This window comes from Microvirga sesbaniae (assembly GCF_025460805.1).
Classification (GTDB): domain Bacteria; phylum Pseudomonadota; class Alphaproteobacteria; order Rhizobiales; family Beijerinckiaceae; genus Microvirga; species Microvirga sesbaniae.
The window spans coordinates 137,399-233,307 of the sequence record NZ_JAMXFJ010000008.1 but is presented as its reverse complement, the minus strand read 5'-3'; the positions used below and the strand labels follow the sequence as shown (position 1 = coordinate 233,307).

The 95,909-nt window shown below is 65.5% G+C and carries 81 protein-coding genes (1 of these 81 cut by a window edge); 30 read left to right on the top strand and 51 right to left on the bottom strand.

The window, feature by feature from the left end:
• Positions 1-1,024 precede the first annotated feature (1,024 nt).
• A complete protein-coding gene (locus OCW50_RS33370; RefSeq protein ID WP_373371391.1) occupies positions 1,025-1,342 on the bottom strand; it encodes a Crp/Fnr family transcriptional regulator in 318 nt (105 codons plus the stop codon).
• Positions 1,343-3,443: 2,101 nt separating this feature from the next.
• Here OCW50_RS33370 and OCW50_RS14165 point away from each other — a divergent pair.
• Together OCW50_RS14165 and OCW50_RS14160 are read left to right on the top strand one after the other, a co-directional pair.
• Positions 3,444-4,760, top strand: coding sequence for a hypothetical protein (locus tag OCW50_RS14165; protein WP_262297992.1), 1,317 nt, complete (start codon positions 3,444-3,446; stop codon positions 4,758-4,760).
• A 5-nt stretch (positions 4,761-4,765) separates the two neighbouring features.
• Positions 4,766-4,933, top strand: a complete 168-nt coding sequence (locus OCW50_RS14160) for a hypothetical protein (protein WP_262297991.1) — start codon at positions 4,766-4,768, stop codon at positions 4,931-4,933.
• A gap of 751 nt (positions 4,934-5,684) precedes the next feature.
• Here OCW50_RS14160 and OCW50_RS14155 read toward each other — a convergent pair.
• The 6 genes from OCW50_RS14155 to OCW50_RS14130 form a co-directional block, all read right to left on the bottom strand.
• Positions 5,685-5,852 carry a YqaE/Pmp3 family membrane protein gene (locus OCW50_RS14155; RefSeq protein ID WP_114943178.1) on the bottom strand — a complete coding sequence of 56 codons (168 nt, stop codon included), beginning with the start codon at positions 5,850-5,852 and terminating at the stop codon, positions 5,685-5,687.
• Positions 5,853-5,951: 99 nt separating this feature from the next.
• Positions 5,952-6,149 carry a hypothetical protein gene (locus tag OCW50_RS14150; protein WP_262272588.1) on the bottom strand — a complete coding sequence of 66 codons (198 nt, stop codon included), beginning with the start codon at positions 6,147-6,149 and terminating at the stop codon, positions 5,952-5,954.
• Positions 6,150-6,201: 52 nt separating this feature from the next.
• Positions 6,202-7,005 (bottom strand): 5-deoxy-glucuronate isomerase, encoded by an 804-nt coding sequence (gene iolB, locus OCW50_RS14145; protein WP_262297990.1) that lies wholly within the window; start codon positions 7,003-7,005, stop codon positions 6,202-6,204.
• Between the two features lie 11 nt (positions 7,006-7,016).
• Positions 7,017-7,901, bottom strand: a complete 885-nt coding sequence (gene iolE / locus OCW50_RS14140) for a myo-inosose-2 dehydratase (protein ID WP_262297989.1) — start codon at positions 7,899-7,901, stop codon at positions 7,017-7,019.
• 21 nt (positions 7,902-7,922) lie between these two features.
• Positions 7,923-9,770: a 3D-(3,5/4)-trihydroxycyclohexane-1,2-dione acylhydrolase (decyclizing) gene (iolD, locus tag OCW50_RS14135; RefSeq protein ID WP_262297988.1), complete on the bottom strand. Its 1,848-nt coding sequence runs from the start codon at positions 9,768-9,770 to the stop codon at positions 7,923-7,925.
• Positions 9,771-9,848: 78 nt separating this feature from the next.
• Positions 9,849-11,774 (bottom strand): bifunctional 5-dehydro-2-deoxygluconokinase/5-dehydro-2-deoxyphosphogluconate aldolase, encoded by a 1,926-nt coding sequence (locus tag OCW50_RS14130; protein ID WP_262297987.1) that lies wholly within the window; start codon positions 11,772-11,774, stop codon positions 9,849-9,851.
• 144 nt (positions 11,775-11,918) lie between these two features.
• Between OCW50_RS14130 and iolG the strand changes: the two genes are divergently transcribed.
• Positions 11,919-12,908 (top strand): inositol 2-dehydrogenase, encoded by a 990-nt coding sequence (iolG, locus tag OCW50_RS14125; RefSeq protein WP_262297986.1) that lies wholly within the window; start codon positions 11,919-11,921, stop codon positions 12,906-12,908.
• 54 nt (positions 12,909-12,962) lie between these two features.
• Here iolG and OCW50_RS14120 read toward each other — a convergent pair whose 3' ends face one another.
• Positions 12,963-13,826 (bottom strand): MurR/RpiR family transcriptional regulator, encoded by an 864-nt coding sequence (locus tag OCW50_RS14120; protein ID WP_373371388.1) that lies wholly within the window; start codon positions 13,824-13,826, stop codon positions 12,963-12,965.
• A gap of 261 nt (positions 13,827-14,087) precedes the next feature.
• Here OCW50_RS14120 and OCW50_RS14115 point away from each other — a divergent pair, with 261 nt between their 5' ends.
• The 5 genes from OCW50_RS14115 (at position 14,088) to OCW50_RS14095 (ending at position 18,826) form a co-directional block, all read left to right on the top strand.
• Positions 14,088-15,029 (top strand): sugar ABC transporter substrate-binding protein, encoded by a 942-nt coding sequence (locus tag OCW50_RS14115; protein WP_262297985.1) that lies wholly within the window; start codon positions 14,088-14,090, stop codon positions 15,027-15,029.
• Positions 15,030-15,102: 73 nt separating this feature from the next.
• Positions 15,103-16,245, top strand: a complete 1,143-nt coding sequence (locus tag OCW50_RS14110) for an ABC transporter permease (protein WP_262297984.1) — start codon at positions 15,103-15,105, stop codon at positions 16,243-16,245.
• On the top strand, positions 16,245-17,030 hold the full coding sequence (locus OCW50_RS14105; RefSeq protein WP_262272580.1) for an ATP-binding cassette domain-containing protein: 786 nt from the start codon (positions 16,245-16,247) through the stop codon (positions 17,028-17,030). Before OCW50_RS14110 ends, OCW50_RS14105 begins: the two co-directional genes overlap by 1 nt.
• Positions 17,031-17,233: 203 nt before the next feature.
• A complete protein-coding gene (locus OCW50_RS14100; protein ID WP_262297983.1) occupies positions 17,234-18,373 on the top strand; it encodes a Gfo/Idh/MocA family protein in 1,140 nt (379 codons plus the stop codon).
• 12 nt (positions 18,374-18,385) lie between these two features.
• Positions 18,386-18,826, top strand: coding sequence for an SRPBCC family protein (locus OCW50_RS14095; protein WP_262272578.1), 441 nt, complete (start codon positions 18,386-18,388; stop codon positions 18,824-18,826).
• A gap of 8 nt (positions 18,827-18,834) precedes the next feature.
• Here the strand turns inward: OCW50_RS14095 and recQ are convergent, their stop codons facing one another.
• A complete protein-coding gene (gene recQ / locus OCW50_RS14090) occupies positions 18,835-20,637 on the bottom strand; it encodes a DNA helicase RecQ (RefSeq protein WP_262272577.1) in 1,803 nt (600 codons plus the stop codon).
• The gene (locus OCW50_RS14085) at positions 20,634-21,905 is read right to left on the bottom strand and encodes a BaiN/RdsA family NAD(P)/FAD-dependent oxidoreductase (RefSeq protein WP_262297982.1); all 1,272 of its coding nucleotides are present in this window, start codon (positions 21,903-21,905) and stop codon (positions 20,634-20,636) included. Before OCW50_RS14085 ends, recQ begins: the two co-directional genes overlap by 4 nt.
• Before the next feature lie 153 nt (positions 21,906-22,058).
• Here OCW50_RS14085 and OCW50_RS14080 point away from each other — a divergent pair, with 153 nt between their 5' ends.
• Positions 22,059-22,523 carry a CAP domain-containing protein gene (locus OCW50_RS14080; RefSeq protein ID WP_262272575.1) on the top strand — a complete coding sequence of 155 codons (465 nt, stop codon included), beginning with the start codon at positions 22,059-22,061 and terminating at the stop codon, positions 22,521-22,523.
• Positions 22,524-22,583: 60 nt separating this feature from the next.
• Positions 22,584-24,362: an SLC13 family permease gene (locus OCW50_RS14075; RefSeq protein WP_262297981.1), complete on the top strand. Its 1,779-nt coding sequence runs from the start codon at positions 22,584-22,586 to the stop codon at positions 24,360-24,362.
• Positions 24,363-24,367: 5 nt separating this feature from the next.
• On the opposite strand, the gene OCW50_RS14070 is transcribed toward OCW50_RS14075, so the two are convergent.
• Positions 24,368-24,706, bottom strand: a complete 339-nt coding sequence (locus OCW50_RS14070) for a hypothetical protein (RefSeq protein WP_262297980.1) — start codon at positions 24,704-24,706, stop codon at positions 24,368-24,370.
• Between the two features lie 129 nt (positions 24,707-24,835).
• Here OCW50_RS14070 and OCW50_RS14065 point away from each other — a divergent pair, with 129 nt between their 5' ends.
• A complete protein-coding gene (locus tag OCW50_RS14065) occupies positions 24,836-25,591 on the top strand; it encodes a hypothetical protein (protein WP_262297979.1) in 756 nt (251 codons plus the stop codon).
• 70 nt (positions 25,592-25,661) lie between these two features.
• Positions 25,662-26,621, top strand: a complete 960-nt coding sequence (locus OCW50_RS14060; protein WP_262297978.1) for a DMT family transporter — start codon at positions 25,662-25,664, stop codon at positions 26,619-26,621.
• On the opposite strand, the gene OCW50_RS14055 is transcribed toward OCW50_RS14060, so the two are convergent.
• Entirely contained in the window at positions 26,590-27,570 is a 981-nt protein-coding gene (locus tag OCW50_RS14055) for a hypothetical protein (protein ID WP_262297977.1), read from the bottom strand. The genes OCW50_RS14060 and OCW50_RS14055 overlap by 32 nt on opposite strands.
• 255 nt (positions 27,571-27,825) lie before the next feature.
• Between OCW50_RS14055 and ribA the strand changes: the two genes are divergently transcribed.
• Together ribA and OCW50_RS14045 are read left to right on the top strand one after the other, a co-directional pair.
• Positions 27,826-28,938, top strand: coding sequence for a GTP cyclohydrolase II RibA (gene ribA, locus OCW50_RS14050; protein WP_262297976.1), 1,113 nt, complete (start codon positions 27,826-27,828; stop codon positions 28,936-28,938).
• 145 nt (positions 28,939-29,083) lie between these two features.
• Entirely contained in the window at positions 29,084-30,766 is a 1,683-nt protein-coding gene (locus OCW50_RS14045; protein ID WP_262270404.1) for an L-lactate permease, read from the top strand.
• A 395-nt stretch (positions 30,767-31,161) separates the two neighbouring features.
• Here OCW50_RS14045 and OCW50_RS14040 read toward each other — a convergent pair whose 3' ends face one another.
• The 7 genes from OCW50_RS14040 to OCW50_RS14010 form a co-directional block, all read right to left on the bottom strand.
• Complete coding sequence (locus OCW50_RS14040; RefSeq protein ID WP_262297975.1) at positions 31,162-32,331, bottom strand: M20 aminoacylase family protein; 1,170 nt, start codon at positions 32,329-32,331, stop codon at positions 31,162-31,164.
• Positions 32,332-32,508: 177 nt separating this feature from the next.
• Positions 32,509-33,720 (bottom strand): peptide ABC transporter permease, encoded by a 1,212-nt coding sequence (locus OCW50_RS14035; protein ID WP_262297974.1) that lies wholly within the window; start codon positions 33,718-33,720, stop codon positions 32,509-32,511.
• Positions 33,721-33,879: 159 nt separating this feature from the next.
• Positions 33,880-34,770, bottom strand: a complete 891-nt coding sequence (gene mmsB, locus OCW50_RS14030) for a 3-hydroxyisobutyrate dehydrogenase (RefSeq protein WP_262270402.1) — start codon at positions 34,768-34,770, stop codon at positions 33,880-33,882.
• Positions 34,767-35,201, bottom strand: a complete 435-nt coding sequence (locus OCW50_RS14025) for a DUF4267 domain-containing protein (RefSeq protein ID WP_262297973.1) — start codon at positions 35,199-35,201, stop codon at positions 34,767-34,769. The genes mmsB and OCW50_RS14025 overlap by 4 nt, the downstream gene beginning before the upstream one ends.
• Positions 35,198-35,569 (bottom strand): DUF5367 family protein, encoded by a 372-nt coding sequence (locus OCW50_RS14020; protein ID WP_262297972.1) that lies wholly within the window; start codon positions 35,567-35,569, stop codon positions 35,198-35,200. Before OCW50_RS14020 ends, OCW50_RS14025 begins: the two co-directional genes overlap by 4 nt.
• The gene (locus tag OCW50_RS14015; protein ID WP_262297971.1) at positions 35,566-36,717 is read right to left on the bottom strand and encodes an isobutyryl-CoA dehydrogenase; all 1,152 of its coding nucleotides are present in this window, start codon (positions 36,715-36,717) and stop codon (positions 35,566-35,568) included. The genes OCW50_RS14020 and OCW50_RS14015 overlap by 4 nt, the downstream gene beginning before the upstream one ends.
• 95 nt (positions 36,718-36,812) lie before the next feature.
• The gene (locus OCW50_RS14010) at positions 36,813-38,309 is read right to left on the bottom strand and encodes a CoA-acylating methylmalonate-semialdehyde dehydrogenase (protein ID WP_262297970.1); all 1,497 of its coding nucleotides are present in this window, start codon (positions 38,307-38,309) and stop codon (positions 36,813-36,815) included.
• Positions 38,310-38,440: 131 nt separating this feature from the next.
• On the opposite strand from OCW50_RS14010, the gene OCW50_RS14005 reads away from it, so the two are divergent.
• From OCW50_RS14005 to OCW50_RS13995, 3 genes are all read left to right on the top strand, one after another.
• On the top strand, positions 38,441-39,331 hold the full coding sequence (locus OCW50_RS14005) for a LysR family transcriptional regulator (RefSeq protein WP_262270398.1): 891 nt from the start codon (positions 38,441-38,443) through the stop codon (positions 39,329-39,331).
• A gap of 224 nt (positions 39,332-39,555) precedes the next feature.
• The gene (gene tal, locus OCW50_RS14000; protein ID WP_262297969.1) at positions 39,556-40,527 is read left to right on the top strand and encodes a transaldolase; all 972 of its coding nucleotides are present in this window, start codon (positions 39,556-39,558) and stop codon (positions 40,525-40,527) included.
• A 5-nt stretch (positions 40,528-40,532) separates the two neighbouring features.
• Positions 40,533-41,132, top strand: a complete 600-nt coding sequence (locus OCW50_RS13995) for a cysteine hydrolase family protein (protein ID WP_262297968.1) — start codon at positions 40,533-40,535, stop codon at positions 41,130-41,132.
• A 221-nt stretch (positions 41,133-41,353) separates the two neighbouring features.
• Here OCW50_RS13995 and OCW50_RS13990 read toward each other — a convergent pair whose 3' ends face one another.
• From OCW50_RS13990 to OCW50_RS13980, 3 genes are all read right to left on the bottom strand, one after another.
• The gene (locus OCW50_RS13990; RefSeq protein WP_262297967.1) at positions 41,354-43,033 is read right to left on the bottom strand and encodes a thiamine pyrophosphate-binding protein; all 1,680 of its coding nucleotides are present in this window, start codon (positions 43,031-43,033) and stop codon (positions 41,354-41,356) included.
• A gap of 189 nt (positions 43,034-43,222) precedes the next feature.
• Positions 43,223-44,773, bottom strand: a complete 1,551-nt coding sequence (gene amaB, locus OCW50_RS13985) for an L-piperidine-6-carboxylate dehydrogenase (protein ID WP_262297966.1) — start codon at positions 44,771-44,773, stop codon at positions 43,223-43,225.
• 207 nt (positions 44,774-44,980) lie between these two features.
• Positions 44,981-46,114: a saccharopine dehydrogenase family protein gene (locus OCW50_RS13980; RefSeq protein WP_262297965.1), complete on the bottom strand. Its 1,134-nt coding sequence runs from the start codon at positions 46,112-46,114 to the stop codon at positions 44,981-44,983.
• Positions 46,115-46,225: 111 nt separating this feature from the next.
• On the opposite strand from OCW50_RS13980, the gene OCW50_RS13975 reads away from it, so the two are divergent.
• Both OCW50_RS13975 and OCW50_RS13970 read left to right on the top strand, forming a co-directional pair.
• A complete protein-coding gene (locus OCW50_RS13975; protein WP_262270406.1) occupies positions 46,226-46,657 on the top strand; it encodes an Lrp/AsnC family transcriptional regulator in 432 nt (143 codons plus the stop codon).
• On the top strand, positions 46,654-47,862 hold the full coding sequence (locus tag OCW50_RS13970) for an NAD(P)/FAD-dependent oxidoreductase (RefSeq protein WP_262297964.1): 1,209 nt from the start codon (positions 46,654-46,656) through the stop codon (positions 47,860-47,862). Before OCW50_RS13975 ends, OCW50_RS13970 begins: the two co-directional genes overlap by 4 nt.
• A gap of 51 nt (positions 47,863-47,913) precedes the next feature.
• On the opposite strand, the gene OCW50_RS13965 is transcribed toward OCW50_RS13970, so the two are convergent.
• On the bottom strand, positions 47,914-48,636 hold the full coding sequence (locus tag OCW50_RS13965) for a hypothetical protein (protein WP_262297963.1): 723 nt from the start codon (positions 48,634-48,636) through the stop codon (positions 47,914-47,916).
• Positions 48,637-48,843: 207 nt separating this feature from the next.
• On the opposite strand from OCW50_RS13965, the gene ugpB reads away from it, so the two are divergent.
• The 5 genes from ugpB to OCW50_RS13940 all read left to right on the top strand — a co-directional run bounded on the left by ugpB (position 48,844) and on the right by OCW50_RS13940 (position 55,288).
• Positions 48,844-50,154, top strand: a complete 1,311-nt coding sequence (gene ugpB / locus OCW50_RS13960; protein WP_373371387.1) for a sn-glycerol-3-phosphate ABC transporter substrate-binding protein UgpB — start codon at positions 48,844-48,846, stop codon at positions 50,152-50,154.
• A gap of 123 nt (positions 50,155-50,277) precedes the next feature.
• Positions 50,278-51,159, top strand: a complete 882-nt coding sequence (ugpA, locus tag OCW50_RS13955; RefSeq protein ID WP_262297962.1) for a sn-glycerol-3-phosphate ABC transporter permease UgpA — start codon at positions 50,278-50,280, stop codon at positions 51,157-51,159.
• Positions 51,159-52,004, top strand: coding sequence for a sn-glycerol-3-phosphate ABC transporter permease UgpE (ugpE, locus tag OCW50_RS13950; protein ID WP_262270389.1), 846 nt, complete (start codon positions 51,159-51,161; stop codon positions 52,002-52,004). Before ugpA ends, ugpE begins: the two co-directional genes overlap by 1 nt.
• 112 nt (positions 52,005-52,116) lie before the next feature.
• On the top strand, positions 52,117-53,193 hold the full coding sequence (locus OCW50_RS13945; protein ID WP_262270388.1) for a sn-glycerol-3-phosphate import ATP-binding protein UgpC: 1,077 nt from the start codon (positions 52,117-52,119) through the stop codon (positions 53,191-53,193).
• A 463-nt stretch (positions 53,194-53,656) separates the two neighbouring features.
• On the top strand, positions 53,657-55,288 hold the full coding sequence (locus OCW50_RS13940) for an HAL/PAL/TAL family ammonia-lyase (protein ID WP_262297961.1): 1,632 nt from the start codon (positions 53,657-53,659) through the stop codon (positions 55,286-55,288).
• Positions 55,289-55,340: 52 nt separating this feature from the next.
• Here the strand turns inward: OCW50_RS13940 and OCW50_RS13935 are convergent, their stop codons facing one another.
• A complete protein-coding gene (locus OCW50_RS13935; RefSeq protein ID WP_262270386.1) occupies positions 55,341-55,646 on the bottom strand; it encodes a hypothetical protein in 306 nt (101 codons plus the stop codon).
• Between the two features lie 80 nt (positions 55,647-55,726).
• Between OCW50_RS13935 and OCW50_RS13930 the strand changes: the two genes are divergently transcribed.
• The gene (locus OCW50_RS13930) at positions 55,727-56,242 is read left to right on the top strand and encodes a GNAT family N-acetyltransferase (protein WP_262270385.1); all 516 of its coding nucleotides are present in this window, start codon (positions 55,727-55,729) and stop codon (positions 56,240-56,242) included.
• Between the two features lie 6 nt (positions 56,243-56,248).
• Here OCW50_RS13930 and OCW50_RS13925 read toward each other — a convergent pair whose 3' ends face one another.
• The 8 genes from OCW50_RS13925 to OCW50_RS13890 form a co-directional block, all read right to left on the bottom strand.
• Positions 56,249-56,689, bottom strand: coding sequence for a GNAT family N-acetyltransferase (locus OCW50_RS13925; RefSeq protein WP_262297960.1), 441 nt, complete (start codon positions 56,687-56,689; stop codon positions 56,249-56,251).
• Between the two features lie 10 nt (positions 56,690-56,699).
• Positions 56,700-57,938: an allantoate amidohydrolase gene (locus tag OCW50_RS13920; RefSeq protein WP_262297959.1), complete on the bottom strand. Its 1,239-nt coding sequence runs from the start codon at positions 57,936-57,938 to the stop codon at positions 56,700-56,702.
• Positions 57,939-58,111: 173 nt separating this feature from the next.
• Positions 58,112-59,155: an NAD(P)/FAD-dependent oxidoreductase gene (locus OCW50_RS13915; RefSeq protein WP_262297958.1), complete on the bottom strand. Its 1,044-nt coding sequence runs from the start codon at positions 59,153-59,155 to the stop codon at positions 58,112-58,114.
• A gap of 70 nt (positions 59,156-59,225) precedes the next feature.
• Positions 59,226-59,540 (bottom strand): 2Fe-2S iron-sulfur cluster-binding protein, encoded by a 315-nt coding sequence (locus OCW50_RS13910; RefSeq protein ID WP_173949453.1) that lies wholly within the window; start codon positions 59,538-59,540, stop codon positions 59,226-59,228.
• Between the two features lie 106 nt (positions 59,541-59,646).
• A complete protein-coding gene (locus OCW50_RS13905) occupies positions 59,647-60,360 on the bottom strand; it encodes an ABC transporter ATP-binding protein (RefSeq protein WP_262270381.1) in 714 nt (237 codons plus the stop codon).
• Positions 60,357-61,133 carry an ABC transporter ATP-binding protein gene (locus tag OCW50_RS13900; protein ID WP_262297957.1) on the bottom strand — a complete coding sequence of 259 codons (777 nt, stop codon included), beginning with the start codon at positions 61,131-61,133 and terminating at the stop codon, positions 60,357-60,359. Before OCW50_RS13900 ends, OCW50_RS13905 begins: the two co-directional genes overlap by 4 nt.
• On the bottom strand, positions 61,130-62,986 hold the full coding sequence (locus tag OCW50_RS13895; protein WP_262297956.1) for an ABC transporter permease: 1,857 nt from the start codon (positions 62,984-62,986) through the stop codon (positions 61,130-61,132). Before OCW50_RS13895 ends, OCW50_RS13900 begins: the two co-directional genes overlap by 4 nt.
• 4 nt (positions 62,987-62,990) lie before the next feature.
• Positions 62,991-64,196, bottom strand: a complete 1,206-nt coding sequence (locus OCW50_RS13890; RefSeq protein ID WP_262270378.1) for an ABC transporter substrate-binding protein — start codon at positions 64,194-64,196, stop codon at positions 62,991-62,993.
• Between the two features lie 156 nt (positions 64,197-64,352).
• On the opposite strand from OCW50_RS13890, the gene OCW50_RS13885 reads away from it, so the two are divergent.
• The 4 genes from OCW50_RS13885 to OCW50_RS13870 all read left to right on the top strand — a co-directional run bounded on the left by OCW50_RS13885 (position 64,353) and on the right by OCW50_RS13870 (position 67,769).
• The gene (locus tag OCW50_RS13885; protein WP_262270377.1) at positions 64,353-65,546 is read left to right on the top strand and encodes an amidase; all 1,194 of its coding nucleotides are present in this window, start codon (positions 64,353-64,355) and stop codon (positions 65,544-65,546) included.
• Positions 65,547-65,619: 73 nt separating this feature from the next.
• Positions 65,620-66,498 (top strand): SMP-30/gluconolactonase/LRE family protein, encoded by an 879-nt coding sequence (locus OCW50_RS13880; RefSeq protein ID WP_262297955.1) that lies wholly within the window; start codon positions 65,620-65,622, stop codon positions 66,496-66,498.
• Positions 66,499-66,503: 5 nt separating this feature from the next.
• The gene (locus OCW50_RS13875; protein ID WP_262297954.1) at positions 66,504-67,505 is read left to right on the top strand and encodes an aldose epimerase family protein; all 1,002 of its coding nucleotides are present in this window, start codon (positions 66,504-66,506) and stop codon (positions 67,503-67,505) included.
• Positions 67,506-67,592: 87 nt separating this feature from the next.
• A complete protein-coding gene (locus OCW50_RS13870; RefSeq protein WP_262270374.1) occupies positions 67,593-67,769 on the top strand; it encodes a hypothetical protein in 177 nt (58 codons plus the stop codon).
• 28 nt (positions 67,770-67,797) lie between these two features.
• Here the strand turns inward: OCW50_RS13870 and OCW50_RS13865 are convergent, their stop codons facing one another.
• Complete coding sequence (locus OCW50_RS13865) at positions 67,798-69,876, bottom strand: M3 family metallopeptidase (RefSeq protein ID WP_262297953.1); 2,079 nt, start codon at positions 69,874-69,876, stop codon at positions 67,798-67,800.
• A gap of 100 nt (positions 69,877-69,976) precedes the next feature.
• Positions 69,977-70,768: a dienelactone hydrolase family protein gene (locus tag OCW50_RS13860; RefSeq protein ID WP_262297952.1), complete on the bottom strand. Its 792-nt coding sequence runs from the start codon at positions 70,766-70,768 to the stop codon at positions 69,977-69,979.
• 193 nt (positions 70,769-70,961) lie between these two features.
• Between OCW50_RS13860 and OCW50_RS13855 the strand changes: the two genes are divergently transcribed.
• Complete coding sequence (locus OCW50_RS13855; RefSeq protein WP_262297951.1) at positions 70,962-72,983, top strand: AI-2E family transporter; 2,022 nt, start codon at positions 70,962-70,964, stop codon at positions 72,981-72,983.
• Positions 72,984-72,989: 6 nt separating this feature from the next.
• Here the strand turns inward: OCW50_RS13855 and OCW50_RS13850 are convergent, their stop codons facing one another.
• From OCW50_RS13850 to bcsA, 17 genes are all read right to left on the bottom strand, one after another.
• Positions 72,990-73,817: an ABC transporter ATP-binding protein gene (locus OCW50_RS13850; protein WP_262297950.1), complete on the bottom strand. Its 828-nt coding sequence runs from the start codon at positions 73,815-73,817 to the stop codon at positions 72,990-72,992.
• The gene (locus OCW50_RS13845; RefSeq protein ID WP_262270370.1) at positions 73,814-74,671 is read right to left on the bottom strand and encodes an ABC transporter ATP-binding protein; all 858 of its coding nucleotides are present in this window, start codon (positions 74,669-74,671) and stop codon (positions 73,814-73,816) included. Before OCW50_RS13845 ends, OCW50_RS13850 begins: the two co-directional genes overlap by 4 nt.
• A gap of 2 nt (positions 74,672-74,673) precedes the next feature.
• The gene (locus OCW50_RS13840) at positions 74,674-75,588 is read right to left on the bottom strand and encodes an ABC transporter permease subunit (RefSeq protein WP_262297949.1); all 915 of its coding nucleotides are present in this window, start codon (positions 75,586-75,588) and stop codon (positions 74,674-74,676) included.
• Entirely contained in the window at positions 75,585-76,595 is a 1,011-nt protein-coding gene (locus tag OCW50_RS13835; RefSeq protein WP_173949440.1) for an ABC transporter permease subunit, read from the bottom strand. The genes OCW50_RS13840 and OCW50_RS13835 overlap by 4 nt, the downstream gene beginning before the upstream one ends.
• Before the next feature lie 65 nt (positions 76,596-76,660).
• Entirely contained in the window at positions 76,661-78,262 is a 1,602-nt protein-coding gene (locus OCW50_RS13830; protein ID WP_262270369.1) for an ABC transporter substrate-binding protein, read from the bottom strand.
• A gap of 236 nt (positions 78,263-78,498) precedes the next feature.
• Positions 78,499-80,397, bottom strand: a complete 1,899-nt coding sequence (locus OCW50_RS13825; protein WP_262297948.1) for a response regulator — start codon at positions 80,395-80,397, stop codon at positions 78,499-78,501.
• Between the two features lie 17 nt (positions 80,398-80,414).
• Entirely contained in the window at positions 80,415-82,136 is a 1,722-nt protein-coding gene (locus OCW50_RS13820; RefSeq protein ID WP_262297947.1) for a response regulator, read from the bottom strand.
• Positions 82,133-83,209 carry a chemotaxis-specific protein-glutamate methyltransferase CheB gene (cheB, locus tag OCW50_RS13815; RefSeq protein WP_262270366.1) on the bottom strand — a complete coding sequence of 359 codons (1,077 nt, stop codon included), beginning with the start codon at positions 83,207-83,209 and terminating at the stop codon, positions 82,133-82,135. Before cheB ends, OCW50_RS13820 begins: the two co-directional genes overlap by 4 nt.
• Positions 83,210-83,219: 10 nt before the next feature.
• Positions 83,220-85,412, bottom strand: a complete 2,193-nt coding sequence (locus OCW50_RS13810) for a hybrid sensor histidine kinase/response regulator (RefSeq protein WP_262297946.1) — start codon at positions 85,410-85,412, stop codon at positions 83,220-83,222.
• Positions 85,413-85,440: 28 nt separating this feature from the next.
• A complete protein-coding gene (locus tag OCW50_RS13805) occupies positions 85,441-87,117 on the bottom strand; it encodes a methyl-accepting chemotaxis protein (protein ID WP_262270365.1) in 1,677 nt (558 codons plus the stop codon).
• Between the two features lies 1 nt (position 87,118).
• The gene (locus tag OCW50_RS13800; RefSeq protein WP_262297945.1) at positions 87,119-87,718 is read right to left on the bottom strand and encodes a chemotaxis protein CheW; all 600 of its coding nucleotides are present in this window, start codon (positions 87,716-87,718) and stop codon (positions 87,119-87,121) included.
• A 2-nt stretch (positions 87,719-87,720) separates the two neighbouring features.
• Positions 87,721-89,154: a CheR family methyltransferase gene (locus tag OCW50_RS13795; RefSeq protein ID WP_262297944.1), complete on the bottom strand. Its 1,434-nt coding sequence runs from the start codon at positions 89,152-89,154 to the stop codon at positions 87,721-87,723.
• Positions 89,154-89,660 (bottom strand): chemotaxis protein CheW, encoded by a 507-nt coding sequence (locus tag OCW50_RS13790; RefSeq protein ID WP_262297943.1) that lies wholly within the window; start codon positions 89,658-89,660, stop codon positions 89,154-89,156. Before OCW50_RS13790 ends, OCW50_RS13795 begins: the two co-directional genes overlap by 1 nt.
• A gap of 138 nt (positions 89,661-89,798) precedes the next feature.
• On the bottom strand, positions 89,799-91,928 hold the full coding sequence (locus OCW50_RS13785; protein WP_262297942.1) for a tetratricopeptide repeat protein: 2,130 nt from the start codon (positions 91,926-91,928) through the stop codon (positions 89,799-89,801).
• On the bottom strand, positions 91,919-93,016 hold the full coding sequence (locus tag OCW50_RS13780) for a family 8 glycosyl hydrolase (protein ID WP_262297941.1): 1,098 nt from the start codon (positions 93,014-93,016) through the stop codon (positions 91,919-91,921). Before OCW50_RS13780 ends, OCW50_RS13785 begins: the two co-directional genes overlap by 10 nt.
• A complete protein-coding gene (locus OCW50_RS13775) occupies positions 93,013-95,580 on the bottom strand; it encodes a cellulose biosynthesis cyclic di-GMP-binding regulatory protein BcsB (RefSeq protein ID WP_262297940.1) in 2,568 nt (855 codons plus the stop codon). Before OCW50_RS13775 ends, OCW50_RS13780 begins: the two co-directional genes overlap by 4 nt.
• A gap of 9 nt (positions 95,581-95,589) precedes the next feature.
• Positions 95,590-95,909: the 3' portion of a UDP-forming cellulose synthase catalytic subunit gene (bcsA, locus tag OCW50_RS13770; protein WP_262297939.1), read on the bottom strand. It continues 1,876 nt past the right edge of the window; the window shows 320 of its 2,196 coding nt (coding positions 1,877-2,196); its start codon lies off the right edge, out of view; it ends in the stop codon at positions 95,590-95,592.

The window sequence follows — 95,909 nt, the reverse complement described above, 5'->3', positions numbered from 1 at the left end:
CGTCGCCCTTGCGCACCTCGAAGCGCATGGTGTTGTTGTCCGGGGAGGAGAAGCTCCAACGTTCATCAGCATTATCGACCTTGAGCGGGCCGATGCTGGATGAGATGTACGTGCTTTCAGAAGCGGACGGGGTCCACTGTGACGGAAGGATCGTAGCCATTGGTAATAAGCCCCTTTGCCCCCGTTTTTGGAGGCATTGTTAATATTTTAGTCTTTAGCGAGTCTATGAAGATGGCCGCATGAACATGCGGAATATAGATGTGTGTCAGGAGATACTTACAGAGCTAGGCAAAGAAAGTTTTAACCATGTTGCTATGTGAAAACCGAATATGAGAATTTCTGCTGCCCAGTCTTGCTGATTTCTGCCAATTTTTTGTTCCTTTGCGCCAACTTGGCGATCAAGCGCAAATTATGTTTGAAACTTGGCAGTATTGTGGAGCACCCATTGGAGTGTCCAGCAAGCGCATCGAATATGTGACCCGGATTAATCGGCAAACGTTCGCCGTACTTGCAGCGCTGTTCGCAACGTCGAATTTCTGGCAAGCGAGCACACAACTCGATTGATGCCAGGGAATCTTGTTGCTTGAATTGGTTGGATCGGCTTACGTTTTGTTTCTCCGGTATGAGGAGGAGCGCTGCTGCGACGAGGACAGGTCCATACCGCGCTACTTCTTCGAGGCCTACAATGGTGAGCGCTTCGTTTCGGGCTCCAACGGGCTTGAGCTTCCGGGCACAGGGAGAGATGCTCTTCCTCGTGGCGATCAGCAGACGTATTTCATCTGTGTCAAGGACGAGACTGGACAGGTGCTGCTGCGGGCAGGCCTCAAAGGTCCGCATTCAATAGAGATGCACGCGCCTTCTCTCACATCAATGGCATCCGTGATCGCTCCGCGGCCTTATACAAGCTAAGGGTCGCTAGCGAGTCGGACGGCTCAGAGGGCCGCGTCCGCGGCCCGCTGGGTCCGCCTTATCCGATGCGCCGATCAAGAGAAGGAGCCTCGCACCCAAAAGCGGTGTCCGCTTTTCATGTTCGAGGCTCTAGGAGGCAAGGCGTCCCGTCCTTTGCTTCTGGTTGCGCGAGTGGCAGGAGCTGCAAGTACTTCACCGGCAGAATGCGGTAACACTCACATGCCGCTTGCTCGAGGAGAGGGCGGTCCAGGATGGTAGCCTTTCCTCGACCTTGATGGATCAAACCGGCTCCTTGGAGGTCCTTGGTTATCGTACTCACAGTTGATCGTTGGACTCCCAGCATCTCGGCCAGGTACTCATGCGCGAGGGGTACGTCGTCGCGGCCTGTCTGGTCACTTGAGGCAATAAGCCAGTGGCCTCGCGGCAGGTCCACCTCCTCAAGGTAGGGTTTCAGATGCTGAAGGTCGTCCGAACCCAAGGCCGCGAGAAGGCTGTTCGCGGGATAGTGGGCATGTAGCTCGCGCGTTGCCTAAATCGAGTCCTATTATACTCATAAGAACGCCGCATTTTACTTCAGGATGCTGACTTCTCAAGTATCCTCCCCGATCATAACGGCATACCTCCCCTTACATCTTCTACTTCGACTCCATCTCGCAGGAGGCTCATATGAATGTAGATGGCAGCTACGTTGTTCGGCGGGCTTACGGCGCTTATCAAGCATGTCTCATCATTCGCTCAGACAAGAGATGCCTATTTGTAGTGAATTTGGACGCTGAGAGGAAACCCAAGGGACGACAGAGTCTTCTGGTACGCTGCGGCGCTTTAGGAATATTCGCGACCTACGAAGAAGCTCTATGTCGGGCTGAAAACGCCAATGCGGTCGATCGAGAGTATCGCGCTCAAATTGATGCGCAGCGGGAAGCTCTTCGATTGGCGCGCATGAAACGGGATGAAGCCGTACGAGCTGCTCTGCATTCAGCTTAGACCGATGCCGCCCTTCTTCGGATCAAGCGACCGACCAGCGCCTCGGTCGTTGGCAAAAGGTCCAGCTCGTCCTCTACCAGCGATCGCCAAGTTAAGCCTCAGAAATCTTCATCAGATGCAGGAACTCCGCTCGGGATAGAGCCGAACGGGGACGGGGTCTCATGTTGGTCAGCTGCAACAAAGGGATTGGAACTGGACCCTTTATACCAGCTGGGAGTAGGCGGCTCATCGCCATGACCTGTACAGTGCTGTTGCAAGTACCTCTGCGACGATCGGCATCGCTCCAACTGGGAGAGCGAGCCTATAGGAGAAATCCGATCTCGAGAGAGTTTCGACGTCTTTGACCAGGACCTTGAAGGCGCTCCTACCATCGCCGTCTACGTCACCTCGGACAATCGCATTGTTTCCCAGATCCCGAATGCGAAGCTCACCGACCTGTCGGGGAACGCGTCGGTGCGAATGAACTTGAATGCATTGTTCCCGCTAAAGTCCTTATTGGCATCAATTGTCCGTAGGTCGGTGCCGTCCTGCCCAAAGCGCCCGTAAGGAAGTCGCGGCCGAGGCCACCAGCAAGGATATCAATGCTCCATTATCTAACGAATCAAAACCCGTATCACCGCGGAGACTACTCTCGCCCACATGACCGAAAAGGCCTGTTCAACATCGGCCTCAGACAGACACCGCGCGCTGACATCGAACAAAAGGTTCTTGAAATGGTCGGGAGTTGGCTGGCAGATCGGACGAATCGGAGATGCACTGGAGGCGCTTCTCAATCATGCATCTGAAGGATCTCGCCCCGGCCGAACGAGATGCGATCGATATCCTGCGAGGCCAACTGGCTTATGTGCGGCAGATAAAGCGAAACTCTACAAGCGGTGGCGAGGGCAAAGGTCGAAATCTCTAAAGGCGGCTTGAGCCTGAGACCCGGCTAACCCACACCTCCGGAACGTCATCTGCAGGTGTTTCGGACGGCTTCGGCGGCAGGCCGGGCCGATCACTGGAACCGGGAATGACGCCCGGGACTCACGCCGGCACTCCATTCGGGGCTTCAGTGCAAATGCGGCTATGCCCCAGAATCCAGCTTCCCACAAATGGGGATCCCACATCCATGCCTTCCAATCCTTTGAATTGGACATTTGTGTCAGCGTAACGAAACGGGTCACTTCAGGATTGTTGACATTCTCTTTCGGGTGATTTGGCCCGGGAGAGGCTCAGAGAACTTGAGCAAGTGTGAGAGCATATTCGGTGCGCTGGTCCGCACGGCAATAGGCGAGAGCCTCGGACGTGACCCAGAGGGCCACGTCAGCGACCCGAAGGGCCGCGTGAGCGAAAGGTGGACACCCCTTTCGGGTCCGAGGCTCCCTCTCTTGACCGGCGCATCGGATGGGGCAGCCCTCTGGGTCCGTCCGATGCGCTAGTGGCGCAGTGCGTAAGGATCGAAGCCATAGGGCGCAAATGTTTGGAGGAAGCCCGACCGCAACACGCAACCGATCAATTTCGTCCCGTGAAGGGTACCATGTCTTTCAATCAATTTTATTGAGGAGGGCTCTATGCCCAAGCCAGCGCTTTATTTCAACGCGGCCACAGAAGGGTTCGGAGCGGAACTCTATTTCCTCCCTCGTGGAGGCGATAAGCCGGGATCGATTGATCTTGTGCCCGGGCCAGTCGGATCGAACCCGACCGGCTTCATCGCACTGAAAGGTCAAATCTATTTCTCGGCCTATGCCCCGGAACACGGCTATGAGCTTTACCGCCTCTCTCCGGGTAGCTCCAAACCCACATTGATCGAAATTCAGCCGGGTCAGGGGAGCTCATATCCGCACAACTTCACGGTATACAACGACCAGCTCTTCTTCTCCGCCACAACGGCGGCTGCCGGCACCGAACTCTATCGCCTCTCTTCTCAGAGCGACACGCCGGCTCTGATCGACATCAATCCGGTCCCTAGCGGTTCCCGTCCCGATATCGTAGGCTCAGCTCCGAGAAACTTCCTTACGTATAAGGGGCAGCTCTACTTCACCGCCTTCACGGATAAGAGTGGCGAAGAACTCTACCGCATCTCGCCGGGTAGCGATTCCCCGTCCCTGATCGACATCAATCCCGACGAGCGGAGCTCGACACCGGGTATCTTTGGCGACTTCAAAGAGTACAAGGGGCAGCTCTATTTCACCGCCGACTCGCCGGAAAGCGGCATCGAACTCTATCGGCTGTCGCCGGGTAGAACGGAGCCCACGCTGATCGATATGACGCCTGGTGCTGGAAGCTCTTTTGTGAGTTATTTCAGCGGGTTCGTGGAATTCGGCGGCAAGCTGTACTTTGCTGGATTCAGTGCAGAGACGGGGACGGAGCTCTTCCACCTGGATCGTGGAAGGACGACGCCGACAGCGATCGATATCAACCAAGGCCCAGCCTATTCCTCCCCGAGTCACCTCACCGTCTTTCGAGGAAGTCTCTACTTCACGGCCTCGACAGAAGAGCATGGAACCGAGCTTTACCGCCTGCCTCGTGGCAGCACGCAACCAATCCTCGTTGACATCAACCCAGGTTCGGACAGCTCGTCTCCCCTTGACCTGATCGTTTTCAAAGGCAGCCTCTACTTCTCTGCCACCTCAGAGGAGCATGGCATCGAGTTGTACCGGATCTCTCCCGGCAAAACAAAACCAACACTGATCGATATCAACCCGGGAATGGACAGCTCTTTTCCGTCAGACTTTACCGACTCAGGAGGCAAGCTCTACTTTACGGCCAATTCGCACGATTTTGGCCGCGAACTCTACGAGCTATCTCCCGGCAGTCTGAAACCGAGCCTCATTGACATCAATGTTGGCTCGGCGGACTCGTACCCTCATGGATACTTCACCTTGTAAGGGTCATGAACGAGATGGACAAAACCAGAAAGGTTGCCGACGCTGTCCTGGCCGAGTTGGAGACAATGCAAGGCTTCCGTGACTGGTGGGCCAGCGTCGATCCGGAAATGCAGAACCAGATCCTGGAAGGGATTGGAACTGCCGCTATCGAAGCCGTCGAGAACAGCGAATAGGAACGGCCAGAGTGGGGGCCGACTCGGGGGGGTTAGCCTCAATCGAGCCCCACTGTCTTGGGCGTGCTGTCCACTTTTCGCTCACGCGGCCCTTCGGGTCGCTGACGCGGCCCTCTGGGTCACGTCCGAGGCTCTCGAGCTGCTTCCACTCGCGTGGAAGCACCTCTCTTCTTTGCTGTGCCGCATGTTTAACGGCGAACCGGATCCACTTCGCCGAACAATGCTCTAGGCGCGGGCCGTACTCTCCTCTTCCGAAAACCGCGACGTGCTCATGAGCATCTCCCTGTCGTGGGTCGGGATGATGCCGGGCGAGTGTGACGGGATGGTAATGGCTGTTTGGCAATTCAGCCGAGGCTCGCTCGTGTCCCACCGCGTGTCAGCCTCCGGGTCTTACCTGCGGTCGGGCGTCATTGTCGACATCTGGCTCCGGTTTGCAGGTTACAGATGCGTCCCGGCAGGCACCCGAAGACCTCTCGCTCGAACCGACGACCCCGCGCGAGCCGCGTGGTTTTTCGGACAGGTCGATCATGACCTGCTTTCCGGAGATGGGGTCGAGAACAGTCATCGATCGTCTTTCAAGCCTGCGTCCGGCTATGCGCATCCACGGTAGGAAAACGGCCTCGCGCCCGGTCCGTTCAGGCTGGCCGACGATCATGTGCGCTGGAGCACGAGGGGGCGAACGGCCGCGTCACGCCGGAGCAAGGGCTTCGCGAGAGATGACGGCACTTCACTGCGGACGCCGCTGCACCTTTCAATGCGCGCGGCGCGCGATGATCCAGACCGCATGGACGATGCCTGGAATATAGCCCAGGATCGTCAGGAGTATGTTGAGCCAGAACTGACCGCCCAGGCCGACGGTGAAGAACACGCCGACAGGGGGCAACAGGATCGCCAGAAGGATGCGCAGAAGGTTTGCCATGGGGTCGCGATGAGAGGTGAAGCCATGGAGAGAACGGCACCGTGGCCGTTCCGTTCCGGGGCTGATCGCCGTGATGCGATCTCGCAAGCATCGATACGGTCAGCGATCCCATTTGATGCTGAGAGCGCTGGCGACGAGCCGGTCGATGAGAACCGGCGCATCGGACGCCATGCGCTCGATTCCCGTCACGGCTTGGCGGGTCATGCGCCCGTTCAGAAATGCGTAATCCATCACGATCGCGCTGACGAGCGCGATCACGGTCTTGAAGGCGCGCGAGGCGAGATCGGACCAGGACATGAGGCCTCTCAAGGAATATTCGCTCGCCTCATGCCTGAAAGGTCAAGCAGGATCAAGCTTTCGCCAGCATCCACTCGTGGTCGGGATCGTTGTGGAATTTCCAGACCCGCTTCGGACCCGCCATCACGTTCAGATAATAGAGCTCATAGCCGTGCGGCGCGCCCACCGGGTGATACCCCCTGGGCACCAGCACCACGTCGCCGTTGCCGGCGGCCAGCGTCTCGTCGAGAGAGCGGTCGTCGGTGTAGACCCGCTGGAGCGCAAAGCCGGACGGCGGATTGAGACGATGGTAATAGGTCTCTTCCAGCAGCGACTCGGCCGGAAGCATGTCCCGGTCGTGCTTGTGCGGCGGGTAGCTCGACCAATGGCCCGAGGGCGTGATGACTTCGACCACGAGCAGGCTCTCCGCGGCTTCCGTCTCCGGCAGGATGTTACGCACGTGGCGCGTGTTCGTGCCCTGGCCGCGCGTCTCCTGGCCGACCTCGTCGGGGCGGATCACGCGAGCCGGAAGCTTGCCCTCGGCGGGTGCCGTGCAGACGGCGATCTCGCAGTCGGTCTGCGCCTCGAGCGACCACTCGGAGCGGGCCGGCGCGTAGAGCGACCACGGATCCGGCTCAAACGGCGACGTGCGTCCGCCGATCATGCCGAAATCCCGTCCCGAGGCCGCCACCCGGGCCTTGCCCGACAGGAGCACGATGCAGGCCTCCCGGTCCCCTGTCGCCTCGCGGAGGCTCTGGCCGGCTCTCAGCTGGTAAACTTCGAAGCCCACATAGGTCCAGCCGGCAGAGTCCGGCGTGATGGCGTGGATGCGCCCCTGGGAATTGGGCTTCGATGGTTTGACGAGAAGATTCGCCATCGCTTTCTTCCTTATCGCAGGCCGGCTTCCTTGAGGAACCGGGTCAGATTGGCATAGCCCATCTTGGCATAGGTCAGCGGATGCGCCTTCTTCGGATCCTGCTCCGCCTCGATCACCACCCAGCCGCTGTAGCCCGGCAGTTCCTTGAACACGGAAACGAAATCCACCATGCCGTCGCCCGGTACGGTGTAGACGCCTTCGATGACGGAATCGAGGAAGCTCCAGCCCCGCGCCTGCGACGTCCTCATCACGTCCTTGCGGACGTCCTTCGTGTGCACATGGCTGATGCGGCTGCGGTAGCGACGGGCGAGCGCGGCCGGATCCGCGCCGCCCCAGGTGGCATGGCCCGTGTCGAGCAGGAGGTGCACGGCCTCGCCCGTGAAACGCATGAAGGCGTCGATGTCGGCCTCCGATTCCACGATCGTGCCCATGTGATGGTGATAGACGACGCGCACGCCCTCCTGCAGGGTTCGCTCGGCAACCTCCGTGATACGGCGCCCGAACTCGGCCCAATCGCCGTCCCGCATGACCGGGCGCTGCGACAGGGGCTTTGAGCGGTCGCCATGGATAGCGTTGGAGGTCTCGGCGAAGACGAGCACGTTCGAGCCCATGCTCTTGAGAAGATCCAGGTGGGGGCGCAGCGCCTTCATCTCCGCTTCGGCGTCGCGCGTCAGCAGCTCGGCCGAATACCAGCCCGACACGCAGGCGAGGCCGAAGGGCGCCAGCGCCTTCTTGAGCGCTTCCGGCGCGCGGGGAAACTTGTTGCCGAGCTCCATGCCCTCGAACCCGGCCTCCTTGGCTTCTGCCAGGCACACCTCCAGGGGCGTCTCGCCGCCGAGTTCCGGCATGTCGTCATTGGACCAGCCGATGGGATTGGCCCCGATACGGATCGTCATGTTCGTCTTCCTCTGTCCTGATCAATCGCCCACGCGCTGCGTGGCGAGGGCCGTTTCATAATCCCTGCGGGCTTTGTTGACCTGCTCGCGCACCGACACTTCCGGCACCGCCACGTCCCACCAATGGCCGCCGGCGTCGGTCGAAGCGAGGGGATCGGTGTCGATGACGATGACGGTGCTGCGGTCCGCGCTGCGCGCCTTCTTGAGCGCATCCTCCAGCTCGCCGATGCCCTTCACCTTGACGGATCGCGCGCCGAGCCCGGCCGCGTGGGCGGCAAAGTCGATCTCGGGCAGAGTCACGTGGTTGGTGTGCTGCAGCAGGTTGTTGAAGCTCTCTCCGCCGGTGGCGCGCTGCAGGCGGTTGATGCAGCCATAGCCGCGATTGTCGAGCAGCACGACGGTGAGCTTATGCCCCAGCATGACGGAGGTGGCGAGCTCCGAATTCATCATGAGGTAGGAACCGTCGCCCACCATCACGATCACCTCGCGGGAGGGATCCGCCATCTTGACGCCGAGCCCGCCTGCGATCTCGTAGCCCATGCAGGAATAGCCGTATTCCATATGGTAGCCCAGCGCCGCGCTCGCCTTCCAGTGCTTGTGCAGCTCGCCAGGCAGGCCGCCGGCCGCGCAAACCACCACGTCGGTCGGCGATGAGGCGCGCTGCACCGCGCCGATCACCTGCGCGTCCGACGGAAGCTCCACGTTGGTCGGGTCCGTGTAGCGGGCCGCGGCATCGAACCAGCGGGCCTTCTCGTCGCGGGCTTTGACCGCCTGATCTTCCGGCGCCTTCCAGCCGCCAAGCGCGCGGCTCAATTCCTCGAGCCCGACGCGCGCGTCGGCCACGAGCGGAGCCGCATTGTGCTTGGTCGCGTCGAAGGCCTGTACGTTGAGGCCCACGATCCGCCGCTTCGGGTTTCTGAACAGGGCCCATGAGCCCGTGGTGAAGTCCTGCAGGCGCGTGCCCACCGCGATCACCACGTCGGCGTCTTCGGCGAAGGCATTGGCGGCGCCCGTCCCGGTCACGCCGATGGCGCCGAGATTGGCCGGGTGGTCGTGAGGCAGGCTCGACTTGCCGGCCTGCGTCTCACCCACCGCAAGACCGTGTTTCTGCGCGAAATCCGCCAGGGCGCTCTCGGCGCCCGAATAGAGAACGCCGCCGCCCGCCACGATGAAGGGCTTCCTGGACTTGCGGATAAGCTCGGCCGCCTGGGCGAGCTCCGTCTCGTCGGGACGGATCCGGCGCGGCGTCCAGATCTTCTCCGCGAAGAAGCTCTCCGGGTAATCGTAGGCCTCGGCCTGCGTGTCCTGGCAGAGGGCAAGCGTCGCCGGGCCGCATTCGGCCGGATCCGTGAGGACCGACATGGCGCGCTGGAGCGCGGGAATGATCTGCTCAGGGCGGGTGATGCGGTCGAAATAGCGGGAGACCGGCCGGAAGCAGTCGTTTGCCGAGATCGTGCCGTCGGCAAAGCTCTCGATCTGCTGCAGCACCGGATCCGGCCTGCGGTTGGCGAAAACGTCGCCCGGGAGGAGCAGCACCGGCAGGCGGTTCACATGGGCGACGGCGGCGGCCGTCACCATGTTGGTGGCGCCGGGCCCGATGGACGTGGTGCAGGCCATCATGCGCCGCCGCCGCGAGGCCTTGGCGAAGGCGATGGCCGCATGCGCCATGCCCTGCTCGTTATGGGCCCGGTAGGTCGGGAACTGGTCGCGCACCCCGTGCAGGGCTTCGCCCATGCCCGCCACGTTGCCGTGTCCGAAGATGGCCCAGACACCGCCGAAGAGCGGCAGGATCTCTCCGTCGATCTCCGTCTTCTGGGCGGTCAGGAAGCGGGCGACGGCTTGCGCCATGGTCAGGCGGATCGTGCTCATACGTGTACCTCTCGAATGGCGTCGCAAGGTGTTCAGGTTTTCGCGTTCATGGGAAGAGGACGGAGCCTTCCACGGGCTTCATCCTTGGTATGAGGCGGCTTTCGCCTGGCCCGAGACGCGCTGCCACGCGTCGACGAGGCGCTGGAAGCGGGAGGCCATGTCGCTGACGGCGGCTTCATCCGAGATCTCGCCCCTGAGCCACCGCCGGGCCGCATCGTTGAAGATGGTGCGGCCGACCGCAAAGCCCTTCACCTGCGGCTCCTTGGCGGCGGCCGCGAAGGCGGCTTCCAATTCGCTCTCGGGCGCCTCGAGGCCAAGCAGCACGATCCCGCGGCAATAGGGGTCGTTGCGGGTGATGACCGCCCCGATGGCATGCCAGGCGGCTTCGTCCCGCTGCGGTTCGAGCTTCCACCAGTCGGGCCTGATGCCGAGATCGTAGAGCCGCTGCAGGATGCCCGCCACCGTATCGGTCTGAAGCAGCCCATGCTTGCCCGCGATGATTTCGACCAGCAGTTCCCGACCGATGCGACGCGCTGCATCGTACAGGCGCAGCAGATCGCGCTCCTGGCGCTCCTTCAGCTCCGGCGGATCGTCCGGGTGGTAGAAGCACAGGCATTTGATGGTGTGTCCGACCGGCCATTCCACGAGCCTGGCGCCGAGCGAGCCGCCGCCCTCGAAGTCGAGGGGGCGCGAGCCCGGCAGCTCCACCGGCCTTCCGATCCAGAACGGGTGATCGGCGGCGCGAAACAGCGCCTCGCGGCCATAGGTCCCGTCGATCAGCATGCCGAAGCCGGAGCGCCCGTCGGCCACCCGGGCCGCCGCCTCGACGGCGAGCACCTTGAAGTCGGGAATGCGCTCGACCGGCGCGCTGATCTCCTTCGCCATCGCCTCCAGCTGCATGCGATGGTCGATGGCAAGCGCCATGAGCGTATCGGCTTGAGGCCGGCGCGTCGTCGCCCAATGGATGTGGTTGATGTCCTGGTCGAAGCGCAGGGCCCTGTGGGGGCTCCCGGTCTTCAGGAAGTGCTGCAGCTCCGGGAATGTCGGGATCTCGGGCGAGCAGAGCAGGCGCGACACCGCGAAGGCGCCGCTCGCATTGGCATAGGCGCAGCACGTCTCGAGCGGCTCGTCCTTCAGCCAGCCGCGCAGGAACCCCGACAGGAAGGCGTCGCCGGCACCGAGCACGTTATAGACCTCGACCGGGAAGCCGGGCCCCTTCACGCCGTCGTCGAGGGATACCGGAATGTCTCCCGGGAACACCACACAGCCCATGGGACCGCGCTTGCACACGATGGTGGCCTTCGAGATGGCCCGGATGGCCCGGATGGCGGACAGCGTGTCCTCGGACCCGCCCGCGATGTGCAGTTCCTCCTCCGTGCCAACCACGAGATCGCAATCGGCAAGGATCGGCGTCAGGTGCTCGGTCACCGCATCGGAGCGCACGTAGCGGGATTCTCCCGCGCCATGACCGAGGAGGCCCCAGAGGTTGGGGCGGTAATCCACGTCGAACACCACCTTGCGGCCGTTCGCCTTGGCGATCCGGATTGCCTTCTTCTGCGCGGCGGCGGTCGTCTCCCGCGAGAAGTGCGTGCCTGTCACGACGATGGCGGCCGCCGAGGCGACGAAGCCCTCGTCGATGTCATCCTCGTTGAGCGCCATGTCGGCGCAGTTGTCGCGATAGAAGATCAGGGGAAAGGAGTCCTGATCGCGGACGCCCAGGATCACGAGGGCGGTCAGCCGCTCCCTGTCTGTGACGATGCCGGCCGTGGTGACGCCTTCGCGCTCCATCTGTTCGCGGATGAAGCCACCCATGGCCTCGTCGCCGACCCGGGTGATCAGGCCCGACTTCAGCCCGAGCCGGGCCGCCCCGATGGCGATGTTCGCCGGACATCCGCCGACAGCCTTGGAGAAGGAGGCCATGTCCTCCAGCCGTCCGCCCACCTGCTGGCCGTAGAGATCGACCGAAGCGCGACCAATGGTGATCACATCCAGGCCCGGCTTCATGCTGTTCCTCCCGCTTCCGGTCTTGTAAACCGTGTGAGAGCCTCGTTCGGCTCTTGCCGTTATAGAATGTTTATTCTATTAGCACCTTATGCTGGAATATCAATTCCAAATTCTCCGTAAGCCGGCAAAGGATCAGGGGGAAACATGATCAGAATCGCCGTATTGGGCGCTGGCCGCATCGGCCGCATTCACGGGCGCAACGCCGCCAGCCATCCCGGCGCCCGTCTCGTGGCGGTGGCCGACCCGCATGCGCCCGCCGCGCAGGATCTGGCGGCCTCCACCGGAGCCGAGGTTGCGTCGCTCGACACGATCGTCGAGCGTTCCGACGTGGACGCGATCCTGGTCTGCACGCCGACCACCACTCATGCCGACTTGATCGAGCGGGGCGCGCGCGCCGGCAAGGCGGTATTCTGCGAGAAGCCGGTCGATCTGTCGAGCGCGCGCATCGAGGCGTGTCTCGCCGCGGTCGAGAAGGCCGGCACGCCGCTGATGATCGGCTTCAACCGACGCTTCGACCCGAATTTCGCATCGCTGCGCCGTCGTCTCGCCGACGGCGAAGTGGGCGAGGTGGAACTGGTCACGATCCTCTCCCGCGATCCCGGCCCGCCGCCGGTGAGCTACATCGCAACCTCCGGCGGCCTGTTCCGGGACATGATGATCCACGATCTCGACATGGCCCGGTTCCTGCTGCTGGGCGACGAGCCGGTGGAGGTCCATGCGGTCGGCTCGTCCCTCGTTGATCCGGCGATCGGCCAGGCGGGCGACGTCGACACCGCCGCCGTCATGCTGAAGACCGCCAAGGGCCGGATCGTGCAGATCTCCAATTCCCGCCGCGCCACCTACGGCTACGACCAGCGCATCGAGGTTCATGGGTCTAAGGGCATGATCCGTGCCGGCAACATCCACCGCACCACGGTCGAGGTGGCGAATGCGTCGGGCATCACCGCCGATCCGGTGCAGGACTTCTTCCTGGAGCGCTACGCCGAAGCCTATCGGGACGAACTCGCCACGTTCCTGAACGCGATCCGCGACGGCAAGCCGTGTGACCCCACCGGCCGGGACGGTCTCATGGCCCAGCGCCTAGCCGATGCCGCGACGGAGTCGGCGCAGAGCGGAAAACCGGTCCGGCTGTAAACGGCAAGGGCGCTGCGGCGCCCTTTCTCATATCGCGCGGGAGGCGAGAGCCTTTCAGCTCTCCGCCCGCTTCTCCGCCGTGCCGACGGCGAGCGCCATGGCCAGGGCGAACGAGGCGGAGAGCGACCGGAAGGCGCCGAAATCCGCTTCCGCGACTTCGAGCCAGACATCGGCATTCGTCACCAGCGGGCTGAAGGCCGAATCGGTGATCGCGACCACCGGCACGTCGCGCTGCGCGGCCGCCGCCGCGAGATCGGCCGTGACCGGCGCATAGGGCGTGAAGCTGATCGCCAGAACGGCGTCACGCTTGGTCGCGATGGCGAGCTGCTCGGGTCCGAGCTGTCCGACATGGTCGATGAGGATGGCCCGGATGCCGAGCTTTCCGAAGGCATAGGCGCAATAGGCGATGACCGGGAACACCCGCCGGGCGCCGAGAAGGTAGACGGTATCGGCCTTTGCCAGGGTCTCGATGGCGCGGGCCAGCTCCTCGGGGCGCACGGAGGCCCGCATCCGCTCCAGGGAAACGGCCGCCGCACTGGTGAAACCGTCGAGCAGGGATATCGCATGAACATGATGCCCATCGGCATCGCGCAGGCTGCGGAGCCGCTCGCGATAATCCGGAAACCGCTCCCGCAGACGGTCCCGGAAGATCTGCTGCAGATGGGAGAAGCCGTCGTAGCCGAGGCTCTTGGCGAAGCGCACCAGGGTGGAGGGCTGCACACCGGCATGCTCGGCGATGCCCGCGACCGTTCCAAACGCCATGTCCTCCGGGTGCTCGAGGGCGAAGGCGGCAATCTGCTTCAGGCGCTTCGGCATGGCCTCGCGGCGACTGAGCAGGAGCACGCGAAGGCCGTCATAATCGTCCGGCGTTTCCGCCACCGCCGCTTCCGCGCTGCCCATGCTGTCCTCGGTTCCCATCGCAGGCCTCTCGACGCCAGATCGGCCTTGACCCGATCCTACAAAAATGGAATAAAAATTCCAATATAGAAACAAAAAAGGTTCTGACGTTCCGTTTCGGCGGACGATCGGATCGGCAGAGGGAACGCTGTGCGGACGGTGATTCGCCCTTCGGCTCATTTGTTTTCTCTCTGCCCGCCAAGGCAAGCGGCAAGGCCGCGGCGATTGCCGCAGCGCACAGGCGTTGCGGCGCTCGCGGGAGAACCATCTGGGAGGAAGAGCATGAAATCCATCATCATCGGTCTGGCTGCCGCGGCAGCCCTGACCTTTGCGGCCGCCGCCCCGGTTGCGGCGCAGCAGAACACTCGCATCATCGTCGTCAGCCACGGTCAGGCCAACGATCCGTTCTGGTCGGTGGTCAAGAACGGCGTGGCGGCCGGCGGCCAGGACATGAAGGTCCAGGTCGATTACCGGGCGCCCGAGACCTTCGACATGGTCGCCATGGCCCAGCTCATCGACGCGGCCGTCAACCAGAAGCCCGCCGGCCTCATCGTGTCGATCCCCGATGCCTCGGCGCTCGGCCCGTCGATCCAGAAGGCGGTCGCGGCCGGCATTCCGGTGATCTCCATGAATTCGGGCTCCGACGTCTCGAAGAAGCTCGGCGCGCAGCTCCATGTGGGCCAGGACGAAGTCGAGGCCGGACGCATCGCCGGCGCCAAGCTCAAGGAGATGGGCGGCAAGGTCGGCCTGTGCGTGAACCAGGAGGTCGGCAACGTGTCGCTCGACCTGCGCTGCAAGGGCTTCACGGAAGGCTTCGGCGGCAAGGTGACGGTCCTGCCGGTCACGAACGATCCGGCCGATGTCCGCGCCAAGGTGAAGGCTGCCATCTCGGCCGACGCCTCGGTCGACACGGTCCTGGCGCTCGGCGCCGGCACCGCGGGCGAGCCCTCGGTCGCGGCCGTCAAGGAAGCCGGCAAGACCGGCGCCATCCGGGTCGCCACGTTCGACATGTCGGCCGGGTTCCTCAAGTCCGTGGCGGCCGGCGAAGCGGTCTTCGCCATCGACCAGCAGCAATACCTGCAGGGCTACCTGCCCGTGGTGTTCCTGGCCAACTACGCCAAGTATGGCCTCATGCCCGGCGGCAACGTGCCGTCCGGCCCGAACCTGATCACCAAGGAAAAGGCCAGCCAGGTGATCGACCTGTCCGCCAAGGGCATTCGCTGAAGCAATTCTGAGGAGCCCGCGGCCATGCCGGTCGCGGGCTCCTCTGTTTCATGGATTCGATGGGGAGGCGCTCATGGTCAACACCACTCAGCCGACCGCTGATCTCGCACCGGCAACGGCCGTCAAGACGATTCAGGACGAGCGCCTGCGGGAGGTCTCCCTCCTCACCAAGATCATGCGGCGGCCCGAACTCGGCGCCCTGGCGGGTCTCGTTCTGGTGACGATCTTCTTCCTCTCCACGGCCGACGCCTCGATGTTCACCCTCGCGGGCATCATGAACATTCTCTCGCCGGCCGCGCAGCTCGGCATCCTGGCCATCGCGGCGGCCCTCCTGATGATCGGCGGCGAGTTCGATCTTTCCATCGGCTCCATGGTGGCCTTCACCGGCCTCGTCTTCGGCGCCTTCATCACGCTCAGCGGCTGGCCGTTGCTGCTCGCCATCGCGGCGACCCTCGCCGTGGCGGCGGTGCTCGGCGGCCTGAACGGCCAGATGGTGATCCGCACGAGGCTGCCCTCCTTCATTGTCACGCTCGCCTTCCTGTTCATCCTGCGCGGTCTCTCGCTCGTCGGATTGAAATGGGCGACCGGCGGGTCGACGCAGATGCGCGGCATCGGCGACCAGGCGGGAGATGGGCTCGTCCGCGAGCTCTTCTCGGGGGTTGCCTTCGAAGGGGTGTTCTCCTGGCTCGCGGCGCACGACGTCATCGCCAAGTTTCCGAACGGGACGCCGACCGTCACGGGCGTGCCGATCTCCATCGTCTGGTTCGTTGTTTTCGCCCTGACGGCCACCTGGCTTCTGCTGCGCACACGGGCCGGCAACTGGATCTTCGCGGCCGGCGGCGATGCGAACGCGGCGCGCAATTCCGGCGTGCCGGTGGACCGGGTGAAGACAAGCCTGTTCATGCTCACCGCCTGCGCGGCCGCGCTGGTCGCCATTCTCACCGTGCTCGACGCGGGCTCGACCGATGCACGGCGCGGCTTCCAGAAGGAGTTCGAGGCTATCATCGCGGCGGTCATAGGGGGATGCTTGCTCACCGGCGGCTACGGCTCGGCCATCGGGGCCTTCTTCGGCGCCATCATCTTCGGCATGGTCTCCATCGGCCTCACCTATACGCGGTTCGATTCCGACTGGTTCCAGGTCTTCCTGGGCGCCATGCTGCTGCTCGCCGTGCTGTTCAACAACTTCATCCGGCGCAAAGTGACGGGAGAACGCTGATGGACAAGGACGCTCCCCTCATCGACATCCGCAACCTCGTCAAGCATTTCGGCTCGGTGATCGCGTTGTCGGGCGTGTCGCTCACGGTCCGGCGCGGCGAGGTCATGTGCCTGCTCGGCGACAACGGCGCCGGCAAGTCGACGCTGATCAAGACCCTCGCGGGCGTGCACAGGCCGACGTCGGGCGAGTTCTTCGTCGAAGGGCAGCCGGTCGCCTTCGCCAGCCCGCGCGATGCCCTCGATGCGGGGATCGCGACGGTCTACCAGGATCTCGCCATGATCCCGCTCATGTCGGTCACGCGCAACTTCTTCATGGGCCGCGAGCCGGTGAAGGGCATCTGGCCGTTCCGCAACGTGGATTTCGACCATTGCGACGAGGTCACGCGGGAAGAGATGCACAAGATCGGCATCGACGTGCGCGATCCCCATCAGGCCGTCGGCACCCTGTCGGGCGGCGAGCGCCAATGCGTGGCGATCGCCCGGGCGGTCTATTTCGGCGCCAAGGTGCTGATCCTCGACGAGCCGACCTCGGCGCTGGGCGTGGCGCAGACATCCATGGTGCTGAAATACATCCATCAGGTGCGCCAGAAGGGCCTCGGCGTGATCTTCATCACGCACAATGTGCGCCACGCCTATGCGGTCGGCGACGGCTTCACCGTGCTCAATCGCGGCAAGACCCTGGGAACGTACAGGAAGTCCGAGATCCAGATCGACGAGCTCCAGAACCTCATGGCCGGCGGCAAGGAGCTGCAGGCGGTATCGGAGGAGCTGGGCGGGATGGTCTGACAGCAGGGGCTGCCTTGTCGTCGATGCACAGGCCTCGGATGTCATGGCCGGGCCTGTCCCGGCCATCGCGATGCTGGAATGCGATGGGCTTCATGCACCCGAGATCGCCGGCACGAGGCCGAGGATGACAAAGGAAGTGAGCGTCCGGCCAGGTCCACTGGATGCGGATCGCGTTTTGTTCGTGAAATCGAGGAGCGCAATGGATGACGGCACTCGGGATCGGTCTCATCGGCACAGGCTACATGGGCAAGTGTCACGCACTCGCCTGGAACGCCGTTGCGGCGGTCTTCGGCGACGTCGAACGGCCCCGCCTCGCGGTCCTGGCGGAGGCCACGCCGGAGCTCGCTGAACGGAAGGCACGCGAGCTGGGGTTCGCGCGCGCCACAGGCGATTGGCGATCGCTCATCGCGGATCCGGCCGTCGACGTGGTGTCGATCACCACGCCCAACGCCTTCCATCCCGAGATGGCGATCGCCGCCCTGGAGGCGGGCAAGCATGTCTGGTGCGAGAAGCCCATGGCCACGCGCCTGCCCGATGCGGACAGGATGCTGGCGGCTGCCCGCGCGTCCGGCAAGGTCGCTGCTCTCGGCTACAACTACATCCAAAATCCCATCGTCCGCCTGATCGGCCGTCTGATCGACGAGGGCCGGATCGGCGATGTCAACCACGTGCGCATCGAGATGGACGAGGACTTCATGGCCGATCCGGGGGAGCTCTTCTATTGGAAGAGCGAGGCGGGCTCGGGCCACGGCGCCCTCGACGACTTCGGCGTCCACGCGCTCAGCCTGCTCTGGACCCTCTTCGGCGGCGTGCGCCGCGTCTGCGGCCATATGGCGAAGCCTTACGCCGATCGTCCGCTGAAGGATGGAGGGCGCCGGGCTGTGGAGACCTACGACATCGCCACCACCCTGATCGAGCTCGACAATGGCGCCTCCGGGGTGATCGCGCTCAACCGCTCCGCTTGGGGCCGCAAGGGACGCATCTTCGTGCAGCTCTTCGGCTCGAAGGGCACCGTCGTGTACGATCAGGAGCGGATGAACGAGGTGCAGCTCTATACGGTCGATGGAGCCAAGGAGACGCAGGGCTTTCGCACCATCCTGACCTCCCCGCATCACCCGCCTTATGATAGATTCATTCCCGCGCCGGGACATGGGCTCGGCTTCAACGACCTGAAGATCGTGGAGTGCCGGGAACTCGTGCGCCGCATCGCCGGAGAGGCCGCGCATCTGATCACGTTCGAGGAGGGCGTTCGCATCGAGCGGGTCGTGGATGCGATCGCGCGAAGCGCCCATTCCGGCATGTGGGTGGATGTTCCGGCCGGTGGAGACAGGCAAGCCGCTTGAGGAGGTTCGACCATGAAAGTCGGAACAACCGCGGATCGGATCGTCATCGAATACGACATCCGGCAGGCGCCGCAGAGGATCTGGGCGGCGCTGACCGCGCCGGACGCGATCGCATCCTGGTGGGGCGACCATGTGAACCTGGACGCGAAGGCCGGCGGGGCCTTTCGTGAGGAATGGACCGACGAAACCGGGCGACGGGTGGTCACCACCGGCACCGTGAGCCGGTTCGAGCCGCCGGAGTTCCTCGAATTGTCCTGGGCCGACGAGGACTGGCCCCAGCCCACCCAGGTGTCCATGGTTCTCGATCCGGTCGCCGAGACGAAAACGCTTCTTCGCCTGGAGCATCGCGGATGGTCGGTGGTTCCGGCCGATCGAAGGCAGCGGCTGATCGAACAGCATGCGGCCGGCTGGCATCATCACCTGCGGGACCTCGAGGCCTATCTCGGTCGCTGAGCCGCCGCTCAGGCCGCGTGCGCCTTCAGGACTTCCAGAAAGGCGTCCGCATAGCGGTCGAGCTTGGCCTGGCCCACGCCGTGGATCTCGCCGAAGGCGCGCACGGTGGTCGGCCGCTTGACCGCCATGTCGATCAGGCTGCGATCGGAGAAGATCACGTAGGCCGGCACGCCTTCTTCCTTGGCAAGCCGCGTGCGCAGCCCCTTCAGGTCGAGCAGCAGCGGATCGTCGGTCGGCACCACGGATTCCGCTTCCATGCGGGAGCGCCTGCGGCGGCGCTCGGCGGGCTTCATCAGCACGTCGGAGCGCAGCTCGATCCGCTCCTGCCCCTTGAGAACGGCCACGCCTTTGTCCGTCAGCGTCCAGCGTCCGTACTCCGCCAGCTCCAGCCCCACGAGGCCGGCCGCATAGATCTGGCGCAGGAGCGAGCGCCATTCGGTCTTCGAGCGGTCATTGCCGACCCCGAACGTCTTCAGCTTGTCGTGCCCGAAGCGGCGGATCGAATCCGTCTCCTCGCCCACGAGGATGCTGATGAGATGCTCCGTGCCGAAGCGCTCGCCGGTGCGCACGATGGCCGACAGGATCTTCTGGGCCTCGATGGTGCCGTCGAAGGACATGACGCCGTCGATGCACAGGTCGCAATTGCCGCAAGGTTCGGTGCTCTCGCCGAAATAGGCGAGCAGCGTCTGGCGGCGGCAGCGCGGCGCCTCGCACAGGGCGACGAGCGCGTTGAGCCGCTGGCGCTCGACGCGCTTCTGCTCGTCCGCGGCATCGCTCTCCTCGATCTGCAGGCGGCGCAGGCGCATGTCGTCGAGGCCGTAGAGGGTGAGGGTGTCGGCCGGCGCACCGTCGCGCCCGGCGCGGCCGATCTCCTGATAATAGGCTTCGATCGATTTCGGCAGGGCCGCATGGGCGACGAAGCGCACGTCGGGCTTGTCGATGCCCATGCCGAAGGCCACGGTGGCGACCATCACCACACCGTCCTCCTGCAGGAAGATGTCCTGGTTCTTGGCCCGGTCTCCTTGGGGCATGCCGGCATGGTAGGGCAGAGCGCGATAGCCGGCCTGGCTGAGCGAGTCCGCCAGCTTTTCCGTGGCGTCGCGGGACGAGCAATAGACGATGCCGCTCTCGTGCCGGTGCTTGTCGAGGAAGGAGAAGAGCTGGCGCTTGGAATGCTCCTTCGCCTGCATGGCGAGGCGCAGGTTCGGCCGGTCGAAGCCGTGGATGAAGAGGCGCGGCTTCTCCTCGAACAGGCGATGCATGATGTCGTTGCGCGTCGCCACGTCGGCGGTCGCGGTGAGCGCGATGGTCTGCACGTTGCCCAGGCGCTGGCGCACCTCGCCCAGCATGGCGTATTCCGGCCGGAAATCATGCCCCCATTGCGAGACGCAATGGGCTTCGTCGATGGCGAGCAGGTTGACGCCGGCGCGTCCCAGCCACTCGGTGGTACCGGTATTCGCCAGCCGCTCCGGCGACGCGTAGAGAACCCGCATGCGGCCGTCCCGCACCGCGTCGACCACGCGGCGGTTCTCGGCCGGGTCGTTGGCGGAGTTGAGGCTGCCCGCCTCGATGCCGAAATGGCGCAACGCCGCCACCTGGTCGCGCATGAGGGCGATGAGCGGGGAGACCACCAGGGTCAAGCCCTCGCGGGCGAGAGTCGGCAGCTGGTAGCAGAGGGACTTGCCGGCTCCGGTCGGCATGATGGCCAGAACATCCTCGCCGGCCAGCACGGCGCGCACGATCTCCTCCTGTCCTTCGCGGAAGGAGGGGAAGCCGAAAACGTCGTGGAGAATCTTGGCGGGATCGATCACGTCTGCCCTGTGGCCGAGGAGAGGCCTCCCGTCAATGCGGCATCGGGAATCCCCAGCCGGATCAGCGCCCCTCGCGCGGCCGCGATGCCGGTCGCGAAGGTCGCCTGGAGCAGGTAGCCGCCGGTGGGCGCCTCCCAGTCCAGCATCTCGCCGGCCACGAAGACGTCAGGCATCCGCCGCAGCATCAGATGCTCGTCGACCTCGTCGAAGGGGATGCCGCCGGCGGTGGAGATCGCCCGGTCGAGGGGTTTCGTTCCCGTCAGTGTCAGGGGCACCGCCTGGATCAGGCGGGCCAGCGCACGGTGCTCGGTCGGGAGGGACGGCGAGGCCTCCCGGAGCAGCGCGATCCCGACGGGGCCGAGACCCGCGGCCTTGCGCAGGAAGGTGGACGTGGATTGGCCCCTGCGCGGAGCCTCGAGGCGCTTTGCCAGAGCGTCCTCGGTCAGGTCGGGTCGCAGATCGAGGTGGAGCGTGGCTTGGCCCGTCCGCTCGATGGCATCACGGAGACGGGCCGAGAGGGCGTAGACCGCTCCGCCTTCGATCCCATCCGCCGTGACGACGGCTTCGCCCTTCACGCTCGTCCCCTCGAAGGTCAGGGCGATTCGCTTCAGGGGCGCGCCGGCGAATCGGCCACGCATGAGGTCGGACCAGGCAAGGAGAAAACCCATATTGGCGGGACGCAGGGCCGAGATGGTGACTCCATGCAGGGTAAGGAACTCCGCCCATGTCCCGTCGGAGCCGAGCCGGGGCCAGCTCGCGCCGCCCAGTGCCAGGATTGTGGCGGCCGGTCTGATCCGAACCGCCTGTCCGGCCGCCTCGGTGAAGACCAGACGGCCGTCCTCGTCCCAGCCCTGCCAGCGGTGACGCAGGGCAAAGCGGACGCCAAGGCTCTCGAGGCGCGACAGCCAGGCGCGCAGAAGGGGCGAGGCCTTGAAAGCCTTCGGGAAGACGCGTCCGCTGGAGCCCACGAAGGTGTCCTGTCCCAGGCTCTCGCACCAGGCCCGCAGATCCTCCGGACGAAAGGCCTCGATCGCCGGGAGCAGTCGCGGCTGGGCCTCGGCGTAGCGGGTGACGAAACGTTCGAACGCCTCCGAATGGGTCAGGTTCAAGCCGCCCCGGCCGGCCATGAGCAGCTTGCGGCCAACCGACGGCATCTGGTCGTAGACCGTGGCGGCGATCCCCGCATGTCCCAGCACCTCCGCGGCGATCAGTCCGGCGGGGCCGCCGCCGATGACGGCGACTTCGGGAGAGGAGGGGCTCGAGGGCATGCGGTCAGCTGACGCGGGAGAGGGAGGAATCTGGACGCTGGCCGTTCAACATGGCATGCAGCGTCATCGGGTTCATGGCTCCTGCACATGAATGCCACAGGCACTTTTTGCAAGGGGAGCGGCGCCTCAACGCCGCCCGAAGGGGATATTTCCATGCGTGCACTCATCATCTCGGGCCTCGTCGCCCTGGGACTGGCCGGCTGCGCGGGCGATTGGGCTCTCACCCCCAAGGATGCCGTTCTGGCGAGCTCGACGAGCGACGCTGCGGAAGCGGCCCGGCTGATCTCGGCCTATCGCGTCTCGAAGGGCTTGAGCCCGGTGACGGTGGACTCGACCCTGAACAAGGCCGCCGAGCACCAGGCCCGGGCCGTCGCGGCGGCGGGCCGGCTCAGCCATGGCAGCTTCGCCAGCCGCATGGACGAATACGGCGTCATCGGCTACTCGGCCGAAAATCTCTCGGCCGGTTCGGATTCGGTCGATGGCGCCATCGGGCGCTGGAAGGCCTCGCCCGGCCACAACAGCAACCTCCTGATGCCTCAGGCTCGAAAGATCGGGCTCGCCCGCGCCGACGCGAACAATCGTTACGGGCGCTATTGGGCCCTCGTGCTCGGTCAATAATGAAGGCACCAACGCTGGCCTGAAGCGTTAGGATCTCAGTTCCTCTCCTTCGCGCTTCGCATGACCCACCAACAAATGCTCTCCTTCGCCATCGTCGCCGGGATGATGGCGCTCTTCGTCTGGGGTCGCTTTCGCTACGATCTCGTCGCCGTCCTGTCGCTGCTGGTGGCCGTGCTCGTCGGCATCGTGCCGGCCGACAAGGCGTTCGAGGGCTTCAGCGACGACATCGTGATCATCGTGGCGAGCGCGCTTCTGGTCAGCGCCGCAGTGGCCAAGTCCGGGATCCTGGAAGCCGGCTTGAACCGGGTCGGACCCTATTTGCGCACCACGCAGATCCAGGTCGTCGTCCTGGTGGCCGTGGTGACGGTCCTGTCCGCTTTCGTGAAGAATATCGGCGCGCTGGCGATGATGATTCCCGTCGCCTTCCAGATCGCCCGGCGCACGAACACGCCGCCTTCGAGCTTCCTCATGCCGATGGCCTTCGGCTCCCTTCTCGGCGGCATCGTCACCCTGGTCGGCACTTCGCCCAACATCATCGTGTCGCGGGTCAGGCAGGAACTCCTGGGCGAGCCGTTCGGCATGTTCGACTTCACGCCCGTCGGTGTCGGCATCGCGCTGGCCGGCGTCGTCTTCCTGGCCTTCGGCTATCGGCTCCTGCCGCAGGGACGCAAGGGGGCCGCCTCCCTCGATGCGGCGCTCGACATCAAGGACTACATCACCGAAGCCCGCGTCACGTCCGAGTCCGAGGTGATCGGCCAGACCGTGGCGGACCTGCACAGGCTCGCCAACGGCGAAGTGAAGGTCGCGGCGATCATCCGCAACGAGACCCGCAGCTCCAGCCCGCTCCCCGATGCGGCCATCCGCGAGAACGACCTGCTCATGCTCGAAGGCGAGCCGGATGCTCTCGAGAGCGCCGTCTCCCGGGCCGGGCTGAAGCTCAGCCGGGAGCACCGTCAGCCCGAGATGGAAGAGGCGCAGGACGAGATTGGCGTGATCGAGGCGATCGTCGGCCCGAATTCCGCCCTGGCCGGCGCCTCGGCGGAGAAGATGGGCCTCTACGAGCGCTTCGGCGTCAATCTCATCGCGGTCAGTCGCAGCGGCCAGCGGTTCAAGGAGCGGCTGCGCACCATCACCCTGCGGTCCGGCGACGTCATCGTCCTCCAGGGCAATCTCAGGCGGCTGCCGGAGACCCTGCGCGAGCTCGGCTGCCTGCCCCTCGCGGAACGCGAGATCCGCCTCGGCAGCGCGCGCCGCAGCCTCCTGCCGGCGGCGATCCTGGCCGGCACCATGTTGCTTGTCGCCTTCAACATCCTGCCGGTGGCCGTCGCCTTCTTCGGGGCGGGCGTCCTCCTCGTCCTGTTCGGATCCCTGACCCTGCGTGAGGCCTACGATACGATCGAATGGCCGATCATCGTCATGCTCGGTGCGCTCATTCCCGTCAGCGAATCGATCCGCACGACGGGCGGCACGGATCTCATCGCAGGTTGGCTCTCGACGGCCGCTCACATGCTGCCGCCGACCGGGGCGCTCGTGCTCATCATGGTGGCGGCCATGGCGGTGACGCCGTTCCTCAACAACGCCGCCACCGTGCTGGTGATGGCACCCATCGCGGCGAGCTTCGCCAGCCAGCTCGGCTTCAAGCCCGATGCGTTTCTCATGGCGGTCGCCATCGGGGCAGCCTGCGACTTCCTCACCCCCATCGGCCACCAGTGCAACACTCTGGTCATGGGGCCGGGAGGGTATCGCTTCGGGGATTACTGGCGGCTCGGACTGCCTCTGTCGATCCTGGTGGTCGTCATCGGCGTCCCGCTGATCATGCTGGTCTGGCCGCTGCGGTAAACCCGTCAGCGAAAGATCGCCGTCAGGAGCAGGGTGGTGCCCGCCACGGAGGACGAGAGCGCGACGATCATGGCCCAGATGTGGAGCCGGTCGCGCTCCTCCTGGTTGAGCAGGGGCCGGTAGCGCGAATCCGACCGACCGAAGATGAAACTCGTATTGCGCGCCGGCCGGGGATCGTGCGGCAGCACGCAGAAGCTCGACCGCACCGTCTGATGGCGGACGCTGTAGGACGGGTCACGGGAGAGCGGCGGGGTCATGGCAGGACGCAGCATGGTGCAGATGATGACCGGGAGGTTGGCTCCAAAGCCGTGAAGGAGTGGTAAAGGCGGCCGGGTGTTGTCCATCGTCGTAAACCGAATCTTGATCGCCGGTTGATCTTCCCTGTGGATGGTCCGCTCCAATCAGGGCTGTCGTTTCTTTTTTCACGATGTTATGGTGATATTATGTCGTTACGTTAACCCAAGGGGCAAATCATGATCAGGGCTGTCACAGGCCTCGGCGCGCTTGCGATGATCTCCATCCTGGCCGCCTGCAATCAGACGGGGGCCGGATCGATCGCCCTGGGAGCCGCCACGGGGCTGGACCCGACCGGCCTGTCCGGAACCGCCGTGAGCCTGGTCCAGAGCGCTCAGCCCGAGCGGGATCCCGATCCTCAGAGCATCGACTTCAGCCGGTTCGCGTCGCGCCTATCCGACGTGGCGGCCGGCAACACGGCACGACCCGACCATCTCGGCGAGATCGACCGCCAGTCGAGCCTGATGATGGCCAGGCATGCGGCCGGCATGGCCAGCACGGTTGCATCGGCGGCGATCGGCGGGGCCATGACCGGCGGCGTCGGTCTGGCGGCCGCCGCTCCGTCCCTGGCCATGCAGGCCGCGGCCGCCGGCATGACGTCGAGCCAGCTGGCCGCCGCCAGAGGTCAGGCGAGTGCCAGCATCGCGCAGGCGGAGGCCCAGCGGGCGTCCCAGCAGCTCGTTCCCGATGCGGATCGCCCGGCGGAGGCGCGGGCGGTTCTGTCCATCCTCGCTGGCGCAGGCGCGTCCAGCGCGACGTGGCAGAACCCTGCGACCGGCGCGTCCGGCAGGGTGAGCCTGAAACCGACGAACAGGAAGGCGTTCGGCGAGCTCGATTGTCGCCTGATCCGCCGCGAATTGCGGAGCGGCGGGACGGCGCGGTCAGGCGAGATGCTCGCATGCCGCAGCAGCGGGGAATGGTACGACCTCTCCTGATCACAGAAAACGGGTCGCCTCGCGGTCCGCTTCGTGTCAGGTCTGGTGCACGAAATCCGGAACCGACCCGATGCCGCAGGCTGCCATCCATAAAACCATGACCGCGTCCGATTGGGCGCTCTTGACGGTCCTTTCGGTCGTCTGGGGCGGGTCATTTCTCTTCGTGGGTGTGGCTGTCCGGGAGTTGCCGCCCCTGACCATCGTGGCGCTGCGGGTGCTGACCGCCGCGGGGGCGCTGCTGCTCGTCCTCAGGCTCATGGGCGTCGATCTGCCTCGGACCCGCCAGGTCTGGGCCGCCTTTCTCGGCATGTCGATCCTCAACAACGTCATTCCCTTCACCCTGATCGCCTGGGGACAAAGCCATATCGCCAGCGGCCTGGCGTCCGTTCTCAACGCAACCACGCCGCTCTTCACGGTGATCGTGGCGCATTTTCTGACGGCCGACGAGCGGCTCACGGGCCAGCGGCTCGCGGGCGTGATCGTGGGCTTCATCGGGGTTGCGGTGATGATCGGGTCGGCGGCCGCCGCGTCGCTCGATGCGGGCATCCTCGCGCAGCTCGCCGTGCTGGGAGCGGCCCTGTCCTATGGCTTCTCCGGGGTGTTCGGTCGCCGTTTCAAGACGATGGGCATCCCGCCCCTCGCGACGGCTGCCGGTCAGGTCATGGTCTCGAGCGCGATTCTCCTGCCTGCCGCCCTGATCGTCGAGCAACCCTGGACACTGGCGGTGCCCAGCACCGCCGCCATGCTGTCCCTGGCGGCCCTTGGCCTGGTCTCGACGGCCTTCGCCTATCTGATCTTCTTCCGCCTGCTCGCGCGGGCCGGCGCCACGAATGTCGGTCTCGTGACGTTCCTGATTCCGGTCAGTGCGATCCTGTTCGGGGTATCGGTCCTCGGCGAGACCCTGATGGTGCGGCATGTGGCCGGCATGGTGCTGATCGGCGCAGGCCTCGTCCTGATCGACGGCAGGGTCCTTTCAGCCATCAGCGCGCGACTCGCCGTCAAGGAGCCGGCGTCGCGCGGAAACGGTTGAACATCATGTCGGGCGCGCTGGTGTTGTGCCGCGACGGCACCAGGCGGCCCATCCAGGCGTCGGTCGCCTTGGCGTCGCGGAAATTCATGATCGGCTCCTCGCGCCAGGACCGTGCCCCGGCCTCGCGGACGGCGATGCGGGCCACGTCTGCGTTGAACTCGGTCACGTACATGGAGCGAAGGCCCGCGAAGGGCAGGCCGGCGATCGCCTGATCGAACGACACGTCGAGGGTCATGCGCTCTTCGTTGAGGGCCTTGACCGCGACGATCGCCTTGCCGCCCTTCGCCAGGGTCAGGGTGAACGTCATGGTCTTCGGGTCGAAGGCGACGTCCTTCAGGTTCACCACGGGGCGCTGGTCGAATTCCACCGGGCCGACCAGGAAGGAGGAGCCGTAGGAGGTCCAGTCCAGATGCTCGGGCGGGAGCGGCTTGATGCGCCAGTAGCCGTCCCCAGGATAGATCACGAGCACCTCGACCGCCTTGTTGCCCCGCTTCTTTAGCAGCTGAAGGAGATGGATCTTGGGCGTGACCTTGTCGCCGATCGTCACCGTGACGTCGCTCGGGCGCCAGAACTCCGTAAACGACAGGCCCATGATTCGCAGATCGGCGTCCTCATAGAGGGTCGCCATGGTCGGATGAGGCTTGGCCGAGGTCTGTTCGGAGATGTCCTCGCAGGCGGTCCAGTCCGGCTCCCAGCGATCCTGGCGCAGGGAGCCCATATAGGCCGGATGCACGGCCTCGATCTGGAAATGCTTCACCTCCGGGGCGGCGAAATTGATCGCCACATTGTCCTTTTCCGCGCAAAGGACCGGCTCGCTGGTATTGGTCACGGTCACGGCCAATCCGTCGAGGGTGGCGGCACCCGTCGCGGAGGCGAAACCGATGAGGCTGAGGGCGACGAGCCGGGGCAGGAACGAGGACATGGGCGAGGACATGGGCAAAGAGGACATGGGCAAGGATCTTTGCGGAAGCTGAAGCGGAGGGACGCGCCAGAGATAGCGCGCACGGACTATGCCGTCGAGCCAAGGGACGTTTGCAGGCGAGCCTGTTGATCCGGCATGGCAGCCATCGCATCTATGCGATTAGGGATCGGGGGTGGCCTGTGGTAGGGTGGCGATCATCCTGAAGCCTGGCTTCAGAGGCCGTCTGGCCATCAAGACCCACAACCTGCCAGATCCGAGGCCGTTTTTCTCGAGTTTTCGACCATGCGCCTGACCTTGAGCCTGTCCGCCAATCCCGCCACGACCTCGGTCGAGCGGGCGATCATGGAGTTCCGCAGCGCCCGCCCGGTGGTGATCGACGGGGCGGAGGGCAGCGTGCTCGTGGCTGGCGTCGAGGACCTGGACGAGGCGATGTGCGTCGAGATCGACGCGGTGGCCGGCGGCCACGCCCATCTCGTCCTGCCGGCGGCGCGGCTTCGCCGCCTCGGCCTCGAGCGTGAGGTTTCCGGCCGGGTGGCTCTGCCCGTGGTCGACCGGAGGCGCGTGGAGGCTCTGGCGCTCAGGGTCGATGGCCGCATCGACGCACCGGTTCGGCCCGCCGACGGGCTGGACGGAGAGGCGCTGGAACTCGCCCGCCTGTCTCTCGTCCTTCCGGCCGTGATCGTGGTGCCGTTGGCGAAGGGCATCGAGATCGCCCCGTCGCTCGTGCGCGTGTCCGGCGAGGCCATCCGGGGTTATCGCCGTGCCACGGCGGCCGAGTTGAAGATCGTCAGTCGGGCGCCGGTGCCGCTCGAAGGGGCGCCGACCAGCGAATTCGTGGTGTTCCGTGGTGGCGAGGGCCTGCGCGATCAGGTGGCGATCGTCGTCGGCAAACCGGATGTCGCGAAGCCCGTGACCGTGCGGCTGCACTCGGCCTGCCTCACGGGCGACCTCTTCGGCAGCCTGAAATGCGATTGCGGCGACCAGCTGCGCGAGACGGTGCGCTTCATGGCCTCGGGCGAGGGCGGCATCCTGCTCTATCTCGATCAGGAGGGTCGCGGGAACGGCATTGCCAACAAGATCCGGGCCTACAAGCTCCAGTCGCAGGGCTACGACACTTATGATGCCGACGAGATGCTGGGCTTCGAGGCCGACCAGCGCCGCTTCGATTTCGCCGCCGTGATGCTCAGGGAGCTGGGCGTCGCCAAGGTCCGCCTCATGACCAACAACCCGGACAAGATCGCAGCGCTGACCAAGGCCGGACTCGAGGTCATCTCGGACCATCGGGTGCTGGGCCGTCCCACGGCCGAGAACGTCAGCTACCTGGCGGCCAAGCGCGACCGCGCCGGACACTACATCGACCTTGAGGGCATGCTGGCCTGCTCGCAGAAGGATTAAGCGGTTGATACCGCACGATCTCCCCTAAAGGTCGTATTGTCGCAGTAGAACAATGTTCTAGCTTTTCCATCAGGCGGAAAGACCGCTCCGGCCCGACCGCCATGCCACGGGTGCCAGCAGGTGCTGGCGGGTGAGGGAAAAGCTCATGTGGAGCCAAGTCTATAATCCATTCGGCAACGCGACGTTGTCGACCATTGCGGCGGCCATTCCCGTCGTTCTGCTTCTGGTGATGATCGCATCCGGCAAGGTGAAGGCCCATATTGCCGCGGTCGTCGCCCTTCTCGCAGCGATCGCCGTCTCGGTCTTCCTGTTCACCATGCCGGCCGGGCTCGCCACCCGTGCCGCCCTGTTCGGCGTCGCGACGGGCATGTTCCCGATCGGCTGGATCATCCTGAATGTCATCTTCCTCTACCGGCTGACGGTGGAGAGGGGATGGTTCGCAACGCTTCAGCAATCCGTCGGCGATCTCACGACCGACCGCCGCCTCCAGCTGCTGCTCGTCGCGTTCGCGTTCGGTGCCTTCTTCGAAGGCGCCGGCGGCTTCGGCACGCCGGTCGCCGTGACGGGCGCCATTCTCATCGGGCTCGGGTTCTCGCCCCTTGCAGCCTCGGGCCTGTCATTGATCGCCAACACGGCGCCGGTGGCCTATGGCGCCCTCGGCGCTCCGATCCAGGGTCTGGCCTCCGTGACAGGATTCGACCCTTACGTCCTCGGCGCGATGGTCGGGCGCCAGTTGCCGTTCTTTTCGCTGATCGTGCCTTTCTGGTTGATCTGGGTGTTCGCCGGGTTCCGGGGCATGCTGCAGGTCTGGCCGGCCATCCTGGTCTGCGGCGTGTCCTTCGCCATTCCGCAATTCCTGATCTCCAACTACATCAATCCCTGGATCGTCGACATCGGCGCGTCCCTGATCTCGATGGCCTGCCTCGTGGGCTTCATGCGGGTCTGGCGCCCGAGGGAGGTCTGGACGTCTCCGGCGCTGCGGACCCATGACATCTCGGCCGGCACCATGACGCAGCCCGCATCGCTGGGCGCCGGCGCCGCCCCTGTGGCGCCCAAGGCGAGCCGCGACGAAATCATCCGGGCCTGGGTGCCGTGGATCATCCTGTCGGTGATCGTGGCGATCTGGGGCACTGGCTGGTTCAAGGCGCTCGTCAACCCGATCTTCACCTGGAGCTATCCGATTCCGGGCCTGCACAACATGGTGCAGAAGGTTGCGCCCATCGTGGCCAATCCAACCGCGGAACCGGCCGTCTTCGCCTTCACCTACATGTCCTACACGGGCACGGGCGTGCTGATCGCAGCCATCATCGCGGGATTCGTCATGGGCTTCTCGCCCCTGAGGCTCGTCACGGCCTGGTTCGAGACGATTTGGGTGCTGCGCTACTCTCTCATCACCATCGCGGCGATGCTCGCGATCGGGACGCTGACACGCTTCTCGGGCGTCGATGCGACGCTCGGCCTCGCCTTCGCCGGCACGGGAATTCTGTACCCGTTCTTCGGCACCCTGCTCGGCTGGCTCGGCGTCGCCCTGACGGGTTCCGACACGGCCTCCAACGTGCTGTTCGGCGGATTGCAGAAGATCACCTCGGAGCAACTCGGGCTCTCGCCCATCCTCATGGCGGCGGCCAATTCGTCCGGCGGCGTGATGGGCAAGATGATCGACGCGCAGTCCATCGTCGTGGCGTCGACCGCGACCAATTGGTTCGGCCACGAGGGAAGCATCCTGCGTTTCGTGTTCTGGCATTCGATCGTGCTGGCCTGCCTGGTCGGCGGCCTCGTGATGCTGCAAGCCTATGTCTCGCCGTTCACGGACATGGTCCTGCACTGACGGGCAGCGAGAGACAAAACGAGAGCGCCGCCGGATCGTTTCCGGCGGCGCTCTCTTGTGGAGCGGCTTAGCGCATCGGACGGAAAAGTGGACCCCGGTTTGGGATCGGATCCGATGCTCACATCCTGAAGCGGCGCATCGTCCGGAACCCTGTCTTGATCGCTCGGCCCGATGGTCACCCCTTCGTGGTCACGGGCCCGTCCGATCCACCACCCCGTCATCACCGGGCTTGTCCCGGTGATCCCGCTTCTGTGAAGCGCCGCGCTCTCCGGATCAGGATGGCCGGCACAAGGCCGGCCATGACGTGTGGAGGGTGTCATCACCCGCTCTCACCATCCTCCCACGTCACCACCGGGTTCGATCCCAGCCTGGACCCGCTTTTCACGTCCGATGCTTTAGCGCGCCGGCATGCCGGTCTCGACGATCTTCGCCCAGAGCGAGACGCCGTAGGGGCTCGCCTCGTCGTTGAAGTCGTAGGCCGGGTGGTGGACGCCCGCCGTATCCCCGTTGCCGAGGAAGATGTAGGCGCCGGGGCGCTGCTCCAGCATGTAGGAGAAGTCCTCGGCCCCCATGAGCGGCAGCACCGTCGTGTCCACGGCGTTCTCGCCCGCGACCGCGCGGGCGACGCCCGCCATGAAATCGGTCTTGTCCGGATCGTTCATGGTCACCGGGTAGCCGCGATCGTACTCGACCTCGGCCTTGGCGCCGAAAGCCGCGCAGACATTCTCCACGATGGCGCGGATGCGCGTTTCGGCGAGGTCGCGGACCTCGGGCGAGAGGGTGCGCACGGTGCCGAGCAGCATCGCCGTCTGCGGAATGACGTTGAAGGCTTCGCCCGCCTTCACGGTGCAGACGGAGACCACCACGGAATCGAGCGGATCGGCGCTGCGCGACGCGATGGTCTGCAGGGCCGTGATCACATGGGCCGAGATGACGACCGGGTCGATGCAGTCGTGCGGTCGCGCCGCATGGCCGCCCTTGCCCTCGATAGTGATCGTGAAGCGGTCGGCCGCGGCCATCATGGCGCCCGGCCGGATGGCGAACTGGCCCACGGGAATGCCCGGCATATTGTGCATGCCGTAGACCTCGTGCACGCCGAAGCGCTCCATCAGGCCGTCCTTGAGCATCTCGTTGCCGCCGCCGCCGCCCTCTTCCGCCGGCTGGAAGATCACCACGGCGGTGCCGTCGAAGTTGCGTGTCTCGGCGAGGTACTTCGCCGCCCCGAGGAGCATCGCCGTGTGGCCGTCATGGCCGCAGGCATGCATCTTGCCCGGCACCTTGGATTTGTGAGGAACGTTCGTCGCCTCCTCGATGGGCAGCGCGTCCATGTCGGCGCGAAGGCCGATCACCTTGCCCGAATTGTTCGAGCGCCCCTTGATCACGCCGACGACACCGGTTCGTCCGAGGCCGGTCACGACCTCGTCGCAGCTGAAGCTCTTCAGCTTCTCCGCCACGATGCCGGCGGTGCGATGGACGTCGAACAGGAGTTCCGGGTTTTCATGGAAGTCACGACGCCAGGTGGCGATTTCATCGGCAAGGTCGGCGACGCGGTTGATGATCGGCATGAACGTTCCTCGGGTTTGGGAATCCGCAAGCCGTCAGCGAAGCAGAGGCGAGGCCGCTTCGTCAATCCTTCTGCGCGCGATGCCCGAGAGCATTTTTCGGTCAAGTGGATCCGGTTCACCGCAAGACAATGCGGCACAACGCAGACGAGACATGATTCCACGCTAGTGGAAACGGCTCTAGGCCATGCGGTGCAGAACGGCCTTGGGGCGCTTCGTGCGAAACTGTCCCCGCTCGATGGCCACGAAGATCAGCACCAGGGCCACGAGCGCGGTGAACCACCAGACCTGTGTGGTGCCGATGCCGAGACATCCCAGGGCGTAGGCGCAGGCGAACGCGGCCATGATGCCGGGCGCCACGCTGGCGCGGTGGCCTCTGGCGCTGACGACCGCCTGATACAGAAGCACGGACCCGGCCACGGCACCCACGAGGCCGAGCTCATACCAGATCTCGAACAGGAGGGTGGACGGTGCGCTGGGCGGCATCAATCCGAGGAAGCGGCCACGCAGGGCCGTCTCCAGGCCATGTCCCGTCAGCAGACGCAGCGGCTCGCCGAGAATGATCTGGCGCCACACCTCGAGGGCGAGGGTCGTGGGAGAGGTCGGGCCGAGCAGGTTCGTCGCAAGTGGCTTCAGGAGGAAGGGCAGGACCGGAGCGAACAGCAGGAGGCCCGCCATGACGAGGCCGGTCAGGCGCGGTCCGAAGACCGGATTCCATGCGGTGACGACGAACACGACGGCGCCGGCGACCAGGCCATAGAGGGGCAGGCCGTCCCGCGTGAGGAGCGAACAGACCGCGACGGCGAGCGCCAGCCCGAGGGCTTCCAGATTGCGGCCGCGGGAATGAAGCCACGCGATGGCCGGCCAGAGGAGCAGAACGAGCATCAGCATGCCGCGCTCCAGGCTCAGACCTTCCGGGTCGATGGTGCTGCCGCCGGTGAGCGCCAGGAAGACGGCAATCAGGGCCGCGAGTCCGACCCCGACCGGCAGAAGATAGAGATTGGCCGAGCGCATGCGCTCGGGAACGGCGAGATAGCCCCCCAGCCCCATGAGGATCATGCCTGTGATGTTGAGGAGCCGCTCGGAGGCCTGAGGCAGAAAGGGCGTCCACAGCAGGGACAGCCCGGCCCAGAACAGCAGAACCAGCCCGGCGATTCCCCCCGGGGACGTGGCAAGGGCCGCCAGCTTGTCCCAGGCATGCTTCGCGCTGCCGTCGAGCACCGACGCGAGGACGAGGAGGATGACCGCGAGAGGCGCCATCACCACGAGCGCGCGGCGCGTGAACAGAGCCGCCAGAGGCACGGCGAAGAACAGGATCGCGAAGCCGAGACGCCGCAGCATGGCGGCGGCATCGGCCGAGGGATTGGCCGCTTGGGAGACAGGACGGATCATGCGAGCAGGCAATCAGCGGTTGAATGTTCAGGAGATGGAAGCCTAACGGACCACGGGGCCGAATGCTGTAGGTGCAATGCAACACATCATTGTCTTCGTGGCCTCTTTCTTCGCCATGTCATGGCCGGGTTCGCTCCGGCCATGACATGTGGCCAGCCGTCAATCCTTCTGTCCGCGGATGAAGTTGATGATGCCGGAGAAGTCGTCGCCCTCGTGGCCGGCCTTGTTGAACAGGGCATAGAGCTGGGCCGCCTCCGCCCCCAGGGGCGTGGAAGCGCCCGAGGCGAGCGCGGCCTCCTGGGCGAGTTTCAGGTCCTTGAGCATGAGGGCTGCCGCGAAGCCCGGCCTGTAGCCGTTGTTGGCCGGCGAGGCCGGCACCGGGCCCGGCACCGGGCAATAGGTGGTCAGCGACCAGCATTGGCCCGAGGACGTGGAGGCGACGTCGAACAGCGCCTGATGCGACAGCCCGAGCTTCTCGCCGAGCACGAAGGCCTCGGCCACGCCGATCATCGAGATTCCGAGGATCATGTTGTTGCAGATCTTCGCCGCCTGGCCGGCGCCCGCCTCGCCGCAATGGACGACCTTCTTGCCCATCCGGGACAGGATCGGCTCGGCCCGGTCGAAGGCATCCTTCGCGCCGCCTGTCATGAAGGTGAGCGTTGCGCCCTTCGCGCCTCCGACGCCGCCGGACACCGGCGCGTCGAGGCTCGCGAGGTTGCGCCCCTGCTCGCGCGCCATGCCGTGCACCTTGCGTGCGCTCTCCACGTCGATGGTGGAGCAGTCGATCAGCAGCGCACCCTCCTTCACCGAAGGGAGAATGTCGGTCCAGACGGCGAGCACGTGCTTGCCGGCCGGCAGCATGGTGACGACGATCTCCGCGTCCCGCACGGCGTCGACCGTCGATCCGGCGATGGCCACGCCGTCGCCGCGCGCCTGATCGCAGGAGGCCGGCGACAGATCGAACCCGGTGACGCTGTGACCGGCCTTGACGAGGTTGGCGGCCATCGGGCCGCCCATGTTGCCGAGGCCGATGAAGGCGATGGTGGTCATGAAGATCCTCCCTTGGTGTGATGTGACGCCCGGCCGAGAAGCCAGAACGAGCCGGCCGCCATGACGAGGCCGCTGCCGGCATGAATCAGGAGATGGCCGGGGCTCGCGAAACCCCGTGCGAGAAAGACGAGAACGACGTCGCCAGCCGGAATGAGAACCGTGAGCCCGAGCACCGTGCCGACGATGGGCTGCGTCGCCAGACGCGCCAGGGCGGCGAGATAGGCCCCGAAGGCGAGATCGCGCAGCCCGATGGCCGTGACGTAGGACAGATCCGAGCCCTCAGGAGCGGGGATCCCGAACAAAGCCGCGCCGGCGCGCGGCGCAAAGACGAAGAGGAGCCCCAGCAGGACGAACACTCCCGCCAAGGCGACAACGAGCCAGGTGCTCGGCTCCCGCCAAGGCAGCCCCGAAGGTGCGCCCCGGCCCGTCATGGGCCTCGCGCCACCCAGAGGGCTCCGGTGAGCGCGAAGCCGTAGAACCACAGCATCAGCGAGCCGAAGACCTTGTCGAGGGCCGGGTCGAGCTGCGGAAAGAACACGGCGAAATGCGATCCCACGGCGGCCATGAGCAGCATGCCCGGCACGGCCGTCAGAGCCATGGCATGGCCGGCTTCCTTGCGCGGCACCTGCAGGATACGGCCGATCATCAGGCCGAGGCCCGATCCCAGCACGGCGCCTGCGGTGAAGTTGAGCTGGAATGGGCGCCGCCCGTCCTGGAAGAACAAGGGTCCTGCCAGCCAGAACAGAGCCAGGATCGCCGCCGCGATGCCGACGCCGAGGCCGAGCGACCGCACCATCATCGATTGCCGCGCCCCACCAGATCGCGCGCCACGATCAGTCGCATGATCTCGTTGGTGCCCTCGAGAATCTGATGGACGCGCAGGTCGCGCACGATCTTCTCGACGCCGTAATCGGCCAGATAGCCGTAGCCGCCGTGGAGCTGCAGGGCGTCGTTCGCCACCTGGAACCCCACGTCGGTCGCCATGCGCTTGGCCATGGCGCAGAGCTTCGTGGCATCGAGCGCCTTGGCGTCGAGCGCAGAGGCTGCGCGCCACAGGAAAGTGCGCGCGCATTCGAGCTCGGTGGCCATGTCGGCGAGCTTGAACTGGAGCGCCTGGAAGTCCGCGATGCGCTTGCCGAAGGCCTTGCGGTCCGCCGTGTAGGCAAGCGCCTTGTCGAGCGCCGCCTGAGCGCCGCCGAGCGAGCAGGCGCCGATATTGAGGCGTCCGCCGTCGAGGCCCGACATGGCGATCTTGAACCCCATGCCCTCGTCGGACAGGCGGTTGGCGAGCGGAACGCGCACGTCCTCGAAGATCACCGCAGCGGTGGGCTGCGCGTTCCAGCCCATCTTCTTCTCCTGCGCGCCGAAGGACACGCCCGGCATGTCCTTTTCGATCACGAGGGTCGAGATGCCGGACGGGCCATCCTCGCCCGTGCGCACCATGGTGACGTAGATGTCGGAGGTGCCGGCGCCGGAGATGAACTGCTTGACGCCGTTGACCACGTAATGGTCGCCGTCGCGCACCGCTTTGGTCTTCAGCGCGGCCGCATCGGAGCCCGAGCCCGGCTCGGTCAGGCAGTAGCTCGCGATCAGCTCCATGGTGACGAGGCGCGGGATGTAGCGCTGGCGCTGCTCCTCGGAGCCGTACCGGTCGATCATCCAGGTTGCCATGTTGTGGATCGACAGATAGGCCGACACGGCCGGGCAGCCGGTGGCGAGCGCCTCGAATATGAGCGCCGCGTCGAGGCGCGTCATGCCCGATCCGCCCACGTCGTCGCGGGTGTAGATCGCCGCCATGCCGAGGGCTGCCGCCTCGCGCATCACGTCCACGGGAAAATGCTTCTTCTCGTCCCATTCGAGGGCGTGAGGAGCAAGGTTGTCCGCCGCGAAGGCCAAAGCCATGTCGCGGACGGCGATTTGATCGTCGGTGAGGGAGAACTGGGTCATGGTCCTCAATCGTCATGGCGCCGGAGGTTGTGCACCCCGACTTTGGATCTAGAAACACAATGGCCGGGAGCGAGCCCCCGGCCATGCGTGCCGACTTACTTCATCGTCGGAATGGAGAATTCCGCCCCTTCCTTGATGCCGGACGGCCAGCGGGAGGTGACCGTCTTGGTCTTGGTGTAGAAGCGGATCGCATCGGGCCCGTGCTGGTTGAGGTCGCCGAAGCCCGAGGCCTTCCAGCCGCCGAAGGTGTAGTAGGCGAGCGGCACCGGGATCGGCACGTTCACGCCGACCATGCCGACATTCACCTTGGCGGCGAAGTCGCGGGCGGCGTCGCCGTCGCGGGTGTAGATCGCAACGCCGTTGCCGTATTCGTGCTCGGAGGGCAGCGCTAAGGCCTCGTCGTAGTTCCTGGCGCGCACCACCGACAGGACGGGGCCGAAGATCTCCTCCTTGTAGATGCGCATGTCCGGCGTCACCTCGTCGAAGAGGCAGCCGCCCATGTAGAAGCCGTTCTCATAGCCCTGCATCTTGAAGTCGCGCCCGTCGACCACGAGCTTGGCGCCTTCCTGCACGCCGAGATCCACGTAGGAGCGCACCTTGTCGAGGTGCGCCCGGGTGACGAGCGGGCCGAAATCGGCCGACGGATCGGTGGAGGGGCCGACCTTCAGGCTCTCCACGCGCGGGATCAGCCTGTCCATGAGCGCATCGGCCGTGGCCTTGCCGACCGGCACCGCCACCGAGACCGCCATGCAGCGCTCGCCGGCCGAGCCGTAGCCGGCGCCGATAAGGGCGTCCGCCGCCTGGTCGAGATCGGCGTCGGGCATGATGATCATGTGGTTCTTGGCGCCGCCGAAGCACTGGGCGCGCTTTCCGTGCGCCGTGGCGCGGGAATAGACGTATTGCGCGATCGGCGAGGAGCCGACGAAGCCCACCGCCTTGATGTCCGGATCGTCGAGGATCGCGTCCACCACTTCCTTGTCGCCGTTGACCACGTTGAGGATGCCGGCCGGCAGGCCCGCCTCCAGCATCAGTTCGGCGAGGCGCATCGGCACGCCGGGATCGCGCTCGGAGGGCTTCAGGATGAAGGCGTTGCCGCAGGCGATGGCCGGCGAGAGCTTCCACAGGGGGATCATGGCCGGGAAGTTGAACGGCGTGATGCCGGCAACGACGCCGAGCGGCTGGCGGATCGAATACATGTCGATGCCCGGGCCGGCGCCTTCCGTATACTCCCCCTTCATGAGATGCGGAATGCCGGTGCAGAATTCGGCCACCTCGACGCCGCGCTGGATGTCGCCCTTCGCGTCGGCGACGGTCTTGCCGTGCTCGCGGGCGAGCAAGTCGGCGAGCGAATCGGTTTCCTTGGCGATGAGCTCGAGGAACTTCATCATCACGCGGGCGCGGCGCTGCGGATTGGTGGCCGCCCAGGCGGGCTGCGCGGCCTTGGCGTTCTCCACCGCCTGGCGCAGCTCGTCCTTGGACGCGAGCGCGACACGGCCGAGGACCTCGCCGGTCATGGGCTGGAAGAATTCGGTGCTCCGTCCCGACTTGCCCGGAACCTGCTTGCCGCCGATGAAATGTCCGACCTCGCGCATGGCGTTTCCTCCTCAAGGATATCTTTTCGTGAGCCTCTTCTATCATTGTTGAAATCGCACGACTATGGGTGAAACCGAAGCACCGTTGTGCGAAAACGCCAATGTGTCAGGGGGCTGTGTCAGGGGGCGGCATGAGCGCATTCGATTGGGACGACCTCCGCTTCTTCCTCGCTGTCGCCCGCGCCGGCCGACTCACCGTGGCGGCGCGCCAGCTCGAGGCCGACCACACCACCGTGTCCCGGCGCATTTCGGCCCTCGAAGCGGCCCTGAAGGCCAAGCTGTTCGAACGCAGCCCCCAGGGCTACACCCTGACCGAGCAGGGCGAGCGGCTCCTGAAGCATGCCGAAACCATGGAGACCCAGGCCCTCTCCGTGGCGAGCGAGCTCGGCGGCGCGGATCTCGCACTGTCGGGCACCGTGCGCATCGGCGCGCCGGACGGGATCGGCACCTATTTCCTCGCCCCAGAGCTCGGGGCCCTGGCCGAGCGCCATCCGGGCCTCACCCTGCAGCTCGTGGCGCTGCCGCGCACCTTCTCGCTCTCCAAGCGCGAGGCCGATATCGCCGTGACCCTGGAGCAGCCGACCGAAGGGCGCCTCGTGTCGCGCAAGCTCACCGATTACCGCCTGAGGCTCTATGCCTCGCAGGCCTATCTCGACCGGCACGGGCCGCTGACGGAGCTCGCCGACCTGTCCGGCAAGACCCTCGTCACCTATGTGGCGGACCTGCTCTACAGCCCGGTGCTCGACTACTTCTCCGCCCTGGAGAAATACACCGCTCGCCGGTTCGAGTGCGCCAGCGTGGTGGCGCAGGCCGAAGCGGTTCGCGCCGGCGTGGGCATCGGCATCCTGCATGACTACGCGGTGCGCCAGTTCCCGGAGCTCCGGGTCGTGCTGCCCGAAGTGTCCTACCTGCGCACCTACTGGCTGGTCACCCATGCGGACGTGCGGTCCCTGCGCCGGGTGGAGGAGGTCTATTCCTTCATCCTGAGCCGGGTCCGGGCCAACCGGGGGCTGTTCGTGTGAGAGGCTGCTTCCTGCCGCTACGTCATCACCGGCCTTGTGCCGGTGATCCCGCTCGTTCGGAGCGCCGCGTATTTCTGAATCGGGATGCCCGGGACAAGCCCGGCCCCGACGGGGAGGTTTGATCGTCAGGGTGAGGGAAAATGGGTGTCACAGTCTCAAGGGCTTCACGTCGCCTTGTTATGGGACTAAGTCAGACCCAAAGGACAAACCCACGGAGATCCCCGATGCCCTCCAAGCTCGACCAATTGCGCGCTATGACGGTCGTCGTCGCCGACACGGGCGACCTCGACGCGGTGCGCCGCCTCAAGCCGCAGGACTGCACCACCAACCCGACCCTCCTCCTGAAGGCGGTCGAAATTCCGGCCTATGGGCACCTCCTCGAGGAGGCCCTCGCCTGGGGCCGCAAGCAGGGCGGTGCCCGCGAGGCCGTGGTGGCGGCGATCTGCGACCGGCTCGCGGTTGCCTTCGGGGCCGAGCTGGCCGGGATCGTGCCGGGCCGGGTCTCGACGGAGGTGGATGCCGACCTGTCCTTCGACACGGACGCCACCGTGAAGACGGCGCGGAGCATCATCAAGGACTACGAGGAGCGCGGGGTCTCGCGCGACAAAGTCCTGATCAAGATCGCCTCGACCTGGGAGGGTATCCGCGCGGCCGAGATCCTCCAGAAGGAAGGCATCGACTGCAACCTCACGCTCCTGTTCTCCCAGGTTCAGGCCCAGGCCTGCGCGGAGGCGGGCGTGTTCCTGATCTCCCCCTTCGTCGGCCGCATCCTGGACTGGCACGTGAAGGCGGGCGGCGGGCCCTATACGGGCGAGACCGATCCGGGCGTGGTCTCGGTGCGCAACATCTATGCGTCGTACAAGGCGCAGGGCATCAAGACCGTCGTGATGGGCGCCTCCTTCCGCAATATCGGCGAGATCGAGGCGCTGGCCGGCTGCGACCGCCTCACCATCTCGCCCGCGCTTCTGGACGAGCTGGCGAACGCGCAGGGCGAGTTGCCGCGCAGGCTGTCGCCGGACGATGTGGAGACGATCCAGCCGCCCGCCCGCCTCGACGAGAAGAGCTTCCGCTTCGCCCTGAACGAGGACGCCATGGCGACCGAAAAGCTCGCCGAGGGCATCCGCTCCTTCGTGAAGGATCTGCGCTCCTTGCGCACCCTCGTGGCCCGGCGCCTCGAGGAAGCCAAGGCGGCCTGATCGCGATGGCGAAGGCTCTCGTCATCATCGACGTGCAGGCGGGAATTCTTCCCGCCAAGGGCACGGAGCGTCCCGCGGTGCGGCAGCGCTTCGACGAGGTGCGACGCCGGATTTTCGGGCTCGTGGGCGAGGCCCGGCGCCAGGGTGTGCCGATCATCTTCGTCCAGCATGCCGGAGAGCCTGGGCATCGTCTCGAAACCGGCACGCCCGGCTGGGAGATCTGCGGGGATCTCGGCCGGACGGCCGACGATCTCGTGGTCGGCAAGACGGCCTGCGATTCCTTCTACAAGACGGATTTTCAGGCGGTTCTTGCAGGCCGGGGCGTCAGGCATCTCGTCGTCGCCGGTCTCATGACGCAGTACTGCGTCGACACCACCTGCCGGCGCGCCGTGAGCCTCGGCTATGACGTCACGCTCGTGGCCGACGCCCATACCACGGCCGACATGCCGTCGCTGACCGTCGAGCAGATCGTCGATCACCACAACACTCTGCTCGACGGGTTCGATGCCGGAAACGCGGCGATCCGGGTCAGGCCGGCGAGCGAGGCCTTCGAGGCTGCGATGGAATCGTGCCCGGGCCGCGCAGCGAAGGCCGGGAACGGCTGACCGGAGATCTTCGACATCTCACAGCTTTATGGCCGGACTCGTCCCGGCCATCTTAAAGCATCGGACGTGAAAAGTGGACTTGCCCGTTTGGGATCCATCCGATGCTCTAGCGCGGTGAGGCGCGGCGCTTCAGGCAATCGGGATCACCGGGACAAGCCCGGTGATGACGTGCGTGTGAGTTCCCGGCCGGACTTGGTCCGAGGCCTTTGCAAGGACGGCGCCTACTTCTTCCCGGCCAGCGCCTTGTCGCGGATCGCCGAGAGCGACATGGTGGGCGTGATGACTTCCGGGTCGATGATGCAATGGAGGATCGCCGGCTTGCTGGAGGTGAGCGCACGCTGCAGGGCGGGGCCGAACTCCTCCGTGTTCGTCACCCGCTCGCCATAGCCGCCGAAGGCCTTGGCGTAGGCCGCGAAGTCGGGGTTCTTCAGCATGGTGGCCGAGACACGGCCGGGATATTCCCGCTCCTGGTGCATGCGGATCGTGCCGTACATGCCGTTGTCGAGCAGGATCACCAGGATCGGCAAGTCGTACTGCACGGCGGTGGCGAATTCCTGCCCGTTCATGAGAAAGTCGCCGTCGCCGGCGAACACCACCACGGGGCTGTCGGGCCGGATGCGCTTGGCGCCGACCGCGGCGGGGACGCCGTAGCCCATGGAGCCGGACGTGGGCGCAAGCTGCGTGCCGTACTCGCGGAAGGGCCAGAAACGGTGCACCCAGGTGGCGAAGTTTCCGGCGCCGTTGCAGAAGATCGTGTCGGACGGCATCACCTTGCGCAGGTGAGCCATCACCTCGCCCATCTGCAGGCCGCCCGCGGTGCGGATGGCGCTCGGATCGCTCCAGGCCAGATAGTCCGCATGGGCGGTTTGCGTGCCCTCGCTCCAGGGCAGAGAGGCTGGCGGATGCACGCCTTCCAGCGCCGCCGTGAAGGCGACCGGCGAGGCGTTGATGGCAAGGTGCGGAGCATAGACGCGGCCGAGCTCGCTCGGATCGGGATGGACATGCACCAGGGTCTGCTGCGGCGCGGGAATGTCGAGAAGCGTATAGGCCTGGCTCGGAATCTCCGACAGGCGGCCGCCGACGAGCAGGACGAGGTCGGCCTCCTTGATGCGCGCGAGAAGCTTCGGATTCACGCCGAGGCCGAGGTCGCCGATATAGGAGGCATGATCGGCCGGAAACAGCATCTGGCGGCGGAACGTGCAGGCGACGGGCAGCTCGAAGCGCTCGGCGAAGCGCACGAAGCGCTGGACGGCGACCTCGGACCAGCGGCTGCCGCCGAGAAGGGCGATCGGCTTCTTCGCGCCGTGCAGCAGCTTCTGCAGCTCCGCCATCTGCGTCAGTCCCGGATGGGTCTCGATGACCTGGTAGCGCGGCGCGTCGGCGACCGCGGCCATCTCGGTGAGAACGTCTTCCGGCAGCGCGATCACGACCGGGCCGGGGCGGCCGGAGGTCGCCACATGGAAGGCGCGCGAAACGATCTCGGGGAAGCGTGCCGGATCGTCCACCTCGGTGGCCCATTTGGCGAGCGGACCGAAGGCTGCCCGGTAATCGAGTTCCTGGAACGCCTCGCGCTCGCGCATGCCGCGCTCGATCTGGCCGACGAACAGGATCATCGGGGTGGAATCCTGCTTGGCGATATGGATGCCGGGCGAGGCGTTCGTTGCGCCGGGGCCGCGGGTGACGAAGCAGATGCCCGGGCGTCCGGTGAGCTTGCCGTAGGCCTCCGCCATCATGGCGGCGCCGCCTTCCTGGCGGCACACCGTCACGGTGATGTTCGCATCGTGCAAGGCATCCAAGGCGGCCAGATAGCTCTCGCCCGGCACGCAGAAGATGTGATCGACCCCATGCAGGTTAAGCTGATCGACAAGAATCTGGCCGCCGGTGCGGGAGGGCGCTGTCATGGAGGGCTCGTGAATTAAGAGGGCCGATAACAAAACGGAGGGCTAAAGCATCGGACCCAAAAGTGGACTTGCACTTTTGGGATCCATCCGATGCTTTCTTCTTGGATGAGAGCATCGGTCAGAACGGAAAACCGGATCCACTTTTCCGTCCGATGCTCTAGTGCCCTCCGCTCGATGAGTTTGATAGGATCAGGCGTCGACGTCGAACTTCACGCCCTGGGCGAGCGGAAGCGTGGAGCCGTAATTGATCGTGTTGGTGGCGCGGCGCATATAGGCCTTCCAGGCGTCCGAGCCGGACTCGCGTCCGCCGCCCGTTTCCTTCTCGCCCCCGAAGGCTCCGCCGATCTCGGCGCCCGAGGGGCCGATATTCACGTTGGCGATGCCGCAATCGGAGCCGACGGCCGACACGAAGGCCTCCGCCTCGCGCAGGTTGAGGGTGAAGATCGACGAGGAGAGACCGGCGCCGACCGCATTGTGCAGCTCGATCACCTGGTCGAAATCCGAGTAGCGCATCACGTAGAGGATCGGCGCGAAGGTCTCGCGCGTCACCGGGCCGGTCTGGCTCGGCATCTCGACGAGCGCAGGACGGGCATAGAAACCGTCATTCGCCAGGTCGGTGTAGCGTCCGCCGCCATGCACCTTGCCGCCGGCCGCGCGGGCCTCGTCGAGGGCGCGCTCCATGCCGTCGAAGGCCGCCTTGTCGATCAGCGGCCCGACCAGCGTGCCCTCGGTACGCGGATCGCCGATCTTTACGCTGCCATAGACCTTTGCGAGGCGCGGCACGAGCTGGTCGTACACGCTGTCATGTACGAAGAGACGGCGCAGGGTCGTGCAGCGCTGGCCCGCCGTGCCCATGGCGGCGAACGCGATGCCGCGCAGGGCGAGATCGAGGTCGGCCGAGGGCGCCACGATGGCGGCGTTGTTGCCGCCGAGCTCCAGGATCGCCCGGGCGAAGCGCTCGGCGAGCTTCGGGCCGACCTGGCGGCCCATGGCGGTGGAGCCGGTGGCGGAGAGAACCGGCACGCGGCTGTCCTCGACGAGAACCTGGCCGACCTCGCGGCCGCCCAGAATCACCTCGCACAGGCCCTCCGGCACGCCGCCGAAGCGCTTGGCGGCGCGCTCGACGATGGCGTGCGTGGCGAGCGCCGTGAGCAGGGTCTTCTCAGAAGGCTTCCACACCACGCTGTCTCCGCACACGAGGGCGAGCGCCGCGTTCCAGGACCACACGGCCACCGGGAAGTTGAAGGCCGAGATGACGCCGCAGACGCCGAGCGGATGCCAGGTCTCCATCATGCGGTGATCGGCGCGCTCGGTCGCGATGGTCAGACCGTAGAGCTGGCGGGAGAGGCCGACGGAGAAGTCGCAGATGTCGATCATCTCCTGAACCTCGCCGAGACCCTCGGACACGATCTTGCCCGCCTCCAGGGTGACGAGGCGGCCGAGATCGTCCTTGGCGGCGCGCAGCTCCTCGCCGAGGAGGCGGATGAACTCGCCGCGCTTGGGTGCCGGGACCTTGCGCCAGGCCTTGAAGGCGGCATCCGCCCGGCCGATGGCGGCCTTGGCCTCCTCGGGCGTGGTCTCGCGCACATGGGCGATCACTTCGCCGGTGATCGGCGACCGGGCCGGACGGCCGGCGGCCGCGAAGGCGCTCTCCGGCACGCCGAGGCGCGCGAGAATGGCGCGGGCCTCGTCCGCGACGGAGTCGGGCGTGGAGGATACGGGTTTCAGGCTCGCGGTCATGGTGGGTCTCCCTCGGTGCGGGCTTGGGCACATGCCGGCCCGCCACCTTCGCTTGTCGTTGAAACGAAACGACGGCGGCTTTCATGCCACCGTCTTAATGCATGACCGGACGCGCTGGGAACTGCTTTTCCCGAATAGGGTCATGCCAAATGGTCAAGAACTCGGAACGCTCCCGCTTCCCGTGAAGCGGGAGCCCAGTCCAGTTCCTCATGCCGCCGAGTCGAGGCGGATGTTCTTCGCGGCCGGCTCGTGGCCCTCGTCCAGGCGCTCGCCCGCATAGACGCGGCCGAAACGATTGGCCAGGAAGGTGTCGAGATCGATCTCCTCCTGGCGCACGAAACCCTGGTTCGGCAGCTTGCCTTCCACGAGCAGGTCGAGCATGGCGCAGATTCCGGCCGCGGTGGTGACCTGGATGGCCGTGCGCTGGACGCCGGCGACCTTCTGGCCGTAGACGCTGCGGGCATAGGTTTCCTGTACGTAGCGTCCGCCGCGCTCGCCGGTCACGGTCACGAAGACGATGACCATGTCCTGCATGGTGGCCGGCACCGCATTCTCCAGGATGTCCTTCAGGATCTCGCGGCGGTTGCGCAGCTGCAGGTCGTTGAGGAGGACCCGCATCAGGGCGCAGTGGCCGGGGTAGCGGATGGTCTTGTAGTTCAGGTTGCGCACCTTGCCTTCCAGCGTCTCGCACAGGGTGCCGAGGCCGCCGGAGGTGTTGAAGGCCTCGTAGCGGGTGCCGTCGAGGGAGAACTCCTCGAGCTCCTCCATGGCCGGAACCTCGCGCAGTTTGCCGTCGACCACCGCCTCGCAGCGCTCGATGTACTCGTTGATGACGCCGTCCGTGCTCCAGGTGAGATTGTAGGACAGGGCGTTGGACGGGTATTGCGGCAGGGCGCCGACGCGCAGGCGCACCGTGTCGAGCTTGTCGAAGCGGCTCGCGATGTCGTGCGCCACGATGGAGATGAAGCCGGGGGCGAGGCCGCATTGGGGAATGAAGGCCGTGGCGGCGCCCTCGGAGAGCTCCTTCACCATGCGGGTGGTGGCCACGTCCTCGGTCAGGTCGAAATAGTTGACGTCCGCGAGGCGGGCCGCCTGGGCCACGTGGCCGGTCAGGTGATAGGGGGCGGCGCTCAGGACCGCGAAATGGCCCTTGAGCGCATTCTGGAGGGCGACCGCGTCATTGAAGTCGAGCTGAAGCGTCTTCACCCCATCCTTGGCGACGGCCTCGAGGGCGGCGTCCGAAGCGTCCGCCACGGTGACGCTGTAGTGGCCGGTCTCGTGAAGCATGTCGACGATGGTGGAGCCGATCTTGCCGGCCCCGATGACGAGGATCGAGTGCATGGAAATCTCCCTGTGGTTCTCTCAGAAAACGGCAAAGCCATGCAGAACGCCATGGACAAGCTGACGAAAGGACGGGTAGTTTTCGGCATATTGCCATTTCGATTGGTCACAATGATGCTCGACGCCACCGATCGTGCCTTGATTGCGCTCCTGAGGGAGAATGCCCGGATCGGCCATGCGGAGGCGGCGCGACGGCTCAGGCTCTCCCGCACCACCGTGCAGGCCCGGGTCGAGAGCCTGGAACGCCGTGGGGTGATCGCCGGCTATACCCTGCGCCTTGCCGAAGAGGTCGCGAGCCGCATGGTGAGGGCGCACGTGACCATCGTGGTGGCGCCCAAGGCCTCCGGCGGCGTGGTCTCGGCGCTGCAGCGCATGCCAGAATTGCGCGCGCTTCATTCGGTCGCGGGTGTCTTCGATCTTCTGGCGGTGGTAGAGGCTGAGGACGTTCCCTCCCTCGATGCCGCCATCGACAGGATCGGCGCCCTCGACGGGGTGGAGCGCACGCAATCCTCCATCATTCTCTCAACGAAATTCGAACGATGACCTCTTCAGTCTCTCTTTCCGCCGATGTCGTGATCGTCGGCGGCGCCGTCATGGGCTCCTCCGCGGCCTATCACCTGCTCGCCGATTCCGGCTTCAAGGGACGCGTGGTCGTCATCGAGAAGGATCCGACCTACCAGCTCTCCGCCTCGGCCCTGTCGGCGGCCTCGATCCGCCAGCAATATTCCAGCGCGGTGAACATCCGCATCTCGCTCTATGGAATCCAGTTCCTGCGCGGCATCGCCGATCACCTGACCGTCGACGGCGACCGGCCGGAGATCGGCCTGAAGGAAGGCGGCTATCTCTATTGCGCGTCGGAGGCCGGCGCCTCGATCCTGGCGGAGAACCAGGCGCTCCAGGCGGCCGAGGGGGCGGACATCCTGTTCCTGAACCCGTCCGCCCTGAAGGAGCGCTTCTCCTGGCTCAACGTGGAGGACCTGGCGGCGGGCACCTGGGGGCGTTCGGGGGAGGGCTGGTTCGACGGCTGGGGCCTGCTCCAGGCCTTCCGCAAGAAGGCCCGTGCGCTCGGCGCCCAATACGTGAAGGGCGAGGTGGCCGAGGTCGAACGGGACGGCCGCGCGATCGTCGCGGTGCGGCTGAAGGACGGCACCCGCATCCCCTGCGGCACGCTCGTCAACTGCGCGGGCTCCGGCGGACGCGCCGTGGCGGCCATGGCCGGGCTCGACATTCCGGTCCAGGCCAAGCGCCGCTACGTCTTCACCTTCTCCTGCAAGGAGCGGGTCGAGAACTGCCCGCTGCTCATCGATACCTCCGGCGCCTATGTGCGGCCCGAAGGGGAGGGGCATTTCATCTGCGGCGCCTCCCCCGAGGCGGATCTCGATCCCGACTGGTCCGACGAGGATCCGGCCAGCCAGGAGATCGATCACGCGTTTTTCGAGGAGTTCATCTGGCCGAACCTGGCGAACCGCGTCCCGGCCTTCGAGGCGATCCGGCCGGGCCGGGCATGGTCCGGTCCCTACGACATGAGCCTCCTCGACCACAACGCGATCATCGGCCAGGCCGGCGAGCTCGCGAACTTCTACCTCTGCAACGGCTTCTCCGGCCACGGCCTGCAGCAGGCCCCCGCAGTGGGCCGGGGCCTGGCCGAGCTGATCGTCCACGGCGGCTACCGGACGCTCGATCTGTCCGAGCTCGGCTACGAGCGCGTTCTCGCCAATCGTCCGCTGCTCGAACGCAACGTGATCTGAGCCCCGGCCCGGAACGGGCCTGGCCCTTTCGGGGTCCTTGCTCCTGGTGCGTTAGAGACCTGTCTCGTCGGCGGTGCGATAGGCCCAGATCCGGCCGCCCCGATTCATGTGGCGCTGCATCAGTCCGGGCTGGTCCGCATCGGGCCGGGTGTCGACGGCCAACTCGTTGACACCCTCCCGGTCGGCCCGCTCCTCGGCGCGGCGCGCGCCGGTGCCGACAGTCGCGCCCGAGCCCTGGTCGGTCTGGGCGAACGCGTCCGTCCTCAGGTCGGCGGTGCCGAGATCGTCCGCGCCGTCCGCCATGAGGCCCATGCCGGGCAGGGTGCCCGTGGTGGTCGTGCCGGCGCCCGACCCGCCGGTGATCCCGGCCGCCAGGGGCGCCCCCGCATCGGCTCCCGCCCGGTCGGACCCGCTCCCCTCGAGCCATTCGCGGCTGCTGCCGTCGAGGTCGACCGGATCGAACATCTCCAGCACCCGCACGGCCTCCTCGACATTGTCCCGGTCGACCTGAGCGGCGATCAGGACGCAATGCCTCCGCAGGCCCTGCTCGAAGAGGCGCTTGTCGGAGTCCGGCAGGTTCAGGTCGTGCAGCGCGTCGAGGGTGTCGTCCCGGGCCGACAGGCTGCGGAAGCCGGAGATCGACGAGATCTCGCGGGCCTCCGCATTGCCGGCGGCGACGATTCGGTTCTGGGCGATGCCCATTTCCAGCAGGGATTGCAGGGCTTGGTGGGCCTGGGCGGGATCCCTGAACAGGGCGGCGATCATCTGGGGCATGGGTTTCTTCCGTTAAGTTACTCCCTCAACGAAGAGGTGTTCCGGGCTGTTCCCGACATCGGCCGTTAAGTCTTTTGGATGAAAGGGCTTCCATTTTGAAGCCGGCTATGATTGTCATGTTTTCGTCATAGAAACGTCATCCGGCCTTAATGCCGGGGTGATGAACGACAAGAACGTCCCCGACGGGATGACATGGGAGAGATTACTATGATGAAGAAGTCCCTCCTCGGCGCTCTGGCCATCGGCCTGGCGACGAGCACCTCCGCCTTCGCCCAGACCGAGATCCAGTGGTGGCACGCCATGACGGGTGCCAATAACGACGTCGTGAACCGTCTGGCGGACGAGTTCAACAAGTCCCAGAACGAATACAAGGTCGTCGTCAGCTACAAGGGCCAGTACGCCGATACCCTGAACGCCGGCATCGCCGCGTTCCGCGCGGGCAACGCTCCCCACATCCTGCAGGTTTTCGAAGTCGGCACGGCGACCATGATGGGCGCCCGCGGGGCGATCAAGCCCGTCTATCAGCTGATGGCCGAAGCCGGCGAGAAGTTCGACCCGCAGGCCTACCTGCCGGCGATCACCGGCTACTATTCCACGGCGAAGGGCGAGATGCTGTCCTTCCCGTTCAACTCCTCCTCGATGGTCATGTGGATCAACAAGGACGAGCTGAAGAAGGCGGGCGTTAACGAGATCCCGAAGACCTGGCCGGAAGTGTTCGAAGCCGGCAAGAAGCTCAAGGCGGCCGGCCACGACACCTGCGGCTTCTCGAACGCCTGGGCGCCCTGGGCCAACATCGAGCAGTTCTCCGCCTGGCACAACATCCCGATGGCCACCAAGGCCAACGGCCTCGACGGCTTCGACACGGAGATGAAGTTCAACTCTCCGGCGCACGTGAAGCACCTGCAGAACCTCGTCGACCTGCAGAAGGACAAGACCTACGACTATTCGGGCCGCGACTCGAAGAGCGAAGGCCGCTTCACCTCGGGCGAATGCGCGATCTTCCTGACCTCGTCGGGCTTCTACGGCAACGTGAAGGCCAACGCGAAGTTCGACTTCACGTCCGTGCCGATGCCCTACTACCCGGACATCCAGGGCGCTCCGCAGAACTCCATCATCGGCGGCGCTTCGCTGTGGGTCATGGGCGGCAAGAAGCCTGAAGAGTACAAGGGCGTGGCCAAGTTCTTCACCTTCCTGTCGGACACCGACCGCCAAGCCAAGCTGCATCAGGAATCGGGCTACCTTCCGATCACCAAGGCAGCCTACGAGAAGACCAAGGCTTCGGGCTTCTATGAGAAGAACCCCGTCCTGCAGACCCCGCTGCTGGAGCTGACCAACAAGGAGCCGACCGAAAACTCCCGCGGTCTGCGCTTCGGCAACATGGTCCAGATCCGCGACGTGGTGTCGGAAGAGATCGAGGCTGCCCTGGCCGGTCAGAAGCCCGCCAAGGACGCTCTCGACTCAGCCGTGACGCGCAGCAACCAGATTCTGCGCCAGTTCGAGCGTTCCGTCAGCCGCTAAGCGATCTGACCGCACGACTTTCCATCCCGGGCGGCCCCGCTGCCCGGGATGATCTTATGGATCACCTTCGCAGACCGGTTGCCGCCGCCATCTGCCCCCATCATCCGGACAGCCGTAATCGCGATGGAAAAACGAGCTCATTTTTCAGGTTGGACGCTGCCACTTCTGCTGATCGTTCCGCAGATGGCGATCACCATCATTTTCTTCTATCTGCCTGCATCGCAGGCCATCTGGCAGTCGTTCCTGCGGGAGGACGCCTTCGGTCTCAGCTCCGAATTCGTCGGCTTCGAGAACTACAGTGCCGTGTTCGAGCAGCCTGAATATTATCGGGCCATGGTCACAACGGTGATCTTCTCGACCCTGGTGGCGTTCTTCTCCCTCGCAGTCGCGCTCCTTTTCGCCACACAGGCCGATAAGAGCCTGCGGGGCGGCCACGCGTTCAAGACTCTGCTGATCTGGCCTTATGCGGTGGCTCCCGCCATTGCGGGCGTCCTGTGGATGTTCATGTTCCACCCGACGCTCGGCACGCTCGGACGCCCGCTCAACATCCTGGGATTCAACTGGAACCCCATGCTTGACGGCAAGGATGCCATGATCCTGCTCGTGCTCTCCGCCACCTGGAAGCACGTCAGCTACAATTTCCTCTTCTTCCTCGCCGGCCTGCAGGCGATTCCGAAAAGCGTGATCGAAGCCGGCGCCATCGACGGCGCAGGGCCCGTACGCCGCTTCTGGACGATCATCTTCCCGCTGCTGTCGCCGACCACCTTCTTCCTTCTCGTCGTGACCATCGTGTACGTGTTCTTCGAGACGTTCGGCATCATCGATGCCGTGACGGGCGGCGGTCCGGCCGGAACGACCACGACCCTCGTCTACAAGGTCTATGCGGATGGGCGGTCCGGTGGTGATCTTGGCCTGTCGGCCGCCCAGTCGGTGGTCCTCATGGTCATCGTGATCGCGCTGACCGCCATCCAGTTCCGCTATGTCGAACGCAAGGTACAGTACTGATGGTCGAGAATCGTCCCTTTAGAGACTTCATGGCCTATCTGACGCTGGTCATCGGCGTCATCCTGGTGGCCTTCCCGGTCTATCTCGCGATCATGGCGTCGACATTCGACACCGCCACCATCATCAACGGCAACATGCCGCTGACCCCGGGCGATCAGACGCTGGAAAACTACTCCCGGGCGCTGTTCTACGGGGGCAAGACGGCCCGCGAGCCGGTGATGGGCATGATGATCAATTCCATGATCGTCGCGCTGGGAATCGCATTCGGGAAGATCCTGATCTCGATCCTGTCGGCCTATGCGGTGGTGTATTTCAGGTTCCCGTTCCGCAGGACGGCGTTCTGGGTCATCTTCATCACCCTGATGCTTCCGGTCGAAGTGCGTATCTATCCGACCTACAAGATCGTCGCGGATCTGGGCCTCCTTGACACCTATTCCGGTCTCATCCTGCCGCTCATCGCGTCGGCGACCGGCACGCTCCTGTTCCGGCAGTTCTTCATGACCATTCCCGAGGAGCTTCTGGAAGCCTCGAAGATCGACGGCGCGGGCGCGTTCCGCTTCTTCAAGGACACGCTGCTTCCGCTTTCCATGACGACGATCGCGGCACTCTTCGTGATTCAGTTCATCTATGGATGGAACCAGTATCTCTGGCCGCTGCTGATCACCACGAAAAGCTCGATGCAGACCATCGTCATCGGCATCAAGAAGATGATCACGACCACCGATGCGCTCACGGAGTGGAACATCGCCATGACGACGGCCGTGCTGGCGATGGTGCCGCCGGTGCTGGTCGTCATCTTCATGCAGAGGCTCTTCGTGAAGGGTCTGGTCGAAACGGAGAAGTGACGCGGGAAACGCGCAGGGCCCTTCCGTTTCGGCGGAGGGGCTCCTTCTCACATCATCGAAATTTTCGCCTGCGGCCCAGGGCGGCGCGGGCAACGATAAAAGGAACGAAACGATGGCAGGGGTCACACTCGATACCGTCAGGAAGATCTATGCGGGCAATGTGGAGGCCGTGAAGGGCGTCTCTCTCGGAATCGAGGACGGCTCCTTCTGCGTCCTCGTCGGCCCGTCCGGCTGCGGCAAGTCCACGCTGCTCCGGATGATCGCGGGCCTCGAGACGATTTCCGACGGAGAGGTGAAGATCGGCGACCGGGTCGTGAACCAGGTCGAGCCGGCCGATCGCGACATCGCCATGGTGTTCCAGAACTACGCGCTCTACCCGCATATGACCGTCTACGACAACATGGCCTATGGCCTGAAGAACCGCGGCACGCCGAAGGACGAGATCGAGAAACGCGTGAAGGAAGCGGCCCGCATCCTGGCCATCGAATCCTTCCTCACCCGCAAGCCGCGACAGCTCTCCGGCGGTCAGCGCCAGCGCGTCGCCATGGGCCGCGCCATCGTGCGCAAGCCCCAGGTGTTCCTGTTCGACGAGCCGCTCTCGAATCTCGACGCCAAGCTGCGTGTGCAGATGCGGGTCGAGATCAAGCGCCTGCAGAAGGCTCTCGGCGTGACGTCGATCTACGTGACCCACGACCAGGTCGAGGCGATGACGCTCTCCGACAAGCTCGTGGTGATGTCCGGCGGTCAGATCGAGCAGGTCGGCACCCCGTCGGACGTCTACCGCCGGCCCGAGACCCGGTTCGTCGCCACCTTCATCGGCTCGCCGCCCATGAACATCCTGCCCGGCAAGGTCGAGGGGCCCGGCCGGGTGTCGGTCGGCGGACAGGTGATCACGGTCACGGACATGCGCGACGGCCTTACGCCGGGCTCTGCCATCGAGGTGGGCCTGCGTCCGGAGGACGTCCAGGCGGGCGGCGCCGGCTCGAGCTCTCTCTCCATGGATGTGGACTTCGTGGAGGAACTCGGCGCGACCCAGCTCTTCCACGGCAAGGTGGCGGGCGCCGACTTCGTCGTTCAGGCCTCCACCGGTCAGATCCCGGCCGAGACCCGCCGGCTGACCCTGTCGGTCGACCCGGCCAACGTCCATCTCTTCGACCCCCAGACCACCCGCCGTCTCGGCAAGGCCTGACCTCCCGGCCGCCGAGCCGGCCGTCATGGAGACCAGGCGCCCCGGGCTTTGAGCTCGGGGCCCTTTCGCCGTGCGGGCGCCGTCATGTCCCTCGCCCCGTCTCCACCCTCATCCCGAGGCGGGCCGCAGGCCCGTCCCGAAGGATGGCTCCCGTGCGCCCCGGAGGGAAGGGTAATGGCCAGGGTCGTCGGTCGCGCGCCACGGGACCGGCTTCCTCGGCGCGTCATGGCTGGCCCTCAACGTCATCACCAGCCTCGTGCCGGCGATCCCGATGGCTTGGAACGCCGCGCCTTTCGGATCGGGATGGCCGGGACAAGCCCGGCCATGACGTCGGAGGGTGTCAGTGCCGGACCGGGTGTTCCCCCGCGACGTCGTCACCGGTACAGGCCCGGTGACGACGTCGAGGCGGTTGCACGGCGTTCGAAGCCTCGGTATCCCTTTTCCTTCAACGTGAGGAACAGCGATGACGGTCAAGCTCGACGGCGCCACTCTCGGCATTCAGGATGTGGTGCGCGTGGCGCGCCCCGATGCCAGCGGAGCCTTTGCGCCCGCCGCCCTGGCGCCGGAGGCGCGCGAGCGCATTGCGGCGACGCGGGACTACATCGACCGCACCTGGATGCACGATGACGCGCCGCTCATGTATGCCTTCAACACGGGCGTCGGCCTGTTCAAGGACCAGCGCGTCCTCATCAGCGACATGGCGGCCTACCAGCGCAAGACGGTCTATGCCCACGCCACCGGGGTCGGGGAGCCCTTCGCCGAGGACGTGACCCGCGCCATGATGCTCCTGCGGGCCAATGCGTTCGCGTCGAACTATTCCGGCCCGCGCGTCGAGCTGGTCGAGCGCCTCATCGCGTTCGTCAACGCGGGCCTGCATCCGGTCATTCCGCAAAAAGGCTCCGTCGGCGCGTCGGGCGATCTTGCGCCGCTCGCCCACATGGCCGGCGCGGTCTGCGGCTTCGAGGAGGCCGAGATGATCTATCACGGCCGCCGGTTGCCGGCCCGCGAGGCCATCCGGGCGGCCGGCTTCGATCCCGATTTCGAACTCGGCGCGAAGGATGCCTCCGCTCTCATCAACGGCTCGACCACGTCGCTCGCCCTCGGGGCGCTGGCCACGCACGACGCGCGCCGCCTGCTGAAGCAGGCCGACATCGCCATGTGCCTGTCGCTCGAGGCCATGCGCGGCGAGCTCGCGGCCTTCGATCCCCGCGTGCACAGGGCGCGTCCTCATCCGGGACAGGCCCGCGTGGCCCGCAACCTGCTGCGCATCCTCGACGGCACGAAGCGCTGCTCGCAGGCCGCGCGCGACATCGTGTTTCCCGACGAGCCGCGTCAGCCCGGAGCCCCGGCGGCTCCCCGCGTGCAGGACGTCTATTCCCTGCGCTGCACGCCGCAGGTTCACGGGCCCGCCATCGAGGCGGTGGAATACGTGGAGCGCATCATCGGCACGGAGATGAACTCTGCCACCGACAACCCGCTGATCTTCGACGACGGCCAGGGCGGCTACGTGTCGATCTCGGGCGGGCACTTCCACGGTCAGTACATGGCGCAGGCGATGGACTTCCTCGCCATCGCCATGGCGGATCTCGGGGCGATCTCCGAGCGGCGCCTCGCGCGCCTGATCGACCCTACCATGTCCTACGGGCTGCCGCGCAACCTGCTCGCCGGCAAGCGCGGTCTCAACACGGGATTTGCGACCGTGCAGTGCTCCCTGTCGGCGCTGGTGATGGAGAACCGCGGGCTGGCGACGCCGGGCTCGGTCGACTCCATTCCCGGCAAGTCGAATGCCGAGGATCACGTCTCCAACTCGACCTGGTGCGGGCGCAAGGCGCGTATTGTCGTCGAGAACGTGGAGCAGATCGTGGCCGGCGAATTGCTGATGGCCGCGCAGGCGCTCACGCTCGTGGAGCCGCTCGCGACGGATCATCCGCTCGGCAAGGGCTCGCGCGCCGCCATGGAGGCCATTCGGGCCGTGATTCCGCCGGCGCTCGAAGGCGATCGCTGGTACGCGACCGAGATGCGCCAGGCGCTCGACCTGGTCCGGTCCGGCGCGGTGGTCGAAGCCGTCGAGAGCGCCGTCGGAGAACTCGAGTAAGGAAAAAGGGCCCGGTGCGACCGGGCCCTCGATTCATCAGTGCTGCGCTTGATCAGCGGCAGCGGCGAACCTCGCGGTACACGATGCGTCCATTGGGCCGCACCACGCGCTCGCGCACCGTGCGGCAGCGATCGACCCGGCCCCAGCCCGGCCGCACGCCGCAATCCCGCACGGTCCGGAAGACCACCCGGCCGTTCGGGAGAACGGTGCGGACGCGGCGCGTGACGCACTGCACATTGTCCACAAGGGTCGGCGCCTGCAGCTGCTCGGCGCCGAAACGGGCCTGCGCCTCTTGCGGTGCAGCAAGGAAGCCGGCGCCGAGGACAAGGGCAAAGGCGGGGAGAATGATGGCTCGCATGGACCATTCCTTATGTTGTGAGGAGGGGCTGACGACAACGATGTGTGTATGCCATGGTTCCTGAAGCTGGAATGAACCTCATGTCGTCACGCGTTATGATCCGTCCCGTTCACGTCTCCGACGCGGCCGAGCTGGTTGCCGGGAATCTCGCCAGCATCGACCTGCATGAACCCTGGGTCTCTCCCTGCCGCGATCATGCGAGCTTCCTCGGCTATCTCAACCGCTGCGACGGCGACCGCTCCATCGGCTTCATCGCCCGTGAGCGGGCGAGCGGCAAAATCGTCGGCGTGGTGAATCTGAGCGAGATCGTGCGGGGCTTTTTTCAGAGCGCCTATATGGGCTATTACGGCATGGCCGGCATGAGCGGGCGCGGGCTCATGAGCCAGGCGGTGGGACTCGTCGTCTCGCATGCCTTCGGCGAACTCGGCCTGCATCGCATCGAAGCCAACATCCAGCCGGGCAACGGACCGTCCCGAGCGCTCGTCACGCGGCTCGGCTTTCGCCAGGAAGGCTATTCACCGCGCTATCTCAAGATCAACGGGGAATGGCGCGATCACGAGCGCTGGGCCGTGCTCGCGGATGAGTGGCGCGGATGATCCGCGTCAGGTCACGGGCCCGAGCTTCTTCTGCAGGAAGAAGCGGCTGCCGCCGACGGGATAATTCTCGAGTTCGCCGAAGATCTCGTATCCGAGGCGCCGATAGAGTTCGAGCGCCCTGGGGTTGAGCGTGTCGATCCAGGCCGAGTGGCAGCCCTTGCTTCGGGCCTCGTCCTCGGCCATCGCGATCAGCCGCGTGGCAAGGCCCATGCCGCGGAAGGCCGCGGGCACGAAAAGGAGCTCGATGGCGAGCCAGCCGCCGTTCATGCGGCCGCAGAGCCCCCCGACAGGCTCGTTGCTGTCGGGATCCCGGAGGGCGATGGCGAGATCGCGGCCCGGTGGAAGGCCGGCGAAGAGAGTTCTGTTGAAGTCCCGCACGCCCTCCAGGACGATCGGATGCAGCGCGGAGGCATCGTCGACGAACGCGATTGTCGGAACCTGTTTCATCACGCGGATCTCACGCGGCAACCCGCTTGACCGTGTCCATCAGCACGCGGGCCGCCACATCCGCGTCTTCGACGGTGATCGACTCCGCCGGGTTGTGGCTGATGCCGCCCTTGCAGCGCACGAAGAGCATGGCGGACGGGCAGAGTCCGGCCATCGCGACCGCGTCGTGACCGGCGCCCGAGGAGAGATGCAGCGGCTCGAGGCCGAGGCTCCTCACGGCCTCTTCGAGTTCCCCGGCCAAACCCTTGTCCATGGGCGTCGCGGGCGATTCCATGAACGGCTCGATGGTGAACGCCACACCCCGCCTCTGCGCGGCGGCCTGGCACTCGGTCACGATGTCCTGCACCATCGCAAGCCGCACCGCATCGTCCGGGGACCGGGCATCGAGGGTGAAATCGACCCGCGCCGGAATGACGTTGATCGCGCCGGGCTGCACCTGCGCCGCGCCCACGGTCGCCACCGTGTCGGTGCGTGTCGAGCCTGCGCGCTCGACGATGCCGATCATCTCGGCCACGGCCGCGAGCGCATCGCGGCGCATGGTCATCGGTACGGTGCCCGCATGGCCCGCTTCACCGATCACGCTGCAGCGCGCCCGCGTGATGCCGTTGATCGCCGACACGATGCCCACTGGAAGGTCCTTTGCTTCCAGAAGCGGTCCTTGCTCGATATGCACCTCCAGGTACCCGCGGTACCGCGCCGGGTCGCGGGCAAGCGCCGCGATTCCATCCGGGTCGCCGCCGAAGCGGATCAGCGCCTCGCGGAAGGTGATCCCGTCCCGGTCCCGGCCGTCGAGCCAGGCCCGGTTGAAGCGGCCCGCAAGCGCCTGGGACGTGGAGAGGTTGCTCGGAAAGCGCACATTCTCCTCGTCACCGAAGGCGACGACCTCGATGGGGCAGGAGGGGGCGAGGTTCTGCCGCCGCAAGGCTTCGACCACGGCGATGCCGAGCACGACCCCGAGATTGCCGTCGTAGCGGCCGGCATCGACCACGGAGTCGATATGGGAGCCGATGAGGAGGGCAGGGGCTTCCGGATCGGTGCCCTCGATCCGCCCGATGACGGAGCCGAGAGCATCGATATGGGCGTTCAGACCGGCTTCCCGCATCAGGCGGAGCGTGGCGTCCGCCGCCCGGCGATGGGCGTCGGAGAGATAGAGGCGGGTGAGGCGGCCGGGTTCGTCCGTATGCTGGGCGAGATCCTCGATCATCGCCATCACGCGGCGGCCGAGGGTGAGATCTGTCGTGCTGGTCATGGACCGGAGAGTTTCAGGAACCGGCCTGCTTCGCAAGAGGAAGAGCGATTGCCTCGCCGGCCCCGTGTCGGCGATCCGGATGGCGTGAAGCGCAGCGCTTCTCGACCGGGATGGCCGGGACGAGCCCGGCCATGACATGCAGAATTGGTCGGCGAAACGCGGCGTGAAAGGCCTCAGGCCGCGACGCCGAGCTTCTTTTGCAGGCTCGTGGACGAGGTCGTGTATTGAAACAGGAGTTTCTTCTCCGGATACACGTAGCGGTGCACTTTCTGGGCTGCCAGCGCGCCTTCGTGGAAGCCCGAGAGGATGAGCTTAAGCTTGCCCGGATAGGTGTTGATGTCGCCGATGGCGAAGATGCCGGACACGTTGGTCTCGAACTTCTCCGTATCGACCGGGATCAGGTTCTCGTGCAGGTTCAGACCCCAGTCGGCGATCGGACCGAGCTTCATGGTCAGCCCGAAGAACGGCAGCATCACGTCGCAATCGACCGTGAACTCCGAGCCGTCGTCCTTTCGGATCACCGCGCCTTCCAGGACGGGCTCCTCGCCCTTGAGAGAGGTCACCTGGCCGAGATGGAGATCCATGTCGCCGGAGGCCACGAGAGAGCGCATCTTCTCCACCGTGTGCGGCGCGGCCCGGAAGGCGTCGCGGCGGTGCAGGAGGGTCAGGCGCTTGGCGATGGGCTGGAGGTTCACCGTCCAGTCGAGGGCGGAATCGCCGCCGCCCACGATGAGCACCTTCTTGTTGCGGAACATCTCCATCTTGCGCACGGCGTAGTACACGCCGGTGCCCTCATAGGCCTCGATGTTCTCGATCGGCGGCTTCTTGGGCTGGAACGAGCCGCCGCCGGCCGCGATGATCACGGCCTTGCAGGTGAAGGTGGTGCCGTTCTCGGACGTCCTGACCCGGAACAGGGGCGCCTCGGGGGTGCCGATGGATTCCAGGCTCTCCACCATCTCGTTCAGGTGGAAGGTCGGATGGAACGGCTCGATCTGCGCCATCAGGTTGTCGACGAGGCCCTGGCCCGTCACCATCGGGAAGCCGGGGATGTCGTAGATCGGCTTTTCCGGATAGAGTTCGGCGCATTGCCCGCCCACCTTGGGCAGGATGTCGATGAGGTGGCATTTGATGTCGAGGAGGCCCAGTTCGAACACGGCGAACAGGCCCACGGGCCCGGCACCGATGATGACGACGTCCGTTTCGATATGGTCGGTCATGAACAGGCTCCTTCGAGAGACCCTTTCGAAACACGGTCTCTTCAGCTTTGGCAATGTGGCAGGGTGACGGTCAGGCCCCGGTCGGCGCGAGGGTGACCTCCAGGCCGTCGAGTTCGGGAGTCCAGAGGATCTGGCAGGAGAGGCGCGAATTGGGCTGCGTCATCACGGTGTCGAGCTGGTCCTCTTCCTCCTCGGTGGGCGGATAGAGCCTGCCGAGCCATTCTTCGGCGACGAAGACGTGGCAGGTCGCGCATTCGCAGGCCCCGCCGCACAGGCCCTCGATGGGCAGGCCCCAGTCCCGGATGATCTCCATCACCCGCCAGCCCTCGATGGCCTCGAGGGTGTGGCGCTGGCCGGCCCGGTCGGTCACATGGATGACGCCCATGAAGCGGGAATTCCTCTTGCGTGCAATCTGGGATGGGGCGCGGAAGGGGCTGCGCCGGATGGGCTGATATCGTCCTTTCGGCCCGCTCCGTCAACGGTTTAGGGCATCAAACCCCGAGGGTTTCCGCCCGCAGGGCCTCATCGGCCATGAGCTCGGCCATGGAGCCCTGGAAGCGGATCTCGCCGCGCTCGATGACACAGGCACGGTCGCTGATGCCGGCCGCGAAGGCCCAGTTCTGCTCGGACAGGAGGACCGCCACCCCCTCCGCCTTCATGGCCCGGACCGCCTCGGCCATCGTCTGGACGATGACCGGCGCGATGCCCTCGGAGGGCTCGTCGAGCAGGATCGCGTCCGGGTTGCCCATGAGCGTACGGGCGATGGACAGCATCTGCTGCTCGCCCCCCGACATCTGGTTGCCGCGCCGTCCCCGCATCTCGGCGAGATTGGGAAACAGACGGAAGAGCCGCTCCGGCGTCCAGGGCGAGCGGCCGGCCCCGGCGGGGCGCCGTCCCGTCTCCAGGTTCTCCTCGACGGTGAGATCCGTGAAGATGCGCCGGTCCTCTGGCACGTAGCCGAGCCCCAGGCGGGCGATTCTGTAGGTCGGCAGCCGGTCGAGGGAGTGCCCCTTGAAGGTCGCCTGCTTGGCTGAGGCCGAAACCAGCCCCATGATCGCCTTCAAGGTCGTGGTCTTGCCGGCCCCATTGCGGCCGACCAGGGCCATGACCTCGCCGGGATGAAGCCGGAACGTCACGTCGAAGAGGACCTGGGCGCGGCCATAGAAGGCGCAGAGATTCCAGATCTCGAGCAGCGGCTTGCTCATGCGGGCCTTGCTCCCTTTGGTCGCTCCAGGGCATGCTCGTCCCCGAGATAGGCCCGCTTGACCTCCTCGTTCCGGCGGATCTCGTCGGGCGCGCCGGCTGCGATGATCCGGCCGCGCAGAAGCACGAGAACCCGGGCCGCATGGCCGAAGACCACGTCCATGTCGTGCTCCGTGAACAGGACGCCGATCCCCTGCGTGTCGGCAATGGACGCGGTGAGATCCATCAGTTCCGTCCGCTCGCGGGGCGCCATGCCGGCCGTGGGCTCGTCCATCAGAAGGAGCTTGGGCTCTCCGGCCAGCGCGATGGCGAGTTCCACCCGCTTCACGTCGCCATAGGCCAGGGCCGAGCAGGGGACATCCGCGGCCTCCGCCATCCCGACCCGGGCGAGGAGCTGGACCGCCTTCTCGCGGTGACGCTCCCGGGCCGGCGACCAGAGGCCGCCGCTTTGCCGCCGGCAGCTGATCAGGGCCATCTGGATGTTTTCCGCGGCACTCATCGACAGGAAGGTCTGGGCTACCTGGAAGGTGCGTCCCACACCGCGGCGGAAGCGCTTCTGCGGCGAGGCATGGGTGATGTCATGACCGTCGAGCAGAACCCGGCCGCGATCCGGACGCAGCTGGCCGCCGACCATGTTGAACACGGTGGATTTGCCCGCGCCGTTGGGGCCGATGACGGCGAGCATCTCGCCGCGCGCGACGGTGAATTCCACGTCGCGGGCCGCCACCACGCCGCCGAAGGATTTCTGCAGGCCGCTCACGGAAAGAAGCGTCATTCGCGCGCCTCCCACCAATCCCGAACCGTGCCGACGAGGCCGCGCGGAAAGATCAGCACCATGGCGATGATGCTCAGGCCCAGCATCAGGCGCCAGAGCGACGTGAGCGGCATGACCCAGTCTCGCAAGGCGTGCAGGACGGCCGCCCCGGCGAGCGGGCCCATGACGGTCTGGATGCCGCCGAGGAGCAGCATGGTGAGCGCATCGACGGAGGTCGAGATCCCGAGCAGGCTCGGATCCACCGAGCCGCGGGAGAAGGCATAGAGCCCGCCCGCGAGCCCGGCTGCCGCGCCGGCGATCATGAAGGCGAGCCAACGGTGCCGGCGGATCGTCAGGCCGATCGCCTCCGCGCGGGCTTCCGAGTCGCGAGCGGCCCGCAGGGCATAGCCGAAGGGCGCGTCGATGATCCGTCTCAGGAGCAGCACGGCCACGACGGTCAGCGCGGCGGTCAAGAGATAGTAGGGCACCGGTCCGCCGGCCCAGCCCGCCGGCCAGACGCCGACGATGCCGTTATCGCCGCCGGTCACCTCCACCCATTGGAACGCGACCGCAAAGAGGATCTGCGCGGCGGCGAGCGTCATCATGGCGAGATAGATGCCGGACAGGCGGACCACGAAAGCGCCGATCAGTCCGGCGCCCAAAGCCGCCAGGGCGAGCCCGGCGGGAAGGGCGGCCTCCATGGACAGGCCGAACCACTTCACGGCGAGCGCTGCGCCGTAGGCGCCAAGACCGAAGAAGGCCGCGTGGCCGAAGCTCACGACACCGCCGACGCCGATGAGGAGCTGCAGGCTGAAGGCGAAGAGCGCGAAGATCAGGATTTCGGTCGCGACCTTCAGCAGATAGGCGTCGGCCACGAGCGGGAGACAGGCGAGCCCCGCCACGACGGCGAGCAGCATGGCGAAGCGGCCAGGCAAGGGTTTGCGGCTGGCGATTCCCACCGCATGGGACCCGCCGACCACCTCGGCGCGCCCGAAGAAGCCGTAGGGCCGGATCGCCAGCACCACGGCCATGAGCAGGAACACCACCACGAGGGTGCTCTTCGGAACGATCAGGATGCCGAAGGCCTGCAGCTGCCCGATGATGAGCGCGGCCAGGAACGCGCCGGGCACGCTGCCCATGCCGCCGACCACGGTGACGACGAAAGCCTCGGCGATGATGGACAGGTCCATGCCGGTATGGGCCGAGACGCGCGGGATCTGCAGCGCGCCGCCAAGGCCGGCCAGGAAGGCGCCGAGGAACAGCGTGCCGGTGAACAGCATCGCCTGGTTGACGCCGAGCGACGCCACCATGTCCCGATCCTGAGTGGCCGCCCGCACCAGCACGCCGAACCGCGTCCTGCGCAGGAGGAGCCACACGAGCCCGAGGACGACGGGGCCGGCCGCGATCAGCACGAGCTCGTAGGACGGGAAGCGCCTGCCGAGAATTTCAACGGGGGCGCGCAGGCCCGGGGCTCGGGGTCCGAGAATGTCCTCGGGCCCGAAGACCTGCACCACGAGATCCTGCACCACCAGAACGACCCCGAAGGTGGCAAGCAGCTGGAAGAGTTCCGGCGCGCCGTAGATGCGGCGCAGGAGCAGGACCTCGATGATGACGCCGATGAGGCCGACGATCAGGGCCGATGCCAGGATGCCGGCCCAGAAGGTCATGGGCCCGAAGGAGAGATCGAGCAGGCGCGGTATCAGGGTGGCGGCCGTGTAGGCGCCGATCATGTAGAGCGAACCATGCGCGAAGTTCACGATCCGCGTGACGCCGAACACGATGGTCAGGCCGCAGGCCGCGATGAAGAGCGATGAAGCGCTGGAAAGGCCGCTCAGGGCCTGGACGGCGAGAAAGGAGGGATCCAGCGCCAGCAATCCTCTAATCCTTCCGCACCGCCTTCACCTCGGCCTCGGTCGGCATGAACGACGTGCCGTCCTTGTAGGCCCAGTCCGCCATGCCGCCGGCGGCGCCCTTGAGCACAAGCTTGCCGACCCAGGCGCCCATGCTGGACTGGTTGTCGATGCCGCGCATGGTGACAGGGCCGATGACCGTGTCGAACTTCGCATCTTCCAGCGCCTTGATGATCGCCTCGGTGTCCGTCGAGCCCGCCCGCTCGACGGCGTCGCGGATCATGTACACGACCATGTAGCCGAGGAGCGAGCCGAGGCGGGGCGTGTCGTTGTACTTGGCCCGGTAGGCGTCGACGAAGGCCTTGTGCTTCGGCTCCGTGATCTGGTCCCAGGGATAGCCGGTTACGGTCCAGCCTTCCGGCACCTCGTCCTTCAGGGGCAGGAGCCATTCGGGCTCCCCCGTGAGGAGCGAGAGGACCGTTGCGCCCTCGAAGAGCCCGCGGGTGTTGCCCTCGCGGACGAACTGGGTGAGATCCGGGCCGAAGAGCACGTTGAAGATGCCGTCGGGCTTGGCCTGTTCGATGGCGGAGACGGTCGCGCCGGCCTCGATCTTGCCGAGCGCCGGATATTGTTCGACGACGATCTGCGCGCCGGGCACGCGCTCCTGGATGAGACGCTTGAACGCCTGCGCGGCCGACTGGCCATACTCGTAATTGGGCGCCACGATGGCCCAGCGCTTTGCCCCCGAGGCCTTCGCCTGATCGACCAGCATGCCCACCTGCATGGTGTTGTTGGGCCGGATGCGGAAGGTGTAGCGGTTGCCCTGCGCCATCGTGATGGCATCGGTCAGGGGCTCGGCCGCGATGTAGACGATCTTCTTCTGGTTGGCATAATCGGCCATCGCGACGCCGACATTGGACAGGAACGAGCCGAAAAGGAGAATCGCACCCTCGCGGGTCACGAGCTCGTCGGCCACGCGGGTGGCGTCGCCGGTGGTGGCGCCGTCCTCCCGGGAGACGATTTCGATCTTGCGGCCGAGAACGCCGCCTTTGGCGTTGATCTCGTCGAGGGCGAGCTGCCAGCCATTGCGGTAGGGGACGGTAAAGGCCGCCTGCCGGGCGTAGGAATTCAGCTCGCCGATCTTGATCGGAGCCTGTTGCGCGTGGACCGCCGGTGCTCCGAGCGCGAGCACTGCGCCGAGCGCCAGCCAGCGAATCGCGGAAATCTTCACCATTGCGTGTTCCTTGCCATCGAGAGCCTGCGTGGATTTAGGGCCAATCCAGGTTCGAAGAAAGACCAAATTGCCAAGCTCCGTGAATTCCTGCCTTGCTCGAGCCCGGGGAGCAATGACACATTCGCCGCCTTCGTTCCTTGAACATCGACAGGTCCCATGCTCCTCGACCGCGACCCTGCCCGGGCTTTCATGCCTTATCCGGCCGTTCCAGTCCCCCACGCCCCGAGCGGGCCGCTGTCGGGTCTAACCTTCGCGGCCAAGGACCTGTTCGACGTGGCGGGCTATCCCACCAGCGCGGGATCGCCCCACATGCTCGCCATGTCGGGCATCAAGACCCGGACGGCCCCCACGGTGCAGACGCTCCTTGATTCGGGCGCCCGTCTCGTCGGCAAGACCATCACGGACGAACTTGCCTTTTCCATGAGCGGCAAGAATGCCCATTTCGGCACTCCGGTGAACGGCGGGGCGCCCGATCGCATTCCCGGCGGCTCGTCCTCGGGATCGGCCGCGGCCGTCTCGAACGGATTGTGCGACTTTGCCCTCGGCACCGACACCGGAGGCTCGGTCCGGGCACCGGCGAGCCATTGCGGTCTTTTCGGCATCCGTCCCACCCACGGGCGGGTGAGCCTCGAGGGCTGTCATGATCTGGCGCCTTCCTTCGACACCTGCGGTTATTTCACCCGCGACGGCGCCACATTCGCCAGAGTCGGCGAGGTCCTGCTCGGCCCCGACCGCCATCCCCTGCCGCAGAGCCCGCGGGTGCTCCTGGCCCGGGATGCGTTCGCTCTGCTCGGCAGAGAGGTCCAGGACGCCCTGGCGCCGGCCCTGCGCCGGACGGAGGCCGTGCTGGGCACCCCCGAGCCGGTCGAGGCGGCGACGGAAGGTTTCACGGCGCTCTACTGGACGATGCGCTACATCCAGAGCCGGGAAGCCTGGACCGTCGACGGTCCGATGATCGAGCGCTACAGGCCGCCTCTCGGTCCGGGCGTGGCCGACCGGTTCGCGTTCTCGCAGGCCGTGACCGACGTCCAGGTGACGGAAGCCCAGGTGATCCGGGCGGCCTTCCGCAAGCGGTTCGGCGCGCTCCTCGCCCCCGATGCGGTGTTGATCCTGCCGACCATGCCGGATGTCGCGCCGCTGCTCTCGGAGAGCGACGAGGCGCTGAACGACTATCGCAACAACGCCCTGAATCTGCTCTGCCTGTCGGTCCTGTCGGGCCTGCCCCAGGTGTCGATTCCACTGGCCTCCCGCTCGGGTGCCCCGCTGGGGCTGTCCCTCATGGGGCCCGCCGGTTCCGACATGAGCCTCGTCACTCTGGCGCAGCGAATCGCGGACGGCGCAGCCGACTGACGGGACCCATCCCGCGCGGCCGGAGTTACCGGCAGGAGCCGGGAAGCACACACCGCCTCACAAGGGGAAAATCATGACACATCCAGCCGTTCATCCGGAAACGCCCCATGTGGCGGTCGCGAGCGCCTGCGTCCTGGGCGAGGGGCCGGTCTGGGACCACCGCTCGAACACGCTCTTCTGGGTCGACATCAAGAACCCGGGCGTCTGGCGCTACCATCCCGAAACAAAGGAGCATTTCCGCATCGACGCGCCCGAGCGGGTGGGCTTCATCGCGCTGACGCCCGATGAGGACGTGGTCATCGCGGGCTTCAAGTCGGGCCTTGCCCGGTTCAACCTCAGGACCGGCGATGTGCAGCCCCTCGTGTCCCCCGACAGCGACAAGCCGAACAACCGCATCAACGACGGTCACGTGGGGCCGGACGGCGCCATCTATTTCGGCACCATGGACGACGAGGAGAAGGAGGGCTCCGGCGCCTTCTGGCGCTGGGACGGCAAGGAACTGACCCAGTTCCATTCCGGCATCATCGTCACCAACGGACCGGCCTTCAGCCCCGACGGGCGGAGGCTCTATGCGACCGATACGATCGACGGGACGGTGTATGTCCTGGACGCGGAGAGAGGGCGGATCGGCGAGCCGCGCCCCTTCGTCCGCTTCGAGGAGGGCTGGGCCCATCCGGACGGCATGGCGGTGGATGCAGAGGGCCATGTCTGGGTCTGCCATTGGGGCGCCTCGCGCGTCACGCGCTTCGCGCCGGACGGGTCCATCGAGCGCATCGTACCGGTTCCGACCGCCCAGGTGACGAAATGCGCCTTCGGCGGGCCGGACCTGACCACCCTGTACATCACGACGGCCTCCATCGGCCGCGATCCGCATATCGACGTGATGGCCGGCCACCTCTTCAAGGTCGAGACCGGGATCCGCGGCCTGCAGGCTCATCTCTTCGAGGGGTAGGAATCATGACGATCGAACGTTTCGGCACCCTCGACGGCCAAGATGTTTTCCAGGTCTCTCTGCAGGGACCCGACGGCATAGGCATGAAGGTCCTCACATGGGGCGCCGTGGTGCGGGACCTGACGGTGCCCCTGGCGGGAGGCTCCCAGCGCGTGGTGCTGGGCCTCAATTCCATCGAGGATTACGTCGCCCATTCTCCCTATTTCGGCGCCATCGTCGGGCGCTATGGCAACCGCATCGGGAAGGCGCAATTCACCCTGAACGGCGAGACCTGCCGGCTCGATGCGAACGAAGGCGAGAACCAGCTTCACGGCGGCACGATGGGATTCGGCACGCGCCTGTGGAGCATCCTCGATCACGGAGCGGGCAGCCTGACCCTCGGCCTCGTCTCCGACGATGGCGACATGGGCTATCCGGGCCGCCTCGTGGCGACCTGCACCTATAGGCTCCTGCCTGGATCGCGCCTCCGGATCGCCCTCGAGGCGACGAGCGACAAGCCCACCCCGGTCAATTTGACCACGCACGGTTATTTCAATCTCGACGGCAGCCCGGACATTTCCTCGCACGAGTTGACGATCGCAGGGGATTTCATCACGCCCACCCGGCCCGATCTCATTCCGACGGGGGAGATCGCGGCCGTTGCCGGGACCGACTACGATTTCACGGCTCCGAGGCCGGTCCACGGGAATCAGCACACCCTCTACGACATCAACTACGTTCTGCGCGGACCCTATGGCGAGCTTCGCCATGCCGCGACCCTCGCTTCACGCCGGAACGGTCTCGCCATGGAATTGTGGACGACGGAGCCCGGCGTCCAGTTCTATGACGGCCATCTCATCGACATCCCGGTCCAGGGACTGGACGGTGCCCGATACGGGCGCCATGGCGGGCTCTGCCTGGAGCCGCAGCGTTTCCCCGACAGCCCCAATAAAGCCCATTTTCCATCGTCTATCCTGCCGCCCGGCCAAGTGTCCCGGCAGGTGAGCGAACTCCGGTTTGTCGGCTGATGACGGGAACTTTGCTGTAACAGAATTGTTCTTCTTTGTAGGCGTTGCGTTTCCGGTCCGACACGAACCAAGAAGGGACAGTCCCTCATGCCGGTGCTCGATGCGAAAGCCCTGGAGATCGATCCGAAGGGAGCGGCTTTCCTGAAGAGCGTTCTGCGTCCTGTCCCGACCCCTCAGGCGCCTCCCAGGGAGGCGTCCCGCATCGTCAAGATCCGCTTCTACGCCCTGAGACGGTCGAAAGAACTCACAGCAGGGTCGGTGTGACGGGCCTTTTTAGGCCCGTCGGCCGGGATCACGCATCTTCGACCATCGGAGCCAATCCGCGCTTGGCGAGAAGAGCGTCCGCCGTGGGCAGGCGCCCGCGGAAGGCCATATAGGCCTCGGCCGGATCGCGCAGGTTTCCGGCCGCGTAGATGAAACGCTTCAGCTTGGCCGCCATGTCCCGGTCGAAGGCGTCTCCCGTCTCCTCGAAGGCCATGAAGGCGTCCGCATCCAGAACCTCCGACCAGAGATAGCTGTAATAGCCCGAGGAATAGCCGTCGCCGGAGAACACGTGCGTGAAGTGCGGCGTGCGGTGGCGCATGATGATCTCGCGCGGCATGCCGATAGATTTCAGCGTCTCCGCCTCGAAAGCCGAGACGTCGAGGTTGCTCAGATCCCGGCGCCGGTGAAGCGCGAGATCGACGAAGGCCGAGGCCAGGTACTCCACCGTGGCAAAGCCCTGGTTGAAGTTGCGCGCGGCCATGAGGCGCTCGAGCAGCTCCTCGGGGAGCGGCTCGCCGGTCCGGTAATGGGTCGCGTAGCGGCGAAGGATCCCTGGCTGCGAGAGCCAGTGCTCGTAGAGCTGCGACGGCAGCTCGACGAAATCCGTCGATACCGCCGTGCCCGCGAGCAGCGGATAGGTCACGTCCGAGAGCAGGCCGTGCAGGCCGTGGCCGAATTCATGGAACAGCGTGCGGGCATCGTCGAAGCTCAGGAGCGACGGCTCGCCGGGAGCGCCCTTGGCGAAGTTCATCACGTTGACGATGATCGGCCGAACATCGCCGGTAAGCTTTTCCTGCGACCGGAAGGCGCTCATCCAGGCGCCGCTGCGCTTCGAAGGCCGTGCGAAGTAATCCCCGATGAAGGTGCCGATCGGGCGGCCGCCTGCATCCACGACCTGCCAGGCGCGGATGTCCGGGTGGTAGCGCGGGAAGTCTTTCAGCTCCTGGAAGCTGAGACCGAAGAGGCGCTGCGCCGTCTCGAAGGACGCCTCGATGATCCGGTCGAGCTGGAAATAGGGCTTGATGGTCGCCTCATCGAGGTTGTGGCGGGCCATGCGGACCTGATCGGCATAGTAGCGCCAGTCCCAGGGTTCGATGACGATGTTGTCGCCGATCGCCTGAGCTTGGGCCTGCAGATCGTCCCGCTCCGCGTTGGCGCGGGCGATCGCCGGCGACCAGACGTCGTTCAGGAGCTTCTGCACGTTGTCGGGCGTCTTGGCCATGGTGTCGGCGAGCTTGAAGTCGGAGAACGTCTCGTAGCCGAGGAGCTTCGCGCGTTCGGCCCGCAGGGCCGCCGTCTCGGCGATGATCGCCTTGTTGTCGGTCGCACCGCCGTTGTCGCCGCGCGCCGCCCAGGCCTTGAAGGCCTGCTCGCGCAGGTCGCGCCGCTTGGAGAATTGCAGGAACGGCTCAATGCTCGACCGGGAGAGGGTGATCACATGCTTGCCCTTCAGCCCGCGCTCCTCGGCAGCCTGCGCGGCCGCCTCGCGCAGGAAGGAGGGCAGGCCTTCGAGATCGGCTTCGCCGTCGAGGACGAGCTGGTAGGATTTTTCATCGGCCAGGACGTTCTGCGAGAACTGCGTGCCGAGACTCGCGAGCCGCTCGGTGATGGCCGCGAGCCGCTTCTTCTCGTCAGGCCCGAGCCTTGCTCCGGCGCGCACGAAGATGGTGTGGTAGCGGTCGAGGACACGAGCCTGCTCGGCCGAGAGCCCGAGGCTGTCGCGTTTCTCGTAGAGCGCCGCCACGCGCCTGTAGAGCGCCTCGTTCATGAAGATGCTGTTGCGGTGCTTGGCGAGAATCGGCGCCATCTCGCGCTCCACCGCCTGAATCGCGTCGTTGGTGTGCGAGCCCGCCAGATTGAAGAACACGCCGCCGACCTTCTTCAGCGTCCGTCCGCTCGTCTCCAGGGCTTCGATGGTGTTGGCGAAGGTGGGCTCCTCCGCATTGTCCGCAATGGCGGCGATCTGTGCCTGCTGTTCGGCCAGCGCGGCATCGAAGGCAGGTTTGTAATGCTCCGGCGCGATGCTCTCGAACGGAGGAAGGCCGAAGGGCGTGGTCCACTGCGTGAGAAGGGGGTTGCCCGCGAGTGCCGCGTCTGAAGCCGTCATGATCGCTCCTGTCTTTGAATCGAGGGTCTAGCGCATCGTGCGGCCCTCTGGGTCCGCCCCGAACGATACGCCGCATCAAGATGCTCTAGTCTTAATTGCGTCATCCGTCTGCGGGAAGAGGGCCGGTGTCCGCCGGAGCCGTCGTGCCGGCGAGATGCCGCCGGAGGAACGCCAGGGATCGCGCCGTCGCGTCGTCATGCGCCGCACCCCTGAAGCCGTGACCCTGTCCGGGATAGACCTTGATCTCGTGTGGCACGTTCTGCTGGCGCAGAAGCGCCTCGACCGCATAGGCGTTCGCCACCGGGACGATCGGATCGGCGGAGCCATGCAGGACCAGGGTCGGCGGCAGCCGGGACGTCGTGGCGATCGCACCCTGCGGCAGCGGTCCGAAATAGTTCACAAGGACCTTCACGCGCGGATCCGTGCTCGCGACCGCAAGGCCCAGCGCGGCTCCGAGCGAGATCCCGACGATGCCGATCCGGTGTGGGTCGGCACCCTGATGACCCGACGCGAAGGCGAGCGCATCCTGAACCGTGCTCATCCAGGGCATGAAGTTCTGAAACAGGGTGCCGAACGAGGCCCGCCTTTCGCCGGTGCGGTCGAGATAATGGACGAGATGAACCTGATAGCCGGCGGCCGCGACGTCCCGCGCACCCTCACGATATTGGCCGTTATAGCTCAGGCCGTCTGCGCCATGCAGCATGAGAACGGCCGGGCGGGAGGCGGTCCCATCCATCTGGAAGGTTTCGACGGCAATGGCCTTGCCGCCGCTCTTGAAACTGTTTCGCTGGGTGATGACGGGCATTTTGCTGGGCTTGCTTTGGAGGGCGTGGGCGGTCGGAGAGGCAGCCAGGGCTGCACCGATCAGGAGATTGCGTCGGGTGAGCGGCATGGATGTCGAGGGTCGGGGATCCGATGGGGTTCCGTTGAGATGGGGACCGGATCCCCGTGCTTTCAGATGGCAAAAGGTCCCAGCGTCCCGCCAGCTGTCGGGCCATATTGCTACGCTCAAGGATCGTTTGGCCGCCGAGGGCGTTGTTTGCACGTCGGCGAGAGTGTCTCGCGACTCAGCAGAGATCCCTCGAATGCGCCCTGGCCCCAACACCACGCCCCCCACGGAGACGGAGATCGAACCTCCCGGCGTCCCAGGCCTCTCCGGCCTCATGACCCTGGCCGTCGGGGTCGTGGTGCTGGCTGCGCTCTATGTGGGACAGGACGTCTTCCTGCCTGTCGTGATGGCGATCCTCCTCGCGTTCGTGCTGGCGCCCTTCGTCGAGGTGCTGCGCCGGTGGCGCCTCGGACGCGTCCCGTCCGTCATCATCGCGGTGCTGGTCGCCCTTGGAATCATCATCTCCCTCGGCACCGTCATCGGCTTCCAGCTGGCGGGTCTCGCCAGCGACCTGCCGCGCTATCAGACCACGATCGAATCGAAGATCGGGTCCCTGCGCGAGGGAACGCTCGGAAAGCTGCCGAGCCTCTTGAAAGATTTCGGCCGTCGCTTCGACCGGGCCGTTGCGGAGCCGCCGCCCGGCCAGGCGCCCGCGTCGCCGGCTCCTACGGCGGCACCGGCACAGGAGCCTCAGGACGCCGGCCCCCTTCCGGTCGAGGTCCATGAACCCGAGCCCACACCGATGCAGATGGCCCGGGACGTCTTGCTTCCGGTGCTCGAGCCGTTGGCCACGACGGGCATCGTGTTCGTGGTCCTGGTCTTCATCCTCATGCAGCGGGAAGATCTGCGCGACCGGATGATTCGCCTGTTCGGGGCGAGCGACCTCCACCGGACGACGGTGGCCATGGACGATGCTGCGCGCCGGCTCAGCCGGTACTTCCTGACCCAGCTCGCCTTGAACGCCTCCTTCGGCGTCGTGGCGGCCCTGGGCCTCTGGGCCATCGGCGTGCCGAGCCCGATCCTGTGGGGCGTCTTCGCCGCGCTGATGCGGTTCGTGCCCTATATCGGATCGTTCGTCGCAGCCCTGCCGCCCATCCTCCTGGCCGCTGCCGTCGATCCCGGCTGGTCCATGGCGCTGATGGCCATGGCCCTGTTCCTGATCGGCGAACCCCTCATGGGCCATGTGATCGAGCCCGTCGTCTATGGGCAAAGCACGGGTCTCTCGCCCTTCTCGGTCGTGATCTCGGCGATCTTCTGGACTTGGCTCTGGGGGCCCGTGGGCCTTCTCATCGCCACGCCCTTGACCCTTTGCCTCGTGGTCCTGGGCCGGCATGTGGAGCGCCTGGAATTTCTCGATGTCCTTCTGGGCGACAGGCCCGCTCTGACGCCGGCCGAGAACCTGTACCAGCGCATGCTGGCCGGCGATCCGGACGAGGCGCTGGATTCGGCGGAGCTCCTGCTGAAGGAGCGTTCCTTGACCTCCTACTACGACGAGGTCGCGTTAAGAGGGCTTCAGCTCGCCGCAAACGATGCGACGCGCGGGGTTCTCACCCAGCGCCAGCTCGATCAGGTCAAGGACGTGATCCGGGCCCTCGTGCAGGATCTCGCTCCCCACGACGATGTGGATCCTCATCCGCGCGAGACGAAGGATGATCCGGTCGCGGCGCCCGCCAGCGAGAAGCCTGCCATCAAGGAGCCGGCGGTGGTGCCGCCGATGCCGCCGGAGGGACATATCCCCGAGGCTTGGCGGGCCGATGGGGCCGTCCTGTGCGTTGCCGGCCGCGGGCCGCTCGACGAGGCCGCCTCCGAGATGCTCGCGCAGCTCCTGAGCAAGCATGGGCTCGGCACCCGGGTCGTGCCGCATTCGGCCGTGTCACGCCGGGAGATCTTCAACCTCGACATGACAGACGTGCAGATGGTGTGCATCAGCTATCTGGAGATCAGCGGAACGCCGGCCCATCTGCGCTATCTGCTGCGGCGCCTGAAGCAAAAGGCGAAAGCCCCGACCCTGGTCGGTCTCTGGCCGGCGGAGGACGCGGTGCTGAAAAGCGAGACGATGCGCGCCACGCTCGGCGCCGACTACTATGTCTCGTCCCTGAGGGATGCGGTGGTGCAGTGCCTGAAAGTGGCGAGCGGCGAGGAAAAGGTGCCGGAGGGGGCCAATACGTCCGCCGTCGAAGAGGCAACGGCAGCCAGGCGGCTGCCGCTGCCGGCGTGATCGCTCTCAGGCGGCCCGCTTGCGCGCCAGCCGCGCCTTGATGCTCGCGGGATCCGCCCGCGGCGTCGCCGCGAAGAGCGTCTTGGTGTAGTCGTGCTTCGGATCGGAGAACACCTCGTCGCGCGTGCCGTATTCGACCGCCTCGCCGAAATACATCACCATCACCTCGTCGGCGATGTAGCGGACCACCGAAAGGTCGTGGCTGATGAAGACATAGGTGAGGTTGAACTCGTCCTGGAGATCCGCCAGCAGGTTCAATACCTGAGCCTGGACCGAAAGATCGAGGGCCGAAACCGGCTCGTCGAGAACGAGCAGGCTCGGATTGAGCATCAGGGCCCGGGCGATCGCGATGCGCTGGCGCTGACCGCCGGAGAACATGTGCGGATAGCGGTTGTAATGCTCTTCGCCGAGTCCGACCTTTTTCAGCATGGCCATGGCCCGGTCCCGCCGCTCGTCCGCCGGGACGTTGCCGTGGATCACCAGCGGAGCGCCCAGCACGTCGCCGATCTTCTGGCGGGGGTTGAGCGAGCCATAGGGATTCTGGAACACGATCTGCACTTCGCGCCGAAGGTCCTTCGTGAGGTCGCCCTTCGCGATATCGACCTTCTTCCCCTGGATGAAGAGATCACCGGAGGTGGCCGGATCGATCAGGGTGAGAATGCGTGCGAGCGTCGATTTCCCGCAGCCGCTCTCCCCGACGATGGCGAGGGTTTTGCCCTTGTCCACCGTGAAGCTCACGCCTTTGACCGCGTGAACGGTCCTGCCCTTGGAGAAGAGGCTGCCGGCGACATGATAGTCCCGGACGATGTTTCGAGCTTCGAGAACAACACTCATGATACGGCCGCTCCGGCGATCTCGGTTCCGTCCTTGAAATAATCGGCGATGGTCGGCAGACGGTCGCCCGTCGCATTGTCCGGCAGCGCGGCCATGAGAGCCTTCGTGTAGTTGCTTCGCGGATTCTCGAACAGCGACAGCACGTCGGCCTCTTCCATCTTGCGCCCCTTGTACTGAACCACGACGCGATCGGCCGTTTCTGCGACCACGCCCATGTTGTGAGTGATCATGATCATGCCCATGCCGTGCTCGGCCTGAAGCTTCACGAGCAGGTCGAGGATCTGCTTCTGGATCGTGACGTCGAGGGCCGTGGTCGGTTCGTCGGCGATCAACAGCTTCGGATTGCATGCGATCGCCATGGCGATCATCACGCGCTGGCACTGGCCGCCCGACATCTGATGCGGGAACGAGTTCAGCCGCTCGGCAGGATTGGGAATACCGACCGCCGTCAGCAGTTCGATGGCCCGCGCACGCCGCTGCGATCGTCCGAGACCAAGGTGGAAACGCAGCACCTCCTCGATCTGGAAGCCGACCGTGTAGCAAGGATTGAGGCTTGCGACCGGCTCCTGGAAGATCATCGCAATATCCTTGCCGACGATCTTGCGGCGCTCGGAATCCGACATCCGCAGAAGATCGCGGCCATTGAACGCCATCTTGTCCGCGGTCACCTTGGCCGTCCACGGCAGGAGCCCCATGACGGCGAGCATGGAAACGGACTTGCCCGAGCCGGATTCGCCGACGATGGCCAGAACCTCGCGCTCGTCGACCTTGAGCGAGACGCCGTCGACTGCCCGGAACATGCCGGCCGAAGTCTGGAACTCGACGACGAGATTCTCGATTTCGAGAAGTGCCATGATCAGGACCTTTTCAGTTTCGGATCCAGGGCGTCGCGCAACCCGTCGCCCAGAAGATTGAAGGCAAGCACCGTGATGAGGATGGCCAGTCCCGGGAAGGTCACGACCCACCAGGCGCGGAGCACGAATTCGCGGGCATCCGCCAGCATGGTTCCCCATTCCGGAGACGGGGGCTGCGCGCCAAGGCCGAGAAACCCGAGCGCCGCCGCGTCCAGAATGGCGGTCGAGATGCCGAGCGACGCCTGCACGATCAGCGGAGCGGTACAGTTCGGCAGCACCTCCTTGAACATCAGGCGCAACGTTCCCGCGCCGCTGACGCGGGCTGCCGTCACATAGTCCTTCGAAGTCTCGGTGATCACCGCCGCACGGGCCAGACGCACGTAATGCGGCAGGATCACCAGGGCCACCGCCAGCATGGCGTTCATCAGGCCCGGACCCAGCACCGCCACGATCACGATGGCGAGCAGGAGGCTCGGCAGGGTGAGGACGATGTCCATCAGGCGCATGATGAAGATCTCGGTCAGGCCCCGGAAGAAGCCCGCCACGAGGCCGAGCACCGTTCCCAGGACGATGGAGACCGCCACCACCACGATGCCGATGAGGAGGGACAGCCGCGCCCCGTAGATCATGCGCGAGAGAATGTCCCGGCCGATGGGGTCCGTCCCGAGCGGATAGGTCAGCGAGCCGCCCTCCTGCCAGAACGGAGGCTTCAGGGCGATGGATGTGTCCGTAAGGTACGGCGAGTGAGGCGCGAGCACGTCGGCGAGGAGAGCCACGAGCACGACAGCGACGATCACCACGAGGCCGGCGACGGCCCCGTGATTGGCGCTGAAGTAGCTCCAGAACTCGCGGAGAGGGTGGGGAGGGGTGGCCGTGGGAGCGGCGACGGCCGGGGCTTCCATGGTTTCAGTGGTCATCGCGTATGCCTGATGCGAGGATTGATGAGCCCGTAGGCAAGGTCGACGAGAAGATTCACGCTCATGACGACAACGCCGAGCAGAAGGGCGCCGCCCTGCAGCACCGGATAATCGCGCCGGAAGATGGCATCGATGAGCCATTTGCCGACCCCGGGCCAGGAAAAGATGGTTTCCGTCAGGATGGCGCCGGTAAACAGCACGCCCACCTGCAGGCCGATCACCGTCACGACCGGAATGAGGGCGTTGCGCAGGGCATGCAGAGCCACGATCCGGAGCCGCGGGAGGCCCTTGGCCTTGGCGGTGCGGATGTAGTCTTCGCCGAGCACCTCCAGCATGGCCGAGCGGGTCATGCGGGCGATCACGGCCAGGGGGACGGTGCCGAGGACGATGGTGGGCAGGATCAGGTGGTTCACCGCCGACCAGAAGGCCTCCGGCTCGTCGGAGAGCAGCGTGTCGATCAGCAGGAAGCCCGTGATCGGCTCGATGTAATAGAGGACGTCGATCCGGCCCGAGACGGGCGTCAGGTCGAACTGCACCGAGAACACGAGGATGAGGATGAGGCCCCACCAGAAGATCGGCATGGAATAGCCGGTCAGCGAGATGCCCATCACCCCGTGATCGAAGATCGAATTTCGTCGGATGGCCGCGATGATGCCTGCCGGCAGACCGAACACGAGAGCGAAGATGATGGCGCAGAGCGCCAGCTCGACGGTTGCCGGAAACAGGGACGAAAACTCGTTGATGACGGGTTCCTGCGTGATCATCGACTTGCCGAGATCGCCCTGCAGGACACGCGTGAGATAGATACCGTACTGAACGATGATCGGCTTGTCGAAGCCGTATTCCTTACGGAGCTGTTCGTGGCGGGCGGGGTCGATGCCGCGCTCGCCGGCGAGTGTTTCGATCGGGTCGCCCGGCACCAGGCGGATCAGGAAGAAGGCCAGCAGCGTGATCCCGATGAAGGTCGGAATGATCAGGCTGACGCGGGTCAAAATGAATCTGAGCATCGTCTGAACGTAAAAAGGCGGAGCGGCTCGAGAAGCCGCTCCGCCATAGGGTTGAAGGGATTAGCTTACTTGCCTTTGAGATCCACGCCGTAGAAGGTGTGGCGGCCGAACGGCGAGAGCTTGAAATCCACGACTTCCTTGCGGACCGGCTTCAACTGCACGGCGTGAGCGATCGTGAACCAGGGAGCCTGCTCCTTGAAGATCTTCTGAGCTTCTTCGTAGAGCTTGGTGCGCTCGGCCTGGTTGGTCACGACCTTCGCCTTCGTGACGAGATCGTCGAACGGCTTGTAGCACCACTTGGCGATGTTCGAACCCGAAGCGCTCTGGGCCGAGGCGCAGCCGAGCAGGGTGTGCAGGAAGTTGTCCGGGTCGCCGTTGTCGCCGGTCCAGCCGAGCTGAGCCATCTGGTGCTCGCCGGCCTGGGCCCGCTTGCGGTACTCGCCCCATTCGAAGCTCTTGATCTCGGCCTTCACGCCGATCTTGGCGAGGTCGGCCTGCATGAGCTCGGCGATGCGGCGCGCATTCGGGTTGTAGGGGCGCTGAACCGGCATGGCCCAGAGATCGGTCTCGAGACCGTTGGGATAGCCAGCTTCGGCCAGGAGCTTCTTGGCCGCTTCAGGGTTGTACTCGTCGTCCTTGATGGACTTGTTGTACGACCACATGGAAGGCGGGATCGGGTTCGTGGCGGGAACGCCCGAGCCGAGGAACACAGCGTCGACGATCGCCTTCTTGTTCATGGCCATGTTGAAGGCCTTGCGGACGCGAACATCGTCGAACGGCTTCTTCGTGGTCTGGTAAGCGAGGTAGCCGATGTTGAGGCCGGCCTGCTCCATGACCGTGACGTTCGGATCCTTCTTCATGGCCTCGAGGTCAGCCGGGTTCGGATACGGCATGACGTGGCATTCGCCCTTCTGGAGCTTCGCCCAGCGGACGGAGGCGTCCGGGGTGATCGCGAACACGAGATCGTCGAGCTTCGCCTTGCCGCCCCAATATTCCGGGAAGGCCTTGAAGCGGACGATGGCATCCTTCTGGTACTGGACCAGATAGAACGGGCCCGAGCCGATCGGCTCTTGGTCGATCTTCTCCGGAGTGCCGGCCTTCATCATGGCGTCGGCGTATTCCTTCGACTGGACGCCGGCCCACTGCATGGCCAGGTTCGACAGGAAGGGGGCCTCAGGCCGGTTGAGCGTGATGCGGACGGTGTAGTCGTCGACCTTCTCCACCGACTTCAGCAGGGACGGCATGCCCATGTCGGTGAAGTAGGAATGGTTCGGGCTCGTGACCTTGAAGTAAGGATTGTCTTCCTTCCACTGACGCTCGATCATGAACACGATGTCGTCGGCGTTCAGGTTGCGGGTCGGCTTGAAGTTCTTGTTGGAATGGAACTTCGCGTTCTTGCGCAGGTGGAAGGTGTAGACCGTGCCGTCAGCCGAAATGTCCCATTTCTCGGCGAGGCCGGGAACCACCTGGGTGCCGCCGCGCTCGAAATCCACGATGTTGTCGTAGATGTGCTCGTTCACGTCGAACGACGTGCCGGTGGTGTTGATGCCGGGATAGAAGTTTTCCGGGCTGCCCTCGGAGCAGTAGACGAGGGTTTTGGCGGCCAGCGGAGCGCCGGCCAAGAAGGCCGGAACGCAGATGGCTGCGAAAAGGGCTGATTTTTTCATTACCTAGTCCTCTGAGACGGCTCTACTCGTGGCCGTTCTGTGACGGAGTTAAGGTGCGAAGCCCCGATAATGTCAATCTGTCCATGCAACAATGGATAACTTTTAAAGAAAATTAACCATTTTCTGCCGTGACGGCAGCCGGAATCGAACGCCAGAGCGTCAAATTTCCGCGATTTTGGTCTGTTTTCGGTCGAATTGGCTCAAGAGCGACTTTGCACAATCCGCCCGAGCATCCCTCAGGCTGTTGCGCTTCCATCCCGCCCCAGACGGGCCGCTTCGGCCACCTTCAGCGCCAAGTCGGCGCGGCTGAAGGGCTTGTGGAGCCGCAGATAGCTCTCCGGAAGCCGTTTGGGATCGGCATACCCGGTCACGAGCAGGATGCCCAGGTCGGGCCGAATCCCGCGTGCCTGATCGGCCAAGTCGGTTCCGGTCATGCCGGGCATTGCGAAATCGGCGATGAGGAGGTCGAGCCGGTTGTCCGCCTTGAGGATGTCGAGGGCCGATGATCCGTCGGCGGCCTCAACGACACGGTGTCCCAATTCGGTCAAATAGGCGGCAGTCACGGTTCTTACTTCCGCATCGTCATCGACGAGCAGGATGCGCACCCTAGGGGAATCCGCCGCAACAGCTTCTTCCTCGCGGGCTCCCTCCTCAGGCTCGACAACCGCCCGGGACAGGAAAAGCTCGACGGTCGTCCCTTCTCCGACCGTGCTTCGAATCGTGACGGTGCCGCCGGATTGCTGGGCCAGTCCATAGACCATCGGGAGACCGAGACCTGTTCCTTTGCCGACCTCCTTGGTGGTGAAGAACGGCTCGAGCACCCTGGTCAGCACCTCCGGTGGAATCCCGCTTCCGGTGTCCGTGACGGAGATCACCACATACTCGCCTCCGCTCAATTCGGGGATCCGTCCTTCGTCCAATGTCTCGTTGCGGGTCGAGAGCGTAAGAACCCCGCTTTCGGCCATGGCATCACGGGCGTTGATGCACAGGTTGAGAATCGCGAGTTCGAGTTGATCCGGATCGACCATGGCGGTCCACAGACCGTCTTGAAGGCGCCGCTCGATCCGGATGACGCCGCCGAGGGTTCGCGTCAGCAAGTCGTTCATGCCGGTGATGACTTGGTTCACGTCCACGGTCTGCAACCGCAGGTCGCGCTGGCGGCTGAAGCTGAGCAGCCGCTGGGTCAGGGAGGCGCCGCGCTCCGCCGCATAGGTGGCATTCTGCAGCAGGCGGGTCAGCCGGGGGTCGTCGGGTGCACGGCGCGAGGCGAGATCCAGACTGCCGAGGACGGCCATCAGGAGGTTGTTGAAATCGTGCGCGACGCCGCCGGCAAGCGTTCCCAGGGCCTGCATCTTGTCCGCTTGCCGCAAACGCATCTCCATCAGCTTGCGCTCGGTGACGTCGCGCTCGATGGTCGCGAGATTGGTCACATGTCCCGCCTCGTCGAGGATCGGGATGTGATTGATCAGGAACCATTGCGTCGTACCGTCGGGAGCAATCCGCTCCTCGATCACTTCATCGGGAATTCGTGCCGCGATCGCTCGCCGCTCCGCCTCCTCGATCATCGTGGCCCGTTCCGGTGCCACGTAGTCCCGCTCCTTGCGCCCTAGGCAGTCTTCCGAATGGCAGCCGAGGCTTCGTGCCTTGCTGGCGTTGAGGCGGACGAAACGCCCGTCCAGATCCTTGAACGAGATGAGGTCGCCGGTGCTTTCCATCAGCCCGCGCAGGAGTGCGCGCTCCGTATCGAGCTTGCGGGCCAGCACGCGCCGCTGGTAGGCCGCAGCGACCATGTTCGAGAGGGCGGCTGGATCCCAGGGCTTTGGAACATAAGCCATGATCCGACCCTTGTTCACCGCACCGATCACCGCTTTGAGATCCGCATAGCCGGTGAGAAGGATCGCATCCGCATCGGTCTCGTGCCGGGCCTTTGCCAGGAACTCGTCACCCTGCATCTCGGGCATACGCTGATCCGAGATAATGATGGCGATGTCAGGCTCCTGCCGGATGATGTCGAGCGCCTGGACCGGCGACGAGGCCGTCAGGACCCGGTAGTCGTTCTCGAACAGATCTTCGAGCGCGATCAGGATGTCCGGCTCGTCGTCGACGACCAGAATCGTGCCATGGGTTGAAGTCATCTCGCTCGGCAAGGTCATCAAACAGTATGCCTCGGGATCGTGATCGTGAAGCGGGCGCCTCCCAGGGAGCCAGAATCCACCGCAATCGACCCTTTGTGGGCCTGAACGACGCTATATGCGATCGCCAGGCCGAGTCCAGTTCCAGACCCGACGGGCTTGGTGGTGAAGAACGGTTCGAAGATGCGCTCCCGCAATTCCCCCGGAATGCCCGGCCCCGTATCGCTGATCTTGATGGTATAGGTTGTCTCGTTGCTCTCAGTTTCAATGTCTATGCCGCCGGTTCCCTTGATCGCATCGGCAGCATTGCCGACGATGTTCATGACGACCTGGTTCAGAAGAGCCGGCGAGCAATACAGGTCGGGGACGGCATCGTAATGGCGCCGCACGTCGATCCGGGTGCCAAGCTTGTGCCCCAGGAGGGCCAGGACGGTCTCGATGGACTCCGGAACATTGACGGTCTGGAAGTCGCCCTCATCCAGGCGGGAAAATCGTCTTAAATTGAGCACGAGCTCCTGGATGCGGGCAAGGCCGAGCTTCATCGCGGCCACCCGATCGCGCGACTTCTGCACCTGCCGCTCCAGTCCTGCCTCCGGAGGGAGTTTCGCGGCGATCTCGGCAAGAAGCCTCTCGACGGTTCCCTGATGCGCCTGAATGAAGGCAAGCGGATTGTTGATCTCATGGGCGATTCCCGCCACCAGTTCCCCGAGGGAGGCCATCTTGGCGGCCTGAACCAGCTGTGCCTGGGTGCCTTTCAGGAGATCGTTGGCTTCGGCAAGCTCACTGTTGGCTTTGGCCAGCGCTTCCGCCGAGGCGGCCTCCGCCCTGGCCTTTGCGAGAGCCAGCTCCCGCTCGCTGAGCTCCGCCTCGATCCGCCAATTCTCGTCCTGCATCAGTTTGCGCCGGACGAGCGCGCGGATGCGCACCCGCATCACATCGGCTTCCACCGTCGAGGGAACGATATCGTCCACGCCGGCCGCAAAGGCACGCGCAAGCAGATCCCCGCCCTCTTCATTGCCTAAGCCGACAATGGCAAAGCTCGGTGCATCCGTGCCCGGAAGCGGCGCGAGACCGCGATAGAGGTTGAGCTGACGGCACAATTCGACCCCATCGAAGCCTGGGCTCAGCAGATTGACCAGAATGCAGTCCCATGTGGCATTCGGCGCGCGAACCAGTCGGAGGGCCTCGGCCGGCTCCGTGGCCGGAGTCACGGCATAACCTTCATGGGCCAGCATGTTCTGAAGGTAGGTCCGCTGTGTCAGGCTGTCGTCGATGATCAGGATGCAAGCCCGGCGAAAGGTGCCGAAGCTCGGCGGTTCCCGCTCGTCTCTGGCATCGCTCAGGGGGGATGAGCGCCGGCGCAGCAATGCCTTGATCCGCAGGATGATCAGCTCCTGCTCGGCGGATTTCGAGATGTAGGCATCCGCCCCGCTTTCCAGGCCTTGACGCTCGACGCCCCGTTCCCGCGCTTCGGTCAGCATGATCACAGGAATCGCCCGCGTGCGCACGTTGAGGCGCATCTGGCGGGTCAACTCGTCCCCATTCATGCCGGGCAGATGATAATCGGCGATGACGAGGTCGGGCAGCTTCTCGTTCAGACTGTCGAGGGCTGCTTCGGCCGTGGAACGCCAGGACACGCTGAAGCCGTTCGTCTCGAGCATGTGGCGCAGCTGCAGGGCTTGAGTCTCGGAATCCTCCACCAGGAGGATCGCGGCGGCCTGCGCAAGGGATCCCGTGCTCATTCGCCCTGTCCTCGCGCGAGCCTTAGAATCCGGGGGGCGATCAGGTCGAGGGGCAGGCTCACATTGGCGCCGCCCATCCGGGCCGCAGCGGCCGGCATGCCATAGACGACGGCGGTGCTCTCATCCTCCGCCAGCCCATAGCCTCCCGCCTGACGCAACTCGACGAGGCCCTGCGCGCCGTCTTCACCCATGCCGGTGAGAATGACCCCGAGCCCCCGTCGGCCTGCCGATCTCGCCATCGACCGGAACAGCATGGTGGCGGACGGCCGCTGATTGCCGAGAGGCGGCTCGACGCTCACCCTTAGGGTGCCGGCAGGAGACAGCAGCAGATGGCGGTCGCCGGGGGCCACATAGACATGGCCGGCCGTCGGGATCTCCTGGTCCTGCGCCAAGCGGACTTTCAGAGGCATCAGCCCGTTCAGCCAGGAGGCGAAGCCCTCCATGAACGGAGCCCCCATGTGCTGGACGAGGAGGATCGGCAGTGGAAAGTCCTCAGGGAGAGCACCCAGGACTTTGGCAAGAGCGGGCGGACCGCCTGTGGAGGCGGCGATCCCCATGATGCTCGGGCGCATCGCACTCCATTCGGGATCGCGCCCGGGAGCGGAGGCGGTGCTCCTCTCCCGCCAGGGTGCGAACGAGCGCTGCCGGACCACAGGCACCTGGCTCATGATGTAAAGCTGGGTGCAGATGGTGCTGGCAATTCCGGCATAGCCGTCGCTCGAAAGACCGACAGGCTTCTCCACGACCGTGAGTGCGCCGGCCCGGAGCGCGTTCATCGAGATCTTGAGGGAGGAATCCTCGATGCTGTCGGCGATGACGACGATCGGCGTCGGGTGCTCCGACATGATCCGGCGCGTTGCCTCCAGCCCATCCATCCCCGGAAGGCGGATATCCATCGATACAACGTCAGGCTGCACGCGTCCGATTTCCCGCAGCGCCTCCTCGGCGGAGCCGACGGCAGCGGCGACCACGAGGCGAGGATCGCTGGCGATGATATGGACGAGCAGCTGCCGGACGACGAGGGAATCCTCGACAACCATCACCCGGATCCGCGAAGGAGGCGCCATACTCATCGCCTGACACTCACAATACCTGCCCGATCGTCGCCAAAAGCTCGCGCTGATCGAACTTCTGCTTGGTAATATAGGCGCTCGCGCCCAGATCGAGACCCCTGCGGACGTCTTCGGGGTCCGCGCGCGACGTCATGAGGATGACGGGAAGGGTGGAGAACCGCGGATCGTTCTTGATCGCCTGCAGCAGACCGAACCCGTCCATGCGGGGCATTTCCACATCGGCGATCACGAGATCGATCATGGCCTCACCCGAGCGCAGCACGTGAAGGGCATCGATTCCGTCAACGCTGAGGAGAACCTCATAGCCCTGAGCTTCCAGGATACTCTTCTCAAGGGTGCGCGTCGTGATGGAATCGTCGACCACGAGAATGGCCCTTGCCCGGCGCTCCTCCTCGGGAGCCCGGTGGGCGATCCCCAGACCGCCCGCAGCAAGCCTGCTCTCGTTGCGGATCCAGTGCTCGACCAACCTGTCCGGGCTCAGGACGAGAGCCGGCAGCTCATCGTCAAGAAACGTGGTGCCTGAGACCAGTTCGGACAGCCCGATCGCCTGGACATCGCTGACCAGCATCGTACGGACATCGTGGAAGGCATTGACGGCGAGCGCGCAGGTGCGCGAACCATGGCGGACGAGCACGGCCTTCACGTGTCCTGCCTCGGAGGGGAGGGGGGCATTCGGGGATCCTGTCAGGGCGGCCAGGGTGACGACTGGAACGACAACGTCCTGCCCCCCGATCTCGATCCGCGCCGTGGGGCGGCCCTCCACACTTTCCAGCGCATTGGCGGGCAGCCGCAGGAGGCGCTCCACCGCATGGGAGGGCAGGCCGAACATCCGCCCCTCGGCTTCCAAGAGGAGAAGAGGCTGGCGCGCTGCCGTGAGGGGCACGTTCAGCAGAACCTCCGTTCCATGGGGATAGCGCGGCCTGAGGAGAACGGAACCCTGCAGCTTTCGGACAGCCTCCGCAACGACGGAGAGACCGATCCCCCGGCCTGACAACCGATCGACTTCGTCCGCAGTCGAGAAGCCAGGCGTGAAGACGAGGGACAGCAACTGGTCGATCATGGGAGGAGGTTGGCCTGGATCGCGGGCTTGGAGCAGCCCGCGATCGACCGCGACCCGCTCAATCCGACGGAGATCCGGGCCGCGTCCGTCGTCACGGATGCTGATGGCGAGCCGTCCGCCACGGGAGGCGAGTTCCAGGGTCACCTCGGCCCGTTCCGCCTTGCCTGCAGCTCTTCGCTCGTCGGGCGGCTCGGCCCCGTGGCTCACCGCATTGCGCAGGAGGTGCATCACGGGATCCTTGAGGGCCTGAAGCACCTGCCGGTCCACTTGGACGTCGAGGCCGATGCTGCGCACGTTCACATCCCGGCCGGCCTTGCGCGCGATCTCGCGCACCATATGGCCGAATCCGCCGAAGACCGTCTCCGCCGAGACCAGGGAGACCCGGTCGATATTGTCGCGGACCTGACGGGCGGCCTGTTCGATCGACCAGCTGGATTGCCGCCTGTCGCGCGAAAGCGCAGACACCTTGCGAAATAACGCTTTCAGATCTTGATCGAAATCGCGCAGGCGTGGGAGGAATGATGGTTTGCTGCGGCTCTGCCCCATAGGAGATGGCAGGGCGTTCACCTGTGCGTGAAGGTGATCCCAGCTTCTCCTCAGGCCGCGGATCTCCAGTTCGATCTGCCGCAACGCGTCGTCGATTCCCGCATCGGCTTGTAGCTCTGACAGAAGCTGGTGCATGGAATCGGAGAGTTCCTCCATCTGTTCGGCGCCGACGCGAAGATAAGATCCTGACCCGGCATCGGCGGTGTCTGTCGCAGGAGCTCTCGAGTCGGCTCCGGGTGGTGCCGGTTTCGGCCCCGGAGCCGACAGCGGTCGTGTCGGCTCCGGCTTGAGGACGTCCGCAACGAGGTCCTCGATGAGATCGAGGTTCTGCCGCACCGTCGCGACGGTCGGTTCGTCCAGGGATTGCTGCCCGTCGAGCACGTGGGAGAAGAGCGCTTCAAGTTGGTGGGCGACCTCCTCCACGGCCGGCAGGTCGACGGCGCGGGCGGCGCCCTTGAGGCTGTGCGCCCGGCGGAAGACATCCGTCAGGTCGATCTCCCCGCCGCCCATGTGGTCGAGGGATCTCCGGATCGCCTGAAGATGCTCGCGGTGCTCCACTTCGAAGGCTGCCAGCAGCTGCTTGCGGATATCCGTCACGATACGGGCCTCGCCATCGCTCGGCCGGTTACAGACGGTAGCGCTCGGCGAGGCCGAGCAGTTGCTGCGCAAGGCTGGACAGGTTGGCGGCCGCCGTGTCGAGCTGGCGGGTGCCGGCGGCGGTCTGCTGGCTGGCCTGGCGGATGTTCTGGAGAGCCCCCATCACCTGTTCGATGCCGAGTTGCTGCTGGTTCGTCGAGGCGATGATCTGCTGGAAGGTCTGGACGCTCTCCTGGATCTGGCCGGAGATTCCAGTAATGGTTTGCTGGGTGATGTCCGTCCGCTCCTTGCCGGCCGCAACGCGCTTAACCGCCTCCTCCGTGAGCATGACGGACGAGTTGATGCCGCGCTGAATGTCGCCCAGAATCGAGCGCACCTGCAGGGTCGCGTCCTTGGCCTGATCGGCAAGCGTCTTCATCTCAGACGCCACCACTGCGAAGCTGCGGCCGTTCTCTCCCGCTGCAGCAGCCTCGATGGCTGCATTGAGAGCGAGAAGATGCGTGCGTTCGGAAATGTCATTGACCGATGCGATGATCTCGCCGACCGCCTGCGTCTTCTCGCTCAAGGCAACGATGTTTTCCGCCACAGCCTCCGCCTGCTCGCGGATGGCATCCATTGCACGTGCGGTTTCCTCCACGGCCTGCAATCCTGAGATGCTGGTCTGCGCAGCAGCCTGCGCGGATGCGATGACCTCCTGCGCACGCTTGCCGATCTGGGTGCCCGAATGCGTGATCTCGTCCACGGTCGCGGCGGTTTCCTGAACGGCTGCCAACTGCTCTTCGACGGAGGCGGCCTGCTCCTGGGTCGAGGCTCGGATCTCCGCAGCGGCCGCGTTCAGGTTCTCTGTCGCCTCACGGCTCTGCTGGGCGAGCTGGCGCAGGCCCTCGACCATGCCGTTGAGGGTTGCGCCGAGATGTCCGATCTCGTCCTTGCCTGTGACGGCCATCTGGCCGCCCAGTTCGCCGCGCCCAACCCGCTCGACGAAGTTCATGAACGCGCCGAGCGGACCTGTGATGGACGAGCGCAGGGCGTAGGTGATGAGGATGCTGAGAAGGGCCGCGCCCGCCACGGCCAGGATGATGGACATCCGGCTCTGCTCGTAGACTTCACCAATCCGCCTCTGTCCGATCGTGATCGCTTCGCCCAGCACGCTGCGGGCCTGGACCAGGTTTCTGTTCCAGGACTCGCGACTGGCGTTCAGAGCGTTCTGAGTCGCCGCCACCCCTGCGAGATCATTGCTCTGCTCCGCTGCGAACTGCCTCTCCGTCGATGAGCGGAGCTGGCGCAGGTCTCCGCTGGCGCGGTTGAGGATCTCGGTGATGCGACGCCAGGCTTCCGCTCTCTGGGAGGTGATCGAGCGCGCAGCGAAATCGCTCACGGTCGCAAGCGCCTGCGCCATGGAGGCTTCGGTCGCGGCGGCCTGCTGCTCCCAGGAGCGCGCCAGATCGTCCCCGGCGGCCTGCTGCTGTCCGAGGGAGCGCAGGTAGAAGCGGGAGAGGATTTCCTCTCGCAGTCCACGCATGTTGTTCTGAAGATCGCCGAGATCTTCGATCTGACGCATCACGGCGAGATCGCGTGTCACGATCGTCTCCGTCGATTGTCGGACGTCGTCGAGCTGATTGATGGCATAGATGCCGAGGCCGACCATCAGCGCGACGATGACGGCGAAGCCGAGAAGAATGCGGTTGGCGATCGAGATCGTCACGTTAGACTCCAGGAACAGAAGCTGTAGGCAGGAAGGGGCGCAAAAGGCCCTCGAGATCGAGAAGAGAGAGCGTTTCCTCACGATCTGCATCCCCGGACCGGACCTTTCCGTACCCGGTGACGGCGTCGTTGCGGAAGCTTGCAGCCTCCTCGCCCCTTAGGGGAAGAACGTCCGCCACGGCATGGGCCCGCTCGACCCGGAGGGCGACGTGCGGGTGTTCCCGACGCAGCAGGACGAAATGATGGTTCTCGTGATCCGGGGAGGCTTGTTCAAGGCCTAGCGCCAGGCCGAGATCGATCACGCTCACGAGCCTGCCGCTCCGCCCGAACAAGCCGAACAGAGCCGGCGGTCCGTCAGGAGCGGGCATGCAGTTTTGGGGCGGCAGAACCTCCGCTACGGCATCGATCGGAAGACCGAAGAGTTCCCGGCCCGCGCCGCAGAGCAGGACGCGGTGGAAAGCTTCCGTCTGGGCATCCGCGGCGTCCCGTCGGGCCGCAAGACGTTCCGTCCGCTCGTCCAAGATCTGCTGCGTGCGCTCCTCAACGGTTCGGACCCGGGCCCGTTCGATCTGCCTCAGCTTGCGACGCACCGATCTCGCCATGCTCATCTCCGGGGCCTGGGCGGCCTTGCCGCGTCGAGATGGGTGCGGACCAGATTCCGCAGCTCCAGAGCGGTGAGGCCGTCCGCCTCCTCGAGCCGCCGATCATCGGGCATCGCCGCCGCGATGCGGGCGGCATTGGTCAGGGCACGCCGGGCGGGATCGGATCGCCCCTCCGCGAGCAGCAGCAGTCCGAGATGGTAGTGAGCCATGGCAAAGCTTTTAGCGAGGTAGATGCATTTAAGAAAGCTCTTCTCGGCCGCATCGGGTCGTCTCAGCGCCTGCAGGACGAGACCCTGATAGAAGTGGAGGGCAGCGTTCAGGGGCTGAGAGGCGAGGGCTTGCCTGCACAGGGCATCGGCTGCCGCGAAGGCGCCGCCGTCGGCCAGGGCCCGGATCTCGTCCAGCAGGGCTCCCGGGGCCGGGACGGCAGGTGGTGCAGGGTGTGTCGATGGCGTTGGGACGGGGCGTGGCGGGGGCTGCCGTTTCGGCTGTTCGGTGGGTCTCGGAGCCGGGAGGAGCGGCACCCAATCCTTCAGAACCGGCTCGGACGCAGACGGCGACGGAGGCGTGTCGCCAGAGCGGGGCCGGTAGGCCACCGTCCCGGGCAGATTCAGGGTCTGCATCATGACCGAGAACGACGGATTCGGCTCCGCGTGACCCAGCAGCATCCAACCTTCCTCAGAGAGGCGGTCGCGCAGGGCTTCAACGACCCGGATCACGGTATCCGGATGAAAGTAGATCAGGACATTGCGGCAGAGGATCAGGTCGAAATCGGTCAGTTCCAGGGGCGAGGTGCCGTCGAGAAGGCTCAGCAGATTGTGCTTTTCGAACCGGACCAGGGAGCGGAATTCAGGCCGCACCTGCCACTGGTCCTTTCCGGCGTCCAGGAAGTAGCGTTCCCGCTCGGGAGCCGGCATCGACCGAAGCGCCCATTTGCCGAACTTCGCCTGCCTGGCCAGGGTGAGGAAGCTGTCGTTGATGTCCGTGCCGACGATACTGACACGCCAGGTCCCAAGGTTCTCGCCGAGGATCTCGTTGACGAGGATGGCAAGGGAATAGGGTTCCGCCCCGGTCGAGCAGCCAGCGCTCCAGATCCTCAGCCGCCGCGTGGCGGTTTTCCTCCCGATGATCTCGGGCAGGATCGTCTCGCGCAGGGCCGCAAACTGTTCCGCGTAGCGGAAGAAGAAGGTTTCCCCGATGGTGATCTCGATTTCCAGCTTGGCCCATTCGGCAGAGCCGGAGATGGCATCGTCCAGGAGGTTCAGATACTGACCTGAATCGGGGAGCCCCGTGGCGCGCAGGCGCTTGCGGACGCGCTCCCAGAGCAGCTCGTCCTTGTCCTGGTAGTAGAAATGCCCCGTGCGCTCGATGATACGGCTTTTCAGTTCAGGAAAGCCGGCATCGATCGGCGGGACGGCAGAAGCGCGTGCGGCCATCAGGCCGGAACCACCCATTGCGCGAGCCGGTTCTGGGCCTGGCGTCCGAGCTCCGCCAGAACCTGCTGCTCCTCGGCAAGGAGGATGCGATCGACCGAAAGCAGATGGACGAGGCGTCCATCCCACGTGACCTCCGCCTCGACGCAGCCGTTGAGGGAGCCTTCTTCCCGGACGGGTGAGAACTGGGACGTATCCACGCTGGCCACGTCGAGAACCCGATCGACGAGGAGCGCCGTTCCCCCGGATGCACCGAGCCGGTCGATCAGGATCAGATGTCGATAAAGATCCGCCTCTTGGCCATCGTCAACGGGCTGAAGTCCGAACAGGACGCCAAGGTGGAGTACGGGAACCGCATGGCCGCCCAGGTTGAAGAATCCGGCCACCGGGCGAGGCAGGACCGGCGGGCGCCACAGGTGCGGCAGCGGCAGGAACTCGCGTGCAGCGGTCCGGTCCAGGGCACATGCGGTGCCACATACGTCGAACAGGATGATCTGCGGGTTCGCCATGGATTCGGATCGATGAGGGAAGGATGAGGGGGCCGAGAGCCCATTCGACCGTTAGATAGGCGCAAACCTCGGCCAGACAACCGCCTGCGCCTGAGCCTCTCGAGCCTCGGACGTGACCCTCCGGGTCCGTGCGATGCGCTAATAGCGCATCTGGCCGGTCACTTCGGCGATGGCATTCAGTCCGGCGGCAGCTTCCTCGGAATAGCCCGTTTGCTGAACGGCACGGAAAACCTTCTCCGCGTCGTCGTAGCGACCGAGCTTGAGATAGGACCAGCCTCGAATGAGCAGAAGATCGTTCTGTTCCGGAACGATCCGGGCCCGCTCGCTCAGGGCGAGGAGGGTTTCCACGTAACGACCGTCACGGTAGGCCGCCAGCGCCCGCTGCGTCAGGATCGAGGCGCCGAGTTCAGCGCGGCGCTCCCGCGTCTGCGGGGCCTCGGCGGCAGCGATGGCCGCTTCGGACGTCAGGTTCTTGCGCAGGTATGCGAGGGACTTGCCGTAGGCAGCCTCCTCGCGGGTGCGGCTGCTGCCGGTGGAGAGGGCCTGATCGAAGGCGGCGACGGCCTCCATGGGTCGGTTGATCTCCATGAGGCACCAGCCGCGGGTGAGGGCACTGTCGCCGGTCAGCCCGGCGGGATTGCGCGTCATGGCGCAGTTGCGCCCGAGGGCTGAGCGGGCCTGGGTCTGCCGGCGTCGGACATTGACTTCGGTCCGGGCGAAGGTCTGCTCGGTCTCGACCTGTTCGGCCGTCACCTGACGCGATTCCGGCCGGGGCTGAACGGGCGGCAGAGTCGTCTCGCCAGGCTGCGCCATCGGAATGGGTGCAGCGACCACGGGCGTGGCGGCAGGCTGTCGTCCGGGTGTGCCGATCCCGTCCGCAAGGTCCGCGATCCGCTGCGAGCGGCTCCGCCATTGAGCGACCACGGCGTTGAAGCCCGCCCGGTCGTTGAGACGCTGGGTCGTGAGGGCCAATCCATAGGCGGAGGGCTCGTCGTCGGCCTTCCAGGTCAGGGCCGTCCGGAACCAGTCCCGCGCGGTGCGGATCTGCTGGGTGTTGTAGGAATACCAGCCCAGGGACTGGGCCGCGTCGGGGAAGCGCTGCGCCGTGACGACCGGGACGATCCGTGCGAGCACCTGCGGCTCGAGCCGTGGAGGCGGATCCTGGCTGAGGAGAGCCGTGGCCACGTCGAGATAGATCTTCATGTTCTCGGGCGCGCGCTCCCGCCATTCATAGGCGAAGGCTTCCGCATCCGAGATCCGCTCAAGGGCCCGCAGCGTCATGGCATAGCCTTCCGCCGCCTTGGTTCCGCCGTTCCGGCCAAGGGCCGTCTTGAACAGTTCCAGGGCACGCGCGGGGTTGCCGTGGTGGTAATTGTACCACCCGAGGATCAGCACAGGGCCGGCATCGCTCGAATTCTGGATCAGCCTCTCCACCACGGCGAGGTCCTCGGCCGAGGCTGTCATCTTGCTGTCGAGGGAGGCTCGCTCGACACGACGACGGGCCAGCTCGTCGCGGATGGAGCTGAAATCGTCCGGTGCCTCCCCGGTCTTGCGCTCGAACTGGAGCAGAGCGGCCACCTGGGTCTCGGGAAGCAGGGTCAGGGCCTTCTGCAGGGTGGCCAGGCGTTCGCCCGGATTGGCGCAATTCTGCAGGAGATAGGTATAGACGTCCCTCGTCCTGTTCACCTGGTCGGTCCGGGCGAAAGCTTCCGCCACTCGCCAGAGCACGTCCACATTGACGCAGGTGAGAAGGCTGGGCGCTTCCGTGGCGACCTGCAGAACCGTGCGCCACTGGCCCGTGTCCGACGCATTGGTCAGGCGGCGGCGCGCCTCGACCGTCTCGAGGGCGGCGATCAGCTCCTCGGGGGGCTTCCAGTTCGAATCGGAGGTCTGACGCTCGGCGATGGCAGCGCGGACCTCGGCGATCCGGTCTTCGCGATAGAGGTTCCACAGTCGCTCGATGAGCGGGTCGGGTGCCGCGGCCCCGGGATTGCCCGAGAGCTGCGATAGGTCACTCGGGGGAGACCAGTTGGGATAGAGCGCCCGCAACCGTGCGATTTCCGCATTCACGCGGCGAGTGTCGCCCTGCGATGCAAAATAGCGCAAAGCGGATTCGTCGACCTGCGGCTGTGATCCGTTTGCGGGAGGTGCCGGTGACGGCGGCGTTGCGGCGGGCAACTGATTGCCGTCCGAGCCCGTCTGCTGCGCGATTGCCGCGAAGCCCAGGATTGCGACCGCAATCGTTATGGCGCTGCCGACTAGACGCATTGCGGATATTTTTCACCAAGCAGGGACTTCGCCAAAAGGTACAGGGTCGACGGATAATAGAGGCTCGGCTCGAAGGTCTTCAGCGAGTCGGGAACAGGCGTTCCGTCGAGCGCACAGGCGAGTGCCGCGGGCAGGATGGCGTAGCCTTGATCGGTCAGTCGCTCCCGGACCTGTCCGGTCACCACATTGACCACGGCAACCCCTTCGTTCTCCGCAGACCAGCGCTGCTTGAGAGCCCTCAGCCACTCCAAGTCAGTCATACCAGCTCTCAACAGGTAAAGCGGTATCCTTAACGAGTTGTAACCGAACTCGGGAGGAAAACCATCCGCCGGCTGGGGCTGAAGTCCGTTCTGGAGCGAAATCCAGTCGGCTGGGAGCCTGATGCGGCCCGAAGTCCCCTGTTGTAGAAGCATGACCCCGTCCCGCCAGACGCGGCTCCATTCATATTCGGGCGCCAGGGCCGCAAGGACCGGAAAGGCCTCGAAAACCCAGTAGGAGAGGTTGACGACCGGGCCGTCGGGACGGTCACCCGAGCCGAAGCCTAGGACGCCGGGCAGGAGGATCAGGGAGCGCCCGCTTCGGCTGAACGTGCTTTTGCCGATCGCCTTGGCGAGCTTCTGCGCGGCTGTCGTGTAGCGCGGCTCATGCCAGGCGGATCCGGCCTTGGCCAACGCATAGGCGATGAGCAGATCGCCGTCGGAGGCGTTGTTGCGATCGGTGACCCGCGGCTTGCCCGCGGGATCCCATTTCCATGCGGCCAGGCCGTCGTCCCGGATAAGAAGTTCGGTGAATGTGAAATGCCAGATCTGCTCGAAGGAGCGTCTGTCGGCGGCCGCCAGAGCAAGCAGCAGCCCGTAGCCCTGGCCTTCGCTGTGACTGATGTTGCCGTTGGCGGTATCGACCACCCGCCCGGTATCCTCCACGAACCGCGAGCGATAAGCCTCCCAGTCCGCCGGGGAGACGCTCCCGACGACGTTCAAAGGCTGAACGGAAAGGCTCTGGGATGAAGCCATCGACGCCACCAGAAGGGAGAAGGCGGCGACGATCCAAGGCAGGAGCCGGGCAGGCGAGGGCGTCCGGTTCCTCATGAGCGACGCCCCAGACGGTTCAGGAGCAGGGAGGTCGCGATGCCCAGGAACGCACAGCAAGCCAGCAAGAGAATCGCATAGGGGAGAATGTTGGCGGACATCCAGTTTGCCGCGACGAGCCGCAGATTCGTCAGGGAGGGGGGCAGCGTCTGCACGAAGCGGTAGTCCTTGATCGGCTCGATTTGCAGCTTCATCTCCCGGGGTTCGAGGGCCACGGCCCGGCCTGCGACCTGGGACCAGAGCGTCGGATTGGCCAGGCGGGCCGTTTCGGCCGCCAGACCCTTATCCGTCCGGGCCGTCACGAGGGTCCAGACCCCGGATGATTCGGTGCGGCTTTGCGCGATGAGCAGGGAGGCGCGCTGCGGCGGCTCGTAGGGGGCCTCGGTGCGCTCATCCAACGACAGGGAGCGGAGGGAGAGGCTGAAGGTCCTTTCCAGCCAGTCCTGCACCGTACCGATCGTCTGCTGAACGACACCGCGCCTTTGGAACGTTTCCGACCACCGCTTCCGGACTTCGTCGGTCGAGGCTGCGGCGAGACGGTCGGGGGAAACCTGAGCGGCCGGAAGGCTGAAATCCGTGCTCGCCGTCTGCTGGCCGGTCTTTTCGCCGGCCGCCGGCGTCGAGGGCCAGATCATGCGCAGATGTTCCGATACCTTCACGCGGTTGAGCAGACCTGCGGGGATCTGATCGACAGCGCCGATGAAGAGCACGGATTCATCATCCGCCGATGCCGCGTTGGAGAACTGCGCGCGCACCGGGGTGCCGGCACTGCGTGCCATGCGGGCGAGCAGGGTGCCGGCTGCGGAATAGTTCGGGGGATCGAGCCGGGCCAGGACCACCGTCGTCGGAAGGTCGTCGTCCGGAAAGTGACCTGCGCTCATGACGGCGAGATCCGGCAGACGGCCGATCCGCCCATAGGTGGGAAATTCGAGCGTGGTCGTATCGAACAGGACGAAGCGGTTCGCTTCGGACAGGGTTTCTCCCGGGGCGCAACGCTCGTCCGCGTCCGTCAGCAGGATGGCCTCGACGGTGATGTGGTTGAGCCCCGACTTGAAGTTCTTGAGAGGCACTCTGATCTTGTGCCGCCGGACGATGTCTCCTTGCGAGGTGATCGTCATCTGCGTGCTGATCATGCCGTTGACGAACACGTTGACATGGCTGCCCGGGCGCACGGCTGACGTGTACGCCGCGTCGAGATTCAGGATGGCCTCACCATATTCCGTGGCGTAGAAGTCCGATGGCAGGTTGATGGAAAAGCCCGTCTTCAACCGCCGCCCCGAGAATTCCTGCGTCGGGACACCCAGATCCGCGAAACGGAAGGATTGCGCGCCGAAGGCGGTCGGAACCTCCGGCCATTGCCACGAGGCGGTGTCGATCATGCCGCGCTCGGTCTGCGTGGCATTGATGCCTCTCGCGCCAACGATGCCGATAGCGGTGTCGAGCTCCTGCCAGGTGGGTCCGGACACCACCAGGGTCGAGCCCAGGGAGCCTGTCTCCTGCATCATCATGGTCAAGGGCTGAACCATGGCGGCATCCGGCACGCCTGAAATCAAGCCGCGCAGCTCGCTGGCCAAGCCCATGGCGACCTTGATCGTCCCGACCGGGGAAGGACCGGGATCGGCTTCCACCACCTGGATCACAGGATGGGCATAGCGTCCGCGCAGAGCAACGAGCTGTACGAGGCGGAGCAGCCGGTCCCGGACTTCCGGGCGGTAGATCTTGGGGGCGACCACGCGAATCGTCGTCACGCCCGTATTGTCGACGCCGACGGCCGGCAGGTCGTCAAGGCCGCGCAGCGTCTTGGTCGCGCCGTCCGCGAACACGAGCTTCGTCGAGGCCGAGTCCACATCCGTCCAGAGCTCGTAAGTGGCCTCGATCGTGCAGTCGGTCCGGTGACGCTGGAAAGCTTCCATCCGGATGATGTTCTGCCCGGCCCGCAGGAGGCCGGGACGGATCGAAGCCGTCATGTGCTTGACGTCGGTTGACGACGAGATCGGCGTGTCGACGACCGACTCGCCGTTGATGGCGATTCTCAAGCGCGACCCTTCGGGCATCACCACGACGGCATTCTTGTAGCCGAGCGCGATGCTGGCCCCACTCGAGGCCTCGTCCTGAGTCAGATGAAAGGTCCAGGACCGTGCATCCGTCTCGCCCTCGAGGCGGATCGTCTCGAACGGAAGCACCGGCCGTTCGATGCGGGCGGGGTTGCGGACCGCCGCCGTTCCCGTCGCGGGTGGTGCGGCGGGTCTGGCGGGAGATGTCCCGGCCTGGCCTGGAGGGGCCGCGGGAGCCGGACGTTGCGGGCTCGGAGCGGATGGTGCCGCCGTGCCGGATTGCGGCGCCGGCGCTGCTGCGGGAGGGGGCGAGGGCGACGGGCCGGGCTGGCGCATCTCGAAAGGCGCCGCGGACGGGGCTTGCGGCCCCGGATCCTGCTGCGGCGCGGGCCGGATCGTCGATGGAGCGCCCGCTCCGCCGGGCGACATGCCGAAGGGAGCCTGTGCGACAGCGTTCTGCGCGACCAGGGCCTGAGCGGCCAGCAGAGGGAAGATCAAGACCCGACGCACGATAGACCTCTACTTGACGGCTGGAGCCACGGACGGCGCCGGAGGGTTGGAGGCGCCGATCCTCTGCAGGCCGAAGAAATAGGAGAGGCCTCGCCCAGTCTGATAGAACGCGACCATGAAGAACCAGAGCGTGCCGCGGAGGACGCCGATGTCATGGTGCCGGTTCTTCTGGAATTCGCTCCATTGATCCGCATTGGCGAAAACGAGATCGGCGATCATCCGACGATGTTCGGGCTTCTCGATCATGAATCGGCAGCCGAGCAGCAGGCCCTTGTCGTCCATGCCGACCTTACGGATCTCCATCGGCAGATGCTGGACCGGAAGACTGG

Bases quoted from the DNA above. Each gene is read 5' to 3' on its own strand.
- OCW50_RS14165 (WP_262297992.1), top strand. From the start codon at position 3,444: ATGCCCAAGCCAGCGCTTTATTTCAACGCGGCCACAGAAGGGTTCGGA.
- OCW50_RS14160 (WP_262297991.1), top strand. From the start codon at position 4,766: ATGAACGAGATGGACAAAACCAGAAAGGTTGCCGACGCTGTCCTGGCC.
- OCW50_RS14155 (WP_114943178.1), bottom strand. From the start codon at position 5,852: ATGGCAAACCTTCTGCGCATCCTTCTGGCGATCCTGTTGCCCCCTGTC.
- OCW50_RS14150 (WP_262272588.1), bottom strand. From the start codon at position 6,149: ATGTCCTGGTCCGATCTCGCCTCGCGCGCCTTCAAGACCGTGATCGCG.
- iolB (WP_262297990.1), bottom strand. From the start codon at position 7,005: ATGGCGAATCTTCTCGTCAAACCATCGAAGCCCAATTCCCAGGGGCGC.
- iolE (WP_262297989.1), bottom strand. From the start codon at position 7,901: ATGACGATCCGTATCGGGGCCAATCCCATCGGCTGGTCCAATGACGAC.
- iolD (WP_262297988.1), bottom strand. From the start codon at position 9,770: ATGAGCACGATCCGCCTGACCATGGCGCAAGCCGTCGCCCGCTTCCTG.
- OCW50_RS14130 (WP_262297987.1), bottom strand. From the start codon at position 11,774: ATGAAGCCGGGCCTGGATGTGATCACCATTGGTCGCGCTTCGGTCGAT.
- iolG (WP_262297986.1), top strand. From the start codon at position 11,919: ATGATCAGAATCGCCGTATTGGGCGCTGGCCGCATCGGCCGCATTCAC.
- OCW50_RS14120 (WP_373371388.1), bottom strand. From the start codon at position 13,826: ATGGGAACCGAGGACAGCATGGGCAGCGCGGAAGCGGCGGTGGCGGAA.
- OCW50_RS14115 (WP_262297985.1), top strand. From the start codon at position 14,088: ATGAAATCCATCATCATCGGTCTGGCTGCCGCGGCAGCCCTGACCTTT.
- OCW50_RS14110 (WP_262297984.1), top strand. From the start codon at position 15,103: ATGGTCAACACCACTCAGCCGACCGCTGATCTCGCACCGGCAACGGCC.
- OCW50_RS14105 (WP_262272580.1), top strand. From the start codon at position 16,245: ATGGACAAGGACGCTCCCCTCATCGACATCCGCAACCTCGTCAAGCAT.
- OCW50_RS14100 (WP_262297983.1), top strand. From the start codon at position 17,234: ATGACGGCACTCGGGATCGGTCTCATCGGCACAGGCTACATGGGCAAG.
- OCW50_RS14095 (WP_262272578.1), top strand. From the start codon at position 18,386: ATGAAAGTCGGAACAACCGCGGATCGGATCGTCATCGAATACGACATC.
- OCW50_RS14085 (WP_262297982.1), bottom strand. From the start codon at position 21,905: ATGCCCTCGAGCCCCTCCTCTCCCGAAGTCGCCGTCATCGGCGGCGGC.
- OCW50_RS14080 (WP_262272575.1), top strand. From the start codon at position 22,059: ATGCGTGCACTCATCATCTCGGGCCTCGTCGCCCTGGGACTGGCCGGC.
- OCW50_RS14075 (WP_262297981.1), top strand. From the start codon at position 22,584: ATGACCCACCAACAAATGCTCTCCTTCGCCATCGTCGCCGGGATGATG.
- OCW50_RS14070 (WP_262297980.1), bottom strand. From the start codon at position 24,706: ATGGACAACACCCGGCCGCCTTTACCACTCCTTCACGGCTTTGGAGCC.
- OCW50_RS14065 (WP_262297979.1), top strand. From the start codon at position 24,836: ATGATCAGGGCTGTCACAGGCCTCGGCGCGCTTGCGATGATCTCCATC.
- OCW50_RS14060 (WP_262297978.1), top strand. From the start codon at position 25,662: ATGCCGCAGGCTGCCATCCATAAAACCATGACCGCGTCCGATTGGGCG.
- OCW50_RS14055 (WP_262297977.1), bottom strand. From the start codon at position 27,570: ATGTCCTCTTTGCCCATGTCCTCGCCCATGTCCTCGTTCCTGCCCCGG.
- ribA (WP_262297976.1), top strand. From the start codon at position 27,826: ATGCGCCTGACCTTGAGCCTGTCCGCCAATCCCGCCACGACCTCGGTC.
- OCW50_RS14045 (WP_262270404.1), top strand. From the start codon at position 29,084: ATGTGGAGCCAAGTCTATAATCCATTCGGCAACGCGACGTTGTCGACC.
- OCW50_RS14040 (WP_262297975.1), bottom strand. From the start codon at position 32,331: ATGCCGATCATCAACCGCGTCGCCGACCTTGCCGATGAAATCGCCACC.
- OCW50_RS14035 (WP_262297974.1), bottom strand. From the start codon at position 33,720: ATGATCCGTCCTGTCTCCCAAGCGGCCAATCCCTCGGCCGATGCCGCC.
- mmsB (WP_262270402.1), bottom strand. From the start codon at position 34,770: ATGACCACCATCGCCTTCATCGGCCTCGGCAACATGGGCGGCCCGATG.
- OCW50_RS14025 (WP_262297973.1), bottom strand. From the start codon at position 35,201: ATGACGGGCCGGGGCGCACCTTCGGGGCTGCCTTGGCGGGAGCCGAGC.
- OCW50_RS14020 (WP_262297972.1), bottom strand. From the start codon at position 35,569: ATGATGGTGCGGTCGCTCGGCCTCGGCGTCGGCATCGCGGCGGCGATC.
- OCW50_RS14015 (WP_262297971.1), bottom strand. From the start codon at position 36,717: ATGACCCAGTTCTCCCTCACCGACGATCAAATCGCCGTCCGCGACATG.
- OCW50_RS14010 (WP_262297970.1), bottom strand. From the start codon at position 38,309: ATGCGCGAGGTCGGACATTTCATCGGCGGCAAGCAGGTTCCGGGCAAG.
- OCW50_RS14005 (WP_262270398.1), top strand. From the start codon at position 38,441: ATGAGCGCATTCGATTGGGACGACCTCCGCTTCTTCCTCGCTGTCGCC.
- tal (WP_262297969.1), top strand. From the start codon at position 39,556: ATGCCCTCCAAGCTCGACCAATTGCGCGCTATGACGGTCGTCGTCGCC.
- OCW50_RS13995 (WP_262297968.1), top strand. From the start codon at position 40,533: ATGGCGAAGGCTCTCGTCATCATCGACGTGCAGGCGGGAATTCTTCCC.
- OCW50_RS13990 (WP_262297967.1), bottom strand. From the start codon at position 43,033: ATGACAGCGCCCTCCCGCACCGGCGGCCAGATTCTTGTCGATCAGCTT.
- amaB (WP_262297966.1), bottom strand. From the start codon at position 44,773: ATGACCGCGAGCCTGAAACCCGTATCCTCCACGCCCGACTCCGTCGCG.
- OCW50_RS13980 (WP_262297965.1), bottom strand. From the start codon at position 46,114: ATGCACTCGATCCTCGTCATCGGGGCCGGCAAGATCGGCTCCACCATC.
- OCW50_RS13975 (WP_262270406.1), top strand. From the start codon at position 46,226: ATGATGCTCGACGCCACCGATCGTGCCTTGATTGCGCTCCTGAGGGAG.
- OCW50_RS13970 (WP_262297964.1), top strand. From the start codon at position 46,654: ATGACCTCTTCAGTCTCTCTTTCCGCCGATGTCGTGATCGTCGGCGGC.
- OCW50_RS13965 (WP_262297963.1), bottom strand. From the start codon at position 48,636: ATGCCCCAGATGATCGCCGCCCTGTTCAGGGATCCCGCCCAGGCCCAC.
- ugpB (WP_373371387.1), top strand. From the start codon at position 48,844: ATGATGAAGAAGTCCCTCCTCGGCGCTCTGGCCATCGGCCTGGCGACG.
- ugpA (WP_262297962.1), top strand. From the start codon at position 50,278: ATGGAAAAACGAGCTCATTTTTCAGGTTGGACGCTGCCACTTCTGCTG.
- ugpE (WP_262270389.1), top strand. From the start codon at position 51,159: ATGGTCGAGAATCGTCCCTTTAGAGACTTCATGGCCTATCTGACGCTG.
- OCW50_RS13945 (WP_262270388.1), top strand. From the start codon at position 52,117: ATGGCAGGGGTCACACTCGATACCGTCAGGAAGATCTATGCGGGCAAT.
- OCW50_RS13940 (WP_262297961.1), top strand. From the start codon at position 53,657: ATGACGGTCAAGCTCGACGGCGCCACTCTCGGCATTCAGGATGTGGTG.
- OCW50_RS13935 (WP_262270386.1), bottom strand. From the start codon at position 55,646: ATGCGAGCCATCATTCTCCCCGCCTTTGCCCTTGTCCTCGGCGCCGGC.
- OCW50_RS13930 (WP_262270385.1), top strand. From the start codon at position 55,727: ATGTCGTCACGCGTTATGATCCGTCCCGTTCACGTCTCCGACGCGGCC.
- OCW50_RS13925 (WP_262297960.1), bottom strand. From the start codon at position 56,689: ATGAAACAGGTTCCGACAATCGCGTTCGTCGACGATGCCTCCGCGCTG.
- OCW50_RS13920 (WP_262297959.1), bottom strand. From the start codon at position 57,938: ATGACCAGCACGACAGATCTCACCCTCGGCCGCCGCGTGATGGCGATG.
- OCW50_RS13915 (WP_262297958.1), bottom strand. From the start codon at position 59,155: ATGACCGACCATATCGAAACGGACGTCGTCATCATCGGTGCCGGGCCC.
- OCW50_RS13910 (WP_173949453.1), bottom strand. From the start codon at position 59,540: ATGGGCGTCATCCATGTGACCGACCGGGCCGGCCAGCGCCACACCCTC.
- OCW50_RS13905 (WP_262270381.1), bottom strand. From the start codon at position 60,360: ATGAGCAAGCCGCTGCTCGAGATCTGGAATCTCTGCGCCTTCTATGGC.
- OCW50_RS13900 (WP_262297957.1), bottom strand. From the start codon at position 61,133: ATGACGCTTCTTTCCGTGAGCGGCCTGCAGAAATCCTTCGGCGGCGTG.
- OCW50_RS13890 (WP_262270378.1), bottom strand. From the start codon at position 64,196: ATGGTGAAGATTTCCGCGATTCGCTGGCTGGCGCTCGGCGCAGTGCTC.
- OCW50_RS13885 (WP_262270377.1), top strand. From the start codon at position 64,353: ATGCTCCTCGACCGCGACCCTGCCCGGGCTTTCATGCCTTATCCGGCC.
- OCW50_RS13880 (WP_262297955.1), top strand. From the start codon at position 65,620: ATGACACATCCAGCCGTTCATCCGGAAACGCCCCATGTGGCGGTCGCG.
- OCW50_RS13875 (WP_262297954.1), top strand. From the start codon at position 66,504: ATGACGATCGAACGTTTCGGCACCCTCGACGGCCAAGATGTTTTCCAG.
- OCW50_RS13870 (WP_262270374.1), top strand. From the start codon at position 67,593: ATGCCGGTGCTCGATGCGAAAGCCCTGGAGATCGATCCGAAGGGAGCG.
- OCW50_RS13865 (WP_262297953.1), bottom strand. From the start codon at position 69,876: ATGACGGCTTCAGACGCGGCACTCGCGGGCAACCCCCTTCTCACGCAG.
- OCW50_RS13860 (WP_262297952.1), bottom strand. From the start codon at position 70,768: ATGCCGCTCACCCGACGCAATCTCCTGATCGGTGCAGCCCTGGCTGCC.
- OCW50_RS13855 (WP_262297951.1), top strand. From the start codon at position 70,962: ATGCGCCCTGGCCCCAACACCACGCCCCCCACGGAGACGGAGATCGAA.
- OCW50_RS13850 (WP_262297950.1), bottom strand. From the start codon at position 73,817: ATGAGTGTTGTTCTCGAAGCTCGAAACATCGTCCGGGACTATCATGTC.
- OCW50_RS13845 (WP_262270370.1), bottom strand. From the start codon at position 74,671: ATGGCACTTCTCGAAATCGAGAATCTCGTCGTCGAGTTCCAGACTTCG.
- OCW50_RS13840 (WP_262297949.1), bottom strand. From the start codon at position 75,588: ATGACCACTGAAACCATGGAAGCCCCGGCCGTCGCCGCTCCCACGGCC.
- OCW50_RS13835 (WP_173949440.1), bottom strand. From the start codon at position 76,595: ATGCTCAGATTCATTTTGACCCGCGTCAGCCTGATCATTCCGACCTTC.
- OCW50_RS13830 (WP_262270369.1), bottom strand. From the start codon at position 78,262: ATGAAAAAATCAGCCCTTTTCGCAGCCATCTGCGTTCCGGCCTTCTTG.
- OCW50_RS13825 (WP_262297948.1), bottom strand. From the start codon at position 80,397: ATGACTTCAACCCATGGCACGATTCTGGTCGTCGACGACGAGCCGGAC.
- OCW50_RS13820 (WP_262297947.1), bottom strand. From the start codon at position 82,136: ATGAGCACGGGATCCCTTGCGCAGGCCGCCGCGATCCTCCTGGTGGAG.
- cheB (WP_262270366.1), bottom strand. From the start codon at position 83,209: ATGAGTATGGCGCCTCCTTCGCGGATCCGGGTGATGGTTGTCGAGGAT.
- OCW50_RS13800 (WP_262297945.1), bottom strand. From the start codon at position 87,718: ATGGCGAGATCGGTGCGTCGCAAGCTGAGGCAGATCGAACGGGCCCGG.
- OCW50_RS13795 (WP_262297944.1), bottom strand. From the start codon at position 89,154: ATGGCCGCACGCGCTTCTGCCGTCCCGCCGATCGATGCCGGCTTTCCT.
- OCW50_RS13790 (WP_262297943.1), bottom strand. From the start codon at position 89,660: ATGGCGAACCCGCAGATCATCCTGTTCGACGTATGTGGCACCGCATGT.
- OCW50_RS13785 (WP_262297942.1), bottom strand. From the start codon at position 91,928: ATGCGTCTAGTCGGCAGCGCCATAACGATTGCGGTCGCAATCCTGGGC.
- OCW50_RS13780 (WP_262297941.1), bottom strand. From the start codon at position 93,016: ATGAGGAACCGGACGCCCTCGCCTGCCCGGCTCCTGCCTTGGATCGTC.